At 69.6% G+C, this 88,519-nt stretch carries 85 protein-coding genes and 10 pseudogenes; 37 read left to right on the top strand and 58 right to left on the bottom strand.

The genetic code is table 11. The features are described 5' to 3' along the window. The first annotated feature begins 112 nt into the window (after positions 1-112). Positions 113-1,593 (top strand): annotated as a pseudogene (locus PV419_RS47445) (IS1182 family transposase). 325 nt (positions 1,594-1,918) lie between these two features. Here the strand turns inward: PV419_RS47445 and PV419_RS47440 are convergent. The 10 genes from PV419_RS47440 to PV419_RS47395 form a co-directional block, all read right to left on the bottom strand. After that, positions 1,919-2,815: an aminoglycoside phosphotransferase family protein gene (locus PV419_RS47440; RefSeq protein ID WP_319699844.1), complete on the bottom strand. Its 897-nt coding sequence runs from the start codon at positions 2,813-2,815 to the stop codon at positions 1,919-1,921. Between the two features lie 174 nt (positions 2,816-2,989). Next, entirely contained in the window at positions 2,990-3,901 is a 912-nt protein-coding gene (locus tag PV419_RS47435) for a sporulation protein (protein WP_319699842.1), read from the bottom strand. A 14-nt stretch (positions 3,902-3,915) separates the two neighbouring features. Continuing rightward, positions 3,916-4,347, bottom strand: coding sequence for a hypothetical protein (locus PV419_RS47430; RefSeq protein ID WP_319699841.1), 432 nt, complete (start codon positions 4,345-4,347; stop codon positions 3,916-3,918). A 177-nt stretch (positions 4,348-4,524) separates the two neighbouring features. Then, complete coding sequence (gene eis, locus PV419_RS47425; RefSeq protein WP_319699840.1) at positions 4,525-5,709, bottom strand: enhanced intracellular survival protein Eis; 1,185 nt, start codon at positions 5,707-5,709, stop codon at positions 4,525-4,527. 170 nt (positions 5,710-5,879) lie between these two features. After that, positions 5,880-6,362, bottom strand: coding sequence for a GNAT family N-acetyltransferase (locus PV419_RS47420; protein ID WP_319699838.1), 483 nt, complete (start codon positions 6,360-6,362; stop codon positions 5,880-5,882). 176 nt (positions 6,363-6,538) lie between these two features. Further along, a complete protein-coding gene (locus tag PV419_RS47415) occupies positions 6,539-7,414 on the bottom strand; it encodes an IS5 family transposase (RefSeq protein WP_319699836.1) in 876 nt (291 codons plus the stop codon). A 45-nt stretch (positions 7,415-7,459) separates the two neighbouring features. Further along, on the bottom strand, positions 7,460-7,915 hold the full coding sequence (locus PV419_RS47410) for a MaoC family dehydratase (protein ID WP_319699835.1): 456 nt from the start codon (positions 7,913-7,915) through the stop codon (positions 7,460-7,462). Next, positions 7,912-8,787 carry a CoA ester lyase gene (locus PV419_RS47405; RefSeq protein WP_319699834.1) on the bottom strand — a complete coding sequence of 292 codons (876 nt, stop codon included), beginning with the start codon at positions 8,785-8,787 and terminating at the stop codon, positions 7,912-7,914. The genes PV419_RS47410 and PV419_RS47405 overlap by 4 nt, the downstream gene beginning before the upstream one ends. Positions 8,788-8,792: 5 nt before the next feature. After that, complete coding sequence (locus tag PV419_RS47400; RefSeq protein WP_319699849.1) at positions 8,793-9,011, bottom strand: acyl carrier protein; 219 nt, start codon at positions 9,009-9,011, stop codon at positions 8,793-8,795. Between the two features lie 5 nt (positions 9,012-9,016). Continuing rightward, positions 9,017-9,340: a 3-oxoacyl-[acyl-carrier-protein] synthase III C-terminal domain-containing protein gene (locus PV419_RS47395; RefSeq protein ID WP_319699832.1), complete on the bottom strand. Its 324-nt coding sequence runs from the start codon at positions 9,338-9,340 to the stop codon at positions 9,017-9,019. A 3-nt stretch (positions 9,341-9,343) separates the two neighbouring features. On the opposite strand from PV419_RS47395, the pseudogene PV419_RS47390 reads away from it, so the two are divergent. Beyond that, positions 9,344-10,384: pseudogene (locus PV419_RS47390) on the top strand (Gfo/Idh/MocA family protein); the annotation flags it as partial. Between the two features lie 180 nt (positions 10,385-10,564). After that, positions 10,565-11,543 (top strand): annotated as a pseudogene (locus PV419_RS47385) (LacI family DNA-binding transcriptional regulator). A gap of 316 nt (positions 11,544-11,859) precedes the next feature. Here PV419_RS47385 and PV419_RS47380 read toward each other — a convergent pair. From PV419_RS47380 to PV419_RS47355, 6 genes are all read right to left on the bottom strand, one after another. After that, the gene (locus PV419_RS47380; RefSeq protein WP_319699830.1) at positions 11,860-15,261 is read right to left on the bottom strand and encodes a putative Ig domain-containing protein; all 3,402 of its coding nucleotides are present in this window, start codon (positions 15,259-15,261) and stop codon (positions 11,860-11,862) included. 203 nt (positions 15,262-15,464) lie between these two features. Further along, positions 15,465-15,836 carry a hypothetical protein gene (locus PV419_RS47375; protein WP_319699848.1) on the bottom strand — a complete coding sequence of 124 codons (372 nt, stop codon included), beginning with the start codon at positions 15,834-15,836 and terminating at the stop codon, positions 15,465-15,467. A 143-nt stretch (positions 15,837-15,979) separates the two neighbouring features. Further along, positions 15,980-16,915, bottom strand: coding sequence for a carbohydrate ABC transporter permease (locus tag PV419_RS47370; protein ID WP_319699828.1), 936 nt, complete (start codon positions 16,913-16,915; stop codon positions 15,980-15,982). Continuing rightward, the gene (locus PV419_RS47365; protein WP_319699826.1) at positions 16,912-17,844 is read right to left on the bottom strand and encodes a sugar ABC transporter permease; all 933 of its coding nucleotides are present in this window, start codon (positions 17,842-17,844) and stop codon (positions 16,912-16,914) included. Before PV419_RS47365 ends, PV419_RS47370 begins: the two co-directional genes overlap by 4 nt. Positions 17,845-17,848: 4 nt before the next feature. Continuing rightward, complete coding sequence (locus PV419_RS47360; RefSeq protein ID WP_319699824.1) at positions 17,849-19,186, bottom strand: ABC transporter substrate-binding protein; 1,338 nt, start codon at positions 19,184-19,186, stop codon at positions 17,849-17,851. 283 nt (positions 19,187-19,469) lie between these two features. Next, entirely contained in the window at positions 19,470-20,096 is a 627-nt protein-coding gene (locus PV419_RS47355) for a substrate-binding domain-containing protein (protein WP_319699822.1), read from the bottom strand. A 152-nt stretch (positions 20,097-20,248) separates the two neighbouring features. Here PV419_RS47355 and PV419_RS47350 point away from each other — a divergent pair. Both PV419_RS47350 and PV419_RS53610 read left to right on the top strand, forming a co-directional pair. Continuing rightward, positions 20,249-23,159 (top strand): annotated as a pseudogene (locus tag PV419_RS47350) (Tn3 family transposase). 84 nt (positions 23,160-23,243) lie between these two features. Beyond that, the gene (locus PV419_RS53610; protein WP_014173897.1) at positions 23,244-23,393 is read left to right on the top strand and encodes a hypothetical protein; all 150 of its coding nucleotides are present in this window, start codon (positions 23,244-23,246) and stop codon (positions 23,391-23,393) included. 225 nt (positions 23,394-23,618) lie between these two features. On the opposite strand, the gene PV419_RS47345 is transcribed toward PV419_RS53610, so the two are convergent. Further along, complete coding sequence (locus tag PV419_RS47345; RefSeq protein WP_014173896.1) at positions 23,619-24,200, bottom strand: TetR family transcriptional regulator; 582 nt, start codon at positions 24,198-24,200, stop codon at positions 23,619-23,621. 264 nt (positions 24,201-24,464) lie between these two features. Here PV419_RS47345 and PV419_RS47340 point away from each other — a divergent pair, with 264 nt between their 5' ends. The 6 genes from PV419_RS47340 (at position 24,465) to PV419_RS47315 (ending at position 29,672) form a co-directional block, all read left to right on the top strand. Beyond that, a complete protein-coding gene (locus PV419_RS47340) occupies positions 24,465-24,815 on the top strand; it encodes an antibiotic biosynthesis monooxygenase family protein (RefSeq protein ID WP_014173895.1) in 351 nt (116 codons plus the stop codon). 156 nt (positions 24,816-24,971) lie between these two features. Then, positions 24,972-25,358 carry a VOC family protein gene (locus PV419_RS47335; protein WP_319699820.1) on the top strand — a complete coding sequence of 129 codons (387 nt, stop codon included), beginning with the start codon at positions 24,972-24,974 and terminating at the stop codon, positions 25,356-25,358. Between the two features lie 238 nt (positions 25,359-25,596). After that, entirely contained in the window at positions 25,597-26,025 is a 429-nt protein-coding gene (locus PV419_RS47330; RefSeq protein WP_037753217.1) for a DUF4267 domain-containing protein, read from the top strand. Between the two features lie 412 nt (positions 26,026-26,437). Further along, complete coding sequence (locus PV419_RS47325) at positions 26,438-27,217, top strand: recombinase family protein (protein WP_319699816.1); 780 nt, start codon at positions 26,438-26,440, stop codon at positions 27,215-27,217. Between the two features lie 329 nt (positions 27,218-27,546). Next, positions 27,547-28,197, top strand: coding sequence for a helix-turn-helix transcriptional regulator (locus tag PV419_RS47320; protein WP_319699814.1), 651 nt, complete (start codon positions 27,547-27,549; stop codon positions 28,195-28,197). Then, positions 28,194-29,672 carry a hypothetical protein gene (locus PV419_RS47315; protein WP_319699812.1) on the top strand — a complete coding sequence of 493 codons (1,479 nt, stop codon included), beginning with the start codon at positions 28,194-28,196 and terminating at the stop codon, positions 29,670-29,672. Before PV419_RS47320 ends, PV419_RS47315 begins: the two co-directional genes overlap by 4 nt. Before the next feature lie 41 nt (positions 29,673-29,713). On the opposite strand, the gene PV419_RS47310 is transcribed toward PV419_RS47315, so the two are convergent. Then, positions 29,714-30,517, bottom strand: a complete 804-nt coding sequence (locus PV419_RS47310) for an aminoglycoside phosphotransferase family protein (RefSeq protein ID WP_319699811.1) — start codon at positions 30,515-30,517, stop codon at positions 29,714-29,716. A 586-nt stretch (positions 30,518-31,103) separates the two neighbouring features. Further along, positions 31,104-32,159 (bottom strand): hydroxyacid dehydrogenase, encoded by a 1,056-nt coding sequence (locus tag PV419_RS47305; protein WP_319699809.1) that lies wholly within the window; start codon positions 32,157-32,159, stop codon positions 31,104-31,106. Positions 32,160-32,400: 241 nt separating this feature from the next. Here PV419_RS47305 and PV419_RS47300 point away from each other — a divergent pair, with 241 nt between their 5' ends. After that, positions 32,401-33,552 carry a LacI family DNA-binding transcriptional regulator gene (locus PV419_RS47300; RefSeq protein WP_319699807.1) on the top strand — a complete coding sequence of 384 codons (1,152 nt, stop codon included), beginning with the start codon at positions 32,401-32,403 and terminating at the stop codon, positions 33,550-33,552. Positions 33,553-33,642: 90 nt separating this feature from the next. On the opposite strand, the gene PV419_RS47295 is transcribed toward PV419_RS47300, so the two are convergent. From PV419_RS47295 to PV419_RS47290, 3 genes and pseudogenes are all read right to left on the bottom strand, one after another. Continuing rightward, positions 33,643-34,218: an IS3 family transposase gene (locus PV419_RS47295; RefSeq protein ID WP_319699805.1), complete on the bottom strand. Its 576-nt coding sequence runs from the start codon at positions 34,216-34,218 to the stop codon at positions 33,643-33,645. An 85-nt stretch (positions 34,219-34,303) separates the two neighbouring features. After that, positions 34,304-34,480, bottom strand: a pseudogene (locus PV419_RS53605) (hypothetical protein); the annotation flags it as partial. Beyond that, a pseudogene (locus PV419_RS47290) lies at positions 34,449-34,793 on the bottom strand (peptidase dimerization domain-containing protein); the annotation flags it as partial. The pseudogenes PV419_RS53605 and PV419_RS47290, both read right to left, overlap by 32 nt. Positions 34,794-34,921: 128 nt before the next feature. On the opposite strand from PV419_RS47290, the gene PV419_RS47285 reads away from it, so the two are divergent. Next, positions 34,922-35,431, top strand: a complete 510-nt coding sequence (locus tag PV419_RS47285) for a hypothetical protein (protein WP_319699804.1) — start codon at positions 34,922-34,924, stop codon at positions 35,429-35,431. A 266-nt stretch (positions 35,432-35,697) separates the two neighbouring features. Here the strand turns inward: PV419_RS47285 and PV419_RS47280 are convergent, their stop codons facing one another. Next, a complete protein-coding gene (locus PV419_RS47280) occupies positions 35,698-36,432 on the bottom strand; it encodes a hypothetical protein (protein WP_319699802.1) in 735 nt (244 codons plus the stop codon). Then, positions 36,429-36,974: a hypothetical protein gene (locus tag PV419_RS47275; protein ID WP_319699801.1), complete on the bottom strand. Its 546-nt coding sequence runs from the start codon at positions 36,972-36,974 to the stop codon at positions 36,429-36,431. Before PV419_RS47275 ends, PV419_RS47280 begins: the two co-directional genes overlap by 4 nt. Positions 36,975-37,063: 89 nt before the next feature. On the opposite strand from PV419_RS47275, the gene PV419_RS47270 reads away from it, so the two are divergent. Further along, positions 37,064-37,375 (top strand): transposase, encoded by a 312-nt coding sequence (locus tag PV419_RS47270; protein WP_319699799.1) that lies wholly within the window; start codon positions 37,064-37,066, stop codon positions 37,373-37,375. Next, on the top strand, positions 37,372-38,268 hold the full coding sequence (locus PV419_RS47265; RefSeq protein ID WP_319699797.1) for an IS3 family transposase: 897 nt from the start codon (positions 37,372-37,374) through the stop codon (positions 38,266-38,268). Before PV419_RS47270 ends, PV419_RS47265 begins: the two co-directional genes overlap by 4 nt. Before the next feature lie 47 nt (positions 38,269-38,315). Here PV419_RS47265 and PV419_RS47260 read toward each other — a convergent pair whose 3' ends face one another. Next, positions 38,316-38,642: a hypothetical protein gene (locus tag PV419_RS47260; RefSeq protein ID WP_319699796.1), complete on the bottom strand. Its 327-nt coding sequence runs from the start codon at positions 38,640-38,642 to the stop codon at positions 38,316-38,318. 364 nt (positions 38,643-39,006) lie between these two features. On the opposite strand from PV419_RS47260, the pseudogene PV419_RS47255 reads away from it, so the two are divergent. Continuing rightward, positions 39,007-39,372 (top strand): annotated as a pseudogene (locus PV419_RS47255) (ISL3 family transposase); the annotation flags it as partial. Between the two features lie 71 nt (positions 39,373-39,443). Here PV419_RS47255 and PV419_RS47250 read toward each other — a convergent pair. Further along, positions 39,444-39,623: pseudogene (locus PV419_RS47250) on the bottom strand (ISL3 family transposase); the annotation flags it as partial. Positions 39,624-40,082: 459 nt separating this feature from the next. On the opposite strand from PV419_RS47250, the gene PV419_RS47245 reads away from it, so the two are divergent. Then, positions 40,083-40,547 carry a prevent-host-death protein gene (locus tag PV419_RS47245; RefSeq protein WP_319699794.1) on the top strand — a complete coding sequence of 155 codons (465 nt, stop codon included), beginning with the start codon at positions 40,083-40,085 and terminating at the stop codon, positions 40,545-40,547. A gap of 2 nt (positions 40,548-40,549) precedes the next feature. After that, the gene (locus PV419_RS47240) at positions 40,550-40,900 is read left to right on the top strand and encodes a hypothetical protein (protein WP_076094230.1); all 351 of its coding nucleotides are present in this window, start codon (positions 40,550-40,552) and stop codon (positions 40,898-40,900) included. A 245-nt stretch (positions 40,901-41,145) separates the two neighbouring features. Here PV419_RS47240 and PV419_RS53600 read toward each other — a convergent pair whose 3' ends face one another. The 5 genes from PV419_RS53600 to PV419_RS47220 all read right to left on the bottom strand — a co-directional run bounded on the left by PV419_RS53600 (position 41,146) and on the right by PV419_RS47220 (position 46,419). Continuing rightward, complete coding sequence (locus tag PV419_RS53600; protein ID WP_415925524.1) at positions 41,146-41,568, bottom strand: muconolactone Delta-isomerase family protein; 423 nt, start codon at positions 41,566-41,568, stop codon at positions 41,146-41,148. Between the two features lie 727 nt (positions 41,569-42,295). Continuing rightward, complete coding sequence (locus PV419_RS47235) at positions 42,296-42,547, bottom strand: helix-turn-helix domain-containing protein (protein ID WP_319699791.1); 252 nt, start codon at positions 42,545-42,547, stop codon at positions 42,296-42,298. 581 nt (positions 42,548-43,128) lie between these two features. After that, positions 43,129-44,307 (bottom strand): hypothetical protein, encoded by a 1,179-nt coding sequence (locus PV419_RS47230; RefSeq protein ID WP_319699789.1) that lies wholly within the window; start codon positions 44,305-44,307, stop codon positions 43,129-43,131. Further along, on the bottom strand, positions 44,304-45,464 hold the full coding sequence (locus PV419_RS47225; protein WP_319699787.1) for a hypothetical protein: 1,161 nt from the start codon (positions 45,462-45,464) through the stop codon (positions 44,304-44,306). The genes PV419_RS47230 and PV419_RS47225 overlap by 4 nt, the downstream gene beginning before the upstream one ends. Before the next feature lie 61 nt (positions 45,465-45,525). After that, positions 45,526-46,419, bottom strand: coding sequence for a GNAT family N-acetyltransferase (locus tag PV419_RS47220; RefSeq protein WP_319699786.1), 894 nt, complete (start codon positions 46,417-46,419; stop codon positions 45,526-45,528). A gap of 214 nt (positions 46,420-46,633) precedes the next feature. Here PV419_RS47220 and PV419_RS47215 point away from each other — a divergent pair, with 214 nt between their 5' ends. Then, on the top strand, positions 46,634-47,701 hold the full coding sequence (locus PV419_RS47215) for a sulfotransferase (protein WP_319699784.1): 1,068 nt from the start codon (positions 46,634-46,636) through the stop codon (positions 47,699-47,701). 26 nt (positions 47,702-47,727) lie between these two features. Here PV419_RS47215 and PV419_RS47210 read toward each other — a convergent pair whose 3' ends face one another. Then, positions 47,728-48,237, bottom strand: coding sequence for a carboxymuconolactone decarboxylase family protein (locus PV419_RS47210; RefSeq protein ID WP_319699846.1), 510 nt, complete (start codon positions 48,235-48,237; stop codon positions 47,728-47,730). A gap of 177 nt (positions 48,238-48,414) precedes the next feature. Here PV419_RS47210 and PV419_RS47205 point away from each other — a divergent pair, with 177 nt between their 5' ends. Beyond that, positions 48,415-49,422, top strand: coding sequence for a pirin family protein (locus tag PV419_RS47205; RefSeq protein WP_319699782.1), 1,008 nt, complete (start codon positions 48,415-48,417; stop codon positions 49,420-49,422). Positions 49,423-49,698: 276 nt separating this feature from the next. Here PV419_RS47205 and PV419_RS47200 read toward each other — a convergent pair whose 3' ends face one another. The 9 genes and pseudogenes from PV419_RS47200 to PV419_RS47160 all read right to left on the bottom strand — a co-directional run bounded on the left by PV419_RS47200 (position 49,699) and on the right by PV419_RS47160 (position 56,409). After that, positions 49,699-50,520: an ABC transporter ATP-binding protein gene (locus PV419_RS47200; RefSeq protein WP_319699781.1), complete on the bottom strand. Its 822-nt coding sequence runs from the start codon at positions 50,518-50,520 to the stop codon at positions 49,699-49,701. 4 nt (positions 50,521-50,524) lie between these two features. Further along, entirely contained in the window at positions 50,525-51,490 is a 966-nt protein-coding gene (locus PV419_RS47195; RefSeq protein ID WP_319699779.1) for an iron ABC transporter permease, read from the bottom strand. 56 nt (positions 51,491-51,546) lie between these two features. After that, the gene (locus PV419_RS47190; protein ID WP_319699777.1) at positions 51,547-52,587 is read right to left on the bottom strand and encodes an ABC transporter substrate-binding protein; all 1,041 of its coding nucleotides are present in this window, start codon (positions 52,585-52,587) and stop codon (positions 51,547-51,549) included. Between the two features lie 324 nt (positions 52,588-52,911). Further along, a pseudogene (locus PV419_RS47185) lies at positions 52,912-53,462 on the bottom strand (DJ-1/PfpI family protein). A gap of 133 nt (positions 53,463-53,595) precedes the next feature. After that, positions 53,596-54,906 (bottom strand): replication-associated recombination protein A, encoded by a 1,311-nt coding sequence (locus PV419_RS47180; RefSeq protein WP_319699775.1) that lies wholly within the window; start codon positions 54,904-54,906, stop codon positions 53,596-53,598. A 25-nt stretch (positions 54,907-54,931) separates the two neighbouring features. Continuing rightward, positions 54,932-55,060 (bottom strand): hypothetical protein, encoded by a 129-nt coding sequence (locus PV419_RS47175; protein WP_319699774.1) that lies wholly within the window; start codon positions 55,058-55,060, stop codon positions 54,932-54,934. A gap of 27 nt (positions 55,061-55,087) precedes the next feature. Then, positions 55,088-55,564 (bottom strand): NAD(P)H-dependent oxidoreductase, encoded by a 477-nt coding sequence (locus tag PV419_RS47170; protein WP_319699773.1) that lies wholly within the window; start codon positions 55,562-55,564, stop codon positions 55,088-55,090. 60 nt (positions 55,565-55,624) lie between these two features. Next, entirely contained in the window at positions 55,625-56,017 is a 393-nt protein-coding gene (locus PV419_RS47165) for an MmcQ/YjbR family DNA-binding protein (protein ID WP_319699771.1), read from the bottom strand. After that, entirely contained in the window at positions 56,014-56,409 is a 396-nt protein-coding gene (locus PV419_RS47160) for an MmcQ/YjbR family DNA-binding protein (protein ID WP_319699769.1), read from the bottom strand. Before PV419_RS47160 ends, PV419_RS47165 begins: the two co-directional genes overlap by 4 nt. A gap of 128 nt (positions 56,410-56,537) precedes the next feature. On the opposite strand from PV419_RS47160, the gene PV419_RS47155 reads away from it, so the two are divergent. Further along, complete coding sequence (locus PV419_RS47155; protein ID WP_319699767.1) at positions 56,538-57,491, top strand: AraC family transcriptional regulator; 954 nt, start codon at positions 56,538-56,540, stop codon at positions 57,489-57,491. A gap of 27 nt (positions 57,492-57,518) precedes the next feature. Here the strand turns inward: PV419_RS47155 and PV419_RS47150 are convergent, their stop codons facing one another. The 7 genes and pseudogenes from PV419_RS47150 to PV419_RS47120 form a co-directional block, all read right to left on the bottom strand. Then, on the bottom strand, positions 57,519-57,878 hold the full coding sequence (locus tag PV419_RS47150; protein ID WP_319699765.1) for a cyclophilin-like fold protein: 360 nt from the start codon (positions 57,876-57,878) through the stop codon (positions 57,519-57,521). A 234-nt stretch (positions 57,879-58,112) separates the two neighbouring features. After that, positions 58,113-59,135, bottom strand: coding sequence for an alcohol dehydrogenase catalytic domain-containing protein (locus PV419_RS47145; protein WP_319699763.1), 1,023 nt, complete (start codon positions 59,133-59,135; stop codon positions 58,113-58,115). Positions 59,136-59,193: 58 nt separating this feature from the next. Continuing rightward, positions 59,194-60,630 carry a carboxylesterase family protein gene (locus PV419_RS47140; RefSeq protein ID WP_319699761.1) on the bottom strand — a complete coding sequence of 479 codons (1,437 nt, stop codon included), beginning with the start codon at positions 60,628-60,630 and terminating at the stop codon, positions 59,194-59,196. Positions 60,631-61,183: 553 nt separating this feature from the next. Continuing rightward, entirely contained in the window at positions 61,184-61,381 is a 198-nt protein-coding gene (locus PV419_RS47135) for a hypothetical protein (RefSeq protein ID WP_319699851.1), read from the bottom strand. A gap of 541 nt (positions 61,382-61,922) precedes the next feature. Continuing rightward, positions 61,923-62,279: pseudogene (locus PV419_RS47130) on the bottom strand (Imm21 family immunity protein); the annotation flags it as partial. A gap of 12 nt (positions 62,280-62,291) precedes the next feature. Next, on the bottom strand, positions 62,292-63,194 hold the full coding sequence (locus PV419_RS47125; protein ID WP_319699759.1) for a hypothetical protein: 903 nt from the start codon (positions 63,192-63,194) through the stop codon (positions 62,292-62,294). Positions 63,195-63,292: 98 nt separating this feature from the next. Further along, positions 63,293-63,604 carry a helix-turn-helix transcriptional regulator gene (locus PV419_RS47120; protein WP_319699757.1) on the bottom strand — a complete coding sequence of 104 codons (312 nt, stop codon included), beginning with the start codon at positions 63,602-63,604 and terminating at the stop codon, positions 63,293-63,295. A 197-nt stretch (positions 63,605-63,801) separates the two neighbouring features. On the opposite strand from PV419_RS47120, the gene PV419_RS47115 reads away from it, so the two are divergent. Continuing rightward, a complete protein-coding gene (locus PV419_RS47115; protein ID WP_319699755.1) occupies positions 63,802-64,188 on the top strand; it encodes a hypothetical protein in 387 nt (128 codons plus the stop codon). Here the strand turns inward: PV419_RS47115 and PV419_RS47110 are convergent. The 5 genes from PV419_RS47110 to PV419_RS47090 all read right to left on the bottom strand — a co-directional run bounded on the left by PV419_RS47110 (position 64,169) and on the right by PV419_RS47090 (position 67,523). Further along, the gene (locus PV419_RS47110) at positions 64,169-64,576 is read right to left on the bottom strand and encodes a hypothetical protein (protein ID WP_319699753.1); all 408 of its coding nucleotides are present in this window, start codon (positions 64,574-64,576) and stop codon (positions 64,169-64,171) included. The two genes, PV419_RS47115 and PV419_RS47110, sit on opposite strands and share 20 nt — an antisense overlap. A gap of 49 nt (positions 64,577-64,625) precedes the next feature. Further along, entirely contained in the window at positions 64,626-65,303 is a 678-nt protein-coding gene (locus tag PV419_RS47105; RefSeq protein ID WP_319699751.1) for a hypothetical protein, read from the bottom strand. 346 nt (positions 65,304-65,649) lie between these two features. Next, complete coding sequence (locus tag PV419_RS47100) at positions 65,650-65,949, bottom strand: hypothetical protein (protein ID WP_319699750.1); 300 nt, start codon at positions 65,947-65,949, stop codon at positions 65,650-65,652. Further along, positions 65,874-66,251 (bottom strand): helix-turn-helix domain-containing protein, encoded by a 378-nt coding sequence (locus PV419_RS47095; RefSeq protein WP_319699749.1) that lies wholly within the window; start codon positions 66,249-66,251, stop codon positions 65,874-65,876. The genes PV419_RS47100 and PV419_RS47095 overlap by 76 nt, the downstream gene beginning before the upstream one ends. Before the next feature lie 66 nt (positions 66,252-66,317). Beyond that, complete coding sequence (locus PV419_RS47090) at positions 66,318-67,523, bottom strand: erythromycin esterase family protein (protein WP_319699747.1); 1,206 nt, start codon at positions 67,521-67,523, stop codon at positions 66,318-66,320. Between the two features lie 58 nt (positions 67,524-67,581). Between PV419_RS47090 and PV419_RS47085 the strand changes: the two genes are divergently transcribed. The 14 genes from PV419_RS47085 (at position 67,582) to PV419_RS47020 (ending at position 83,218) form a co-directional block, all read left to right on the top strand. Further along, positions 67,582-68,304, top strand: a complete 723-nt coding sequence (locus tag PV419_RS47085; protein WP_319699746.1) for a TioE family transcriptional regulator — start codon at positions 67,582-67,584, stop codon at positions 68,302-68,304. A 166-nt stretch (positions 68,305-68,470) separates the two neighbouring features. Further along, the gene (locus PV419_RS47080) at positions 68,471-70,372 is read left to right on the top strand and encodes a glycoside hydrolase family 127 protein (RefSeq protein ID WP_319699744.1); all 1,902 of its coding nucleotides are present in this window, start codon (positions 68,471-68,473) and stop codon (positions 70,370-70,372) included. Positions 70,373-70,508: 136 nt separating this feature from the next. Continuing rightward, entirely contained in the window at positions 70,509-72,206 is a 1,698-nt protein-coding gene (locus PV419_RS47075; protein WP_319699743.1) for an ABC transporter substrate-binding protein, read from the top strand. Between the two features lie 5 nt (positions 72,207-72,211). Then, positions 72,212-73,174 (top strand): ABC transporter permease, encoded by a 963-nt coding sequence (locus PV419_RS47070; protein WP_319699742.1) that lies wholly within the window; start codon positions 72,212-72,214, stop codon positions 73,172-73,174. Further along, entirely contained in the window at positions 73,174-74,169 is a 996-nt protein-coding gene (locus tag PV419_RS47065) for an ABC transporter permease (RefSeq protein WP_319699741.1), read from the top strand. Before PV419_RS47070 ends, PV419_RS47065 begins: the two co-directional genes overlap by 1 nt. Continuing rightward, positions 74,166-75,086: an ABC transporter ATP-binding protein gene (locus PV419_RS47060; RefSeq protein ID WP_319699740.1), complete on the top strand. Its 921-nt coding sequence runs from the start codon at positions 74,166-74,168 to the stop codon at positions 75,084-75,086. The genes PV419_RS47065 and PV419_RS47060 overlap by 4 nt, the downstream gene beginning before the upstream one ends. After that, entirely contained in the window at positions 75,083-75,979 is an 897-nt protein-coding gene (locus PV419_RS47055; protein ID WP_319699738.1) for an ATP-binding cassette domain-containing protein, read from the top strand. Before PV419_RS47060 ends, PV419_RS47055 begins: the two co-directional genes overlap by 4 nt. Next, entirely contained in the window at positions 75,976-77,496 is a 1,521-nt protein-coding gene (locus tag PV419_RS47050; protein ID WP_319699737.1) for an aminopeptidase P family protein, read from the top strand. Before PV419_RS47055 ends, PV419_RS47050 begins: the two co-directional genes overlap by 4 nt. 106 nt (positions 77,497-77,602) lie before the next feature. After that, complete coding sequence (locus PV419_RS47045) at positions 77,603-78,511, top strand: dihydrodipicolinate synthase family protein (RefSeq protein WP_319699736.1); 909 nt, start codon at positions 77,603-77,605, stop codon at positions 78,509-78,511. Beyond that, positions 78,508-79,521 (top strand): proline racemase family protein, encoded by a 1,014-nt coding sequence (locus PV419_RS47040; protein WP_319699734.1) that lies wholly within the window; start codon positions 78,508-78,510, stop codon positions 79,519-79,521. The genes PV419_RS47045 and PV419_RS47040 overlap by 4 nt, the downstream gene beginning before the upstream one ends. Positions 79,522-79,587: 66 nt before the next feature. Next, positions 79,588-80,226 carry a GntR family transcriptional regulator gene (locus PV419_RS47035; RefSeq protein WP_319699732.1) on the top strand — a complete coding sequence of 213 codons (639 nt, stop codon included), beginning with the start codon at positions 79,588-79,590 and terminating at the stop codon, positions 80,224-80,226. Next, entirely contained in the window at positions 80,223-81,434 is a 1,212-nt protein-coding gene (locus tag PV419_RS47030) for an FAD-dependent oxidoreductase (RefSeq protein ID WP_319699730.1), read from the top strand. The genes PV419_RS47035 and PV419_RS47030 overlap by 4 nt, the downstream gene beginning before the upstream one ends. Continuing rightward, positions 81,424-81,726, top strand: a complete 303-nt coding sequence (locus PV419_RS47025) for a (2Fe-2S)-binding protein (RefSeq protein WP_319699728.1) — start codon at positions 81,424-81,426, stop codon at positions 81,724-81,726. Before PV419_RS47030 ends, PV419_RS47025 begins: the two co-directional genes overlap by 11 nt. Then, positions 81,710-83,218, top strand: coding sequence for an FAD/NAD(P)-binding oxidoreductase (locus PV419_RS47020; protein ID WP_319699726.1), 1,509 nt, complete (start codon positions 81,710-81,712; stop codon positions 83,216-83,218). The genes PV419_RS47025 and PV419_RS47020 overlap by 17 nt, the downstream gene beginning before the upstream one ends. An 8-nt stretch (positions 83,219-83,226) precedes the next feature. Here PV419_RS47020 and PV419_RS47015 read toward each other — a convergent pair whose 3' ends face one another. Beyond that, complete coding sequence (locus PV419_RS47015; protein ID WP_319699724.1) at positions 83,227-83,625, bottom strand: MerR family transcriptional regulator; 399 nt, start codon at positions 83,623-83,625, stop codon at positions 83,227-83,229. 65 nt (positions 83,626-83,690) lie between these two features. On the opposite strand from PV419_RS47015, the gene PV419_RS47010 reads away from it, so the two are divergent. Beyond that, positions 83,691-84,911, top strand: a complete 1,221-nt coding sequence (locus PV419_RS47010) for an MFS transporter (RefSeq protein ID WP_319699722.1) — start codon at positions 83,691-83,693, stop codon at positions 84,909-84,911. Between the two features lie 7 nt (positions 84,912-84,918). Here the strand turns inward: PV419_RS47010 and PV419_RS47005 are convergent, their stop codons facing one another. The 4 genes from PV419_RS47005 to PV419_RS46990 form a co-directional block, all read right to left on the bottom strand. Beyond that, positions 84,919-85,134 (bottom strand): hypothetical protein, encoded by a 216-nt coding sequence (locus PV419_RS47005; protein ID WP_319699721.1) that lies wholly within the window; start codon positions 85,132-85,134, stop codon positions 84,919-84,921. Positions 85,135-85,293: 159 nt separating this feature from the next. Further along, a complete protein-coding gene (locus tag PV419_RS47000; protein ID WP_319699720.1) occupies positions 85,294-85,782 on the bottom strand; it encodes a hypothetical protein in 489 nt (162 codons plus the stop codon). A 15-nt stretch (positions 85,783-85,797) separates the two neighbouring features. Beyond that, a complete protein-coding gene (locus PV419_RS46995) occupies positions 85,798-87,549 on the bottom strand; it encodes an alpha/beta hydrolase (RefSeq protein WP_319699718.1) in 1,752 nt (583 codons plus the stop codon). Positions 87,550-87,557: 8 nt separating this feature from the next. Beyond that, on the bottom strand, positions 87,558-88,043 hold the full coding sequence (locus PV419_RS46990) for a hypothetical protein (RefSeq protein WP_319699716.1): 486 nt from the start codon (positions 88,041-88,043) through the stop codon (positions 87,558-87,560). Between the last annotated feature and the right edge of the window lie 476 nt (positions 88,044-88,519).

Below are 88,519 nucleotides of genomic sequence, written 5' to 3'. Positions count from 1 at the left end.
AACCTGCCTGACGGCACCGGGACGTGCCAGGAGCGTGTCGCAGCAACCGGCAACCGCGTGTGTCTGGCGATCACTCGTACGGGATGATCCCGGTATGCGAGATCAGGAGGGGCTGTTCGAGGTCGAGCCGGCCGAGGGCAAACAGCCGCCACGTCGTGCGGCGGCGGTGGACAAGACGTTCCGGGCGTTCGACCCGCACCAGGTCCTGCTGCTGCCGCCGTCACTGGACGACTGGCTACCCGGGGATCATCTGGCCCGGTTCGTCACCGACCTGGTCGACGAGGTGCTCGACCTCTCACCGATCCTCGCGGACTACACCGAAAAGCGCGGCTTCCCGCCCTACGACCCGCGGCTGATGCTGCGGCTGCTGATCTACGGCTACACCACCGGGGTCCGCTCCTCCCGGGCGATCGAGCGTCGTCGCGTCGACGATGTCGCGTTCCGCTTCCTGGCCGCCGGCCAGGCCCCGGACTTCCGGTCGATCGCCCGGTTCCGCCGCCGCCACCTGGACTGCCTCGCGGATCTGTTCCTCCAGTCGCTGCACCTCGCGCAGAAGCTCGGCATGGTCAAGATGGGCCGCGTCGCCCTGGACGGAACGAAACTTCAGGCCAACGCCTCACAACACAAGGCGATGAGCTACGGCCGCCTGGTCGACAAGGAGGAACAGGTCGAGGCCGAGATCGCCGCCCTGGAGGCCAACGTCCCCCTCTGCTGGCCGACGCCGAGCACGTCGATGCCGCCGAGGACCAGGCCTTCGACATCGACGGCAAAGAGACCGATCTGCCCGCCGAGCTGGACCGACGAGAGAAGCGCCTCGCCGGGCTGCAGGCCGCCCGCGCTCAGATCGAGGCCGAGACCGCCGACAAGGCCCGCCGCCACGCCGAGGACAAAGAACGCCGCCGCCAGGACCGCACCGGCGTCCGCGACGAGCAGGCCGTCACCGACGCGGGAGAGCAGGCCGCCGCGAAAGCGAGGCCCAAGCCGAAGGCCCAGGCCAACTTCACCGACCCCGACTCGCGGATCATGAAGAACAGCGACGGCGCCTACATCCAGGCATACAACGCCCAGGCCGTCGTCGACGAGACCCACCAGGTCATCACCGCCGCCGACGTGACCACCAACGCCTCCGACGCACTGAACTACACCACCATGCTCGACCAGTCCGCGCGCAACACCGGCGCCCACCCCAAGCAGGCCCTCGTGGACGCCGGCTACTGCTCCGAGACAAACCTCGAAGCCGCAAAGGAACGCCAACTGAACTGCCCCACTGACACGTTCATGGCCACCGGCCGCCTGCCCCACGACGAGCAGGTCCCGCCCGCACCCCGCGGACGCATCCCCAAGGACGCGACCTTGAAGGAGCGCATGGCCCGCAAACTGCGGACCAAGCCCGGCCGGGCCGCCTACAGCCGACGCAAGACCATCGTCGAACCCGTCTTCGGCCAGATCATGACCTGCCACAACGGCCGCCAACTCCTCATGCGCGGCGAGGACCGGGCCCGCGGCGAGTGGCGCCTGCTGGCCGCCTGCCACAACCTCCGCAAGATCTTCCGCCACACCGGAGCCGCCGGACTGGCCGTGGCGCTCGCCTGACCGCCCACAACCGGCAACCCCGGCACCGATTCCCAAACCCGAGAACGACACCTCCGACACCGACAGCCCCGCGCCGAGCGGCGGACGACTCATCCCGCCGATCACGACCGCCCGGCTGCTCGCCGATTACTGAGACAGGCTCCTAGCGCCGGGCCGGACCGGGCCGAGGGCGCGCTGTCCCGCTCGGCGGGTCTCGCGCAGGAAGGTAAGGGCTGATGAGGGCCGGTCTCGTGGGCAGGCATCACGCGTATCTCCGGACGTGGTGGTGGATGGGAAGGCCGACGGGCGGGCCCCGGGCGGCGGTGCGGCGCCCGGGGCGGGCGTCTCAGCGGGGGGCGCGGACCATGTGCCCAAGGACGGTGCGCCCGCGGTCGATGAGGACGGTGTCGGTCTTGGTCAGGCCGGTGCTGAGGTAGGAGACGCCCAGGCGGGCGGTGAGCAGGACGAGCGAGCGCTGCTCGGTCGACGAGAGCAGCCGGCCGTATCCGGCGAGGAAGGCGTCGCGCAGGTCGGGGCGGGTGGGCCACGCGGCACCGCACAACCAGACGAGGTCCTCGACCGCGAGGCCCGGCGCGGACTCCTCGAAGTCGATCAGGCCGTGATGCCCCGCTGCCTCGTCCCAGAGCCAGTTGCGGGGGGAGTAGTCGCCGTGCCGGTAGGTCAGCGGGAGGGCGCGCGCGAGGTCGGGCAGGTCATGGGTCGCGTCGCGGACGAGGTCCTGCTCGGCGCGGGAGAGCTGGTCGCCGAGGCGGTCCAGGATCACGGCGGCCTCGTCGGCCTGCGCGGTCACCGACGCCATGATGCGCTGGTGCTCTCGGTCGCTGATCGGCTCGTCGGCGTCGTGCCAGCGGCGCAGCAGGTCACCGGCGAGCCGGTGCACGTGCCGTTCCGCAGTCTGTACCAGCGGCAGTCCCCGCACGACGCGGCCCGGGAGCGCGGAGAGGACGACCGCCGGCCGTTCCGGATCACTGGCCAGCAGGCGCGGCGCCTCGTCCGCAGCGAGCGCCCGCGTCGCGTGCTCGCACCCCTGGACCTCGCGCCCGTACTTCTCGGTGGAGGGGTACAGCTTGACGAAGACCTCGCCGTGGACCGCGCGAACGCGCCAGACGCGGGAGTTTTCGCGCGGCCAGGAGGCGTCCGTCACGGTGGCGGTGTCCATGCCGGTGACGTGACGGGTGACCCACTGGTGCAGGTCCGGGGGCAGGGAGGTGGCGTGCGTCATGGGGCTGGCTCTTTCACGAGGTACGAGGAGGGCGTGGTGCGCGCAAGGCGGCGGTCCCTCGGGCAGATGTCGAATCTATTCAGGGGCCGGGTGGCGCGGGGACGTCCGGTGCCCGCGGCGGGCCTCGGACCGTGTCCGCGCGCCGGCCAGGCCGTTCGGCAGGTGTCGGTGCGCTCATCTCGCCCTTCCCACCTCAGTGATCAACTCGGCCTGTTCAGGCGTTGCAGGAAGGCGTTCGCCCGAGGCTCGGCGGCCCACGGGACAAGGGCCGTGACCACCTCTTCGAGGTAGGTCCGGGGCGCGGGTCGACTCCACCCGCTGCAGGAGCGCCAGGGCCCGGTCGCCGTGGACGAGTGCCTGGTCGAGGTCTCGTGCCTGGCAGGCCGCGGTGGCGGCGACGGCCATGCGAAGGCCCACGGCGCGCGTCTGGTGTACGTCGGACAACTCTCCTGCTTGGCGGCTCCAGCCGAGGGCGGCCTTGGGCTTGCGCAGGTCGCGGAAGATCTTGGTGGCGTCCGCGGCGAGGCGGCCGTGGGTGACGTAGGAGAGCCGCGGGGCGTCTCGGGCGCCCGGGTTGATCTTGTCGAGCCAGGATTCCGCCCGGCTCAGCGCGGTACTCGCCCCGATCGCGTCCCCCATATGGGCCAGCGCGCGGGCCTCGGCCAGTTTGGCGAAGGCCAGGACCCGGCGGGAAGCGTGGCGGCGGCCGCGGTGGAAGGCCCCCTGGGCCATGTCGAGGGCCTGGTCCGGAGCGCCCTCCAGGATGGTGTGCAAGGCCATGGTGGTCAGGACGTAGGTGCCCATCTCGATGTCGCCGCCGGCGCGGGCCAGGCGCAGAGCCTGCACGAAGTGCTGCTGGGCGGCCGCGCTGTGCCCGGCGTCGAACGCCGCCCGGGCCGCGACGCGGGACAGTTCCGCGGTGATGGAGAACAGCTCGCGCGCGGTGGCCTCGCTGTGCCGGGCATCGAGCAGGGGCAGCGCTCGTTCGTTCAGGCAGCGCCGGATGGAGCTCAACCGCCAGTTGGCGCCGCCGAACTGGGCATCCCACACCCGGGCCTGCTTGGCCGCGTCCGTCAGCTCTTTCAAGTCCTCCGCGCCGATCAGCCGTCCGGCACCGCTGCACCCGTGCTCGGCGGAGTCCGCAGGGTCCGGCGGGGCGCCGGGTCCGTGGCGTCGGCGGGGACGGCGAGCCACCGAGTCACGGGCAGCACGTAGCCGGACGCCGCGAACGCACCGCCCGGCCCGTCAGCGGCACTCCAGTGAGCGCGCGCGCCCGCGATGGCCTCCTCGCGGTTACGAGGGAAGTCCCAGCCGCGCGGCGCTTCGTCGGGAGCTGCGCCCATGCCGATCTCCTCCACCGTGACCGTCCTGCCGACCCGCTCGCTCAACGCGGTGGCGACGTACTGGGGCACGGGGTCCTTGGGCGTTGCTCCGGCGAGCCAGCGCGCGACACTGCTGTGCTTGTACTTCGTGGCGATTCCGTCCCTCTCGGCCAGCTGGTTGACGCGGAACGCGAGACCCTTGTGACTCATGCCGTGCCCGTTGAGGAGCACAGCGAGCGCAGCGTTCGGCGTTCTGGGCCGACGGCCGGTCATCGAGCCTCCCGGGTCGAAGAACTTGAGGTGCCGCGACTGCTCGGGGCCGGATCGGCAAAGCCGGTTCCGGCCCCTCGGCGCGGCGGGGCGGTCTGGTCTGGGTGGTGCGCAGGGTCAGAAGTACTCGGGCATCCACGGTTCGCGGTCGGCCGTGGCGCGGACGAGCTGGGCCACCAAACGGGGCTCGCCATGCACGCCGTCGAGGAGGGCCGCGGTCAGCGTGCGGTAGCCGCCCGCATACCAGTGGGCGAACTGGCGTGCGGTGAGGACGAGTTCGTGCCGTGCGCCAGGGTGGGGCGTCAGGTCTCCTGCGCCGGCGGTGATCCCCAGGAGCATGGGCGCGGAAGGGCTGTCGTTCTCGTCGCGCAGGGCGAGGGGGAGGGCGAGGTCGAGGTCCTCGGGCCAGCCGCGGCGGCGCACTGCCTCGGCCGGGTCGAGGACGCGCAGCATCCAGGGGTGCCAGGACGTGGCGGAGGCGGCGCCGGCGCGGCGCAGATGGTTCTGCAGCAGCGGGACGGGCGGCAGGGCGGTGCGCTGGAACATGACGGTCGGGATCCGGCTGTGGTGGCGTCCGAGGAAACCGAGCATGGCCGTGGCCGCCTCGGCGGTCGCCGCCCAGAAGTCGTGGACGACCAGGCGGCGGCCGTCGGCGCGGTCCCGGTCGAAGGCGATCGCGAGCAGGCCGTCCGGGGTGTGGCCGGGCAGGGCGAAGCGGTAGTGCGTCATGCCGGGGTGTTCGGCCTGCTGCCAGGCCGGCCACCAGGAGGGCCGCTGCCACGGCCCGTTCCAGTCACCGGCCAGCTCCTGCTGCTGTTTACGGTCCTGGTCGTCGGCGCCGTGGACGAGGTCGAAGCGGGAGCCGTCGGCGATGCCGCGCAGGTCGTCGGTGGGCACCGTCCAGGAGTAGATCTGACTCTGCGCGGCCCAGCCCATGCGGTGCCCGTACCCGGTGGAGGCGGTCCACGCGGTCGCCAGGACGGCGCCCTGTTCCTTCAGGGGCCGCAGCCGCTCTTCGAGCAGCGTCGACCACAGTCGGCTGCCCCGGGCTTCGGGGGCGATGCAGCCGCCGGCCAGGCAGGCGCCCGGCACCGGCCGGCCGCCGAAGAACTGGGGGATGGCGAGGGCCAGGCCGCCGCCGATGACGCGGCCGTCGCGCACGGCGACGCGGGCGTCGGCGTACTCGCGCAGCCGGTCGACGTCCTCCACCCGGTGCCCGTAGCTGCGCACGGTCAGGGCCTGGTACTCCTGCCACAGCGCGTCGTCGGCTTCGACGACGACCATCGGTGTGCTGCCCGGCATCGGTACTCCGTTCTTCAGTAGGCGGTGGCGGTACGGACCGCGGCCGCGTCTGCGGGCACGAGGAAGGCGCGGGTGAGGGTGATGACGCGCTGGTCGAACTAGAGCCTGTTATGGAAGTTGGCTTGCTGCCGAACCCGGACGGGCGCCCTCGGGCGCCCGTCCGGGAGGTGTCAGAGTTGACGGAAGTAGACCGTGAGGGGGAGGGCTGTGCACCCGAGCGCCTCGTAGAGGGCTCGGGCCGGTGCATGGAACTGGCCTCCTCCGGTGCCGATCTCAACGACCTCGGCACCGAGATCGCGCATCTGTTCGAAGGCGTGCTCGCACAGTGCGGTGCCTACGTGTTGCCGCCGGTGCCGATTCGAGACAGCGAGGATCGTGATCTCCCCCTTCTTGTGGGCCGGGGCGACGCTCCACGCCACGTAGCCCGCGATCGTGCCTTCAGTTTCGGCGATGGCGACGTAGGTGTGCTGCTCAGGTGCGTGGAGCTGTGCGACCTGTTTGCGGTAGTCGTCGCGCCAGTTGCCGTGCTGAACGGCAAAGACGGCCTCGCCCACCAAGGGGCGAAAGGAATCCTCGTAGAACGGCCAGAACGTGTCGATGGTCAGTTCGGTGAGTGCTGCGAGGTCGTGCTGGGTGAACGCGCGGACGCGCATGGAAGTGCGCCTCTCAGGCTGAGGGCTTGATACCCGGGCGGAACAAGGGCATCGGTCGGCCCGCTCCCGGCCAAAGGCTTGGCGGTGAGTTCGGGCCCCTCAGCGACGTGTGCGCCAAGTGTCAAAGCACTCCATGGTTCGCATCGTAGCGCCCGCTCGCACTTCGCACGCTTCGATCACAGCCACTCGTTGATGACAGCGATGAGGACGGTCGCCTCGTAGCGGACCGCCAACTTGTCGTATCGCGTGGCGACGGCACGGTGCCTCTTGAGGCGATTGATTCCGCACTCGACCGCGTGGCGCTCGCGGTAGTCGACGGGGTCGAATTTCGGCGGCCGGCCGCCGCGGGAGCCACGCTGCTTGCGGTTACGCGCCTGGTCAGCCTTGTCCGGGATGGTGCAGCGGATACCGCGTCTCCGCAGGTAGGCGCGGTTCATGCCGGAGGCGTACGCCTTGTCAGCGCGCACGCGATCGGGGCGGACGCGTGGCCGGCCCGCCCCGACGCGGGGCACGCGAACTCTCTCCAGCACGGCCTCAAACTGTGGTGAGTCACCGCGCTGCCCGGCCGTAATCACCATCGACAGGGGCTTTTGGCCCTGCTCGACAGCCAGATGCAGCTTGGTGGTGAACCCTCCGCGCGAGCGTCCCAGTCCGTGGTCACGGGGCTCAGCGAAGACACCGCCTGGCGGTTCCTTCTGCAAGTCGCCCCGCCTTTGGGCCCCGGCCGCATGCTGATGAGCACGGCACACGGTGGAGTCGACGCTCAGGTCCCACCTGACCGCACCCTCCGCGTCGGGCAGGGACTGGAGTTGGGTGAGGACCCGGTGCCAGGTGCCATCCCGCTGCCACCGGCGGAACAAGTCGTAGACCCGGGCCCACGGCCCGTACTCGACGGGTACGTCCCGCCACGGAACACCGGTCCGAACCCGGAACCGTATGCCGTCGATCAGCTGCCGCCGCGGCCAGACTGGCGGCCGCCCTGCCTTCGCCCTTTGCGGCAAGAGCCTCTCCAGCACTGCCCACTGCTTATCCGTCAGGTCTCCCCGTCCCATGAATCACGATCATGCATAGGCCGAGATCCATTTTCGATACACGGCCTAGTTGAAGGCGGTGGTGCGGCACATGACGACGCCCTGGCCGGGGCAGCTGGCCGAGGGGCGGGCCGAGAGGATCTCAGTCTCGGCGCGCAGGGTGTCTCCGACATGCACGGGCTGTTCGAAGCGCACGTCGTCCAAGGCGAGGTTGGCGGTGGTCAGGCCGCTGGTAGAGCGGACGCTCGCGCCGATGGCCAGGCCCAGCGTGACGACTCCGCACACCAAGGGCCGCTCCCTGCCGCTCCGTTCGCAGAACTGCGCGTCGGAGTGGACGGGGGCCACGTTGCCGGTCAGCGCCAAGGTCATGGCGTGGTCGGTGTCGGTGACGGTCCGGGCCGGCCGGTGCTCGATGATCTGGCCGACGAGGGCGCCGAACTCCTCCAGGCCGCGGCCGACCACCTCACGCAGCCGGCCCTCGCCGACAGACCGGTACCCCTGCACAACCGTCGTCCCTGTCACTGGATGCCTCCGTGGACGCTGGGTTTGGTGTGGTCCCCGGCCCCGTCGAGGACGGCGCGGGCTGCCACGACGAGCGGAGGCCCCACCAACTGGCGGCCGGCCCGGACCATCTGGCCTCCGGCCCGGTCAGCGGCGGTCACGACCGCGTGGGCCTGCGCCACTTCCTCGTCGGTGGGAAGGAACGCCGAGCGGATGAGGGGGAGTTGGTCGGGGTGTACGGCGCCTTTGCCGGTGAACCCCAGATCGCGGGCCTCCTGCGCGTCGCGCCGCAGACCCTCCGGGTCGCCGAGGTCGAGGTACGGCGAGTCGATCGACGGGATGCCGTTGGCGGCGGCGACCGCGGCGATGGACGAGCGTGCCCACCACAGGGAGCTGCTGGTGCGGCGGCACCCGGTGGCGGCGGCGTAGTCGGCCGCTCCGAAGACGACACCGCCCAGAACCGGCGAGGCGAAGATGTCGTCGAGGCGAAGCAGCGCTCGGGGCGTCTCGATCAGGGCGCAGATGCACACGCCCGTCGACGTCTCCTGCAGTACCTGGGCCACCAGATCCAGCTCGCGTGCGGACTCCACCTTCGGCACGAGCACGACGGTGTCGTGCAGCGCGGCATCGGCGACCGCCACCAGGTCCTTCAGACCGTGCACGGTGCCCGGCGCGTTCACACGCAGCCCGAGCGCCGTCGCGCCGTGCACCGGTACGGCGCGGAGTTGGGCCAAGGCTGCCGCGCGGGCGGTGTCCTTGTCGCGAGGAAGGACGGAGTCCTCCAGGTCCAGCAGAGCGACGTCAGGCTCCGCGCGCAGCGCCGCTTCTAGCCGGCCGTCCCAGGGCGGCGTGATCAGCCAGGTTCCGTCAGGGGCGGTACGGGCCGTGGTCATGGCCGTCACCTGCCGGCGAGGTGCTCGTCGACCAGCTGGTCGAGGGCCCGCACGGTCGTGACCGATGCGAGCCGGTCCTCGCCGATGGTGACGCCGTGCTCGGCCAGCAGCAGGTCCAGCTCGGCGATCGCCAGCGAGTCGATACCGGCGTCCTCCAGGCTCGCCTCCGGGCGCAAGGACTGCTCGCCCACCTGCAGATGGCCGGTCAGGATGTTTTTCAGCATCTGGTTCACCGGGCTGCCTCCAGTCGGTGTGAGAGGTCCGGCCGGTCGGCCACACAGGGCACGTCCGGCCAGGTGAGGGTCGTGGCGCCCCAGGTCAGGCCCGCGCCAAAGGCGGCCAGCAGGACCCGGTGCCCGGGGCGCAGTGCGTCGTAGGACGCCGCGTGGGCGAGGGTGAAGAGGATCGACGCGGCGCTGGTGTTGCCCAGGCGGGCGATGTTCTCCAGCACGCGCGCGCCGTCGAGGTGGAGCTGGCGGCCGACGGCCGCGGTGATACGGGCGTTGGCCTGGTGCGGCACGAACCGGTCGATGTCCCCGAGCAGGCGGGGCACGGCATGGGCGACGCGCTGAAGGCCCGGTCAGCGCTGCGCATCGGGGTGGTCGGCGCCGGGCAGATCAGCGGGGCGTATCTGCGTACGTTCCCGCCCTGTCGAGCCTGTCCGTCACGGCGGTCGCCGACCTGGACGAGACCCGCGCCGCCGCCGTCGCGGCCACGGTCCCCGGCGCCCGCGCCACCACCCCGAAGGAGCTGTACGCAGCCGAGGACGTCGACCTCGTCCGCAACCTGACCGTCCCCGCGGCGCATGCCGAGGTCGCCCATGCCGCGATCGCCGCGGGCAAGCACGTCTACGGCGAGAAGCCACTGGCCGCGACCACCGCCGAGGCCCGTGCGGTGCTGGCCGCGGCTGACGCCGCGGGCGTGCGCGTGGGCTGTGCGCCGGACACGGTCCTGGGCACGGGGGTGCAGTCCGCCCGCGCAGTCCTGGACGCCGGGCGGATCGGCACGCCCGTCGCCGCCACCGCCTTCATGGTCACGCCGGGCCATGAACTCTGGCGCCCCTCCCCGGAGTTCTACTACCGGCCGGGCGGCGGCCCGCTGTTCGACATGGGCCCGTACTACCTCACCGCCCTGGTCACGCTCCTCGGTCCGGTACGCAAGGTGGTCGGTATGGCATCCACCTCGCGTCAGGTACGCACCGTCGGCAACGGACCGCGGGCCGGTACCGAGTTCCCGGTGGAGGTGGCCACGCACGGGCGTACTGAAACACGATTGCGGGGCGCTGTCCACGCTGGTGATGTCGTTCGACGTCTGGGCCGGCGACCTGCCGCGCATCGAGGTGTACGGCACCGACGGTTCGCTGTCCGTTCCCGACCCCAACGGCTTCGACGGGCCGGTGCGTCTCTTCAGCGCCGGGGCCGGGCGCTGGGAGAACGTCCCCGTGCAGGGTGGCTACGGGGGAGCCGACCGCGGTTACGGCATCGCGGATCTCGCCCGCGCCCGCGCCACCGGCACCCCGCACCGCGCGAGCGGCCAACTCGCCTACCACATACTGGAGATCATGGAGTCGCTACTCAACGCGTCCGGCGGCCGGCGTCGGACGTCCGGCACCGACCCGCTCAGGCTCCGATGCCAGAATGGCGCCGCACAGGCGGGCGCACTGCGGGGGCGGGCGAAAGGCCGGCCCCCTGAACGAGGAAGGGCAGCCGTGGCGGACAAGAACGAGGATGCGGCACAGGACAGCGAGCGGGCCGCGCAGGGCGGCGGGCCGGCGTCGGTGACCATCGCGTACATCGCGAAGTCAGCCGGCGTCTCGGCCCCCACGGTGTCCAAGGTGCTCAACGGCCGCTCGGGGGTGTCCGACGAGACCCGGGCCCGGGTCGAGGAACTGATCAACAAGTACGGATACCGCAGACCTCCGGGCAACCGCCGCCAGAAGATCGTGGAGCTGGTCTTCCGCGAGCTGGAGAGCATGTGGGGCGTGGAAATCCTGCGCGGCGTAGAAGAGGTGGCCAGCAAGAACCGGATCGGCGTCATGGTCTCCAAGTTCGGCCTGCACGATTCGAAGGCCGCGCTGGACGGGACCGCGGGGCGGCGCCCGGAGTGCGTCCTGTCGGTCTCCCAGCTCTCCGAAGCGAACGCAACCGCCTGGCGGCGAACAGCATCCCGTACGTCGTCTTCGATCCGATCGACGACGTCCCCGACGGTGTCCCGTATGTCGGCGCCACCCACTTCAAGGGCGGCCAGTCCGCGGCACGCCATCTGATCGGCCTCGGCCACCGCCGCATCGCCATGATCAGCGGTCCCGATCACGCGTACTGCCTTGCGCGGATGGCCGGTTACCGCTCGGCGCTGGAGGCGGCCGGGCTTACTGTCGACCCAGAGCTGATCGTCCGCATGCAGCTCACCCGGGAGGACGGGCAAGCTGCAGCGGGCGAACTGCTGGCCCGTCCCGAACGGCCGACCGCGATCTTCACGGCGAACGACATGCAGGCGCTCGGCGTTTATCAGGCGGCGCGCGAGGCTGGGCTGCGCATCCCGGAGGACCTGAGCGTGGTCGCTACGACGACGTGCCGGTCACGGCCTGGGTGAACCCACCGCTGACGACCGTGCACCAGCCGCTGACCGAAATGGCCGCGACCGCAACGGAGCTGGCCTTGGCCCTCGGGCGCGGCGAGAAGGTCCCCCAGCTCGGCCTGGAGATCGCCACACACCTCGTGGTCCGCGAGAGCACGGCCCCGCAGCCGCAGGACTGAGCGTCCGGGTACGGGAGCAGCGCCCCCGCACCCGGACAACTGTCAGAGTTCATGCTTCTCTTTCTTTTTCGCTCGGCGCGGCAACCTCGCCCCCGTCGGTGGCGACTCATGGCCGACACCGCTCGATCTTCCGGAACGGATGAGCGATGCAGAAGCAGAACCCCCAGAGAACCGCCGGCGCAGGGTCGGTCTGGTCGCGAGTGGCTGAAACGATCAGTTACTGGGCCCTCGCCCCACCGGGACCTTGCCTCCGCTGAACTGTTTCGTTGCCGGCCGCCATCGCCCTGGTTGTGTCTCGGTCGTGCGGGCCTTCGAATCAGGCGTCGTTCTTGAAGTCGCCGTAGAGTTCGACCTCGGAGAGGTCGCCGTACCAGCTTGTGGCGTTGTGGATCCGCAGGTACCGGTAGTGGTCTCCGCTCGAGGTGGGCTGGTCGCTCCAGGCGTTTGCGACGGCCCCGGTGAGTGGCTTGGTGAGGTCGGTCCAGGTCTGGGCGTCGTTCGACCCCTGCACGACAGTGCCGTTGGCCCGCTGCGGGTGGCTGGCCCGAGGCAGGATCAGAACCTCCTCGGGCCGTACGGTCGCGTGCGCGCCGAAGTCGATGACGTAGTACGCGCCTGCTCCGCTGTTCAGGTCGCCGTACGTATCGGAGCGGCGGTCGAAGAGCAGGTAGCCGACCTCGTCGGCGCCCAGTCCGTTGCCCGGCCACTGTTTGTCGGAGGCGGTGACGGTGGCCAGCTTGGCCACATCGATGAAGTGCGCGGGATCGCCCGCAATGTAGAGCTTCGATCCGTCTGTGGTGCCGTAGGCGGTCTGCCCGGCCTTGCCGTCGGCGTCGAGGTAGTCGACCGCGACCTGGATGTCGCCTGATGGCACGTTGTCGAGTTTGACCGCTGCGGTCCAGTTGACGCCGTCCGTCGAGTTCGCCTTCGCCGTCACACCTTGGACGGTGACCGTGACCTGTTGGATCGGCTTCTTCGCGGTGACTGAGACGTCGACGGTGTCGCCCTCCATGACCTTGCCCGCAATGGCCTGGGATGAGGCGATCGAGGTCGCCTTCACCAGGTTGCCGATCTCGTGCCGCTCGCCGTAGATGTGGAACTCGGTCATCTCGAACAAGTTGCGGACGATGCCGTAGAGCACGTCGGGCAGGGGTTTGAGCAGCTGGACCTTGAGGTAGCGGAATTTCGCGTCGCGCAGAGCCGGGTCGACGTCGAGCGTGTTGAAGTCCTGGGTGAACTTGGTCACGCCCGGGGTCAGCCGGGTCCATTTCTTGCCGTCGTTCGAGCCGTAGACGGTGGAGTTCGCGAGCCGGTCGGCGAAGATGTTGCTCTGGAATCCGAAGCGGGTCGCCGAGACCCGGAAGTCGGGCCCGAAGTCGAAGGTGTGGGAGAGGTTGACCGCCTGGCCGTACCCAGTTCCCGACTGGTTGTCACCGTCGACGAGCTTGCCGATGTTGGCCCCGGCCGTGGAGGTGACCACGAGCGAGGGGTAGTCGAGGCTGCCGCCCACGGCCGTGTGCGGGGAGACGAGGGTGAGATCGTCGACCGCGGTCACGAGGTGGGCCAGCGCCGCGAGGTACTTGTCGTCCGTTCCCTTCGTGCGCAAGGCCTCGGCAGTGGTAAGAGCCTGGTCGTAGCCGGTCTGGGTCTCGGAGACGTACTCGGCGTCGGGGTCGTGGCCTTTTTGGGCGAGCCTGAGCGCGTCGGAGCGGTTGTAGGCGGCGGCGAGTACGACGCGGTGGCTCGCCACCGTGGTGCCGTCGGAGACTGTCACGGTGATGACGGTGGAGCCGGCCTCGGCGGGCTTCCAGGTCAGTTGGCCGGTGGAGGTGTCGAGGGTCGCCCCGGTAGGCAGTCCCTTGGCCGTGTAGGCGAGGTTGCCGGTGCCCTTGTAGTGCGCGGAGAGGTCGGCGGTGGCGGTCGCGCCCTTCCAGCCGACGATGCGCGCGGTGGAGTTGCCGTCGAAGGTGGGGGGTGTCAGTTCGGCGCCGGCGTTGGTGTTGATGTGATCGATGTCGATGGTCCCGTTGCCGGTGGCCTGGATGAACAGGATGTCGCCGATGGAGTAGGGGTACATGACGTACCGCCATTTGCCGCCGGTGTCCGGCACAAGGATCGTGCGGTCGTCGTGGCGGTCGAGGCGCAGCCGGACCTCGCCGTCGGTTCGGACCCGGAAGGCGAGGAGCTGCTTGTTACTCGAGCCGCTGAGGTAGGCGATCTCGGAACCGCGGCCCGCGGTCGACATCCGCACGTAGCCGGTGTCGCCGTCGGTTCTCTGCTCGACGTCGCCGGACAGGCGGGTGTACTTCTTCTCGACCTCGAGGACGGTCGGACTGTCAGGCAGCGGCGGGACGGTTTGCCCGGCCGCCGAGGCGGGCGCGAAGAGCCAGGAGTCGCCGCCGCCGTCCACGTTGTCCCATGCGTTGCTGAGGCCGCCGCCGTAGTAGAAGAGGGGGCCGTTGCGCTTGGCGTACGCCTCGGCGAAGTACGGCGCGAGTTTCTTGACGTCCTCGCCGCGGGTGAACGCGTAGTAGTAGTAGATGTCCCAGAAGCTCGCGGTGTTGTAGCGCCCGCGGTAGCTGTACGAGATGTGGTTGTAGGTGTCGCGGATGGTGCCGTCAGGCGAAATGGCGTAGGCCATTGGAGTCCACGGGGTGTCATGACCGAGCATGTATCGCCAGAAGTAGTCGGCGGCGGCGAGGATCCGGTTGTCGAGGAACTCGTAGGGACCGACTGCGTTCGCTGCCTTAGAGATGGTGCCGTCGACGGGGTCGACCTTCGTCTGCTGCGCCAGGAGCATGCGGGAGATGATCGCCGCGTTGGTGAGGTCGCCGCCGCCGTGGGCCTGGTCGCGTCCCATCTCGGCGTGCTGGACGTGCGGGTTCTTGATCGGCTTGCCGGTGGCGTCGTTGGTGTCGACCCATCGGAACAGCCGCGCGATCGAGCCGTTGAAGCCCTGGTCCTTCGCGGTGGCGTTGACGGTGAACCATTCGACCGACCGCTTGTAGAGGGCGGTGTCGTCCATGAAGATGGCTCCGGCCATCGCGCCCATGAGCGGGTAGCTGTGCTGGTTCATGAAGTGGTTGTTGTCGTTCTGGAAGGTCTCGATGACCGGGACAACAAGGTTGTCGGTGAACGCCCGCGTGTCCGCGTCCGTCCAGGGGTACGCCTCGTCGGCGCACGAGGTGTAGCGCAGCAGCTCGGCGGCGGAGACCATGCGGTTGAGGGGGATGCCGGTGTGGATGTGCGAGTCGGTGAAGTACTCGTACTTGGCGGGGTCCATCTGCTCCCAGATGCGGATGATGGCGAGCGCGTTCTTGCGGTAGACCTCCTCACCGGTGAGCACGTAAAGGATCGCCTGCGTGTAGGACTTGAGGCCGTCCGCGATGAAGCGGCTGTTGAAGCTTTGGCTGTTGAACGCGTCGGAGGCAGGCTTGGTCGGGTCGGCGCTGCCCCGGTTCGACGACGTCACGCCGGTCCCGGCCGCTGACGACCGCTGCATCGCGTGGAAGGACGAGGTCCAGGGTTCAGCGCCCGTGGCGATCTGTCGGCGGGCATTCTCCAGGGTCGGCTTTGTCAGGCCGACGCCGGGGTGGGCAAACCCCTGTGCGCTGACAGTGGACTGGAACGTCACGGCACACGTGCCGAGATCCTGCGCGGCGGCCGGCCGGCCTACCGTGAAGAGGAGTCCGGTGAAGAGCAGGAGCGTCGCGGCCAAAGCGCCGAGTCGTCGGAGGCGAGCGCCTGCGGCGGCTGGAGACGGATTCACAAGAAGCACCTTCTTGCTCGGGCGGGGGATTCGACGGAGGAGTTCGGGTGACGAGGAGAGGTTCGGCGACGAGGAGGAGCTCGGTGACGAACAGGAACCCTGCGGCGAACGCGTCGGCACGTGTGGCGGCGCATCACGCAACGGGTCGACCATCAAGAAGGGGATGTTCTGCCGTTCCAGGCCTTGGTACTGGGATGCCGCCAGTCCGGCGAGGTCGAACAGCACACCGGAGGATCCGCGCGCGGTGAGCCTGTGCAACCACCGGTCATCGAACCTCCGCCGCTCGAACGGGCGAGTGCCGCCGGGACGACCAGGTCGTAGCCGACCTCATCGGCGGCGATCTCTGCTCCACGCAGCACGGCGCCCGATCGCGGCCCGTCCAGGCAAGTCAGCATCATGTCCACCTGTGAGGTGGGGGTACCCGCTGCCATGGCACGCGACCTGCGGACGTAGCCGAGCCGGTTCAGTGCCTCCGTCACGCGGCGGCGGGTGTCCGGTGCGACGCCTTCGCGACCGTTGACCACCTTAAAAACCGTCGGCACGGACACCCGTGCCGCCCGTGCGACGGTCGCCAGGGTGGGGCCCGCGGAATTGCGCCTGACCCCCCATCCGAGCCCTCACCAGGGAACCAGGAGCCGGCCGTTACGGGCGCCGGGCGGACGCGGGGTCACTTGAGGCTGCCGAGCGTGACTCCCGAACGCCAGTAGCGCTGCATCGAGACCATGAGGATCACCATCGGGATCAGCGAGATGATCGATCCGACCACCACCATGCCGGTGAGGTCGACCGAGCTGTCGGTCTTCACCTTCAGCCAGGAATACAGGCCCAGCATGACCGTCCACTTGGTGCTGCTGCGCAGGAAGACCAGTGGCCCGAAGAACGAGTTCCACATGCCGACGAAGCCGAGGATGAAGATGGTGGCCGCGCCGGTGGACATCAGGCGGGCGCCGATCGTGAAGAAGATCCGGTACTCCCCCGCGCCGTCGATACGTGCCGCCTCCAGCAGCTCGGGCGGGATGGCTCCCTCCGCGTACACCTTGGCGAGGTAGACGGAAAAGGCGTTGAAGAAGCTCGGGAGGATGATCGCCGACGGCGTGTCGACGAGGTTCAGGTCGGTGAAGAGCAGGAACGAGGGAATGGTGAGCAAGGCGCCCGGGATCAGGAACGACCCGATGATGCAGCCCATCAGGAATCCGCGGCCCTTGAACTTGTACATGGCAAGGGCGTAGCCGCAGGCCACACAGATAAGGGTCATACCGGCGGTGCCCACGAACCCGTAGATCAGCGTGTTCCGCATCCAGGTGAGGAAGATGCCGTCCTGGTAGGTGAACAGCTGCCGCAGGTTGCTCCAGAAGTGGATGCTCGAGAACCACAGGCCGTTGGTGGTGTAGAGGTCCCGCTGGCTCTTGGTCGCCGAGACGATCAGCCACCAGACAGGGGCAAGCGAGTAGATCAGGAAGAGAACCAGGCCGGTGATGACGAGTGCTTTGGTACGGGTGGCTTGGTGGGGCTGACTGCCCTCGCTACGCCGCCGGAGCGGCCCCGTGCCGGCCGGCTTCGGGGCGACGGCACGGCCGTTCGTCCTGTTCATGGTCGTGGTCATGAGGTGGGCGCCTTGTTCGTGAGCCGGTAGAAGATCGCCGAGGTGGTGCCGACGACGACCGCGAGGATGATCGACAGGGCGGCTGCGTAGTGGAACTCGCCCTGGTTGAAGGCCCAGTCGTAGATGTCCATGATCGGGGTGAAGTCACGGGTGACTGTTTCAGGCGTCATCGACCGGAACAGCACGGGATCGCTGAATATCTGCAGGGTTCCGATGATGCTGAGCACACTGGTCAGCACCAGGGATCTGCGGATCAGCGGCACCTTGATCGACCAGGCGATACGCCACTCCGACGCCCCGTCGATGCGGGCGCTGTCATAAATCTCGGTCGGCAGCGCCCGCAGCGCGGAGTACACGATGAGCATGTTGAAGCCGATGCTGCTCCATGCGACCAGATTGCCGATGGAGATCCAGATCATGGAGCCGCTGTAGAAGTCGACGCTGATTCCGAGGAGTTTGAAGAATGGTGTCAGCGGTCCCACAGCCGGGCTGTAGATGTAGATCCAGATGAGCGTCGCGACAATGCCGGGGATCATGTAGGGGATGAGGAGCGCAATCCGGAATCGGTTGGCGACTCGTTGCGACGCCGCGTCGAGGAGCAGCGCGAGTCCCACGGCGGCCAGTTGGATCAGCGGGATGCTGATCGCCCCGAAGAGGGCGACCCGGCCCATGGCGCCCCAGAAGTGGGTGTCCTGGAGCCCCTTCGTGAAGTTGTCGATTCCGACGAACTCGACGGTCTTGCCCCCGAATCCCAGTCCTGAGCTCTGCTCCCGGTACAGGCTCTTCTTGATCGCCATGACGATCGGCGTCACGGTGAAGAGCCCGAACCCGAGGAAGAACGGCACGGTGAGGGAGGCGCCCTTGAGCGCCATCACTCTGCGCCAGCGCAGACGCGGCGTGCGGGGCGGCTGCTGCTCGACGACGGTCATGTTGTCAGCCCTCGACGTTGATGTTCTTGGACTTCAGGTCGGCGACGGTGTACCTCTGCATGTGCTCAAGCGCCTGCCGGACTGTGATCTTCTTGGTGACGATCTTCGCCCACTGGTCCTGGAGTTCGGCGAACACGCTGGTGTAGTTAGGCCCGACCACCCAGGAGTCCTTGCCACTGGCGACCGCCTTGAGGATCACGGGCTTCGCCTTGGACCGGTACGGCCCGAAGAGCTTGGGAGGGACGGCGGAGTCCACCCACGGCGACGGGTCGGGGATCGCGCCGGGCCAGCTGTACTGCTTGATGTCCTTCCGGTACGAGGCGTTGATCGCGTCCTTGGAGGTGTTCAGCCAGACACCGGCCTCCGTGGCCTCCTTCAGGTGGGCGCAGCCCTTCGGCACGAGCAGGCCGCTGTTGGCGTTGTGCGCCTGTGTGGTGAACGATGTCGCGTCGGAGTACTGCGGGTAGTCGATCGGCTCCCAGTCCCCAAGCGTTTTCTTGTAGTTCAGTTCGTAGTTGGCCAGCTGCCAGGTCTGGGTTGGCAGGGAGACCATCTTGCCGGAGTCGAAGTAGCTGATGAGCGCCGGCCGGTCGGTGTACGTCTGGTTGGCGACGATGCCGTTGTCCACCAGCTGCTGGATGATGTTGCCGGCCTTGAGTGACTCCGGAGACAGGAAGTCCACCTTCCACTTGTCCCCGTCGATCTTGTACCAGGAGCCGCCGGCCTGCTGGACCAGGTTGACCAGGGTCGACGGGTCTTCGCCGGCCAGGTTCATCACGTAGATGCCATGCTTCTTGAACTTCTTGCCGGCCGCGATGACGTCGTCCCAGGTCTTGGGGGGCTTGACGCCGTACTTGTCGTAGACCTTCCGGTTGATCACCATGAACGAGGGGTTGAAGCCGGTCGGGATCGCGTAGTCCTTGCCCCCGGCCTGGACGGCGGGAACCGCTGCCGTAATGAAGAGCCCCTTCTTGATGTAAGGCTCCAGGTACTGGGTGATGTCGGCGAGCAGTCCCTCACCGACCAGGCCCGGGACCTCCGCGTTGTTCTTGACCAGACACGGCACGTCCTTGCCCGAGGCAACGGCGTTGCGGAGGTTGGCCATCGCTCCCGGGCCGTCGGCCTGCTTGACCACCTGGATCTTGATGTCCTTGTGGGTCGCGTTGAACTTGGCGGCCATCGGCTCGGTGGTCTTGGTCTCGTCCCAGGTCCACCACTTGATGGTGACCGGGCCCTTTGCGCCGGAGTCGGTACCGCCACCGTCTCCACCGCCGCAGGCGACCAGGGCCGCGGACAGCGCCATCGCGGTGGCGGAGGCCAGTACGACCTTCTTGCGGTTCATGAAAACCCTCCCAGGGGTCCGGGCATGAATGACGACCCGATCGGCTGCCCGGCCGAGCGTGCAGGAACGGAACCATCGCAGAAATCGCTCTCTACGGAAGCTAGGTGCTCGTCGCCCCCCGAAGCAAGATGTCGGGCAGGAAAATCCTCTGTTGAGAGGCACTTTCCGCACCGCGTTGGACCAAGTCCGCAGCTACGAAGACGAGGTTTGGAGCGAGCTCCCGAAGAGATCGTTTACCATGCCTCGATGCAGGACTCGGCACGCCTCGCGCAGGCCGGGCGGATCATCGGCCGGAGGTCCGGATGGAGTCCCGGACGACGACACATGTGCCGAAGACCTGGTGCCGGCTCTCGGGGAACTCCTCGCGGTGCAGGGCCAGGCGTACCGCGGCACGGCCCAGTTCCTCGTGCGGAACGTGGACCGTGGTGAGTGCCGGGTACACGTCGAGCGCCATCGTGATGTCGTCGTAGCCCGCAATGGCGACGTTGTCGGGCACCTGGATGCCTTCCTCACGCAGCGCCTGCATCGCGCCGGGCGCAACAATGTCGGTGGCCGCGAACATTGCGTCGAAGTCTGCGCGGGAGGCGAGCGGCCTGCGCACCGCCTGATAGCCCACACTGCGGGAGAAGAGGCCGTCCGCGGTCAGTGCAGGGTCGTGGCACAGGCCCCGTGCCTCGTTGGCGCGGACAAAGCCGCTGATGCGCTGGGCGCTGGTGGAAAGCCCCTGCACCCGGCCCAGATAGCTCACCCGGCGGCGCCCGGAACTGAGCAGGCGCGTGGTCAAGGCGAAGGTGCCGCCCTCATTGTCGTAGTCCACGACCGTGGCGGGCACCCCGTCCCCAATCGGCGGACGCCCCACCAGAACCAGTCGTGAACCCGCCCGGTCCAGAGCGTGCGCGAAGTGCTTCATCCGGTCCTGGTACGGCCTCGGCCGTGGGGACCATCGGTACAGCCGTTGGCGCTAAGCGCTTGATCTTGGTCGGTTAGCACAGCGAGCCGATCGGGCGCTGGAGTTCGGGGAAAGATCGTCGATCACGGGCGGGGCCTGGTTACGGTCCGCGCGTGGCGGTCGAATTCTTAACTGATGAGCAGGCTGAGGCGTACGGGAAGTTCGTCGAGGAACCGACAAGACCCGAGCTGGAGCGTTTCTTCTTCCTGGATGACGAGGACCGGAAGCTGATCGCGAAGCGGCGCGGAAACCACAACCGCCTCGGCTGCGCACTCCAGGTCTGCACCGTGAGGTATGTCGGGTTGTTCCTGGAGGACCCCCTGGATGTGCCGTGGCCGGTGGTGGATCACCTCGCCGAGCAGCTGGGCATCGAGGATGTCTCCTGCGTCAAGGAGTACACGGAGCGGCTGCAGACCGCGTACGAGCGTGCGTGGGAGATCGCGACGCGTACGGCTACCACCACTTCGAGGATCACGAGTGGGGCCGGAAGTTCCGGGCGTTCTTGCACGGGCGGGCGTGGACGGCGCATTCGGAGGGGCCGAAGGCGTTGTTCGACCACGCGGTGGGCTGGCTGCGCCGTAACCGGGTCCTGCTGCCAGGCGTCTCGGTGCTCGCGCGGCAGGTGGCCGAGGTCCGCACCATCGCGGAGAAGCGGCTGCACACCATGGTCGCCAAGGTCGCCCGGCGGGCGGACCCGGCGCTGCCGGGCGACCTGGTGGCGCTGCTGAAGACGCCGGAGGGCAAGCGGTACTCGTACCTGGAGCAGCTGCGCCGGCCGCCGACGCGGACCACGGGTACCGCGATAAAGAGTGCGTTGCAGCGGGTGGATGAGATCGCGGCGTTCCAGCTGGGGCGGGTGAAGCTGAACAAGATCCCGCCGAACCGTCTGGCGGCGCTGGCCCGGTACGGGATGGGCACGAAGGCGCCGAAGCTGGAGCGGGCCTCGGAGCCGAAGCGCACGGCGATGCTGGCTGCGGTGATGCGCCACCTTGAGGCGAAGGCGATCGATGACGCGCTGGACCTGTTCGAGATCCTCATGGCGACGAGGCTGATCAGCACCACAAAGCGGGCCACGGACAAGGAATGGCTGTCCACTCTGCCGCAGCTGGAGAAGGCGTCGAGGCTCGTGGCCAGGGCCTCGAAGGTGTTTATCGAGGAGCTGGAGCTGGTCGAGGAGACCGGCTGCGATGTGGACGTGGCCGCGCTGTGGCGGGCGCTGGAGGAGGTCGCGCCGCGGGCCGAGCTGTCCAGCGCGGCGGCCACGGTGGTGAGCCTGGTGCCGGAGGACGACGACTCGGCGGAGATCGCCATGCGGGGCGCACTGGCGCTGCGCTACAGCACCGTCAAGCCGTTCCTGGCGCTGCTGGGCGAGACCTCGGCGCTGGGGGCGGCGACGGGCGGCAAGCGGGTGCTGGCCGGAGTGAAGCGGCTGCCCGCCCTGGCGAGGCGGCGGGTGACGGAGAAGCCGCTGCTGCCGCGGGAGATCGACGACAAGCTGGTGCCGCCGGTGTGGCGCAAGGCGGTGTATGCCAACGCCGAGCTGCCCCAGGGGGCGGTGGACCGCGACGCGTACCTGGTGTGCGTGCTGGAGCAGTTGTTCCGGGCCCTGAAGCGCCGGGACATCTTCGCTTCCCCCTCGCACCGCTGGTCCGACCCGCGTGCCCGCCTGCTGGACGGCAAGGAGTGGGACGCCGTGCGGGAGGACGTCCTGGCGGGCCTGAGTCTGGATGAGGACGCCGAGCAGCATCTTCTGGACCTGGTCGTCGTGCTGGATGCCGCGTGGAAGCAGATGGCCGAGCGCCTGGAGGAGGCCGGCGCCGACGCGAAGATCAGCATCGAGGTGCAGCCAGGCGGGCGGGCGAAGCTGAATGTGGAGAAGCTCCACGCGCTGGGTGAGCCGAAGTCGCTGAACTGGCTGCGCAAGCGGGTCGAGAAGATGCTCCCGAAGATCGACCTGCCGGACCTGTTGTTCGAGGTGCACGCCTGGACCGGATTTCTGGACGCCTTCGTGCACCTGGGCGACGGGAAGACCCGCATGAACGGCCTTGCGACATCAGTCGTGGCGCTTTTGGTGAGCGAGGCGTGCAACATCGGGATGACCTCGGTCATCAACCCGAACGTCGAGGCCCTGACCCGCTCCCGCCTGGTCCATGTCGACCAGTACTACCTGCGCGCGGACACCATCGCCGCGGCGAACGCGGCGCTGATCAGGCCCAGGCGAAGGTGCCGATCGTGCAGTTCTGGGGCAAGGGCCTGCTGGCCTCGGTCGACGGGCTGCGGTTCGTGGTGCCGAAGCGGACCATCCACGCCGGGCCGTCGCCCAAGTACTACCACTTCAAGCGCGGCATCACCTGGCTGAACGCAGTAAATGACCAGGTCGCGGGCATTGGGCAGATGGTCGTGCCGGGCACGCCGCGCGACTCTCTGCATATCCTGGACGCGCTGCTGAACCTGGATGCCGGGGTGAAGCCGGAGATGGTCGCCACCGACAACGCCTCGTACTCCGACATGGTGTTCGGGCTGTTCACGATGCTGGGCTACAACTTCTCGCCGCGCTTCAAGGACCTGGGCGACCAGCGGTTCTGGCGGGCGGAGATGCCCAGTGTGGAGACCGGCGAGTACGGGCCGCTGGAGGACCTGGCCCGCAACAAGGTGAACCTGACCAAGGTCACCACGCACTGGCCGGACATGCTGCGGGTGGCCGGCTCCCTGGTCACCAACCAGGTCCGCGCCTACGATCTGCTGCGGATGTTCGGCCGCGAGGGCCACCCCGCCCCGCTGGGGCAAGCGTTCGCCGAGTACGGGCGGATCGCCAAGACCCTGCACCTGCTGGCGGTCGTCGACCCGGTCGACGACACCTACCGACGGCAGATGCACAAGCAGCTCACCGTCCAGGAGTCCCGCCACAAACTCGCCCGCGACATCTGCCACGGCAAGCGCGGACAGATCATGCAGGCATACAGGACGGGGCAGGAGGACCAACTCGGGGCGCTCGGCCTGGTCCTCAATGCCGCCGTGCTCTGAACAACCCGCTACCTCGACGCCGCCGTCGACCACCTGCGGGCCCTGCCGCCCGAGGAGCGGGAGCATGACGTCCTCAACGAGGACGTGGCCCGGGTCTCCCCGCTGAAGCACGCCAACCTCAACTGCCTGGGCCGATACAGCTTCGCCGCCCGCCCGCCACGTGAGGGCCTGCGCCCACTGCGTGACCCGGCGACCGTCCACCTCGACGAGGACGACGAGGGCACCGGCGAATGACGCGGCGTTAGGGCGCGTATCGGGTCGTGATCAATGAGCATCGCAGCTTCCGGGGCGGATGCCCATCTGGGGTACGGGCCCGGCGATCTGCGGCTGCGCCGTGTGGACCTCCGGCTGCGTGCCCGCCGGCCTCATGATGCTCGGCGGCAAGTCCCGCAAGCCGCAGAAGCAGGGCTGATCCGATCCGCCGTGACCGAGGTCGCGGTGGGTGCCTGGACGCGTTCTTCAGGGCGTGGGTGCGGTGAGATACCGCTGGACCGTGGGTCCGAGCCAGTCCACGATCTCCTCGCGGCCGAGCGCCACGCTCGCCGGGAACCGCAGCACGTAGCGCGTCAGCGCGAGCCCCAGCACGGTCGAGACGCATAGTGCAGCCCGCGCCTGCGCCTGCTCCGGCTCGTGGCCCAGTCGGCGGGCCAGCGGGATCATCTGCTCGCGCAGCACGCTCTGCATGCGATCGGCGGCGGCCGGGTCGGTGGCGCCGACCCGCATCAGCGCGGTGAGCTCCCCGTTCTCCTCCCACAGGGTGAGGAAGTGGCGCACCAGCGTACGGCCGATCTCCTCGCGCGGTTCGAGGGACAGGCCCGGCAACCCGGGATCGATCGCGACGGCCGCCGCGAACAGGCCCGCCTTGTTGCCGTAGTAGCGCATCACCATTGACGGGTCGATCTTCGCGTCGCGCGCGATGGCCCGGATGGTCGCCTTCTCGTAGCCGTCCGCCACGAACCGCTCGCGGGCCGCGTCGAGGATCGTGGCGCGGGTGGCGTCGGAACGCCGTGCGGCCTGCTGGTTCTCCGTGGTGCCGGTCATGCCAACAACGTAGACCAACAGGTGTTGACAGTCCAGAGCTGCGGCTCTACGTTTGCCAACAACGTTGGCCAACGGTGTTGACCAACAAGTGTTGGCAAGGTCGCAGTCGCTGGAGGCCTTGGTGTCACCAGCGATGCTTTTGAGTGACCGGCAGATCCCCTCGTGCCACAGATAGCGAGCGTCGTGGGCGTCGCCGGACCCAGTACGGCGGTGGCCGGCCTCAGTGCCGCGGGGGGCAACCGACAGCGAGAGGAAGTACCGAAAATGGCCAAGCTGCAGAGTCTCGACCCGAATACGCCGATGTTCGCGCAGTTCAAGGAGAAGACCGGACCCATCGTCCTGGCCAACACCTTCGTCGTCCCGAAGGAGAGGACTGAAGCGTTCCTGGCCCTCTTTCGGAGGCAGGCGGAGTTCATGAAGGCTCAGCCGGGATTCGTCTCCCTGCAGATGCACAAGGGAACGGCGGACAGCCAGCTTCTGATGAACGTCGCGGTCTGGGAGTCGACCGAGGCGCTCGCCACGGCGTTCGGCAGCCCGGAGTTCCAGCGCATGGCGGCCGAGTTCAGCGACGACATCGTGTCGTACCCGCACATATTCGAGCAGATCAACGTATGACACGGCAGCTGCAGCCAGAGAGGGGAGCCGGAGAAGCCCTGCCCTCCCTCGGCAGTCACGCATCCATGCATCATGCCGGGTCGCCAAGGCCGAGCCCGAAGCCGGCCGCGCCTTGCGCCCCACCACGCGTAGCCCCGTCCCTGAAGAGGAGTCACCATGCCCGTGGAACTGAATCACACCATCGTCCCCGCCCGTGACCCGCAAGCCTCGGCGCGGTTCCTGGCCGAAATCCTCGGCCTGAGTGTCGATCCGCCGGTGGCCCACTTCACGCCGGTCACGCTGGCCAACCAGGTCAGCCTGGACTACGACCAGCTGGACGACTTCGAGCCACACCACTACGCGTTCATAGTCAGCGAGCAGGAGTTCGACGCCGCCCTCGCCCGCATCCAGCACGGCGGGATCACCCACTACGGCGATCCTGCATGCCAAGAGATCGGGCAGATCTATCGCAGTAAGCACACCATGGGCCGCAGGGGCGCCTACTTCCGCGACCCCGACGGACATCTCATGGAAATCCTCACCCCGGGCGGCGCCGGGTCGTGAGGCCGATGGCGGCCCAGCGGATCACGGCTTCACTGGTGGTGGCGGGATCGCGGCAAAACCGGCATCGACGAAGACGAACCGGCAGGCCGGCGCGGTCAGAGACCGAGTAAGGCGATCTTGCCCCCCACCCGCGCCGGTCCGCGTCATTTGGCACGTCATCGACCGCCCCCGCTATGCCCGCCGCATCCGCCGCTGAACCCCTGCCCCACCCCAGGCTGAACGTCAAAGGAAAAGAACCATGTCGCTGAAGAACGTCAACACCGTCCTGGCCACCGTCTGCGCCCTGTTCGTCCTCTACCTCGGGTTGTCCTTCATCCTGGCCCCGGAGGCGTCCACTCAAGGCGTTGGCCTGCCGACCTGGCCCGCCGGCAACGGCGACGGCTTCCTCATCATGAAGGGCACCCGCGAATTCTCGATGGGCCTGGTCATCGGCATCCTCCTGCTGACGGGCCACCGCCGCGCCCTGGGCTGGGTCCTGCTGATGGAGGCCGTCGCCCCGTTCGGCGACATGATCAACGTCTTGGCCCACCACGGCCCCCTCGCCGCCGCGTTCGGCATCCACGGCCTGACCTCAGCGCTGATCGCGATCACCGGCCTGCTGGCCCTCCGGGAGACCAGTAAGGCTCACAAGGCCACCGCCCCGGCGCCCGCCGCACAGCCCGCCTGACAGCTGCATGCCCCCAAGGGGTGGCCCGGCCACATGGCCGGGCCACCCCTTATCCGTCAGCGACCGCCGAGAAGGGTCAGGCAAACGATCTTCTTCCAGCCGGCGGCGGCATGACAGCTGAGGCGGCCTGCTGCGCCGCAGCGGCCACGGCCACCCGAACTGGCTGGTATTGGGCGCGGGTGCCGCGGTCACCACCATGCCGCTCATCACCCGCGCCACCACGGAAACGAGACCCGAGCCGGTTGAGTCGAACCGGCCCCCTGCCCCGATTCTCATAAACGATCCTTTGCCGAGCGCGATCAAACAGCGCGCTCCAGTGATCGCGAACCGGTGGTTCGGTTCGCAGAAATCGTTCTCACTCAAAGGCGGGTTTGCGGCACTTCTGAGATTGTTTGTGACAGCATCCGGTGCCATGACGGTCCCTCAAGGGCCTTCCCCGAGCGACGCGGACGACGTCGAGCGGCACCCTTGTCCGCGCTGCCGGGCCGAGCCCGGCTCGCCCTGCCGCTCGCGCTCCGGCGCGGTCGCAGGCACCTACCACACCGGCCGCTTCAGCAAGGTGCCCCGGCTCGCCAAGCTCCTGCGCGTGCCCACCCCTGCCGACCGCGGCCCCGGCCAGCCGTGGCGCCCCGGCACCCCGGTCCCGCTCGCCCTCGCCCCGGACACCCAGACCGCCGACATCCGCATCGGATACGCCAGGGTCTCGACCGCCGACCAGAACCCCGATCATCAGATTGACGCCCTGCTGCGGGCTGGCGTCGACCACGTCCACGTCGACACCGCGAGCGGTGCGAAGGCGTCCCGCCCGAAGCTCGACCTCGTCATGCAGCTGCTGCGTGAGTGCGGGATCGGACTGCACGTCATCGAGCAGGGCATCGACACGTCCACGATGGAGGGGAGGGCGATGTTCGGGATGCTGTCTGTACTCGCCGAGCTCCAGCGCGAGCTGATCGTGGCGAACACCAACGACGGGCTCGCCTCCGCACGGGCCCGCGGCCGGGTCGGCGGACGCCGGCCCAAGCTCACCGAGGATCAGGCCGCGCTCGCCCAACGGCTCTACGACGAGCGGGAGAAGACCGTCCAGCAGATCGCCGACATGTTCTGCGTTCCCCGGTCGACGGTGTACGGCCACCTCGACAAGACCAAGACCGTGCCCCGCCAGCCCAAGAAGACCACGGCCACGAAGCCCTGACCGCTACTTGCGGCTGGGGTCAGAGATAGAAGTCCGGGGTCAAGATCAAGTGCTTAGCGCCAACGGCTGTTCCGTTGGTCCAAGTAGCCGCAATTTCATCGGATGCAACACTGCGGTTGGATCGCACATCAACGGCGGCTCGCCCCTTCGGTGCTGGCCAGCGCCTCGTGTGCGCCTGCCGCGGGCGGTCTGTCGAGCCACTTGAGACCGGGTGGATGCGGATCCGCACACCTTCTGAACTGGGAACTTGCCCGTCGATTGCTGCGGCCGGATGAGCAGGTGTTCACGGCCATGCTGGACGGCTGGCGCAACCAGCAGCTCGCCCGAACTTGGCGTTCTCCACTATCGAGGGCCGGGAGAAGGTGGTACGGGCCTTCGCCCGGCATGCAGACGCGTTCCCCTGGGCCTGGTTGCCGCAGATGGTCGACGAGTGGCTGGGCGACCTGCGGTCGGTGCGGCACCTGCGCCGTTCCACGCTGCGGAACTACCAGGGCTCGGTCCGGTCCTTCTGCCCCATCACCGACCCCGCCTACGGATGGGCGGCGACCTGCGAGGAGCGTTTCGGCGCCCACCCGCACCCGCACCCTGCGCAGAGCATTGGACGCGACGATGCAGGCCGCTCTGCGGCCGGCGAGGAGGGCTCGATGAAACGCCAGGTCAGCTACCAGTGGCGACTGCGCGAGGTGATGGCCACCCGCGGCATCTTCGCCGCCTCCGACCTCTCCCCGCTGCTCGCCGAACGCGGCATCGAGCTGTCCTCGGTCCAGGTCTGGCGCCTGGTCACCCAGACTCCCGAACGGCTTTCCCTGCCAGTCCTGGCCGCGCTCTGCGATATCCTAGACGTCACCCCCACCGACCTGATCGCCACCCGGGCCGAGAACGTCGCCCCGCGTCGCACCGCCGCCTCCGGCGGCGCCGACGTCGTGGACCTGACCAGCACCATCCGGCCTAAGCGCGCCCGGATCACCCCCGACTCGTGAGCCCGGCCTACGACAGCCGGGAGAAGTACGAGCGGTGGCACATACGCACCTGCGCACGCTGCGGCCGCCGGGCCGCCAAGTCGGCGAACTGGTCGGACGGACCCATCTGCCGCACCTGCTACGAGCGGGCCATGCGGGAACGGGGCCGCTGCCCATGCTGCAGAACCGAGCGGCTGCTTCCCGGCCGGGACGCGGCGGGAACCGCAATCTGCCGGGACTGCGCAGGCATCAGCCGCGACTTCTTCTGCGACCGCTGCGGCTTCGAGGGCCTGCTCCTCGGCGGACGGCTTTGCGAACGCTGCACCCTCTCCGACCGGCTCACCGTCCTCTTGGGCGACGGCACCGGCCGCATCCACCCGCGACTGGTCGCGCTGCACCAGCTTCTGGTGAGCCTGGACCGGCCGAAGAGCCGACTGATCTGGCTCCGCAACCCACAGGTTCCGGCTCTTCTGCGCGACCTCGCCACCGGTACCGTGCCGCTCACCCACGACGCCATTCAGGCCCTGCCGAACTGGCGGACCGCCGCCTACCTGCGCGATCTCCTCATGGACAGCGGTGTCCTGCCGCACCTCGACCGGCGCCTCCTGCTGTTCGAGCGGTGGCTCACCCAGCGGATCGCCGCCACCGCGGATACCGAACACGCCCGGTTGCTTCAGCACTTCGCCACCTGGCAACAGCTCCGCAAGCTCCGCGCCAAGGCGGCCAAGAGCCCGCTGGGCACCAGCACCACGCAGGAATGCCGCCAGCAGACCACGCAGGCCGGCGCCTTCCTGGTCTGGCTCGCCGCCCGCGACGTCGCGCTGAGCGCCTGCACCCAGGCCGACTTCGATGCCTGGCACGCGGAGAAGTACTCCACCCGACGGCCCGCACAGGCCTTCCTGCGGTGGTGCATGGACAGCCGCCGGATGCCGCGGTTGATCATCCCGAACCGCCCGACCACCAACCCCCACCCGATGGGCCAGCACCAACGGGTCGCCGCCCTGCAACGGGTCCTCGCCGACGCCAGCGCCCCGCTGCGAGTTCGGGTCGCCGCCTGTCTGGTCCTGCTGTTCGCCCAGCCGGTCAGCCGGATCGTCCGCATGACAGTCGACGACGTCCTCCGCGACGGCCAGCACGTCGCACTCCGGCTCGGCGACCCGCCCACCCCAGTGCCTGAGCCCGTGGCCGACCTCCTGCTCAACTACCTCCAGGCCCTGCCCGCCAGCACCGCCGCCATCAACCAGAACTCGCCCTGGCTCTTCCCCGGCCGCCGCGCGAGCCAGCCCATGAACCCCGCCACCCTGCGCGACGCGCTCCGTGAACTCGGCATCCCGGCCGAGAAAGGCCGGACCTCCGCCATCCGCCAGCTCGTCCTCCAGGCCCCCGCCCCCGTCATCGCCCAGGCACTCGGCTACCACGACAAGAGCACCACCCGCATCGCCGCCGACGCCGGAGCCCCCTGGAAAAGCTACGCTCCGGGCGATCACAGCGGCTGACAGGCACCGTGGCACGAGATCGGTTCAGGCCGACGGAGCACTCAGCTGTCGGCTAGAGCCATGAGTAACCGAGTCTCTGCGTCGTCCCGCCCCGCACACATTCTGGGGACCGCGATGAGGGCGGCCAGGGCTCGGCACCAACCCAGCACACGACGAGGAGACATGCCAGGAACCATCGCCGCCAGCTCCTCGACCCTCTGCTCCAGCAGGGCTAGATCTGCAACTCCTTCAAGCACCCAGTCCACAGCGTCGAAGTCCGGGTCGCCCCACGTCGGCCTCGGATCAATCGCCACCAAGCGGGCGCCCGGACCAGACAGCACGTTGGCCGGATGGAGATCACCATGCACGAGTCCCACAGGCCCATTGCCTGCAAGTTCCAGGGCTGCCGCTCGCGCCTGCCGAAGCACCTTCGAGGCAGCCGGATCGTTCACGTCGCCCGCTGCCAGCCTGCGGTCGGTCAAGTTGAACACGAAGTCGACGCGGTGTGAAAGAAGCCGCAGTACCGAGTGCTCACCCGGCACGGGAGCAGAGGCCCGCAGGTCCCGCAGCAGCGCCGCGACCTCGGCCAAATTCCATGCACGCTGGCTCACCTGCACTCCCGGCTCCACCTCCTCCAGAAGCAGGGCCCCGGCGGCCAGATCTTGTGCCAGCAGCGTGACAACCGACGGCGTCTTTGCCCAGGCCCGCAGAGCTTCTGCTTCCTCCCGGGCAATCCCGGGCTCCGGCGTGAGTTTCAGCCACGCCGAGGTGCCGGCGTCCCGCTTGAAGCAGCGGAACACCCGCGAGGTGCCTCCTCCGCCCGCCGCGACAAGCGCCAGATCCCAGCGGGCAGCGAGTTCGTCCACGAGAGCCGGCAACTCATCACACCAGGCCAGCACCTCAGCTCCGAACCGAACGACGAGCCGGTCCCGGACCTCTGGTGGGACGCAGACCAGCTCTCTCAACTTGTCCCCCGCGGGTGGTGGATGCAGTTTCCGCGCATCCTAAGACCACGGTCCGTGCACGTCCCACAACATTCAATCGTCACAGAGAGTGAAGAGTGGTCTCGTCGAACCACCCAACACAGCACTCAGGATTATCGGCGGTTACCAATCCCACGGCCGGGCCTGTCCTACCGATGCCGGGTTCACCCATCCCGGCATCGACACCGTTCCCGAGTACTGGCTCTCCTTCCCTCGTCAGCTGACCGGCTCGACACCGCCGGCAGCAACCGACTCCAACGTCCAGGTCGAGCAGAAGGGCGTCATGTTCGACCATGGCACGCACATCAAGACGGCGGGCGGCTGTACGTACGCGGAGATGCACACCTCTCCCGGCGGTACCAGCGTTGCGGTGCACGACCTGGTCTACTCCAACCGGTCGAAGTACAGCCCGGTCGGCGTGATGATCCGTACCACCGCATCGTCCCAGAAGCTGAAGTCGTCGGCGGCGTCACTCGGCCCCCGGTACCGGAGCGCCCGTGGAGTGCGGGTGCTCCGGACTCGCGAAGTCCTCACCGCGTGCGAACCTGATCACCTCGTCGACCACGTGCTCTCCCATCCGGCTCAGTTCGTTGCCGACGGAACCGGCCATGTGCGGAGTGAGGAAGACGTTGTCCAGGTCGTAGAACGGGTGGTCGGCGGGCAGTACCTCGGGGTGGGTGACATCGAGGATCGCGTTGAGGCGCCCTGCGGCGAGTTCGGTGAGCAGCGCATCTTGGTCGATGACCGCCCCCCGGGCGCTGTTGATGACCGTCGCACCGTCCGGCAGCAGCGCCAGCAGCTCGGCCGTGATCATGCCTCTCGTCTCGGGCAGCAGCGGAGCATGCACCGAGACGACGTCGACCGACCGCATGAGTTCGGGAATGCCGACCAGGTGGACGCCGAGAAGTGCGGCCTCCTCGACCGACAGGTACGGGTCTGCCACGACGATCCTGAGGTCGGTGCTTCGCCGCAGGCTCTCGATGACGAGCCGGCCGATGCGTGAGGCACCGATCAGCCCCACCGTCCGCCGGTAGTTGCCCGCGTCGGGGAAGACCGCCTCGCGGTCGATGAAGTCCCTGCGCGCGCGGTACAGCCTGGCGGATTCGAAGATCCGCTTTCCGGCCAGAAGGATCATGGCAACGCTGTACTCGGCTACTGGAACAGCGTTGACGGCGCCGGCGTTGGCGAAGCGCAGCCGTTTGGTGAGCACCGGATTGGCATGCAGCAGCGGCGACAGGGCGGAGCCTGCGGCGCTGACCACCGCAGCGAGCCGAGGAGCACAGGCGAGGGCGTCGTCGTCCAGCGGAGGGCACCCCCACCCGGTGAGCAGGACGTCGGTGTCGGCGAGTTCGGCGCGCGAGGACGGGGAGGTGAACTCGGTGAGGATCTGCGGGGACACCTTCACGGCCCCTTCCAGGCGGCGCCGGACGGCATCAGGAAAGAGATGGTCGGCCAGGCCGGGGGGTGACATCGCGAGGGTGCAGCGGATGTCCGAGGTGGCTCGACAGCGTGGCTGCAGGGTCATGAGTTAACGTTTTCCCTCATAAAAAAATCACATGGCAGGGAGGGCGTGGGATAGTAATCGATTGCTACGGCCCGAGACTACGGAACCCGGAACGAGCTGGCAAGCATGCCGCCGGTTCCCTCGGACAGCCGTCACCCGCCGTCCGGCGCCGGCCGTTGCCGCCCTCAGGGCGCCCCCCCATCCCCGGCCGGATTACGGCCGCACTGATCGAGGGCGCTTGCTGTGCAGTAACTTTCAGAGTGTGACGAAGACAAACGGTGACGGCGACCGCGAGCGGTCCGGCAAGACGGTCCGCGGTGGCAAAGGCGCGAAGAAATCGTTTCCTGTGGCGAACGAAGGGCCGCAGCGCCGCGCGACCCTGAGCGACGTCGCGCAGATGGCGGGCGTGTCGAACGCCACCGTCTCGCGTGTCCTCGCCGGCAACTACCCGGTCTCCGTGACCACGAAGAACCGGGTGATGCGCGCGGTCCGCCAACTCGACTACGTCGTCAACGCCCAGGCCCGGGCCCTGCAGGCGGGTGCCAGCCGCACCATCGCCTTCGTCCTGAACGACATCACCGGGCCGTCCTTCGCCGAGGCCGCGGCCGGAGTCGAGGAGGAGGCCGCCCGCCACGGCCGGCTGTGCGTCGTCTGCACCACGAATGGCAGCTGGCAGCGCCAGTCGGAGGTCATCGACCTCATGCGTGCGCAGGGTGCCGAGGCGGTGATCCTCATCGGCGGGGCCGATAACGACGAGGAGTCGCACAGCCGGATGGTGGCCTACGCCCGGTCCCTTGCCGCGGCCGGCTCCCGACTGGTGCTGTGTGGCTGCCCACCGCCCAGGGAGCCGCTGCCGGTGACCGTCATCGACTACGATAACGAGGCGGGCGCCTACGCGGCCACCGCCCATCTGCTCTCGCAGGGCCACCGGCGGATTCTCTTCCTCGGCAAGGGAGAGGGATACACCACCTCGGAGGCACGGTTCACCGGGTACCTGCGGGCGCTGGCCTCCTTCAGCATCGAACCGGACCCCGCGTTGCAGGTGGTCGTCGACTTCAGCCGCGCGGCAAGCGTGCGCGCGATGCGGGAGGTCCTTGCCCGCCAGGTCGCGTTCACCGCCGTCTTCGCCGCCTCCGACATGACCGCGGCAGGGTGCATGCAGGTCCTGCGCGAGCACGGCAAGAAGGTTCCCGAGGACGTCTCCGTGCTCGGCTACGACGACATCCCGATGGCGATCGACATGACCCCCCAGCTGACCACCGTGCACGTTCCCTACCGGGAGCTCGGCAGGGCCGCCGTCCGACACGTCATGGAACTGGACCCCGCGGCGCGCCAGGACGTCGACTACGTCGTGCTGGGAACCCATCTCATGGTGCGGGAGTCGGTCGCACCGCCAGCTGTCGAGTCAGCCTGAGACACGTTCAACCGGCGAGCAGTTCCACGGCGAAGGACATCGGTCGGGACGCAGGCCCGGCCAGGTCCAGTTCGCAAAGACAACCCCAGGCTAACCAGATTGCGACGCGCACCCGGCGCCGGTGCCGTGGTCATCCCACGTCGGGATGACCACGGCGACCGGAGCGCCAGTGAGGTGGGCAGCAAGTCGGCCGTGTCTGGTCTGTCGCACTGACAGCCCCGACATCCTTTCGGGACACCCGATCAGGAGTCGTAGCGCTCGGCTACCACAATCGTCGTCCTCGCGAGCACCGTTCCCACCGGCGTCTCGGCCCAAAGTCCCGGTCGACCAGGTCCGGCGGGCGGGGCGCCGACGGTTCGGGCACCGTGGTACGGCGCCGCTGGCCCCGGATGACGCCTCCAGGCCCAGCTCGCGCATCAGCCGCTCCACCGTGCCGCGGGCCACCGCCACACCCTTGCGCCGCAGGGCCCGGGAGATCCGCCGGACCCCATAGGTGCCGCCCGATTCGGTGTGGATGTCCTCGATCAGCGGCATGAGCTGCTCGTCGCGCAGCCGGCGAGCCGGCTTCGGCCGCTTCTTGCGGGCGTAGTAAGCAGACTCCGACAGTTTCAGCACCCGGCAGGTGAAACCGACCCCGAGGCCCTTGTCCCGAAGGTGTTCGATCACCTGGTCGGCCTCGTCCGGGGACGGTCTCGCGGAGTTGTTTCAGTTTTTCCAGCTCGGTGGTGGTCAGCCGGTCATCACGTTCCCCGGCGTCGGCCTCGGCCTGGCGCATCCAGCCACGCAGGGCTTCCTTGTGGATGCCGAGGTCCTTCGCGACATGCGCAATGGGGCGGCCAGCTCGCGACCGGGGTAATCTCGGTCGGCTTCGGTGCGGGAAGCTCCGCGTCCAGCTCGGCGACGGCCTTGCGGATGAGGGTCTCGGCATCGTGGGCGTCGAAGGCCGGGGTGATGCGCACGTCGACGTTCAGCTCGCACCGGTCGGGGGTGACCGAGAAGCCCTGGCCGCCGTGGAAAGAGGTCACCGACAGCTTCGGCGGGAGCGGGAAACCCGAGCCGCCGCCCACGCCGGGCATATCGGCCGCGTCCAGGAGGCGGACGAGATGGGCGGCGCGGGAGATGGCGCCCACGACGGTCCGGCTCGATCCGGAGTGCCCGGAGGGAGCGTGCACCGCGATGACGGCTCGCCACAGGCCCCGGCCGCCGACCACGACGTCGTCCAGGCCCGGGTAGCCGATCATCACCCCGGCCGGGCGGGCCGCGGCCTCATCGGCGAGGTAGGCGCGGTCCCGCCTTGCGCCCCAGAAGGTCTTCCCCCACTTGCCCGTCTCGACCGCGACCCGGCACAGCGGGCGGACGGATCCGCGCGTTGCTGAACTCGCTGCTGACCGATGCGCTGGACGACGAGATCCGATGGCAACGGCTGACGCGGCAACTGCTTGATGTGCTTCCCGAACTCACTGAAGCACCGTGGGACGACCATGCTGCACTGCAAGAACCGATGGCCTACCTGCCCGCCGAGAACGCGGCGACACGTCACCTCATCAGCGAGTCCGGCACCGTGGCCTCCGTGGCGGGCACCATTCAAAGCGCGAAGGACGAAACGCACGCCGCCGCCTTGGTCCTTGAGTGCCTGGACAGAACGGGGAAGAAGCACGACGTCGCCGAGGTGCTGGCGCTGCTGGCCGACGCCGGCGACATCACTCGCGCTTCCCCCACCATCCGCCGCGCGGCACAACTCATCTTCGTGGGAGCGACCCGACCCACTCACCTTCTTGCCCTCGCCACCTTGCGGGAGCGGGCCGAGCCCTACGCCGAGGCTTTGGTCGGGAAGGGGTGGAACATTCACCACGTCTCGGACCCCTGGCTGCCAGCCTGAACCCTGTAGCGCGCCGCGGTGGTTCCGGTTTGGGAGTCGCATAGCCGGCAGGCTGGAACTGGCCCGAAGGCCGCTGACTGTCGACCGGCGATGGTCAAGACGGCGGGCTGTGCCCATGGTTGCGGTAGGGCACCTCGTCAGGGTGCAGCCGTAACCGGGCCAGCCGCCAGGCTGTATCCGGGGACATCTCCTGATGCCGTTCCTGCGGATGCGGCGGGCGAGCAGGTTCGTGCGCGGGGCCAGCAGCCAGCGCAGCACGCTGAGGCTCACTCCGCTCCCTCGGCGGCGGCGATCTCCTCGGCCAGCTGCCGGTGGCCGAGTGTGGTCATCGCGCTGCGCAGGATTTTCAGGAAGTCCTGCGCGTTGTCTTCAGTGAGCCTGCCGACGAACGTGTGCAGTGTCTGGGCGATGAGCACCCAGCGGGAATGCGGATGCCACTGATGGATCTGGCGAACCAACTCGTGGGGATCGCTTCCGTCGGGCGGGCCGCCGATGCGGGGGGAGTTTTGGAGGAGCGTGTACAGGCGTGCCGCTGAAGGATTCGCGAGGAGCTCCTCGCGCAGGAACTCCACGCGCGCGCGGGCCTGGCGACGGTCCATCTCGTCGAGTTCGAACTCATGTCGGGCACGCTCCGCGCGGCGGGCACCCGCCGCGACGTCATCGTCGACGCGCAGGGTCACGCTGACGTTGAGTAGTTCAACGCCGTCTCGGTGGACCGGTCGCTGCTGACGCAACGCTGCTGCGAGTTCCTGTTCCGCGGCTGCGGTGCGCAGCACCGATTCGCTGGCGAGGACCTTCTCCACCATGAATCGTGCGGCGCGGCTCGCCGCACAGCGGGCGTCCTGGTTGGCCGGCCCGTGTGGCGAATGGCGCCATTCGACGCGGACGACCGCCTCGGACGGGAGTCCCGCATCACGGCTGTCGGGCCGGTCATGGAAAATGGACGTCCAACTCTGCGCGGTCGACGAGAGGGTGTCGCGGCGCGTGCGACGTCGCATCATGCGTGTTCTTCCGCACCGTCGGCCCCGGCCATGGTCTGTTGGAAGGTCTCGATGATGCCGTCGTCAAGCAGCTGCGCGAGTTCCGTGTACACGGCGCGGTGGGCCAGCCCGGCAGACGGGAGCTCGATGCGGCCTGCCGATTGCTGGAGGGCGGCGGCCTTGGCCCATTGCCGTGCGATTGCCCGCAGCCGGTCGCGGGGGCTCTCGCCCGGCGTGCCGGCCTGCTCCGGGAGGGCGTCGGCCAGCCACTCCAGGAACTTCACCCGGGAAAGGGGCCGATCGACCCAGAAGTACTCCAGTGCCGCGTCGTCCCATTCGGGGCGGTGGAAGGTGAGGGTGTCGTCGGCCTGCAGTTCGGCCTCGATCGAGTCGACCATCTCGATGACACCGGGTTCCTGCTGTCCCTTCAGGGATGGGTCACCGTCCCCGAAGACGGATGCCAGGTCGGCCGTGCTGGCGTAGACGTGCGCAACGGACGCTCCGCGCAGGGTGGCGCAGGCCAGCAGGAAGTTGCGCTGGAAGCTGGTACGGCCGGACTCCATGTGCCAAGCCAGAAGCTGGGGATGAAGCTTCCCCTTGATCGTGTACACCTGGAGACTGGGATCTGAGATTCCAGAGGAAGCAGCGCCAAGTGGGAAGCAAGTACACGAAGCGGTACTCGGACGAGTACAAGCGGGACGCCATCGAGCTCGTGCGGTCGTCGGGCCGGACAGTGACCGAGGTCGCCCGGGAGCTCGGGATCAGTTCTGAGTCCCTGCGGGGATGGGTGAAGAAGGATCGCGCCGCCCAAGAGAGCGAGCCCGGTGCCGGGCCGTCGGGGCCGGGCGGCGACGCTCGGGACGAGGAGCTGAAACGGCTGCGGAAACTGGCCGCTGAGCAGGCGAAGACAATCGAGATCTTGAAAAAAGCGACCGCCTTCTTTGCGAAGGAGACCGACCGGTGAGCACGATATGCCGGTTCATCCACGCGGAGAAGGCGCACTACACGGTCACGCTGCTGTGCAAGGTGATGAAGACCGCCCGCTCCACGTACTACGCATGGGTGGCTGGACGGAAAGCCCGCGAAGCAAGGCGGCGGGACGACGAGGCCCTGGTCCATGAGATCACAGTGATCCACCTCGCGTCCCGGCGGAACTACGGCGTCCCGCGCGTCACCGCCGAACTGCGCCGGCAGGGCCGGCTGGTCAACCGCAAACGGGTGGAACGGGTCATGCGGGAACACGGCATCGCCGGACACAGCCGGCGCACCGGACGCCGCAGCCTGACCAAGGCCGACACCAAGGCAGCCCCCTCGCCCGACCTGATCGGCCGGGACTTCACCGCCACCCGACCCGGCACGAAGATCGTCGGGGACATCACCTACCTCCTCACCGCCGAGGGCTGGCTCTACCTCGCCTCCTGGCTGGACCCGGCCACGCGCGAGGTCATCGGTTACTCGATGGCCGACCACCACCGTGCCGAACTCGTCGTCGACGCCCTTGACATGGCCGCCGCGCTGGGCCGCCTGGAACCGGGATGCGTAATCCACAGTGACCGCGGATCGCAATACACCTCCGGTCAACTCCGCACCAGAATCGGCGAGTTGGGGCACCGGCAGAGCATGGGCCGGAGCGGGAGCTGCTTCGACAACCGCGCCGCGGAGAGTTTCTGGGCCGTACTCAAAGAAGAGATCGGCACCCGCTTCTGGCCCGACCGGGCCACCGCCCGCGCCGACATCTTCAACTTCATCGAGACCTTCTACAACAGACGCCGCCTGCGCAAGCACATCCACTGGGGCTACCTCACACCCCACGAGACACGCCTGCGCTACCGGCAAGATCAGGCCCTTGCGGCGTAACAACACCGTGTCCAAGATCACGGGAAAACTTCACTTCATACGCTCGCTCATGCTGCGGTCAGCTCCTTGACGAGCTTGGCGTACTCGCTGAGTTCAGTGGGGATTTCGCCGAAGGCCTCCATGTAGTGGACCCAGGAGTGGATGACGGTATCGGCGAGCGGGAACGGTTCGTCACGGTCCGGGCCGATGCCTTCGCCCTTGGGCGGGTCGAGGAACTTGTCCTTGGCGGTGCGGGGCAGGCTGGTGCGGTCGTCTGCCTTGACCAGGACCACGTGGGCGGTGACGCCGCGCTCGTTGCGGGCGGCGGCGCGTTCAGCCTCGTCGAACGTCGCCACGAGCTTGCGGCGCTCGATCTTGGTGGGGGCGACCGGCACGAGCAGGCGGTCGGCCTCGGTGACGGCGTCGTGGAAGATCTTGGCGCTGCCGCCGCCGGCGTCGACGATGATCGCGCCGAACTCGGCCCGCTTGGTCCGGATGTACTCGGCAATGTCGTCGAACGGGTACCGTTCGACGACCAGGTTGACGGGGATCTCGAAGCCGTCGGCCTGGGCGACCCTGTACCAGTCGTAGGCGGACTGGCTGCTCGCGTCCGCGTCCAGCAGCAGGGTGGGGATGCCCAGGACGACGGCGTAGTAGAGGGCGATGAACCAGGCGCTGGTGGTCCTGCCGGTGCCGCCCTTGAGCGCCGACCACGATCACGAACGCGTCCCAGACGTGTTCTGTGGCTGCGGCCAGGGCGCCCTGTCCGGCGGGGTGCGCGAGCAGACCACCCGCGAGCGCTGGCTGCAGGTCCACGCTCTGCTCGACAAGGGCGTCGGCCTGCTCGAATGCGCCCGCCGCCTCGACGTCGCCCTCAACACCGTCAAGCGCTACGCGCGCATGAAGGAGCCCACCGGGGAGAAGACCGCGCCGCGGTACAAGCCCACACTCGTGGACCCCTACCGTGAGCACCTCCGCGCCCGGCGTGCCGCCGACCCCGCCGTCCCGGTCCAGCAGCTCTTCCGCGAGATCCGGGAGCAGGGCTACACCGGCAGTCTCAACCTCCTCTACAAGTACGTCACGCAGGGCCGCATCGAGGGCGAACGGCCGGTCACGACCCCGCAGCGCTGAACCTCCGCGACAAGGACGCAGCATTACTGCGGGAACTCACCTTTTCCTGCCTGGAGTTGGGAGGGGGTGTTGACGCCTTCGGTGCGGCCGTTGTGGCGAGTCAGGCCGGCGTCGACGGCGCCCCGGTCGAGTTCCAGCCCGTTGGCGAAGGAGTGCAGGTGGGGCAGGTCAGTGGCACGGACCTGGGCGATCCACTCGGTGAGCTTGGCATCGTTGCCCCCGGCCGGGGAGAGGAGCTGGGCGTAGCCCACGTCACAGACAGCTACCACCGACTACGGACCAGAGCCAAAATCGAGACAGGCCCTTGTGAACATCCCACATCGGCGTGACCGCCATCTCGAGCACCGTTCACCGTTCACGACGGTGCGGGCATCGTCGACTCTCGCGACGACATCGGCGAGCTGTACCGGCGCTACCTGGCGCGCTTCCTGGACGAGATCCGCAATGACCTCTCTGGTCGAGTCGCGCTGCCGGTCGAAGCGCTGCCCACGGACAAGACCCGCGACCTGCTTGTGCATGGCAGGTAGGCAGCTCTGTAAGTGCGCTCCCCATCTCGACGATCGACCCGGCTGTGAGTTCGGGTTGACCTCAGGCATCAAGGAAGGCTGAGATCTGGCATCGGACCGCATCCGGAGGTCGAGTCTGGCGCACGCACTCCGCGGCCTCCACTGGACTTCCGAATACGTTCCGAATACTATGGATCCATGACCATCGCAGCAGACCTCCCCGTGGCGACTCGGCGCTCCTCGGACCTGAGCAAGCACTCCGCCGAGGTCTTCGCCGAGGCCGAGGACCACCCCGTGACGGTGACCCGGCGCGACGGCGAGGCTCTGGTCCTGATGTCGCAGCGTGAGGCCGAGGGTCGTGCCCGCTTGCTGAACTTTGCCGCGCAGCTCATCACCGTCACCCTCGACGACCGCGGCTCGCTCGCCGAGCGGATGTCCAAGGCCTTCCCTTGGATGCTCGCGCTGTCGCCGGCCGACCGGGAGTCCTGCGCGCAGGACCTCGTCGATGCGGCGCGCGCGTCGTTCTCCACCGACCAGCCGCACCTCGCGATCACAGAGCTGACCTCCTGGAAGGAGACGGCCACCGCCGTCGCGGCCGGGCTCAGCAGCGGCAGCGCCGGTCTGGAGTGGCTCGACGACGATGAGACCGTGGAGCGTCCGTAGCCGTGGCGGCCGCCAGGAAGGGCGAGCTGGTACCTCGCCCTCCGAAGAAGATCGAGTACGAGATCCGCTTCGCCACAGCCGACGCGCAGAAGGGATGGCGCGACCTCGTCGCGACGATCCGCAACCCCATGACGGAGACCTGGGACTTCCTCACGCGGACGCCACTGTCCACGACGCCGACGAACTATCGGCTCAAGGGTGAGCTCGGCGTCATCGAGCGTGGCGGTGCGACCCATGAGCGGTGGCAGCACAAACCGACTGCGAAGGGCACCGCGCGCATCTGGTTCTACGTCCACGAGCGCACGGTCTTCCTGGAGCAGGTGCACACGAGCCACCCGAACGAGACGAAGTAGGCGGGCTTCGCAGCGTCGCACATCGTCGGTGAGCGCGCATCCGATGGGGATGATCGCCGTGTGGCTGCCGCGACCGCGGACTTTGACTTCACTCGAGGGCGGCGCGGCCTTGGGAAAGGGCGACTCGATCTCCCCGATCACTCCGCGGAGGGGAAGCCTCTGCGTGAAGCGGCTTCGTCAGCTTGGAGGGCTCGCGCCGCTAGTCCAAGAAATCGTGCATGCTCGATAGAGAGAGGGCTTTCTCGTCACACTGCGAACGCCTGCTCGACGGGGTCGCTCGGGTGTGGATCCAGGTGAGTGACCGGCATCATGAGCCACGGAGCCATAGGGAGACCCTCGAGCGTCCGGTCGAGCGTCTCCCGGTCGGTCGCCTGCCACCCCCCGAGGGCAGGGAGCCCGTCCGGGTGGAGCCAGAGGCGGCGCAGCAGGCCCGCCGACGCAGCGTTGCCAGCAGCCACTGCCTCCTGCTGCCACTTGTCTGCGAGCTGATCCGGAGCCAGGCCACTGGTGTCGCCCAGGACGAACTCGACGAAGTACTCGCGCCAGCCGTCGCGGCGCGGTGTTGACTGCAGCGGCGACGCTCGCCAGGATCGCGAGGCCGGGGGCGACGCCGAGGTGCTGGGCGGAGGTGAGCAGCGCCGAGGCGATCTCCGGTTGTCGTGGTCCACTCCATGGACTGCGGCCTGGTCCGGGCGATGACGCCGGTCCCGAAGCCGAGGGCGATCACCAGTATCGCCGGTGCCATCCCGGTCCAGTAGTCCGTCTCGGTCGCGATCAGGGAGGACCAGACCAGCGGGCTCGCGCTGCGGCACTGGGTGAGCGCGAACGCGAGAGGAGCGTGACCGCACCCCGTGCCGCCGGTGCCGAGTACCGCTCCCACGGCCCCCCAGCCGTCCGGTGTGGCGCTCCGCGTCCACGACGTGCACTGGCCTGAGAGCCTGCCCGGCGCAGGATGGCGACGATCCGGTCGACTTGCGCCTGTGACAGAGGAGGCGCGCCCTCGGCCTTGGCGGCTCCCGCCTTCCGGAGGTCCTCGAGTACGACCGGAGAGGCCGGGTGGCGCGGCCATCGTGTTCGCGAGGCGCTCTGATTGTCGGCGTGCTCTACGCTCACGGTCGTGCGTGCCGAGCGTCGAACTGACCGTGGTACATCGCTGCTGTTCTCGGCTGTGTCGCCTGCTGCAGCTGATGAACCCAACAGTTGCCTCCTTCCGGCCAGGTCCATCTGCCACAGGTGTATCGGCGCCTCACGCTGCCACCGGCGGTACTTGCGCGGATGCTGCTGTTCCTGGGCGCGGACCAGGCCATTGCGGGACAGCACCCGGTGGACCGTGGCCCGCGACGGCGTCGACTCCAGCCCGCGGCCGGACAGCTCGTGGGAGATCCGGCGGGCACCCTACCGGGGATGCCGGCGGCGCAGCTCGCAGATCTCGGCCTCAACCTCGGCGGACAGGCGCGTGGGACTGTTCCGCGGCCAGCGGGAGCGATCCAGCAGACCGGGCATGCCCTCCTGCTCGAACCGCCGCCGCCAGCTGTGCAGGGTCTGGCGCGAGGTGCCGTACCGGGCCGCGACCTCACCGATCGGAGACCCGCCGAGCACTTCGCGGACAGCCTGGTAGCGGTACTCGGCCAACTGCTGTACATCCACGACTCCGACGGAAGCACCCCTGCCGCACCGGCAGTTGGGGGATAGCGGACGTTCAGCCGAACGTGTCAGCCATGTCCGGAGCACAAACGGTTAAGCATCTCCTGAGACCTCACACCGACAGCCTCCTTCCTCAAGTACGAGCCGCTCTCGACTCGTCAGCCGAACGCGTCGGTCTCGCTCAGGACGACTGGTCTTCGCCTGCCCGCAGCAGCGCTGCCATGCCCACCCATGACTGACGAAGCCGGTGCCAAGCGCGGAAGCTCGGCTCGGATCCCGGGTCGATCGCAACGTCGGATTTCAGGGGAGGTGGCGATCTCAAGTACCGCAACCGAAGCATGTGAACCGAGGTGCTTCACCAACTGCGAGTTAGTGCCTATTTGTATCCCTCGGCGCGCCTCTGACCAGGCGTTTTGTGTGGTTGGTCGAGAGTGAGGTCAAACGGCGGCATCATGCAGTACGTGCTGCGCTCGCTGATCCGGAAGTAGGTCCTGGGCCAAAGCCTGACGGACGGTCGGACGGGCCGCACTCCCCGGCGCGGGGGGTGCGGCCCGTCGGCGTGCCCCACGAACCCAGGCGCGCCCTCAGCGCGGCAGCTCGACCTTCACCGAACCGCAGCCGAGCCGCTCCGCCTCGGCGGCGGCGTAGCGGGGGAGGAGCCTGCGCGGCAGGTCGTCCATGCGGATGCCCTCGTTCTGGATGAGGAAGGCGACCAGACCGGTCTGGCACGACGCCTCGTACAGAGCCAGGTCGGAGCCGACGGAACTGCTGCCTCGCTTGTCGAACTCGCGCCGCCCGAAGGTCGCGCCCAGGTCGGCGAGGACCTGGGCGAGCCGCGGGTCCTCGACGGTGACCAGCCGCAGCCGCGCCCGCGTCTGCGCCGCACCAGCGACGCCGACGCCGCAGACGCGGGCCGTTCCGGGGCTGTGCGCGAGCAGCGTGCCGTCGAGCTCGTAGCGCTGCTCCTTGGAGAGGCGCAGCGCCAGCCCGTCGACGCCGCAGAGCCGTCGTGGCTCGGTGTTCTTGTAGCGCGGAGCGGCGGGAAGTCTGCCGGGGAGCGGGAGCGTGCCGTCGCAGTTCAGGGCGCGCATGGCGCCGTTCGCCAGCCGGACGGTCGCCCGCGCCACCGCATCCCGCCAGCGGGGGTCGTCGCGGGAGCTCATGGGCAGCTTCCCCCAGGACGCCTCGACGACCGCGGGCCCGTTGGCGAGCCCGCCGTCGGCGCAGCCGCTGGGGAGCTCCAACCACGTTCGGTTCTCCGCGGCCGTCCCGACGTATCCCTTGCCGAACGGCACCGCCAGCGGGGAGAGGAAATCCGTCAGCCAGCCTGCGGTCTGCGCGTCGTTCCGCCCGTCGAGGTGGTGGAGCCGGAAGTCGATATGCGTGGTGGGGCGGCCGTCGCGCAGCGCCAGGAGCCGGCAGGCGCCCTGAGCATCCGGCAAGCTGTCGCTCCCGCGTGTCGGACGGATCTCCTCCGCACGGACGGAGAGGTCGGAGCGGAACAACGCCTCAGCGTCCTTCTTGGGGAGCGTCCCCCAGCACACGGCCTGTTTCCCGTCCGACCACGGGAGGCCGCTCGTCTGCCAGGCGGTCAGCAGGCTGCCGATGAGCGCGCCCACGACTCCCACGGTGATCAGCTGACCAGGCCGGGACCGCAGCAAGGCCCAGGCCCGCCGGCCACGCCGCGACCACCGGCCCTTGCGCGCCGCCTCGGTGGCGAGGCGGATGTGTTCCTGTCGCCGCCACTCATCAGGGCTGCTCATATCGCGTCTCCGTGCGGTGCGACGGCGGCGCAGCCGAGGCGCTTGGCCACGGCGGCGGCGTAAACGGGGAAGATACGGGACGGGGTGGCGAACGGGGTGTCCTTGGCCATGGCTGTCCTCTCCATGAACATCACCGTCGTACGGTCCGCGCACCGGGTACGGAAGAGCGCGCCATCCGCATCCGCATAGCCCTGGCCGCGCCAGCCCCCGGCGAGCGGGGCGCCGCCGGTGAGGCCGTCGAAGAGCTTCATCAGCCGGGGGTGGGCGGTCATGGTGAACTGGGCGGCCATCTCGTCGTAGAAGTCGACGACGCAGGTCTGGAGGTCGTCGCTGACCGGGCCCACGACGGAGTGAAGGCCCTCGTCGTCGCTTTCGCCACGGCGGGGTGCGGGCCCGAGGCCGTCGATCCGGCAGCCGCCCGGGGAGAAGTCGGGGGCGAAGGTGATGTCCGGCGCGCGTCCCGACACTACGGGCGCGGTGAAACCCAGCGGCTTCTCCGGCGCGCAACCGGCCTTCTCCATGCCATGGTTGGCGACGTCAACGAGCACCTGCGCCGCCTGCCACGGCTCGGAGGAGACCTTCGGCAGCCTGGCCGTCTCGCCCTCGTCGTCGCTCTGCACGCCGCTGGCGGTCACGACCGAGGGGCGGCCGTCGACATCGCACTTCTCGGGGAGCACCAGCGCGGCGGAGCCCTCGCTGACGAAGCCCGGCAGCCCCTCGGGAAGCTGGTCTCTCGCGCCGGCGAAGAGCTCGGCCAGCCAGGCGCGGCGCTTCTTCGCGTCTCTCGGGCCGGTGCCGTAGCTGACGGAGATCTTCTCCTGGACGGTCTCGTCGTCGCTGTAAGTCCAGCTCGCGGTGATCGTGCACGAGCCGCGCGGGCGTTCGGGCGTCGGGGCCGTCTCCCGGAAGGCGCGGACGTGGTCCTTCTCGTCGAAGAGCGACGGCTTGTCGCGCTGCGACCAGGCGCCCCAGCAGTGCTTCTTCGCCGCGTCCGCGTCGTCGTCGGCCCCGAGGACCAACCACCCCGCCACCAGCGCGGCGGCGAGTCCACCCGCCAGCGCCGCGCGTCCGCGCCGGGCCGTCAGGGCGCGGCGCAGCCGTCCGGCACCAGCACCAGCACCGGCAGCGTCACCGTCGCCCGTCGTCTCTTCGTCCATGCGGTGTTCCCCCGAAAGCTGTGTGTGCCGTGGATCGTATCGGGCGGTACCGACAGGTACGTCAGAGAAAGGTGCTGGACGGGATGTACGGAGTCGGCGGCCGCATCCCGCGCAGGCACACATAGCCCCCGGTGGACAGCTCGAGCCCCGCCGCCAGCCCCACGTCGACCGCCCACTCCTGCTCGGCCGTCAGGCTCGGGACCCGAGCCTCGGTGCCCTCCGGGAGGCTGAGCAGCGCGGCGGTCAGCAGCCGCGTCGCCAGCCGCCGGGAGGTCGCGGCCAGCAGCTCGACCTTGCCGTCGTCGCCGACGTAGCAGTATCCGCTGCCCGCCAGGTCGTCCGAGACGAACAGCCGGCATTGGCGCAGCAGCAGATCGTGGTCGGGCCCGTGCGCCCCGCCCCGGGTGCGGCGGTCGACGGAGTCCATCATGTCCCGCTGCCTGGCCCCGCCCTCGAACACCGCCCCGTCCGGCGGGGGCAGCCGCTCCTTGGCGGCCTTGTCGATGGTTCCGCGCAGCCGGATGGACGGGTGCAGGGTGAAGCCCGCCTGCCGGTACGTGGCTGCCGCCCGGGGGTCCTCGGAGCCGACGATGATCCCGCGCAGGCACGCCCGTCCGTACGCGAGCGCCCCCGCCAGCAGCTCCCGGCCCAGGCCCCGCCGCTGCGCTCGCGGCAGCACCGCGAACAGCGCCAGCCCCCAGGTGCCCTCGCGTCTGCTGGACAGCACCGCGCCGACCGGCATCCCGGTGTCGTCCACGGCGAGCCAGCAGCCGCCCGGGTCGGTGCGGGCGAGGTGCCGGTTGCGGCCGTTGGCGAAGGCGATGCGCCGTGGCGGCCACTCGGCGGTCTCGTCGGGCTTGCCGGGGAGGGTGCGGGAGGCGCCGAAGGCGGCGGTGGCCACGGTCCGTACCGCCTCGGCGTCCTCCTCGGTGTCGCGTAGCTGGCGGACAATCATGGGCCCATGATGACGGGCCGGTTGGCGGGCGCGCGAAGGGTGTTGCCGGGACCGGGGCGTTCGGCCGGGCCGCCCGGCCGGCGAACGCCCCGGTCCCGGCACCACCCTTGCGCCCCGGCGACCCCACGCCCTTTACTGATCGCTGCCCGGCAGCCGCCCGCGCGCGACGGCCGCCGCCCAGCCCGCCGCACCGCGCGGCAGGCCAGCACCGGAGGTGGACGACATCAGCACGCGGCCCCTGACCTTCGTCGTCGGCACCGGACGCAGCGGCTCGACCGCGCTGTCGCACCTGCTGAGCCTGCACCCCGGCATCCTCAGCGTCAACGAGCTGTTCACCTCCCTCGGCGCGGAGCCCCACCGCCATCCGCTGCCCGGGCGGGCCGTGACCGGCGCGGACTTCTGGCAGCTCGTCACCCGGCCGAACGAGGAGTTCGACCGGATGATCCGCAGCGGCGCCCCGTCGCCGGAGTTCCTCTACAACCGGCGCCCCGGCCGCTTCTCGGCCGAGACCACCGGCATCCCCGCCCTGTGCATGATGGTCCTGCCGCATCTCACCGAGGACCCGGACGGGCTCTTCGACGAGCTCGCGCCGCGCGTCTCGGCGTGGCCCCACCGCCCCGTCGCCCGGCACTACGAGGCGCTGTTCGAGCTGCTGGCCGACCGGTTCGGCGGCGGCGTGGTCGTCGAGCGCTCCGGGGGCTCCCTGAGCTGGGTGCCCTGGATCCGGGAGGCGTTCCCCGGGGCGCGGTTCGTCCACATGTTCCGGGACGGGCCGGACTGCGCGCTGTCGATGAGCCGCCACCCCGGCTTCCGGATGATCCTGCGCACCATGGACGCCAGGAGCGCGTCCGGGGCAGGCCCGCTCGTGGCCCGGCTCACCGACGAGCACCTGAGAACCCTGCCCCCCGACCTCGCGGGGCTCTTCGCCGATCGGTTCGACCCCGCGCTGCTCATGGAGGCGCCGGTGCCGGCCGCCCGGTTCGGCGAGCTGTGGTCGCGCCTGATCACCCGGGGCCTGACGGCGCTGTCACGGGTCCCGGAGGGCTCCCGTACGTCCCTGTCCTACGAGGAGCTGCTCGACGCGCCCCGGCGGGAGCTGATCCGGCTGGCGGAGTTCGTCGGCGTCGATCCCACGGAGGAGTGGCTGGCGGCGGCCGAGGCCACGCTCGACCACGGTCGGCGCGGCTCCGCCCTCCGCCTCCCTGCGGACGAGCTGTCCGCCCTGCGGGAGTCCTGCGCCCCGGGCACCGAGGCGCTGCGCGCGGCCATGGCGGGGGCGTAGCGCCCCCGCTCGCCCGGTCAGAACACCTAGGCGGAAGGCGTCTGCCGCGGGCCCGGGATCGGCCGTACGGGGTGCTTGCTCATGATGGAGACCCGGTTGAACGCGTTCATGGTGATCGCCACCCAGATCACCGCCGAGATCTCGTCGTCGGTCAGCACCTGGCGCGCGACACCGTAGGCCGCCTCCTGCGCGGCGGCGTCCGCGGGGCTGGTGGTCGCCTCCGCGAGGCCGAGCGCGGCCCGCTCCCGCGGGGTGAACACCTCGGTGTCCCGCCACGCCGCCAGCACGCCCAGGCGCTGGGTCGTCTCGCCGGCCCGCAGCGCGGCCCTGGTGTGGAGGTTGAGGCAGAAAGCACAGCCGTTGATCTGGGACACGCGCAGGTTGACCAGCTCCACGAGCTGCCGGTCGAGCCCGGCCTCGCCGGCGGTCGCGCGGACCGCCTCGGCGGTCTGCACCAGCGCGCCGTAGGCCTGCGGGCTCTGCTTGTCGACGAAGACCCGCCTGCCCCGCCCCTCGGCGGAGGTCGCCTTGGCCACGGGGGTCCCTGCGGGGGGCGTCTCCGCGGGGGTCGTCGCTGCCGCGTCAGTCACCTGAACTCCTTCACCGGGCCGCGTGGGCCCCCTTCTCGACAGATCGCGCACCTCGGCGAGGCGCCGATCTATCATCGGCATTGTTGAGATTACAACTAACTCCGCCCCGGGAGGCGTCGCCCGATGAGCAACACCGAGACCGAGCCCGGCGTAGAGCGCCGCGGTGCCTCCCCCGACGAGGAGACCGGTCCGCGCGTCCCGCGGGCCGAGGTCCTGACCCCGCGCGACGTCCCGCTGGGCGGCCCCCGCGCGATGAAGGTGCGGCGCACCCTCCCGCAGCGCGCCCGGACGCTGATCGGCGCCTGGTGCTTTGCCGACCACTACGGACCCGACGACGTCGCCGCCAGCGGCGGGATGGACGTCGCCCCGCATCCGCACACCGGTCTGCAGACGGTGAGCTGGCTGTTCAGCGGGGAGATCGAGCACCGCGACAGCCTGGGCAGCCACGCCTTCGTACGGCCCGGCGAGCTGAACCTGATGACCGGCGGCCACGGGATCAGCCACTCCGAGGTCTCCACCCCCCGGACCACGGTCCTGCACGGCGTACAGCTGTGGGTGGCGCTGCCCGAAGCGCACCGGCACACCGACCGCGACTTCCAGCACTATGTGCCGCGCGCCATCCCCCTGACCGGCGAGGGGCCCGCCGGGGACGGGCCCGTGGGCGAGGCCAGAGTCTTCCTCGGCTCCCTCGCGGGCGACACCTCACCGGTGCCCACCTTCAGCCCCCTGCTGGGCGCCGAGCTCATCCTCGAACCGCACGCCACGGTCAGCCTGGCCATCGACCCCCGCTTCGAGCACGGCGTCCTCCTGGACCGCGGGGAGGTCCGCATGGCCGATACGCCCCTGAGCCCCGCAGACCTCGGCTACCTCGCCCCCGGAAACGGGATGCTCGAGCTGACGAACACCACGGACTCCGCCGCCCGGATGGTGCTGCTCGGCGGGACGCCGTTCGGGGAGCGGATCGTGATGTGGTGGAACTTCATCGGGCGGTCGCACGAGGACATCGCGCAGGCCCGTGAGGACTGGATGACGGGCTCCCGTTTCGGCGAGGTGACGGGGTACAACGGGGACCGGCTGCCCGCTCCGGAGCTGCCCAACATGCCGCTGAAGCCGCGTGGAAGGGTGCGCTGACCTGCGGAAACCTGGAGAGTGGCCGCTCGGGACCTGCGACCTTGCGACACGTCTGCCAGGCGGGGCACCCGGGGCGCTCACCCGCAACTAGCTCCAGCACTGTTCGCGCCGTCACACCGGCAGTCAATCGCACCGGCACGGCCTCCATCGCACCACCGGCGTGAGAGTTCCGCGCGACCGGATATGGGACCGACCGGATCCGACTCCGGGTCGCTCAGCCGGGGGGACCCGACGCGGATCGGTCCGTACCGGTTGCTGGGGCGGCGAACAGGGCTATCACCGCCGATGGTGGCAGCCCGGAGGGCTGTCCGCCGTAGTCTCTCCGTCGGCGAGGGCGTGGGCGGCGTACGTGATGCGGATGACGCCGTCGGCGTGCCGTTCCGTGCGCGCGCGGACGCCGAAGACGTCGCCGAGTATCTGCGGGGTCAGTACGTCCAGGACCGGTCCTGCTGCCATCACGGTTCCCTCGCGCAGGACGACCAGGTGGTCGCAGAGCCGGGCGGCCAGGTCGAGGTCGTGCAGGACCGCCAGCGTGGTGATGCCGGTGGTGCGGATGAGGTCCAGCAGTTCGAAGCGGGCGCGGATGTCGAGGTGGTTGGTGAGTTCGTCCAGCACGAGGAGCTGGGGGGTTTGGGCCAATGCGCGGGCCAGCAGCACGCGTTGGCGTTCTCCGCCGGACAGGGAGGCGTAGTCCCGGTCCGCGAACGGTCGTACGCCGCAGCGGTCGATGGCGTCGGCCACGGCCCGGTGGTCCTCGGCTCCGTCGCGTCCCAGCAGACCGTGGTGGGGGGCGCGGCCGAGAGCGACGATCTCGGTGACGGTCAGTCCGGTGGTGTTGCCGCGGCCGTCCTGGAGAACGGCGGCCGTGCGACGGGCCGCGGTGCGGGGGGACAGGGCCCATACGTCGTCCTCGCCGACCCTGACCACACCGTCCGTCGGTCGCAGTGAGCGGTAGACGGTGCGTAGCAGGGTGGACTTGCCGCTGCCGTTGGGACCGACGAGACCGACGATGTCGCCCTCGCGGGCCTGAAGGCTGACATCGCGGAGGATCGGGTTGCGGTCGAGCGTGACGTGGAGCCGGTCGGCGGTGAGTTTCATGCTTCTAGTCCAGGCCCTTGTTGCGGCGCAGCAGCCACAGGAAGAAGGGAGCTCCGAGCAGAGCGGTGAGGATGCCCAGGGGGATTTCATTGGGGCGGTTGAGGGTGCGGGAGAGCAGGTCGACGAGGACCAGGTAGACGGCTCCCAGCAGGGCGGTCAGGGGGAGCAGCCGGCGGTGGTCGGCGCCGGTGGTCAGGCGCACCAGGTGCGGGATCATCAGGCCGACGAAGCCGATGCTGCCGGCGACGGCGATGACGGTTCCCGTCAGCAGTGCGGTGAGCATCAGGAGTGCGGCGCGCAGCCGGTTGACGTTGATGCCGAGCGCGGTGGCGGACTCGTCACCGGCCAGCAGGGCATTGAGCCGTCGGCCGAAGAGAGTGAGGAGCGTGGTGGTGACGAGCACCACCACGGTGACTGTGGGGAGTTGGTCCCACTGGGCGCCGGCGACGCTGCCCAACATCCAGAACATGACCGTCCGCAACTCGGTCGGTGTCGCCTGGAGTTGCACGTAGCTGGTGGCGGAGAGGAAGGCGTAGCCGACGGCGACGCCGGCCAGCACCAGCCGGGTCGGGGCCAGGCGTCCCTGCCGTTGTCCGAGGGCGAAGACCAGCGCGCCGGCGGCGACCGCGCCGAGGAAGGCCGCCGCCGACACCCCGAGCCCGGCGAGCGCGGCGCCGCCGCCCAGGGTGATGACGAGGACGGCGCCGAGCGTGGCGCCGTAGGAGAAGCCGAGCACGATGGGGTCGGCGAGCGGGTTGGACACCACGGTCTGCAGTACCGCGCCGGACACGGCGAGGCCCGTGCCGGCCAGGGCGGCCAGAACCACCCGGGGGGTGCGGAATTGCCAGACGATCTGGTCGAGCGCGGGGTCGGAGTGCGCCGCCCCCGCGCCGGTGACGTGGTGGAGGACGATTCCCCACACGTCACCGAGCGGAACGTTGACCGCGCCGATACTGATCGCCACGACCATCGTGACGATCAGCGCGAGGGGCAGGAGCGTGAACGCCAGCGGAGTCCTGAGCCGGGTCAGAACGCTTCGGGGTGCAGGCGCTTGGCGATCTTCTGCACGGCCAGGTCGTTGCTCGGGCCGAGGTACATCGAGTCCGACAGCGTCACGTACGTGTTGTTCTTGGCGGCCGGCCACTGAGGGAACTCCTTGAGAAGTTTCTTGGCGTATGCCGCCGGGTTGGGGTCGTTGTAGCTGATGACGACGAGGGCATCAACGTCGGTGGCGGCCACCTTCTCCTTGCTCAGGTCGGCGAAGGTGGTCTTGGCGGCGTTCTCGAAGGCGTTGGCGCCGCCGGCTTTGGCGAGGATGTCGTTGACGATGCCCTTGGCCAAGACCGAGCTGAAGTCGTTGCTGCCCATGGACATGTTGGAGAAGATGACCATGACCTTCGGGGGCTTCTCTCCCTTGACCTTTTCGGAGACCGCCGCGATGTTCTTCTCGGAGGCGGCGATCAGCTTCTCGGCCCTGTCACTGACGTTGAAGATCTTTCCCATATCGCGCAGCAGCTGGTAGCTGTCGGCGACGGTCATCTTGGAGGGGTCGTCGTCGCAGCCCTGCGGGGAGACGTAGCTGTTGGCTCCTACCTGCTTCAGCTGCTCGCGGGTGGCGAAGCCGTTCTTCTGGTCGAAACCGTACGTGGTGACGGACAGGACGAGGTCGGGGCGCAGGCCGAGCATGGCCTCGCGGGGGATGTCGTAGGCCTCGTTGAGCTTGATGTCGCCGGTGGGCAGGGCCTTGATGGCGGCGGCCCGGCCGGAGACCTCGGACATGCCGTAGGTCTGCTGGTTTGCGACGATCTTGTCCTGGAGGCCGAGGGCGAGGAGGGTGGAGACCTCGGCGACCGAGGCGCCGTTCATGACGACGACCCGGCTGGGTTCCGTCTTGAAGGTCTCGCTCTGGCCGCAGTTGTCCAGGGTCACCGGGTATCCGGTCTTCGAGGCCGCGGCCTCGGTCGTCTTCGTGCTCGTCTTGTCGTCGTCAAAGGAGCCGCCGCATGCCGCTGTGAGCAGACAGAGGGCTGCGGCCAGAGCGGTGGTGGCTGGCCGGTTCATCGGCATTCAGGCTCCCTGCGCGCGAAAGGTATTCATTGGGCTGAAAGTTGTCTTCAGGTAGTCGGGCTGAAATGGTCCCGAGTTCCAGGAGATTCCCGGCTATTCCGTGGGAGTCACCGGATGGGGCTGCCGTCCGTTCCGGGGTCGCGGTCGGCGGGCGGGCAGATGATGCTGCTGTCTTCCCAAGACCGGTTGGACTGACCAGCGAACCCTTGCGCACGTCGGTGGCCTGCACCGACCCGACAAGTGGGAGCGGGCTACCGACGGATTCCCCGCGGGCTGCCCGTGCGCTACGCCGGGTTCGGCGAGGAAGTTCCCATGCGCTGGCGATCAGGAGCTTCGCCAGACGACGCCGCGCTGCTCGTACTCCATGATGGACTCGACGCTGATGGCGATGGATGCTCCACACTCGCAGGTGATCATCCAGAGCGCCAGATCGATTCCGCTGGTGACACCACCCGCGGTCACCAGGTTCCCGTCGTCAACGACTCGTGCGTCGATCACCTTGCCTCCCTGGGCGGCCAGCTCGGCCTTGGCCAGGTGGTGTGTCGTACACGGACGGCCCTTGGTCAAGCCTGCTGCGGACAGCACCATGACTCCTGCGCAGACACCGGCGACGATGACTCCGGCCTGGCCCGTACGAGGTTCCGCAGGACATCTGGATCATGGATCAGCTGGTCGCCGCCGCCCGGCACGATCAGAAGATCCGTGTTGGTGGGCTCCCATGCGGTCACCGTGACTTTGGTGCCGAAGAAGCATGTCACCTCGCCAGGATCCGATGGCCGCACCAGTGTCGTTTCCACCTGGCCGCCCGCCTGCGCAGCGTGCCCGAGAACGTCACGCGGCCCGATGAAGTCCTGCTCCTCCACCCCGTCGTACATGAGGATCTGAACACGTAGAGGCATCGGCTTTGTCTCCTTGGCTGGTGAATTTTCCCCCGAGCGCGCTGAGGCCCCCGGACCGGCGGCCGCCCTACTCGGACCTTCCTCAAACGGCGCCGTCCGCCCTTGCCCCTCACCTTTGCCTACGAGCCCGCAGAGCGGCCCACTGGCGTAGACGCTCGGCGATCTGGGCTTCGTAGCCGTTGCGGGTGGGTTCGTAGTACGTCTCGCGGCTCATGTTCTCGGGAAAGTAGTCGGCGCCGGAGAAGCCGTCAGCGGTGTGGGGGTCGTACTGATAGCCCTTGCCGTAGCCGAGGTCCTTCATCAGCCGGGTCGGAGCGTTGAGGATGTGGGCGGGCGGCATGAGCGAGCCTGTGCGTCGGGCGGAGCGGTGGGCGGCGTTGAAGCCGCGGTAGACGGCGATGGATTTGGGGGCGGTGGCGAGGTAGACGACCGCTTGGGCGATCGCCAACTCTCCCTCGGGGGAGCCGAGTCGCTCGTACACGTCCCAGGCAGCGAGCGTCTGCTGGACGGCGTGCGGGTCGGCCATGCCGATGTCCTCGTTCGCAAAGCGGGTCAAGCGGCGGGCGATGAACAGCGGATCCTCGCCGCCGTCGAGCATGCGGGCTAGCCAGTACAGGGCCGCGTCCGGGTCGGAGCCGCGCATCGACTTGTGGAGGGCGGAGATCAGGTTGTAGTGGCCTTCCTGTGCCTTGTCGTACAGCGGGGCGCGCTGCTGGATGTGGTGGGCGAGCGCGGTGGTGTCCAGGGGGGTCTCGGGAGTGGGGAGGGTCTGGAGCTGTTCGGCCATGTTGAGCAGGTAGCGGCCGTCGCCGTCGGCCATGGCGATCAGGGCATTGCGGGCGTCGTCGTCCAGGGGCAGTGGGTGGCCGATGAGGTTTTCGGCGCGGTCGAGCAGGGTGGACAGGGCTCTCTCGTCGAGGCGTTTGAGGATGAGGACCTGGGTGCGGGAGAGCAGGGCGCCGTTGAGTTCGAAGCTCGGGTTCTCGGTAGTGGCGCCGATCAGGGTGATCGTGCCGTCCTCGACGTAGGGCAGGAAGCTGTCCTGCTGAGCCCGGTTGAAGCGGTGGATCTCGTCGACGAACAGCAGCGTGCCCTGCCCGACGGTGCGTCGGCTGCGGGCGGCGGCGAATACCTTGCGCAGTTCGGCCACGCCGGAGAAGGTGGCCGACACCGGTGCGAAGGCGAGGCCGGCGGCGTCGGCGAGGAGCCGGGCAATGGTCGTCTTGCCGACGCCGGGCGGCCCCCACAGGATTGCGGAGCTGAGGCGGCGCTGTGCGAGCAAGCGGCCCAGTGGGGCCTCCGGGGCCAAGAGGTGGTCCTGTCCGACGACGTCCGCAAGGCGGTTGGGGCGTAGGCGGTCGGCCAGTGGGCGGGGCGGCTCATCGTCGAACAGCGGCAGGGTCGGTTCGGTCGGTTCCATCGGTCTTCCGGGTCGTGGGGCGAGGTCACAGGGTTGCCGTGCCGGGCGTCGGCTGCAGGAGCCCGGGAGCGTCGTCCGCTCGGTTTACGGCGGGCCTCACGGCGACGAAGCCGGTCACGGCCGCGTCCAGGACGGTGGCTCCGTTGCCGATCATGTCGTACACCAGCTGGGCTGTAGCGTCCTAGACGCCGGACAGCAGGAGATGCCTGCGGTCAGTCGCTGTTCGAGCAGTCCGCGCACACCGCTGCGGGTGAAGGCGCGCTCCTGGGTGCCCGCCAGGCCGAGCCACAGGACGCGATTGCCGGTGAGCCGGGACGTGCGTGCGCATGCCGTAGGCGAAGCCGTGGTTCCAGACCCGGTCGATCCAGCCTTTGAGGAGGGCGGGAAGGCCGTACAACCAGACAGGAGAGACCATGACGATCTCGTCGGCGGCCCCGATGCGCCGCGTAAGTGCGCGGACCTCGGGCGAGCAGACCTTCCCGGGCTCGTCGAAGTCGGGTTCGTCCTCAGGTGTCATGCGGGGGTCGAAGCCCTCCGCGTGCAGGTCGCGGACGTCGACGGTGCCGCCGTCGGCCTCCAGGCGTTCGCACGCCCGGGCCGCGACCTGCGCGGTGAGGGACGAGCTGCGCGGATGGGCGATGACGAGCAGGGTGTGCACGGTGATTCCTGTCGGCTGAGGGCGCGGCTGGTTCGCACCGGCGGGAAGGTGCTCGGGGGTTCAGGCCCCGGCCCGCTGCGATCCTGTGGGCCTGGGCGGGCGCTTGTCGTGGAGCAGACGGTCGACGACCAGGTCGTAGGAGTGCCCGACCGCTTCGTCGACCAGGCGCTTGGTGATGCCTCGTCCGGGACCGACCGAGATCCAGTGCTTCTTGTCCAGGTAGCGGCCCGGGGTGATCGAGGCGTGGCCGCGCTCCAGTGCCCGCGCGTGCTCGGGTTCGCACTTGACCGTGATGATCTGGTCGTCCGGGTCGTCCGTGACGATCAGGAACACCTTGCCCGCGACCTTGTACACGTCGAGTCCCGGGGTGAAGGGGTATCCGTGACTGACGCCGGGGAGGGCCAGGGCCGCCTGGCGGGCGGTGTCCTGGAGCCGGTCACCGGCCACGCTCACCGGGCCGCCCGCGTTCCGGTGCCGTGGGTGTGCGGGTCGACAGGCCGCTCGGCCTTGGGCAGGTGGGCGACGACGAGCCGGTAGGAGTCGGTGACGAGCTCCCTGACGAGCTCCTCGTCGACGCCTTCTCCGCTCTCCAGGGTGATCCAGTGCTTCTTGTTCATGTGGTAGCCAGGGGTGATGTGGCTGTACTGCTCCCGCAGGGCGTGGGCCTCGCAGGGGTCCGCCTTGAGGATCACGACGGGCCGCCCCGGGACTTTGGTCATCAGCATGAACACCTTGCCGCGTACCTTGTAGACCTCCCAGTCGGGGCCGAAGGGGTGCTCCAGCTGGGCTCCGGGGAGTTCCTCCGCGCAGTCGGCGGCGGTCTGGTGCAGGGCCGATCCGTTCATGGGGCGTTGCCTTCCTCAGGTGGTGACGGACTGTGGCATCGAGGAATGTGGTGGGCGCGCCGCGCGGGCGCGGTGGCACGTCCATCCTTCCGCCGCAGCCGAGCGGAAGGGCGGTAGGCTGCGGACACATGATGGTCGACAAGCGACACCCCGGCCCGAGCGGAAGCGCGGCCAGTCCGGCGGCGGTTCCGCTGTTCGCTTTCCAGCCCCCGGTCGGTACTCCCTACGGCCTTGAGGTGAGTACCGTCGAGGATTTCTTCGCCCAGCACGACGACTGGCCGTGGAACCCGCCCCGTCCGGGCCGTGCCACCTTCCACTACCTCATCGCGGTCACCGAGGGTGAGCTGCGGCACGACGTCGACCACGTCATGCGGACCGTCGCCCCCGGCCAGTGGCTGTGGGTGCGTCCCGGGCACGTGCAGTGCTGGCATCCGCCCGGCGCGGCCCGCGGCCCGTTCATCCTGTTCGAACCGGACGTGCTGCGGCCCGACCTCGCCCGTCTCCTGGCCCCGCTCACCGCGCACGAGGCCCCTGCCGTGCTGACCCCGCACCCCGACGACACCGCCTGGCTCCAGCAGACGGCACTCCAGCTCCTGGACGAACACCGCGCACTGGGGCGCCGCCCCCTCGGCATCCACCACGCCCTGCGGCGCGCCCTGCTCGAATCGCTGCTGCTGCGCCTGGCCAACTCCCTGGGCATCGCCCCCATCGGCGCGGCCACGGCCCACGCGGGCCGCGCCGACCGGTACGGGCGCTTCCTGGACGCCTTGGAGCTGCACTTTCGCGAGCTGCACCAAGCCGCGGACTACGCCGAGTTGCTCGGCTGCTCGGTCCGCACCCTCAGCCGCGCCGCCCGGGACGCCACCGGCAAGGGAGTACGCGAGCTCATCGACGAGCGGCGCCTGCTGGAAGCCCGGCGCCTGCTGGGAGTTGCCCGGTGGGATGCCCGGTCTGTGGCCGTCCACCTCGGCTTCAGTGATCCCGCGAACTTCGGCCGCTTCTTCCGCGACCGCACCGGCCTCACCCCGGCTGCCTTCGCGGCCGGCGAGGCCTCGACCGTCCCCCCTCCTCTCCTTGGCTGACGGGTCTCGGTGGTTTCCGGCCGGGTCTCAGTCGATGGCCTCGATGGTGACGTCGACCGTGCCGTCGTACTTCTTGAAGGCATCGGCCCCCGAGTCGATTTGGCCGAGGATGACGAGGCCGGGGTCGGGGATGGACTGGCCGTCGTGGGCATAGAAGACGGCGATGTCGGAACTGGGTGACCAGTAGGCGATGTTGCCGATCTCGTAGCCGAACTGCGGCTTGCCCCCTGCGGTCAGAGACCGGGGCAGGTGACCGTACTTCTCGCGCTTGAGCAGGTCGTCCATCTGCAGCGTCAGCGGAAGCAGCGAGGTGAAGTCGCGTGCCGTCGCGTTGTCGTCGAGGGTTGCGGTGAGGACGGTCTCTCCGGCGGTCAGTCGGATTCTCATATGGCTCCTGCTCTCTGGGGTGTTGCTGGCAGCGGGTACGGGAACTCATCGACGAGCGGCGCCTCCTGAAAGCCCGGCGCCTGCTGGCAGGCGCCCGGTGGGATGCCCGGGCTGAGCCGCCTATCAAGGACTTCTCCCACTCCAGTGCCAGTTCCTCTTACGGATGCTGTGGCCGGCCATCGTCGACCGGCAGGCATCGTGCGCGTTGTTTGTCGTTTCTCAGTTGCCCAGGCCTCAGTCGCCCAGGACGACGACGTGCTTGCCCGGCGTGGTGCCGGACTCGAGGTCGTCCTGGGCGTCACGGACCTGTTCCAGGCCGTGGTAGACCTTCGCGACCGGGACGTTGAGGCGTCCTTCGGCGATGGCCTGGAGCTGGCGGGCGAAGACGTCGGCCGGGAGGTCGGCGGCCTGACCGCCGTAGGACGTCAGCCGCACCCCGTTGGGGATCACGAACGGGCTGAAATCGGGGATCGTCCACTGGCCCGCCAGGGCTCCGGTGAAGCAGACCGTGCCGTGCCGGCGGACGGTGCGGAGGGTGTCGGCGAGGACCGAGCAGCCCACCAGCTCCAGTACGGCGTCGACACCGTCCGGCATCAGCTCGCGCACCTGGTCGGCGATGGTGCCGCTGTCGACGAGGGGGTGGTCGACGCCCGCGGCCCGCAGGTCCCCGGCCCTCTCCGGGCTGCGGGTGGTGGACAGTACGGTGGCTCCGAGGTCCTTCGCGATCGTGGCCGCGCTCAGCCCGACCGTGGAGGTGCCGCCGCGGATCAGCAGCGTCTGCCCGGCCTTGAGGTCCAGTCCTGTGGTCAGCGATCCGTAGGCGGTCTGGAACATCTCCGGCAGCGCACCGACGACCTCCCACGGCAGGCCGGTCTCGAACGGGATGACCTGCGCCGCGGGGACGGTCACGTACTGGGCGTACGCGCCGTCGTACGAGCGGCCCATGCCGCCCATCATCGTGGCCACCTGCTGTCCCGGGCGCAGCTCGCTGTCCTCGTCGGCCTGGTCGATGACGCCGACGCCCTCGATGCCGGGAACGCGCGGGTAGGTGACCACCGCGTCCGACTCACCCTTGCGGGTGGTGACCTCGGACTCGTTGACGCCGAACGCCTTCACCCCGATCCGCACCCAGCCGGGCTTGCGTACGGGCACCGGCACATCCTTGATCTCCAGTGCGTCGAGGCCGCCGGGCCGGGTCACGACGACGGCCCGCATCGTCCCCGGTGCGGCGTCACCGCCTGCTGACGGTTGGCTCATGTCGAGTTCCTTACTCTGTTCGCCGCCTGGTGCGCTGTTGCGTATCGTCCGACGGCCGTCAGGGGCGGGCGATGTTCTCGAACAGGTCGAGGACCGCCTGGTAGTGGGCGCTGGGCTCGTGGGGAGGGTTGCCGACGCTTCCCGAGGTGGGCCGGTCCGAGACGGCGGGCCACAGACGGGTCTGCTCGCCGGTGACGAAGTCGAGCACGATGTCGCGGATACGCGTGTCACGACCGGCCTGTTCGGGGCTGCGGCCCGGCTTTTCCTGGCCGACCAGGGCGTACATCTCGGTGCCGTGCACGGCGGGCGCGCCCTCGGCGGGCCCGATCGCGAGGAGATGGGCGTTGCCGCCCGCGGCGGCGTGGGCCAGAGCGCCGCGGGCTGCGGGGAGCGTGAAAATGTAGTCCGTCAGGGCCGCGGCGCGGACCTCGGCAGGGGTGCGGCCGCCCTGGTCGTAGACGTCGACGATTTTCCTGGCGCGGGAGCGGGGAATGCGCCACCCCGCGAATTCGTCGGTGACGCGCTCGACGGTGTGCGGGTCGAACCGGTCGAGGTCGTTCGCCACCCACCAGCCCATCTCGTCACTGGCCGTGCTCAACAGGACGTCGATGTCCCGGTGCGAACCCGAGGCCAGGACGTCCAGAGGGTGGGCGTGCACCACCGAGCCGGGCTGTCCGGCGTCCAGGACGACACCGAGACTCTTGTTGTCCATCCCGCCCCGGACTCCGAGATCCGTCGGACAGACCTTGTGCAGGGCAGCTACCAGGGAGGCCGCGTCGAGATCGATCAGCTTGTCGGGGTTGCCCGCGACACCCAGTTCGGTGACGAACCGCTCCGCGAGCTCCTCGGCCCACCAGGCCGGGACAAGACGCGAGGGCGCGCCCGAGAACCCGGCCAGCCGCCGGTACAGGCCGTCCGCGGAGGAGGCCCCGAGCAGCCCGAGAGTTGAGTAGGCGCCGGCGCTGTGGCCGAAGACGGTGACCTCATCCGGGTCGCCACCGAAGGAGGCGATGTTCCGGTTGACCCAGGTGAGCGCGGCGATGACGTCCTGCAGGCCGAGGTTGCTGGCCTCGGCGAGCCGCCCGCCGTACTGGGAGAGCGAGAGCGTGCCCAGTGCGCCGAGCCGGTAGTTGACCGACACACTCACCACGCGTCCCGACGCGGCGAGACCGGCGGCGTTCGAGGTGGTCTGCGTGTTCGCGCCGTACTCGAATCCGCCGCCATGGATGTACACGGCCACCGGAAGCGCCTTCCCGGCCGACTGCTCGGGAGCCCACACGTTCAGGTTCAGGCAGTCCTCGCCCATCCCGCTGTCCGCTTCGAGCCAGCCGCCGCTGTCGGGCTGGACAGCGACGACGCCCTTGCGGTCACAGGGGCGGTCCGGATCGAAGCCCGCGACCACGGGACGGCGGTATCGCTCCGCGGTGGCGTACGGGATTCCCCACCAGGACCGCACCCCTGGTGCAGTCGGAGCCTTGGGAGCGGTCGCGGTCATGGCGTGCGATTCCTTCCGGTGCGGTCGGGGTAGTTCGCGCGGCGTGTCGATGGCTGATCGCTCGCGGCGACGCTCTCCAAGCATTCCCTGGACTCCGGTAAAGCGCCGAGCGGACAGCAGTCACCCGATGGTCACCAGGTGACACTTCCCTGGACGGCCTGAGGTCCTGCCATCAGCGCGCTTGGGGGACCTTCACCAGAGGAAGCCAGCCGTGCAGGCACAGCACGGCGCCCCCAGTGAAGGAGATCGCTGCGCCCCTGGGCCGCAGCCTCTGCCGTCCGGCCCACATCCACTACCAGGTCCACCACCCCGACCTGGCTCCTCGCTGGTTCGGCAAGATCTGCTTCAAGGGCGACCCCATCATCCCCGTCGATTACGTCGCCGCGAAGACCTCCCACCCGCCCTGCAAGCGGACACCAGCGTGCACGAGGAACCCGAGGACATCGCCGGACACGCGAGCATCGGCTCGGCCGGCGGAATCATGGTCGCTCTGCCGTCTTTATGCAGGTCCGCCCCGGTCCGCACGCCAGACGCCTCCGGGGGCGGCGCCGGGTCAAGACGATGCGGGCATCGTGCGGGTAGGCAAGAAGACGACGGCAGCGCCGCCGCGCAGGGCGTCGTTTTCGAGGACCAGCCGGCGGATGGCCTCCTCGTACAGGGCGAGGGTGCGGCGCAGGTCGGTGTTCTCCTTCCGTAGCCGGGTCAGGTTGGCTTCCGTACGTGCGTCGGATCCGGAGGGTTCCGTCGGCATCGCACTTGGCGCCGGGATGCGGGGTCGGCTGTCCGGTCGTCGTCTGCGCCCAGCTCGGCGAGGAACTGGCCGCGGGTGAAGGCTTCTTCGGCTTCGACCTCGTCGCGGAAGCCGGAGTCGCTGGTGCCTCATGGTGGAGTCTGCGAGTCCGGTGGGGTTGGCGTTCTCGGTCCGGCGGGCGATGCCTTCGTAGTACTCCAACTCGTGGATGAGCACCGGCACGGGTCGGCCGATATGCCGTTCGATGAAGCCAGTCGCGTGGAGGCTGCGGGCGAGTTGGCAGCATGCTTGGTTGAACCGGCCCTCGATCTCTGCGGCGAGCGCCCCGACCGAGCTCACCCAGTCGGCTCCATCGACAGGCTCCTCGTACCAAAGTCCGAGCTCCCAGATCCACTCGTCGCGTGCGGCAGCGCCGGCGGGATCGCTGTTGCGGTCGCCGACCACAGTGAGCTCGTTCTGAAGCCAGAAGGCGTAGTTCCAGGAGGTCGATGTGCAGGTCTTCCTCCGTGGCGATCTCGGTGGATTCGTAGACGGAGTCGAACAGGACGACCGGCTCCTTGATGGTCCAGGTGGGGCCCGTCTCCCATTCCACGCGTGGCAGAAGGTCGGCGACCAGGGCGGGGAGGTCGGCGTCGTCTTCGTCGCCAGCGACTTCTCTGACCAGGACGTTGTGCTGGGGAAGGAACGTGGTGCGGGCCGGCATATCGCCCAGGACGAGTGCCTGCACGGCTCCGACGTCGATGAGCCCAACGTAGCCGTCGACCTCGCAGGCGCGTCGGTAGTCGCCTTCGTCGTCAGGGTAGGTGCGCGGGGCGCCGCTCCAGTGGTGGCAGACGGACTCGGGAATGAGGATCAAGGGTCCGCCGGCCGAGGTCACCCAGGTGTTGTCGCTGTTCATGCTGGTTCCTTGCTATCGAGATGCAGGTGAGGTGCTGGGCGAGAGCGCGGCGGTTGATCGTCGGCTGACGTCGGCGGCGTAAGCGGCCCAGTCTCCGGCGGACGCTTTCTGCCACTGGACGGCGACTTGGATGTGGATGCCGAGCATGCGGGCCAGGATCGCGGCCGGGACTTCTTCGGCGAGGGCGAACAGGGCCGTTGACCGGGCCTGGCCGGGTTGGATTCCGACGGCGATCAGCCGTAGGCCGAGCCGGTCGGCGCTGATGTGTTGGCCTGGGCGTTGACCTGGAAACAGCCAGGGTGTCTGGTCGGCGTGTCCGATCACTGTGTAGGGGCGGCGTGTTGCGATCAGGTCGAGGACCAGTGCGGCGAGCGGTCCGGGCAGGACGGTCGGGGAGGTTCCCAGCTGGATCGAAACCCGGCCGTTCGCCTCTGTGACCTGATCGGCGGTGAGGCTGCTGATCGTGCTGAGTCGTTGGGCGTCGAAGAGCAGGAGTAGTCCGGCGACCCGGTCGGCAGTCGTCAGCGTTGCGTCGTGAAGGAGCCTGCGGGCGTCGTCCCACCGGCCTTCGGAGTCGTGGGGGCCCACCGGGCCCTGCCAGCGCTCGGCGCCGAAGGTAAGCCCTCTTGCCAGCCGGTTCCTGGTTGCCCAGCGGATGAAGTGGCCGGTCTGGTCCCGGTAGCTCAGGTCCTCGCCTGCTTTCCACTGGTCCAGGTCGGGCTGGGTGCAGGTGGTGAGGGTCAGACCTCTGCTGGACAGCCAGTCCAGGGATCGCAGCGAGGCTGGCCGTGACGGTCGCGGGTGGAAACCCGCCGCTGGTCCCCGCAGGCGGCGCAGGTCTGGGCGGTATCCCGGCGTGGCGAGCAGAGCAGGTATCCCCGTCGGCTGATCATGTAGGTCAGCGTTCGCCCGCATTCACCGCACCGTGGAGCGGCTATCGAGGTCGCGCCGGCCTCCCGCAGCCCTCGCAGAAGTTGTCCCCACCGACCACGCGACCGGCGGCCCGCCGGTCGTCAGCACCTGCGGGCAGTCAGAGAGGAGCTGAGCCAGCCGACGGCGTTTCGCGCGCCCGCCGGCGACATCGACGACGACCTCGTGGATCCGGGCATCAGGTCGTCCATCGTGCAGTCCAGGATGTCCAGCAGGGCCATAAGGATCTTCAGGCTCAGTCGCTCGGGGCGCTCGACGACGAGCCGGTAGACCTGGCTGGAGGACAGGTTGATGCCGCGCGCGGCCAGCGGCGGCAGGAGGTCGGTGGTGGAGAACATGCCGTGATCCGCCATCAGGTGACGCAGGTGCCAGCGGTAGTCGAGTTTGGCGGCCATCATCGGTCCTTCCCGCGCGACGTCTGCCGCGGGCCGTGTTGCATTTCGGCGGCGGTCTCGTGAGGCAGATCACTCCTGTAGGTGATGTGATCGTTGCTTTGGCCGATGTGCAGCGCTCCGCATAGGTTGGCCTGGTGAGGGGCGGATTGCGAGAACGGTGGATGGGCCAGCCTCGGTGGGCGAGATGGGTCCTTGCCGTGTACTTGATCGGCTTCCTTGAAGGGGCTGGTGCCCATTTCCTGGATCTGATCAGCGGTGGTATCCACTTCTATGCGTCCTTTGCCCCGGTGTCGCTGCAAGTGTTCTTCGTCAGCTTGGCGTTCCTGGACCCGCTGGTCGTCGTGCTGGTGGGACTCGTGCGGCCGGCGGGGATCCGGCTGGCCTGCGGTGTGATGGCGCTGGATGTCATCGCGAACTGGATCGTCAACTGGCCGTGGTTGCAGGAGAATCCGGCTTGGCTGCTGCGTCCGGTCGGACTGCTGCCCATCACACTCTTCGGCCTGTTCGTCGTCGCCTCCTCGGTTCCCCTGCTTCGGGCCGTGGCAATAGGGACGACGAAGCGTCTCAGCTGCACGAGCCGATGACGGTGGTGCGGGGGCTGGGGAGGCGGGTGACCCGCTTCGAGGCATCGGCCACTTCGCGGAGTCGGACAATCTCTTCGTGCTGGGCGGCGAGCCGGGCCAGGGCCTCAGCGCGGAAGTCGGTCAGCTCACTGACCGACTGCTCCGACTGCGCCAGCCGTTCCTTGAGCTTGGCGATCTCCGTCTTGAGCCGGGTGATCTGGGCTTCGCGGGGGTCGGGGATCTCGCCGGCCTGCTGGAGCGACTGAAGGCGTCGCTCAAACTCGGCGCGGAGGTGAGCGTAGGGGCGGTTGCCGTAGAAGGCGGTGCGGTCGACGCCTGCTTCGCGGGCGAGGGTCTTGATGTCGCACTTTCCGCCGGGCGGGAGCTCGCCGCGCAGGAGCCGGTCCATGGCGGCGCGGATGCGGTTCTCGTTTCGGTCCGCTGGGCTGCGGAGATTCTCATGCGGACTCCTCCGTCATGCTGGTGCTGGCAGCGTCGATCTCGTCGTCGACCCGGCGGGCCCGGTCCAAGTCGACCTGTAGCCAGCTGCGTTCAGTCTTACGAGCGGTGCCGAGTTGGCCGATAAAGATCTTTGTCTTGTCGGCGTGCTCGGCCCAGAGGGGCCGGTGGCAGGGATGGTGGGTGGCCTGCGGGCAGCGGACGGAGTCACACATCCCGATCAGCGGCCGGTCCGCGGCGGGGGTGCCGACGAGCCTGAGGCAGAGCGCCCGGGAAGGGTCAGTGAACCAACAGTAGTTCGCCGGTCCGAGGTGCAGAGTCTTGGCGCGCTTGGTCAGCAGGTTTAGCACATCGCGGTCATTGCGCTGGATTCTCGGTGCTGCTGCTTCCGGGTCGAGCTTCTCGTCGATGCTGGCGGAGAACTCGGTGAGGCTGCGGGCGCCGGGCCCGGTCGGCAGGATGCCTTGCTGGTAGTTTCGGAACTCGGCCAGCACCAGTTCGAGATTGCGTTGTTGTTCGTGGTCGTTGACCTCGGCCAGCAGTTCGGCCTGGGCCCCGCCGGGGCGGGAAGCGTAGCCTTCCGTAGTCGCTGTACTCACATGGTGCAGGTAAATCTTGGTCGCCAGCAGGCCGCCGGGGCGATAGGCAAGCTCGATTGCCAGCTTCCTTCGCAGCATTCTCAGCGTCAGGCGATCGCCGGGGATCGGCGCGAGGCCGAGCCGCCGGCACTGGGAACGGGATCGGCACCTCGGTCGGCTCCGGCGGCAGCGCGGGAATCTCCCAGGGCAGCAGGTAGGTGAACTCCTGCAGCCGCAACCCGGTCGCCAGCGCGAGATCCCCGACCGCCGCGTTGCGGGCCATCTCCCGGCCGTGGAACCCGGTGTCCTGCGAGCTGTCCGGGGCCAGCCCGCGCAGTCCGTTGCGGAACAACTCGGTGAAGTCCGGCTCCAGGTACTTGATCGTCACGTGCGGCTTCGGCGTGCGACGGTCCGCCAGACTCGGCGTACCGGCTGAGCCCAGCCTTCAACCGCCTCCCGCGAGTCGAACAGGCCCACCCCGTACTCGGCCAGGAACTCCGTCCACTCCTCGACCGCTCGCGCGTAGTTCTCCCACGAGCTCGGCGCCAGTGCCCCGCTGGCCCCAGGTGCGGCCCTTGGGCGGCCTCAGGCCTTGGCCAGCCTCGTCCTCGAAGCAGAGCCAGGCGCCCAAGTCCGACGCCCTCCTTTTATGACGGGCCACTCCTCGTCTTATGACGGGCCACTGCTCGTCCTTCCAGACGGCGATCTTCGCCTCGTCCCGCTCGGTGGCCTTGCGGGAGGGCATCTGCACGCTCCAGCCGATGCACGGAGGCGGCCGGGCCGGCTTCCAACGCCGTCTCCGCACCCGAAGTTGACAAGCATCGAGCTTGCAACGGGGCCGTTGGGGCCCTTGGAGGCCAGCCCCTGCCTACCGCCCGATGCCATCGCCCGTCGCCAGCGGTTCGCCGACATCCTGGTCACCCTGAACCGCCGGGCCACCTCCCGGTCACTGGCCCCGGCCTCGATCAGGTCAGCGGCTGCGAGCCGGACTTGCTCGCGCCGAGCCCGTTCCTCGGCCGTCAATCCACCGCCGTCGGGATACCTCATCCTCCCGGCATAGCGCGGTCCACGACAGCAGTCACGACCCGACGTAATCCGCACCGTTGAAGATCTCTAGTTCTGCGGCACGTCCTTGACGAACACGATGCCGTCGCTGTCCGCCAGGTGGGCCGGGTCGAGCGGGGCGTAGCCGAACCAGGGGGATACGCGGGGCGCGGGCCGTGTGTCGCCGAGGGCGGTGGCCAGCCGGGGGGCGTCGATGACGCAGCGGTCCTCCGGGAGCGCGTACAGGAGTCCTTCGACGGTGTCCGGCGGCGGGGTGTCCACTCCCTGGTGCCGGATCGTGCCGAGGGCCGTGGCCACGAAGGCGTAGCCCTCGCCGAGCTGGGCGTTCATCAGCGCACCGGCGCTCCACCACTCCAGCGGCAGGCCGCCCATCCGCATCGAGCTCTTCTCCCGCTGGAGATGGGAGTTGTGGGCGTGGACGAGTGCCGAGCCCCGAGCGGCGATGGCGAGGAGGTTGTCGGCCATCATCTGGCCCCGCAGGCCCCCCAGCCGCGTCATGCGGCTCGGCGAGGTGTCGGCCATCCAGTAGTGGTAGCGCAGGAGGCCGGTGGCGGTGCGACCGTACAGGCGCGCCCGGTCCCAGCCCTCCCGCGAGGTCGCCGTGATCAGGTGCGGCGTCTGCTCGTCGAGCAGCGCCACCAGGTCGTCGGCGAGCAGCCGTAGCTCCCTGGCCTCGGCCGACCGCCCCATGGACTGGGCCGGGTCCATCATCGCGGCGGGGTTGGTCCACTGGCCGTCGGCGCCGAGCAGGCGGTCGAGCGTTTCCGCGGCGCAGGGGAGCAGGTCCGCGTCCACGTGGGCCGCGAGGTAGCCGTGGAGTGCGGTGAGGGCCTGCCGCGGGCTCGCGGCGTGGGTCATCTCCAGCGAGCCGTCGAAACCGGCGAAGCGGAGCCGCTCGGACGCGGGCCGGCCGTCGTTGTACGCGCGCATCCAGCGCACCAGTTCGCGGTTGGGCGCGGACGCGTTGAACCACCCGTGGCTGAAGCCGCGTTCCATGACCTCGTCGAGGGTGCCCGTGCCCGACGTGACGTAGTCGTCCACGACCAGGCCCATCATGCAGTCGCTCTCGATCGCGATCGTCCGGTAGCCCTCCTGCTCGACGAGTTGCCGGAAGAGCTCGTTGCGCAGGTCGAGCAGAGTGTCCTCGCCGTGGGTGGGCTCGCCCAGGGCGAGCAGCCGCGGCCGGGCCGGGAACAGCCTCATGACGGCGGCGGCCTCGACGGCATGGGCGGTGTCCTTGATGTCAGTAGCCATGCCATAAACGGTATCGTTGAACCCTCGGTTGAGACTTTTCCACGATATCGTCGGGGTCATGGGGCGAAACCTTCAAAACGACGAACGACTCAGGCCGGTTGATCTGGCGCGCGGGCACGGTCTGTCCACGCAGGCGGTCAGGAACTACGAGGAGGCCGGCATCCTTCCGGCCGCCGGTCGCACACCCCACGGCTACCGCACCTACACCTCACGGCACGCGGGGGCCCTGCGCGCATTTCTCGCCTTGGTGCCCGGCCACGGCCACCAGACGGCGACGTCGATCATGCGGGCGGTGAACGAGGGCGCGGCCGAGGAGGCGTTCCGCCTCATCGACGAGAGCCACGCCCAGCTCCTCGACGACCGCCGGACGCTCCAGGCCGTGGAGAGCGCCCTCCGCGACCTGGAGCCCACCACGGCGCCCGAGACCACCACGGCACCCGAGTCCGGCGGCACGTTCATCGGACCGCTGGCGGGCAAGCTCGGTATCCGGCCCGCGACGCTGCGCAAATGGGAGCGCGCGGGGCTGGTACGCCCGCGCCGCGACCCGCTGACCGGTTACCGCGTCTACGACGAGGCCGATGTACGGGACGCCCGGCTGGCCCACCAGCTCAGGCGGGGCGGCTACCTGCTGGAGCAGATCGCCCCGCTGATCGCCCAGGTGCGGGCGGCCGGCGGGCTGGAGCCGCTGGAGGCCGCGCTGTGCGACTGGCACGGTCGGCTGTCCGCCCGCGGGCGGGCGATGCTGACCGGGGCCGCCGAGCTGGAGGCGTACCTCCGCTGACCGGGGTCCGTCGGCCGGCCCGGCGTCAACCGACCTGTCGGCCATCGGCCACGCGGCGGAGCCGCATATCGATACCGGCGCGGAGGTTTCCCTTCCGCACGACACCTTGGCACGGCACGCAAGTGTGCTTATGGTCAGTGCAATGCTACACAGCACTGGAGGTCGGATGGATCACCGGACGGTGACGCCCCTGGGCGCCCCGCGGGTGCGTATCACCGGGGGGCTGCTGGCCGACTGGCAGCGGCGCAACCGTGAGGCCACCGTGCCGCACACGCTGGAGCAGCTCAGGAAGGCGGGTAATCTCGACAACCTTCGCCGTCTGCTGTCCGAGGGAAAGCGGCAGGACGCGCCCTATCGCGGCCGGTATCCGTTCCTGGACACCGACCTCTACAAGACCGTGGAGGGTCTGGCCTACGAACTGGCGCGGCCCGACGGCGGCGGCCGTCAGGCGATGCGGGACTTCTACGAGGAGACCGTGGGGCTGCTGGAGCGTGTCCAGGCCCCGGACGGCTACCTCAACTCCTTCTTCCAGGACCCCGACTGCGCCAAGGCACCCTGGGAAGACCTTGCCTGGGGCCATGAAATGTACAACCTCGGCCATCTCATCCAGGCCGCGGTCGCCGCTCACCGGCAACTCGGGGACAGACGCCTGCTGGACGTGGCCATCCGCTTCGCGGATCTGGTGGTGGAGCGCTACGGACCGCGGGGCGAGGAAGCGGTCTGCGGCCATCCCGAAGTCGAGATGGCTCTGGTGGAGTTGTCCCGGGAGACCGGTGAAGAGAGGTATCTGACCCAGGCCCGGCTGTTCGTCGACCGCCGCGGCCGGGGCACCGTGGCGTCGCGGGGCATGGGCTCCGCGTACTTCCAGGACCACCTGCCGCTGCGCGAACTCCCGTCGGTGACCGGCCACGCGGTGCGGATGACCTACCTGGCCGCGGGCGCCACCGACGTGTCCCGGGAAACCGGCGACACGGCACTGCTCGAGGCGTTGCGGCGGCTGTGGGACGACATGGTGGCCACCAAGCTGTATGTGACGGGAGGGCTGGGCAGCCGCCACTCCGACGAGGCCGTGGGGGACCGTTACGAACTTCCCTCCGAGCGCTCCTACAGCGAGACCTGCGCGGCCATCGGCACCATGCAGTGGGCGTGGCGGATGTTCCTGGCCACCGGCGACGCCCGCTATCCCGACATCCTGGAACGCGTCCTGTACAACGCGTTCGCCGTGGGCCTGTCAGCGGACGGGCGCGCCTTCTTCTACGACAACCCCTTGCAGCGGCGCCCCGACCACGACCAGCGCAGCGGGGCCGAGGAGGGCGGTGAGCCGCTGCGCCGGGCCTGGTTCGGCTGTCCCTGTTGTCCTCCCAACGTGGTGCGCTGGATGGCCCGGCTCGCCGACTTCCTGGCGGCGGAACGGCCGGGAGAGCTGCTGGTCGCGGGGTATGCGCAGGCCGGCGTGGACGGGGAGGAGGCCGCCCTGGACATGACGACCGGCTATCCGTGGGACGGCGAGGTCCGGCTCACCGTGCGCCGGGCGCCCGATGGGCCGTACCGGATCTCGCTTCGGGTGCCCGGCTGGGCGGATGCCGGGCAGGTCCGGCTCACGGTGGGTGAAGAGGCAGCGGCCGGGGACGCGGTGGACGGCTGGCTGACCGTCGAGCGGCGCTGGCGCCCGGGTGACGTGCTGCGGCTGAGCCTGCCCATGCCGGTCCGCGGCCATGTCTCCCATCCCTACCTGGACGCGACGCGCGGCGCGGTCGCGGTGGCCCGGGGGCCGTTGGTCTACTGCGTGGAGCAGCAGGACTGCACGGCCGGCGTCGACGACGTGGTGATCGGCGCCGAGCACATCGAGGCCGCCCGGACCGTCGCCCCGGCGGGGGCGGTGCTGATCCGGATCACCGCGGACGTCGCACCGCCGCCCTCACCCGAGCTGTATCCCCTGCTCGCGACCGGTGCGCGACAGGCCCCTCCCGGCCCCGGCTCCGATACCGCCGAGCTGACCCTCGTTCCGTACTTCGCGTGGGGCAACCGAGAGCCCGGCCCCATGCGGGTGTGGATCAGAAACGCCTGATCAACCCCCCTGCCCTCAGGCCACATTGCCGTACGTCCCCCCGCGCGTATCTCGCCCCACCCGTATCTCCCCCACACGTGCGCCCCCCCCGCGTACGTCCCTTGTCCGTACGTTCCTCACTTCCGGAGAAGGTGCCATGAGAAGAGCCGTCCTGTCCTGCGCCGTCCTGTGTACCGTCATCCCCCTGACCCTCACCGCCTGCAGCGGAGGCGGGCCCTCCGCCTCAGGCCAGGCCAAGCCCACCGCGGACCCCGCCACCGGCGGCACCGTGCACGTCCTGGAGAAGCCCGATTTCTCACATCTCGATCCGGCACGCGGTTTCGACGGCGGGGTCAACAACTTCTACCGTCTGATCTACCGCACTCTCACCACCCGGGCCGCGGCCGGTCCGCACAGCGACGGGACGAAGATCGTCGGCGATCTGGCCACCGACACCGGCAAGCCGTCCGACAACAACAAGACCTGGACCTTCACCCTCAAGAAGGGGCTGTTCTTCCAGAACGGCGACCCGATCACCAGCGAGGACGTGAAGTTCGGCGTGGAGCGGGCCTGGGACCCCGACGCGGGCATCGGCTCGCCCTATGCCAAGCAGGTCATCGCCGCACCCGCCGACTACGAGGGCCCCTACCGGTCGGGCGATCTGGACACCATCGAGACCCCCGACGAGCGCACCATCACATTCCATCTCAAGAAGTCCTATCCGCAGTTCTCGAGCGTGGTCGCACAGCCGAACTTCACCCCCTTCCCCAAGGGCACCGGCGCCAAGGCCGTCTTCGACACCAAGCCGATCGCGTCCGGTCCGTACCAGGTGGCGAGCTACCGGCGGGGCTCCTCGCTCACGCTGGTCCGCAACAAGCACTGGAAGCGCTCCTCCGACAAGGTGCGCGCCGCCCGCCCGGACAGTTTCGTCTGGACCTTCGGGCTGGACGCGGCGACCATCGACGAGCGCCTGATAGCGGGGCAGGGCAAGGACATCAGCGCCATCGGCCCCAAGGTGCAGCCCGCGACCATCGCCCGGCTCCGCACGGCGCAGCTCAAACAGCGCACGCTCTCCTCCGTGACCGGCTGCACCACATATATGGGCCTGAACACCACGAAGGGGCCGCTCCGGGACGTCCGGGTGCGCCAGGCGATCGCGTACGCCGTCAACAAGCAGACCACGGTGGACGCGCTCGGCGGCTCCGCCCTGGCGACCGCGGCCACCTCCATCGAGCCGCCGTCGATCCCCGGGCGGGACGCCACGGATGTGTATCCCTCCAAGGACGGCACCGGCGATCCGGCCGCCGCCCGCAAACTGCTGGCGCAGGCGGGCCTGGCCAAGGGCTTCACGCTCACCGTGGACACCCGTGCCGCCGCCACCGAGCAGGCGGTGGCGGTTGCCGTCCAGCAGGGACTGAAGCGGGTGGGCATCAAGGTGAAGATCAACACCATTGACACCTCGACCTTCTACGAGGTCATCGGCACACCCTCGCAGCAGCACGACGCGGCGCTCACCGGCTGGTGCCCGGACTGGCCGGGCGGCACCACCTTCCTGCCGCCGCTGTTCGACGGACGCCTCATCTCCGACAAGGGCAACTCGGTGCTCTCCATGCTCGACGACAAGAAGATCCAGCAGCGCATCGACGAGATCGCGGGGATGAGCGACGAGACGGCGCAGAACGAGGCCTACGGCAAACTCGACGCCGAGATCATGAAGCTCGCGCCGATCGTGCCGCTCAACTACACCAAGAACGTCCTGGTGGTCGGCACCAATATCGCGGGCGCCCACACGACGATCTCGTACAGCGGCGGGATCGACCTGGTCGGCGTCGGCCTCGCGGACCCGAAGAAGTAACCGGCATGGCGACCACCACTCTGCCCGCGGCGCAGCAGCCGGGGCTGCCCTCGGGGCCGACCGGCGCCGCGCCGCCCGGCGGCACCGGGCGACGCGTCCTGCGCGAGCTGCGGCGCGATATCGGGGCCGTGCTCAGCACCGCGTTTCTCGCCCTGATCGTTGTGATGGCCCTCTGCGCGCCGCTGATCAGCACGCTGACCGGGCACGGCCCCGACACCTTCGACAGCGCTGCCGTCGACAAGGACCTGGGCGGGCTGCCCAAGGGGTCCCTCGGCGGGATCAGCGGCGACCACTGGCTGGGCGTGGAACCGCAGAACGGCCGGGACATCCTGGTCCGGATCGCCTACGGAGCCCGGATCTCGCTGCTGATCGCCGTCTCCGCCACCGTTCTGACCACCGTCATCGGCGTGGTGCTCGGCCTGCTGGCAGGGTTCTACGGCCGGTGGGTGGACCAGGTCATCTCCCGGCTGATGGACTTCCTGATGGCCTTTCCGGCCCTGATCTTCATGATCGCGGTGCTGTCCGCGCTGCCGGCCGGCAACCGTCCGGTGCTGTTGGTGATCGTGTTGAGCGGCTTCGGCTGGCCCTATCTGGCGCGTGTGGTGCGCGGCCAGACGCTGACGCTGACGGGCCGGGAGTTCGTCGAGGCGGCGCGGGCCTCCGGGGCCGGCAGCCGGGCGCTGATCTTCGCGGAGATCCTGCCCAATCTGCGCAGCACCATCATCGTGATGACCACGCTCGCCGTGCCCGGATACATCGGCACCGAGGCCGGGCTCTCCTTCCTCGGCGTCGGGGTCACGCCGCCGACCGCCTCCTGGGGGCAGATGATCGCCAATTCGGTCAGCTGGTACCAGGTGGATCCGATGTACTTCGTGATCCCCGGGGCCTTCCTCTTCGGCACCGTGCTCTCCCTGACCGTGGTGGGAGACCGGCTGCGGCACGCCCTGGACGCGGGGGAGGCCTCCTGATGCTCCGCTATGTCGCCGGCCGGCTCTCCTGGGTGCTGGTCATCCTGCTGGCCGTCTGTGTGTTCACCTACGTCATCTTCTTCCAGCTCTCGCCCGATCCGGCGGTGATGATCTGCGGCAAGACCTGCACACAGGAGCGCATCGACACGATCCGGACCTCCCTCGGCCTCGACCGCCCCTTCCCGCAGCAGCTGTGGGACTTCCTGCGCGGCATCGCGGCCGGCCGCGACTACGGGTCGGGCGCCAATCTGGTCCACTGCCCCGCCCCCTGCCTCGGCTACAGCTTCCAGAGCGGCCAGTCGGTGTGGGAGATGGTCCTGGAGCGGCTCCCGGTGAGCGTCACCGTCGCCGTCGGCGCGGCCGTGCTCTGGCTGCTCGGCGGGATCACCGTCGGGCTGCTGAGCGGGGTCAAGGAGGGCACGTGGTGGGACCGCTCCACCATGGCGCTGGCGCTCGGCGGCTCCAGCATCCCCCCGTACGTACTCGCCCTGGCGCTCCAGTACCTGCTGGTGGTCAAGTGGCAACTGCTGCCGTTTCCCGCGGCGATCCCGTTCGGCGACGATCCGGCGTTGTGGTTCCAGTCGTACCTGATGCCGTGGATCGTGCTCGCCATCGGATACGCCTGTCTCTACGCCCGGATGACGCGGGCCAACGTCATCGACACGCTCGCGGAGAACTTCATGCGCACCGCCCGCGCCAAGGGGCTCGGGCCGGTCCTGATACTCCGCCGGCACGCGCTGCGGCCGGCGCTCACCCCGATCGTCACCATCTTCGGGATGGACTTCGCCGGTCTCCTCGGCGGCGCCCTCATCACCGAAACCGTCTTCGGCCTCAACGGCGTGGGCAAGATGGCCTCGGACGCGATCGCGAAGAACGACCAGCCGGTGATCATGGCGGTCACGCTGCTGGCGGCGTTCTTCGTCGTGATCGGCAACGTCGTGGTCGACCTGCTCTACACCGCGCTGGACCCGCGCGTAAGGATCACCGCGTCATGACCGAATCCTCAGCCCACCGGCCCGGTCCGGCTGGACCAGCCGGACCGGACGATCCCGCGGACCTGTTGGAGGTCCAGGGCCTGACCGTGACCTTTCCGACCACCCGCGGACCGGTGGACGTCGTCCGGAACAACACCTTCACTCTGCGGCGCAACGAAACCCTGGGAATCGTCGGCGAGTCCGGCTCGGGCAAGTCCATGACGGCGCTCGCCGTCATGGGGCTGCTCCCGCGGTCCGCGCGGACCAGCGGCAGCATCCGGTTCCGGGGCACCGAACTGCTCGGCCGCCCGGACGCGGAGCTGCGCCGGCTGCGCGGAAACGTGATGTCCATGGTCTTCCAGGACCCGTTGTCCTCGCTCAACCCGTACTACACCGTGGGCCTCCAGATCGCCGAGGTCTACCGGTGCCACCGCGGCGGCTCGCGCCGCGCGGCGCGCCGGATGGCCATCGAGGCGCTCGGCCGGGTCGGCATCCCGCAGCCGGCCGAGCGGGTCGACCGCTATCCGCACCAGTTCTCCGGCGGTCAGCGCCAGCGCATCATGATCGCGATGGCGCTGATCTGCGAACCGGCCCTGCTCATCGCGGACGAGCCCACCACCGCGCTGGACGTCACGGTGCAGTCCCAGATCCTCGACCTGCTGGCCGAGCTGAAGCGACAGACCGGCACCGGCATGCTCTTCATCACCCATGACCTGGCGGTGATCGCCTCGATCGCCCAGCGGGTGCTGGTGATGCGCGACGGGGAGCAGCTCGAATACGCCGACACGGAGCGGGTCTTCTCCGCGCCGCGCCACCCCTACACCCGGATGCTGCTGGAGAGCATCCCGCGCATCGACGACGAACTGGCCGCGCCGGGCGTCGTGGCGCCGAGCGCCCGACCGACGGATCACGCCCCAGCACAGGAGGAAGTCCGGTGACCGGCAGCCGAGGCAGCCAAGCTGACGTACCGCCCCTGCTGCGCGCCCGCGACCTCACCAAGCGCTTCACGACACGGGCCGGCGGCGGCCCGCTGGGGCGCAAGTCGCATTTCACCGCCGTGGACTCGGTCAGCTTCGATGTGTTTCCGCACGAGACGCTGGCGATGGTGGGCGAGTCAGGCAGCGGGAAGTCCACCACCGCGCGGCTGGTGGCGAAGCTGATGGAACCCACCGACGGCACCATCGAGTTCGCCGGGCGGGACGTCACCCAGGCGCGCGGGCCGGACCTGGCCCGTTTCCGCAACGACGTCCAGGTCGTCTTCCAGGACCCCTTCTCCTCGCTCAACCCCCGCCACACCGTGGAGCGCATCCTCACCGCGCCCCTGGTCTACCAGGGGCTGCCCATCCCCGGAGGGCGGCGGGCCTTCGCCGGGGAGCTGATGGAACGGGTCGGCCTCAACCCGGACCATCTGCACCGCTACCCGGCGCAGTTCTCCGGCGGACAGGCCCAGCGGATCGGCATCGCCCGCGCCCTGGCGGTCGGCCCGAAGCTGGTGATCTGCGACGAGGCGGTCTCCGCGCTGGATGTGTCGGTGCAGGCCCAGGTGATGGACCTGCTGCTGCGCCTGCAGCGGGAGAGCGGCTTCTCCTACCTCTTCATCGCCCACGACCTCGCCGTGGTGCGCCGGATATCGCACCGTATCGCGGTCATGAAGCAGGGTGTCATCGTGGAGTCCGGCCCCTGCGCGGAGGTCTTCGAGCGCCCCCGGGACCCGTACACCCGCACCCTGCTGGCCGCGATACCCCGCATCGACCCGGAATGGGACCGCCGGCGCCGCGAGGGCGCCGCCGAGCACGCGTCCACCACCGCCTCACACGAGGAGCTGCTATGACCGACGACCTGGCACCCCGCTCCCGTACCGCCACCGCCACGGACAGTCCCGCCCCCGACACGGAAGCCCCCGTCCCCGCGTCGCAGCCCGCGCAACCGCAGTCCTCGCCGCGGTCCACGAGGCCGGACCCGCGCATGCCCCGGCTGGCCGAGTCGCCCTCCTTCGTGGCGTTCATGGCGGAGGGCTGGGACACCCCCGACCGCAGCGCCCGGACGGTGCCGGGAGCCGCGGACGCCGCCGCACACCACCGGGCGCGGCTCAGCGCCGCCCACCCGGGACAGCCGGTGGTGGTGGCCGCCGGGCGGGCTCCGGTGCGCTCCAACGACACCAGCTACGACTTCCGCCCGGACAGCGACTTCTTCTGGCTGACCGGGTGCGGGGTGGAGCACGGCGTGCTGGTGATGCGCCCCGCGCCGGGGGGCCATGACGCCACCCTCCACCTGCCCGCCCCGGCCCGCCCCGGGGATCCGCGGTTCTTCGCCGACGCCGCGTACGGCGAGCTGTGGGTCGGCGGCGCACCCGGGCTCGACGAGTGGAGCGCCGCGCTGGGTGTGGACGTCCGCCCGCTCGAGGAGCTCGACGCCGCGCTCGCCGGACTTGCCAAGCCGCTGCTGACCGGCGCGCTCGACCCCGACACCGCACACCGCCACGGCCTCGGCCCGTCCGCCGACCTGGGCCGTACCCTGTCCGAACTGCGCATGGTCAAGGACGCCTGGGAAATCGGCCAGCTGCGGCAGGCCGTGGACCGCACCGTCGAGGGATTCGCCGCCGTGGTACGCGAGTTCCCGGCGGCCATCGCCGGCGGCGGGGAGCGCTGGCTGCAGGGCACCTTCGACCGCTACGCCCGCACCCATGGCAACGGCCCCGGCTACGCGTCCATCGTGGGCAGCGGCGGACACGCGGCCACCTTGCACTGGGTGCGGTGCGACGGCCCGGTGGCGGAGGACAAGCCGGTGCTGCTGGACCTGGGCGTGGAGACGAACAGCTACTACACCGCCGATGTGACGCGCACCTTCCCGGCGTCGGGCCGGTTCAGCCCGGCCCAGCGCGCCGTGCACGACCTGGTGGAGCGGGCGCACCGGGCGGGCCTGGCCGCCGTCGCTCCGGGCCGGGACTTCGCCGACTTCCACACCGCCGCCATGGAGGTGGTGGCGCGGGGCCTCGCCGACTGGGGGCTGCTGCCGGTCTCCGTCGACGAGGCGCTGTCCCCGCAGGGCCAGCACCACCGGCGCTACCTGGTCTGCGGCATCGGCCACCATCTGGGTCTCGATGTGCACGACTGCGCGCGGGCGGACTACGCCGCCTACCAGGGGGCGAAGATGACGCCCGGCATGGTGCTCACCGTGGAGCCCGGACTGTACTTCCACGAGCACGACCGCACCCTCCCGCCGGAGCTCCGCGGGATCGGGATGCGCATCGAGGACGATCTCCTGGTCACCGAGGAGGGCGCGGAGGTGCTGTCCGCGGCCCTGCCGCTCGACGCGACGGGTCTGGAGCGCTGGATGACGACGCGGTGATCGCCGGCCGGAATCCCCCGGCCGATGCTCCCTCGGCCGGCCATCGGCCGGGGAGCCGTCACGAGTCGACAAGTCGTATGTAACATTGCACTCTCTAGGAGGATCCATGACTGCTGGCCCCCACAAGCCCTGGCGCGGTGTTCACGTCGCGACACCGCTGCCGCTGCGCAGCGACCTCTCCATCGACTACGACGCCTACGCGGAGCATGTCCGCTTCCTCGCCGAGCGCGGCTGTGACGGCGTCTGCCCCAACGGCTCCCTCGGCGAGTACCAGACCCTGACCGACGAGGAGCGCGCCCGCATGGTGCGCACCGCCGTCGAGGCGGCCCCCGAGGGCCACACCGTGATGCCCGGCGTCTCCGCGTACGGCGCGCTGGAGACCCGCCGGTGGACCGAGCAGGCGGCCGAAGCGGGCGCCGACTCGGTGCTGCTGCTGCCGCCCAACACCTACCGCGCCGACCGCGAGGCCGTGGTGGCGCACTACCGCGAGGCGGCCGCGGTCGGCCTCCCGGTGGTCGCCTACAACAACCCCTACGACACCAGGGTCGATCTCACCCCCGAGCTGCTGGCCGAGCTGCACGGCGAGGGCCTGATCGTCGCGGTCAAGGAGTTCAGCGGAGACGTCCGCCGCGCCTATCAGCTGGCCGAGCTCGCCCCCGGCCTCGACCTGATCGTCGGCGCCGACGACGTCCTGCTCGAACTGGGCCTGGCCGGGGCGGTCGGCTGGATCGCCGGCTACCCCAACGCCCTGCCGGAGAGCTGCGTCGAGCTCTACCGGCTCGCCACCTCCGGTGAGCCCGCCGACCTCGCCAAGGCACTGCCGCTCTACCGCGATCTGCACCCGCTGCTGCGCTGGGACTCCAAGACCGAGTTCGTCCAGTCCATCAAGGTGTCCATGGAGGTCGTCGGAGCGCGCGGCGGCCCCTGCCGCCCGCCGCGCACCCCGCTCCCGCCCGAGATCACCGACCGGGTCGTCCGGGACACCGAAGCCGCCGTCGCCAAGGGATACAAGTGAGGTCCAGCCGCGTCTTCCACACCGTGGAATCGCACACGGAGGGCATGCCCACCCGGGTCGTGGTCGGCGGCGTGGGCGTCATCCCGGGTGCCACCATGGCCGAACGCCGCTCGTGGTTCATGGCCAACCGCGACGACGTACGCACCCTGCTGATGTACGAGCCGCGCGGCCACGCGGCGATGAGCGGCGCCGTTCTGCAGCCGCCGACCACCCCCGAGGCCGACTGGGGCGTGCTGTTCATCGAGGTCTCCGGCCTGCTGCCGATGTGTGGCCACGGCACCATCGGGGTCGCCACCGTGCTCGTCGAAACCGGCATGGTGGAGGTGCGCGAGCCGGTCACCGTCATCCGCCTGGACACCCCGGCCGGGCCGGTGACGGCCGAGGTGGCCGTCCAGGACGGCCACGCGCGCTCGGTGACCTTGCGGAACGTCGTCTCCTTCGCCCACGCCCTGGACCGCACGGTCGATGTGCCCGGCCTCGGCAAGGTCGGTTACGACATGGCCTTCGGCGGCAACTTCTACGCCATCGTCGATCTGGCGGAGCTGGGCCTGCCGTTCGACCGGCGCGCCGGCGGCGAACTGCTGGCGGCCAGCTTGGGGATCATGGCCGCGATCAATGAGCAGGACGAGCCGGTCCACCCCGAGCGCCCCGACATCCGCGGCTGCCACCACGTCTACCTCAAGGCGCCCGGCTCGACCGCCGCGCACTCCCGGCACGCCATGGGCATCCACCCCGGCTGGTTCGACCGCTCGCCGTGCGGCACCGGCACCAGTGCCCGCATGGCGCAGCTCCACTCCCGCGGCGAACTGGCCCTGGGGGCGGAGTTCGTGAACGAGTCCTTCATCGGCACGTGCTTCGTCGGGCGGCTGATCGAGGAGACTGAGGTGGCCGGCCGGCCCGCCGTGGTGCCCACCATCACCGGGCGGGCATGGGTCACCGGCACCGCCCAGTTCACCCTGGATCCGGACGACCCGTTTCCGGCCGGATTCCTGCTTGAGAACCTGCTGTAGAAAGAGGCAACCCAGTTGGACGGCGAACGGCCGGTCACGGAGGAGTCGACGACGCACCTCCGCACCGTGGGAAAGCGTGAAATCCTCCGTGACCGGGTGAGAAACGCGCTGCGCGCCGCGATCATCTCCGGAGAGCTGACACCCGGCACGGTGTATTCCGCGCCGACGCTGGCCGCCAAGTTCGGGGTGTCCTCCACCCCGGTGCGCGAGGCGATGATCGACCTGGTCAAGGAGGAGCTGGTGGTGGCGCAGCCCAACAAGGGCTTCCTCATCACCGAGGTCTCCGAGAAGGACCTGGACGAGGTGACGGCGGTAAGGCTGCTGGTGGAACCGCCCTCGGTCCGGGCCGTGGTGCCGCTGGTCCCAGCGGAGGCCTTCCCCGCCCTGCGGGAGCTGGCCCAGCGCATCGTGGAGGCCGCCGAGAAGGGTGACCTGATCGGCTATGTCGAGGCCGACCGGGTCTTCCACCTCGCCCTGCTGGGGCACGGCGGCAACCGGCGCCTGCTGGAGGTGGTGTCCAACCTCCGGGCCCAGACCCGCCTGCTGGGGCTGGCGCCGCTGGTGCGCAACGGCACCCTGGTGGAGTCCGCGGCGGAACACCACCAGCTGCTGGGCTTCGTCGAGTCCAGGAACGCGGAGGCGGCTGAGCTCTTCATGCACCGCCACATCGGACACGTACGGGGCATCTGGGCGGGCGGCACGTGACCGCGCCCTCCCCAACCGGCCCGGCGGCGCGCGGCGACACCGCCGACCTGGTGGTGATCGGAGCCGGGGTGGTCGGCGCCGCCGCCGCGTACTTCGCGGCGCGCGCCGGGCTCCGTGTCACCGTCGTCGACCGCGGCCCGCTCGCCGGTGGCACGTCCAGCGCCGGCGAAGGCAATCTGCTGGTCTCCGACAAGGAGGCCGGACCCGAACTCGACCTGGCCCTGTTCTCGCAGCGGGTCTGGCGCGAGGATCTGGCCGAACACGCCGGGCTGTGGGAGTTCGAGGCCAAGGGCGGCCTGGTGGTGGCCGCCTCCCCGGACGGCGCGGGCGCGCTCGCCGAACTCGTCCGGGCGCAGCGCGCCCGCGGTATCGAGGCCATCGACGTGCCGCGGGACGAGCTGCGCACCTACGAGCCCCATTTGTCGCCCGGGCTGGCCTCCGGCGCGTACTACCCGCAGGACGCACAGGTCCAGCCCATGCTGGTGGTGGCACATCTGCTGCGTATGGCCCGGCGGGCGGGCGCCCGGCTGCGGACGGACACCGAGGTCACCGGGTTCCTCCGGGCCGGCGAGCGGATCACCGGAGTCCGCACCAGCCGCGGCCCGCTCAGCGCATCCGCCGTGCTGAACGCGGCGGGCACCTGGGCCGGCGCGGTCGCCGAGCTGGCCGGGGTGCGGGTGCCGGTGCTGCCCAGGAGGGGATGCGTCCTGGTCACCCAGCCGCTCCCGGTCATGATCCGGCACAAGGTCTACGCGGCGGAGTACGTGAGCGATGTGGCCAGCTCGGACGCGGCGCTGCAGACCTCACCCGTCGTCGAGGGCACCCGCGCGGGCACCGTCCTGATCGGCTCGTCCCGGGAACGGGTCGGCTTCGACCGCGAGGTCCCGCCGTCCCTCCTCGCGGCACTGGCTCGCAACGCGATCGCGCTCTTCCCCTTCCTGGCCTCCGTCCAGGCCATTCGCAGCTATCTGGGCTTCAGACCGTACTGCCCCGACCACCTGCCGGTGATCGGTCCCGATCCGCGGGCCCCCGGGCTCTGGCACGCCTGCGGACACGAAGGCGCCGGAGTGGGCCTGTCGGTGGGGACCGGCAAGCTGCTCGCGCAAGCGCTGACGGACCGCCCGACCGGCCTGGACCTGACCCCCTTCTCGCCCGAACGATTCGAGCGAGCCCTGCCCGGCGACGAGGTGAGCCGCGATGCCCCCTGAGATGCCCCCCGGTAACCTCCCTTGCCGTCTGTCCTTCGACGGACGGACCATCCACGCCCGGCCGGGCCAGAGCGTCGGGGCGGCGCTGGTCGCGGCGGGGGTGGTCGCCTGGCGCGCCACCCGTGGGGAGGGCCGGCCCCGCGGGCTGTTCTGCGGGATCGGCGTCTGCTACGACTGCCTGATCACCGTCGACGGCCGCCCCGACCAGCGGGCCTGCCTGGTGCCCGCCGCCGACGGCATGCGGCTGGAGTCCGGACTCGCGGGGAGGGCCGCCGATGCGCGGGAACGGTGACGCGGTGGCTGACGCGGTGGCTGACACGGACGGGACTGACGCGGACGGGACGGACGCGGCCGTGGCCGATGTGGCGGTGGTCGGCGCCGGCCCGGCCGGGATGGCCGCCGCGGTGGAGGCGGCGGCGGCCGGGCTGACCGTGGCCCTGGTGGACGCCGGCGAGCGGCCCGGCGGCCAGTACTGGCGGCATGGTCCGCACGACGGCCCCCATGCCGACGGGCCCTCCCCGGGACAGCACGGCCGCCGCACGTTCGCCGCCCTGCGCGCGGGCCTGGCCCGTACGGGGACCCGGACGCTCTTCGGACACCAGGTGTGGCTGGTCCGCCGCGAGGCCGACCGGTTCACCCTTCACCTGCGGCCCACGCACGACGGCCGCGGGCCCGGTACCCGGACGCTGACCGCGCGTTCGCTGATCCTGTGCCCGGGCGCGTACGACCGCCAGCTTCCGGTGCCGGGCTGGGAGCTGCCCGGCGTCATGGCGGCCGGCGGGGTGCAGGCCCTGCTCAAGGGGAGCGGCACCCTCGCCGGGCGGCGGGCCGTGGTGGCGGGGACCGGACCGTTCCTGCTGCCGGTGGCCACCGGCCTCGCCGCGGCGGGCGCCGAGGTCGTCATGGTCTGCGAGGCCAATCCGCTCCGCGGCTGGCTGCGCGACCCGGGCGGCGCGCTGCGGGAACCGGCCAAGGCGGTCGAGGGGGCCCAGTACGCCGGGCTGCTGGCCCGGCACGGCATCTCCTACCGCACCAGGACAGCGGTCACCGAGATCCGTGGGGAGGACCGGGCGCGGTCCGTCCGCATCGCGCCGCTTGACCGCGACGGACGCCCGCGAAGCGGCGTACGGATCGAGGTGGACGCCGATCTGGTCGCGCTGGGCTGGGGGTTCACCCCGTCACTCGAGCTGCCGCTGATGGTCGGTGCGCGCACCCGGCTGGACACCGACGGCTCGCTGGTCGCCGTGGTCGACGCCCGGCAGCGGGCAGCCGATGTCCCCGGCGTCTATCTGGCGGGGGAGGCCACCGGGGTCGGCGGCGCGGCGCTCGCCGTCCGCGAGGGCCGGCTGAGCGGGCTCGCCGCGGCCGCCGACCTGGGGCGGGCCGTCGACGAGCGCCGGCTGCGCCGGCTCCAGCGCGCGATCCGCAGGGGCCGGCGCTTCGCCGCCGCCCTGCACACCGCCTGTCCGGTGCCGTTGGGCTGGACCGACTGGCTCGAACCGTCCACGGTCATCTGCCGCTGCGAGGAGGTGACCTACCACGACCTGTGCCACGCCGCCCGCGTACTCGGTGCGGAGGACCCGCGGACACTGAAGATGCTGGCCCGCCCGGGCATGGGGATGTGCCAGGGCCGGGTGTGCGGTTTCGCGACCGCCCAGGTGGCGGCGGCGCTCACGGGCGGATCACCCCGTGCTCCCCGTTACGACCTCCTTCCGCTGGCCCGCCGCCCACTGGCCACCCCGGTGACGCTCGGCGAAATCGCGGCCCTGGGCGAGGAGCCCTGACCCGGCGCTCAGCCCCCCGACGCCTCGCGGGCGGCGGCCCGCGCGCGGTCGTTGCTGAGCACCGTCTCCAGGTACTCCGCGATGGCGTCCCGGTTGCGCACCAGGCAGCCGATGCGCTCGCTCATCCGGTCGCGTTCGTGCTCCAGCGTGGCGATCATCTCCGGTGTCGCGTCCGAGAAGTGGATGACCCGGGGCTTGTCGAGACAGGGGAGGATCTGTTTGATGATCCGGGTCGGCAGCCCGGCGTCGAGCAGCCCCCTGATCTGCAGGACCCGGTCCACGAAGCGCTCGTCGTAGTCGCGGTAGCCGTTCGGGCAACGGGCGGCGGCGATGAGCCCCTGCTCCTCGTAATAGCGCAGCAGCCGTCGGGGCGTGCCGGTGCGCTCCGACAGCTCTCCGATGCGCATGTGCTCCACCTCACACACAGTCGTTTTGACCTTCACATCAATGTGATGGTTCCAGCATACGCAGCGTGCGCAACGACACCACACCACAAGCCGGTTCCCGCCCCGGAACCGAGGACCAGAACCCGAAACTCCCCCTGCCCGCGCTGCTGGCGCTGGCCACCGCCGTCTTCATCACCAGCCTGACCGAGACGCTGCCCGCGGGCGTGCTGCCCGCGATGGGCGCCGACCTGGGGGTCGGCGAATCCGCGATGGGGCAGTCGGTGACGATCTACGCGATCGGCACCGCACTCACCGCGATCCCGCTGTCCGCGGCCACGGCGGGGTGGCGCCGCAAGCGGCTGCTGCTGGCGGCGATGGTGGGCTTCGCCGTCGCCAACACGGTCACCGCCGCCTCGACGAACTATCCGCTGACCATGGCGGCCCGGTTCGTCGCGGGGGTGGCCGCGGGTCTGGCCTGGGCACTGCTGGCCGGATACGCCCGCCGTATGGCACCCGCCCCGCTGCAGGGCAAGGCGGTCGCGGTCGTCATGACCGGCATTCCGATCGCCCTGTCCCTGGGGGTGCCCGCGGGCACCTTCCTCGGCGAAGCGCTCGGCTGGCGGGTGACGTTCACCCTCATCACCGCGCTCGCCGCCGTCCTGATCGGGTGGATCGCCGCGCTGGTCCCCGACTACCCCGGACAGCGGCGGGACGGCCGCCCCCCGATCCTGCGGGCCCTGACCGTCCCCGGCGTGGCACCGGTCCTGTTCGTCACGCTGGTCTATGTGCTGGCCCACACCATCCTCTACACCTACATCGCCACCTTCCTCGACGAGCGCGCCATGGGCGGCTCCACCGACCTCGTCCTGCTGGTCTTCGGCGCCGCCTCCATGGTGAGCATCTGGATCGTGGGCGCCCGCATCGACCGCCGGCTGCGGGCCCTCACCATCGCCGCGACGATCCTTTTCGCCGCCGCGGCCGCCGTCCTCGCGGTCCCGGCCGGCAGCCGCGCCCAGGTCTACCTCGCGGCGACCCTGTGGGGCCTGGGCTGGGGAGGCGTCCCCACACTGCTGCAGACCGCCGTGGCCGAGGCGGGAGGAGACGCGGCGGACTCCGCGCAGGCCATGCTCGTCACCCTGTGGAACGCGGCCATGGCCGGCGGCGGAGTCGTCGGCGGGATCCTCCTCGACCTCCTCGGCTCCGGTGCCTTCCCCTGGACCGTCCTGGTGCTCCTGGCGCCCGTCCTGGCCGTGGTGGTCGCCGCCCGCGCCCACGGCTTCCCCGCCGAGCGATCGCGTACGACGTGAGCAGCGGCTACGGAACACCCCGCTGAGCGTGGCGCTCCGCGGCGGCATGCCACCAGCCGGGCGGGGACGGTCCCACGACCGCCGCGGTCGGCTGGTCGGGGTGCAGCCCGAGGCGGCGCAGGGCGTCGGGGCCGACGTGTACGTAAATCCAGCCGCGGCGACGGCCGTCGGCCCCGATGCCGCACATCACATCGCAGCGGACCTCAGCCGGTGCGAAGGGCATCCAGTCGATGCCGCGGTCGCGCAGTCAAGCGCGGGCGGCCGCCAGGGGCCGCGGAGCGCCGGGCAGGTTCTCGTACGACGCGATGGTGATCCAGGTCGCCGGGGTCCGCGAGGTCATGGCGTCCATGATGCCCGACACCTCGCCCGCCCGTGCCCGGGCTCAGTACTCGTCCACCGTGGTGCCTTCGGGGACCCGGAAGCAGGCGGAGATGAGATGGAACATGATCCCGGGCTCCGCGCCGCTCCGCTGTGCGTCCCTTTCGGTCGGGATCAGCAAGGTGGCTTTGAGCGTGAACTTCTTCCGGGTGGAGTCGACCATCAGATACGGGGACTGGGCGACGGTCGGCTCCCGCCCCTCGTGGACGATCTCCCAGCCGTGCCGGGGGAGATCCTCCCCGAGGCCCTGCCAGGCGGCCTCGAGATCCCCGGCCGGCACGCCGTACACCGACCAGAGGTGGCGGACGACATAGAACGTCTCCGGGTCCATGTCGCCGCACAGATCCACTCCCGGGCCGGGCGCGGTCGTCTTCCCCTTCACCCGCAGCAGGTCGTACAGCTCGCTGGAGAGCTGCCTGGCCTCCTCCCGGAGCGCGGAGACCTCCCGGACCTCGGGCGTGTAGCCGAGACCGAGGTCATCGGAGTCGGACATCGAGAAAACCCCCCGCTACTTCAAATGGACCTCGTCATAGCGTCCCACCACGACTCTCGCCTGGTTCTCCAGGCTCTCCGAACCGGCGAGCCAGTAGTTTCCGTGCCCGTTGGTGTCGGTGGCCATCTGGTTGGCGCCGAAGATGGGGTCGCTGGGGGTGATGAACTGCGTCAGGCCCTCGTGGTGGCCATGGGTGGGCGCCCCCCACTTGGGCACCCAGTCGCCCTGCGCCTTCTGGTTCCACACATGTCCTGAGGGCACGTCCAGATCCTCGGCCCGCCCGACCTGGACGCCCGGGCTGCCGCTGAGCATCACATCGTCCGCCTCCAGGGTGCCCTGGCGGGCGGCGGAGCCCACCACCACGGTGCCGTAGCTCTGTGCCTGCACCGACAGGTGGTCATTGGCCGACGGGTCATGAGAGGTATGCAGCCCCGACAGGAATTGATTGAGATCCGGCCCTGCTTCGTCCGCGTACTTGTCCTTCATGGCTTCCGGGAAAAAGTTCTGCGGAGCGTCGTAACCGTGCCAGGTGATGGTCGACACCTTGGGCTCGCCCGGCATCGCGCTGGCGGCCTGCCAGAGGTTGGTGCCCGCGATGACGGGTTTGTTGATGCCGCCGAGCGTGCCATTGGTGCCGCCTACCATCACGGCGGTGTGATCGGCCGTGTCCGGGTTGCCGTTCGCGATGATCGCGCGACCGTTCTTCTCGGGGTCGAAATCCAGCAGATACGCCGGCGGCAGCCCGTCGCCGGTCGGCTTGTAACCGGAGGGCCGGGTGTTGTCGAAGGCGTCGACCTTCCCCGTGTCATCGAAACGCATCTGAATGCGCTTCATGCCGTTGAGGGAGGACTCCAAATGCTTCTTATGGTTGTCCCACCTGGTCCATTCCGGGTTGATCACGGAAGAGCGTCCGGCCAGGATGTACTTCGGTTTGGGCTCGGGCGGCAGATTGGCCAGTTCGGTCTGGTATTTCGCCCGCTGCTCGTTGAACCAGATGCGGTTGGCCTCGTCGCGGTCCTCGGCGGGAAGGCCGTCCAGCTTGCCCACGCTCGCCGGATACAGGGCGATGTACTCCGCCCGCTCCTCTTTGCTGAGGCCCTCCCACATCTCCGCGTAGTCCCTGGGTGCCCAGCCCTTGAAGAGAGGCGGCAGATAGTTGCCGACGGTCTTCTTGACCGCCCCACGGTCCGCAGCGGCGTCGGTCCAGTCCTCCTTGGTCACCGACAGATCGGCCACCGTGATCAGCTTGCTCAGCGTCTTCGCGTACTTCCCGTCCGCGTCCGTCGCGTCCTTGAGCGCGTCACCGATCCGGTCCGCGAACCCCTGCGCCTGCTCCTTCGGCGTCGTGGTCACAAACGGCGTCCCGTTCCCGGGCGGCTGGTACTCCTGGCCCGGCAGCAGGACCAACGGCGGCTTGTACTCCACCGAACCGTCTTCCTTGACGGTCATCCCCGCGTCCTGCGCGTCCTGGACGGCGTTGTCCATCTTCTTCTTCGCCGCCCGCAACTCCGCGGCCAGCCCGTTCAAGGCCGTCAGGATCAGCGCGCACTCCACCTGCATGTAGTGGAAGTTCTCACTCAGCCGTTCCAGCCGACCCAGCGCCGTGCTGACCCCGTCGCCCTTCAGGCCCCCACGGAGCTTTGCGTTGATCTCATTGTCCAGCCGGTCCTTGGCCGCGCTGGCACTGGAGCTGACCTTGTGCCAGCCGTCCGCCGCCTGCTCGAACTGGGCGGGGTCGATCGCCTTCAACTGTGCGAAAGTCACCATGACGCGGCTCACCAACTCCCCGACGGCCCGCCCGGCGGGGGAATCGGCCTCGTGTCCTGTGCCTTGAAGAGCGCCTCTATCGCCTCGTCCTGATTGGCGAGGTCATTGCCTGCTTTCTGCAGCTTCCCCTTGAGTTCGGCGCATTCATCGCGTACGACCGTCAGCCGGGCTTCCCAGGAGTTGAAGACCCGCACCTGCATGGCCGCGCTCTCCAGCCCCTCGACGCCCTTGCTGGCGACTCCCGCGCCTTCCTGCCCGTGCTTGAGATCGCCCAGCGCGGTCACGGCATTCCGATGCAGATCGCCCAAGGCGGTTGACGCGGCATCCCACGGTCCCTTCGACGATTTCAGATTGCCGCCGGAGCCGCCCTTGCCGCCCCCTTTATCACCGTCTGCACTGGCCAGCCTGGTTTGGACGTCTTTGCCGCCGGTATCCGTTCCGCCCGCCGCGTCGTAATACGCCTGCCAACGCTCAGACAGCCCTGTGTCCCCCATACTGCCTTCCTCCACCCGCTGCGCCCATGTTCTTCATGGCAGAACAAGGAAGGTAACAGAGTGCAATAACGGAAGGGAACGTCCCGCGAGTTGGCCGCGGAGAACCTGGTGAGGCGGGCTGCCGGCCGTCGTCGACGACTACAGCACGTGCGGTCACTGACACAGGCGGGAGTGGTTTGTGCGGGGTTTGCAACAGCGGGCGTTCCGCGCTCCGATCGTGGCGTCGCGCGACCGTATCGTGTCAAAGGCCGCAGGTCGTACGGGTGGAACCGGGCCGGTGCGGCAGCGACACGGGACGAGGGCCACGGCACACGGCTCGTACGACCGCTGATCGGGGGATGAGCGCTCATGGGACTTGGGGATTTCATACCGGACTCGGTCGAGGACTGGGTCGAGGACCGGGTCGAGGATCTCGGTGAGGCCGTCGACGTCGCGGGAGACTGGACCGCCGACTGGCTGGATGACGTCGGCTGGGA

Source organism: Streptomyces sp. ME19-01-6 (genome assembly GCF_033793745.1).
Taxonomy (GTDB): Bacteria; Actinomycetota; Actinomycetes; order Streptomycetales; family Streptomycetaceae; genus Streptomyces.
This window is presented reverse-complemented; position numbering and strand designations above follow the sequence as displayed.

Bases quoted from the DNA above. Each gene is read 5' to 3' on its own strand.
- PV419_RS47355 (WP_319699822.1), bottom strand. From the start codon at position 20,096: ATGAAGCACTTCGCGCACGCTCTGGACCGGGCGGGTTCACGACTGGTT.
- PV419_RS46995 (WP_319699718.1), bottom strand. From the start codon at position 87,549: ATGGTGACTTTCGCACAGTTGAAGGCGATCGACCCCGCCCAGTTCGAG.
- PV419_RS47140 (WP_319699761.1), bottom strand. From the start codon at position 60,630: ATGACCGCGACCGCTCCCAAGGCTCCGACTGCACCAGGGGTGCGGTCC.
- PV419_RS47105 (WP_319699751.1), bottom strand. From the start codon at position 65,303: ATGCTGCGAAGGAAGCTGGCAATCGAGCTTGCCTATCGCCCCGGCGGC.
- PV419_RS47120 (WP_319699757.1), bottom strand. From the start codon at position 63,604: ATGGCCGCCAAACTCGACTACCGCTGGCACCTGCGTCACCTGATGGCG.
- PV419_RS47150 (WP_319699765.1), bottom strand. From the start codon at position 57,878: ATGAGAATCCGACTGACCGCCGGAGAGACCGTCCTCACCGCAACCCTC.
- PV419_RS47080 (WP_319699744.1), top strand. From the start codon at position 68,471: ATGGATCACCGGACGGTGACGCCCCTGGGCGCCCCGCGGGTGCGTATC.
- PV419_RS47110 (WP_319699753.1), bottom strand. From the start codon at position 64,576: ATGGACCGGCTCCTGCGCGGCGAGCTCCCGCCCGGCGGAAAGTGCGAC.
- PV419_RS47345 (WP_014173896.1), bottom strand. From the start codon at position 24,200: ATGACCGGCACCACGGAGAACCAGCAGGCCGCACGGCGTTCCGACGCC.
- PV419_RS47095 (WP_319699749.1), bottom strand. From the start codon at position 66,251: ATGAGGTATCCCGACGGCGGTGGATTGACGGCCGAGGAACGGGCTCGG.
- PV419_RS47370 (WP_319699828.1), bottom strand. From the start codon at position 16,915: ATGACCACGACCATGAACAGGACGAACGGCCGTGCCGTCGCCCCGAAG.
- PV419_RS47050 (WP_319699737.1), top strand. From the start codon at position 75,976: ATGACCGACGACCTGGCACCCCGCTCCCGTACCGCCACCGCCACGGAC.
- PV419_RS47160 (WP_319699769.1), bottom strand. From the start codon at position 56,409: ATGAACGGATCGGCCCTGCACCAGACCGCCGCCGACTGCGCGGAGGAA.
- PV419_RS47330 (WP_037753217.1), top strand. From the start codon at position 25,597: ATGTCGCTGAAGAACGTCAACACCGTCCTGGCCACCGTCTGCGCCCTG.
- PV419_RS47100 (WP_319699750.1), bottom strand. From the start codon at position 65,949: ATGCCCTCCCGCAAGGCCACCGAGCGGGACGAGGCGAAGATCGCCGTC.
- PV419_RS47060 (WP_319699740.1), top strand. From the start codon at position 74,166: ATGACCGAATCCTCAGCCCACCGGCCCGGTCCGGCTGGACCAGCCGGA.
- PV419_RS46990 (WP_319699716.1), bottom strand. From the start codon at position 88,043: ATGGGGGACACAGGGCTGTCTGAGCGTTGGCAGGCGTATTACGACGCG.
- PV419_RS47000 (WP_319699720.1), bottom strand. From the start codon at position 85,782: ATGTCCGACTCCGATGACCTCGGTCTCGGCTACACGCCCGAGGTCCGG.
- PV419_RS47305 (WP_319699809.1), bottom strand. From the start codon at position 32,159: ATGACCCTGCAGCCACGCTGTCGAGCCACCTCGGACATCCGCTGCACC.
- PV419_RS47340 (WP_014173895.1), top strand. From the start codon at position 24,465: ATGGCCAAGCTGCAGAGTCTCGACCCGAATACGCCGATGTTCGCGCAG.
- PV419_RS47135 (WP_319699851.1), bottom strand. From the start codon at position 61,381: ATGCCGACGGAACCCTCCGGATCCGACGCACGTACGGAAGCCAACCTG.
- PV419_RS47005 (WP_319699721.1), bottom strand. From the start codon at position 85,134: ATGCCCTTCGCACCGGCTGAGGTCCGCTGCGATGTGATGTGCGGCATC.
- PV419_RS47155 (WP_319699767.1), top strand. From the start codon at position 56,538: ATGATGGTCGACAAGCGACACCCCGGCCCGAGCGGAAGCGCGGCCAGT.
- eis (WP_319699840.1), bottom strand. From the start codon at position 5,709: ATGCCGGGCAGCACACCGATGGTCGTCGTCGAAGCCGACGACGCGCTG.
- PV419_RS47045 (WP_319699736.1), top strand. From the start codon at position 77,603: ATGACTGCTGGCCCCCACAAGCCCTGGCGCGGTGTTCACGTCGCGACA.
- PV419_RS47415 (WP_319699836.1), bottom strand. From the start codon at position 7,414: ATGGGACGGGGAGACCTGACGGATAAGCAGTGGGCAGTGCTGGAGAGG.
- PV419_RS47335 (WP_319699820.1), top strand. From the start codon at position 24,972: ATGCCCGTGGAACTGAATCACACCATCGTCCCCGCCCGTGACCCGCAA.
- PV419_RS47015 (WP_319699724.1), bottom strand. From the start codon at position 83,625: ATGCGCATCGGAGAGCTGTCGGAGCGCACCGGCACGCCCCGACGGCTG.
- PV419_RS47430 (WP_319699841.1), bottom strand. From the start codon at position 4,347: ATGAGTCACAAGGGTCTCGCGTTCCGCGTCAACCAGCTGGCCGAGAGG.
- PV419_RS47025 (WP_319699728.1), top strand. From the start codon at position 81,424: ATGCCCCCTGAGATGCCCCCCGGTAACCTCCCTTGCCGTCTGTCCTTC.
- PV419_RS47075 (WP_319699743.1), top strand. From the start codon at position 70,509: ATGAGAAGAGCCGTCCTGTCCTGCGCCGTCCTGTGTACCGTCATCCCC.
- PV419_RS47200 (WP_319699781.1), bottom strand. From the start codon at position 50,520: ATGAAACTCACCGCCGACCGGCTCCACGTCACGCTCGACCGCAACCCG.
- PV419_RS47400 (WP_319699849.1), bottom strand. From the start codon at position 9,011: ATGCTGAAAAACATCCTGACCGGCCATCTGCAGGTGGGCGAGCAGTCC.
- PV419_RS47275 (WP_319699801.1), bottom strand. From the start codon at position 36,974: ATGGAGTCCGGCCGTACCAGCTTCCAGCGCAACTTCCTGCTGGCCTGC.
- PV419_RS47205 (WP_319699782.1), top strand. From the start codon at position 48,415: ATGAGCAACACCGAGACCGAGCCCGGCGTAGAGCGCCGCGGTGCCTCC.
- PV419_RS47365 (WP_319699826.1), bottom strand. From the start codon at position 17,844: ATGACCGTCGTCGAGCAGCAGCCGCCCCGCACGCCGCGTCTGCGCTGG.
- PV419_RS47440 (WP_319699844.1), bottom strand. From the start codon at position 2,815: ATGACGCACGCCACCTCCCTGCCCCCGGACCTGCACCAGTGGGTCACC.
- PV419_RS47325 (WP_319699816.1), top strand. From the start codon at position 26,438: ATGACGGTCCCTCAAGGGCCTTCCCCGAGCGACGCGGACGACGTCGAG.
- PV419_RS47420 (WP_319699838.1), bottom strand. From the start codon at position 6,362: ATGCGCGTCCGCGCGTTCACCCAGCACGACCTCGCAGCACTCACCGAA.
- PV419_RS47245 (WP_319699794.1), top strand. From the start codon at position 40,083: ATGACCATCGCAGCAGACCTCCCCGTGGCGACTCGGCGCTCCTCGGAC.
- PV419_RS47145 (WP_319699763.1), bottom strand. From the start codon at position 59,135: ATGAGCCAACCGTCAGCAGGCGGTGACGCCGCACCGGGGACGATGCGG.
- PV419_RS47195 (WP_319699779.1), bottom strand. From the start codon at position 51,490: ATGGTCGTGGCGATCAGTATCGGCGCGGTCAACGTTCCGCTCGGTGAC.
- PV419_RS47085 (WP_319699746.1), top strand. From the start codon at position 67,582: ATGGGGCGAAACCTTCAAAACGACGAACGACTCAGGCCGGTTGATCTG.
- PV419_RS47180 (WP_319699775.1), bottom strand. From the start codon at position 54,906: ATGGAACCGACCGAACCGACCCTGCCGCTGTTCGACGATGAGCCGCCC.
- PV419_RS47360 (WP_319699824.1), bottom strand. From the start codon at position 19,186: ATGAACCGCAAGAAGGTCGTACTGGCCTCCGCCACCGCGATGGCGCTG.
- PV419_RS47175 (WP_319699774.1), bottom strand. From the start codon at position 55,060: ATGATCGGCAACGGAGCCACCGTCCTGGACGCGGCCGTGACCGGCTTC.
- PV419_RS47070 (WP_319699742.1), top strand. From the start codon at position 72,212: ATGGCGACCACCACTCTGCCCGCGGCGCAGCAGCCGGGGCTGCCCTCG.
- PV419_RS47125 (WP_319699759.1), bottom strand. From the start codon at position 63,194: ATGCGGGCGAACGCTGACCTACATGATCAGCCGACGGGGATACCTGCT.
- PV419_RS47065 (WP_319699741.1), top strand. From the start codon at position 73,174: ATGCTCCGCTATGTCGCCGGCCGGCTCTCCTGGGTGCTGGTCATCCTG.
- PV419_RS47280 (WP_319699802.1), bottom strand. From the start codon at position 36,432: ATGATGCGACGTCGCACGCGCCGCGACACCCTCTCGTCGACCGCGCAG.
- PV419_RS47190 (WP_319699777.1), bottom strand. From the start codon at position 52,587: ATGCCGATGAACCGGCCAGCCACCACCGCTCTGGCCGCAGCCCTCTGT.
- PV419_RS47220 (WP_319699786.1), bottom strand. From the start codon at position 46,419: ATGATTGTCCGCCAGCTACGCGACACCGAGGAGGACGCCGAGGCGGTA.
- PV419_RS47020 (WP_319699726.1), top strand. From the start codon at position 81,710: ATGCGCGGGAACGGTGACGCGGTGGCTGACGCGGTGGCTGACACGGAC.
- PV419_RS47225 (WP_319699787.1), bottom strand. From the start codon at position 45,464: ATGGACGAAGAGACGACGGGCGACGGTGACGCTGCCGGTGCTGGTGCT.
- PV419_RS47230 (WP_319699789.1), bottom strand. From the start codon at position 44,307: ATGAGCAGCCCTGATGAGTGGCGGCGACAGGAACACATCCGCCTCGCC.
- PV419_RS47405 (WP_319699834.1), bottom strand. From the start codon at position 8,787: ATGACCACGGCCCGTACCGCCCCTGACGGAACCTGGCTGATCACGCCG.
- PV419_RS47090 (WP_319699747.1), bottom strand. From the start codon at position 67,523: ATGGCTACTGACATCAAGGACACCGCCCATGCCGTCGAGGCCGCCGCC.